Genomic DNA, 115,343 nt, shown 5'->3' with positions numbered 1-115,343 from the left:
GACGCGCTGCCGTTCACCGTGCACGGCACCGGATCGCTGCGCGGTGGCGCCGTCACCATCGACGCGTCGGGTTCCTCGCAGTTCGTCTCCGGCCTGCTGCTGTCGGCAGCGCGCTTCGACGAGGGCATCACCGTCCATCACGACGGCAAGGCGCTGCCGTCGATGCCGCATATCGAGATGACGGTGGAGATGCTGCGCCGTGCCGACGTCGAGGTGCAGGCGCCCGCCGACAGCCGCAAGGCCCAGACCTGGACTGTGACGCCTGGCGCTATCGCCGCCGTGGACTGGGATGTCGAACCGGACCTGTCGAACGCGACGCCGTTCCTGGCCGCGGCCGCGGTCACCGGCGGCAGCGTCAGCATTCCGCACTGGCCGCGGCTGACCACCCAGCCCGGTGACGTCATCCGCGAGATCCTGGTACGGATGGGCGCCGAGGCGCGCATCTTCGACGGCGTGCTGACCGTCAGCGGGCCGGACCGGCTCGCGGGCATCGATATCGACCTGCACGATGTCGGTGAGCTCACCCCCACGGTCGCCGCGCTGGCCGCCCTCGCCGATTCGCCGTCCTACCTGCGCGGCATCGCGCATCTGCGTGGGCACGAAACCGATCGGCTGGCCGCGCTGTCGACCGAGATCAACCGGCTCGGCGGCAACGTCACCGAGACCGAGGACGGCCTCGAGATCGTCCCGGCGCCGCTCACCGGCGGGCAATGGCATTCCTACGCCGACCACCGGATGGCCACCGCGGGCGCCATTCTCGGACTCACCGTCCCCGGGATCGAGATCGAGGACATCGGAACCACCGCGAAAACGCTGCCGAATTTCGTGGCGCTGTGGGAGCGGATGCTCGATCCCGCCGATCAGGGAGCGGTGCGCTGAGCCGGCGCGGCCGCTCCCTCGCCGGCTACGACGAATCCGATGTGCGGGTACGTCCCGGCAAGAGCTCGCGTCCGCGAACCAAGACCCGCCCGCAGCACAACGACGCCGAAGCCGCCATGGTGGTGTCGGTGGACCGCGGGCGCTGGGGGTGTGTGCTCGACGGCGATCCCGATCGCCTGATCGTCGCCATGCGGGCGCGCGAGCTCGGTCGCACCCCGATCGTCGTCGGCGATCAGGTCGACGTCGTCGGGGATCTGTCCGGTAAACCCGACACGCTGGCCCGGATCGTGCGGGTCGCCGAACGGCGAACGGTGTTGCGCCGCACCGCCGATGACACCGATCCGTTCGAACGGGTGGTCGTCGGCAATGCCGAGCGGCTGTTCATCGTCGTCGCGCTGGCCGATCCGCCGCCGCGCACCGGTTTCGTCGAACGCGCCATGGTCGCCGCGTATGCCGGTGGGCTGCAACCGATCCTGTGCCTGACCAAGCACGATCTGGCCGCCGACTCCGAATTCGCCGCCCTCTTCGACGATCTCGATCTCACCATCGTCTACGGCGGGGTCGACGACCCCATCGAGCCGGTGCTGGAGCTGCTCACCGGCCACCTCACCGCCTTCATCGGCCACTCCGGTGTCGGCAAATCCACCCTCGTCAACCGGCTGGTTCCCGACGCCGACCGCGCCGTCGGCGAGGTCTCCGGCGTCGGCAAGGGCAAACACACCTCCACCCAATCGGTGGCGCTGCCGCTGCCGGGCGGTGGCTGGGTGATCGATACCCCGGGCGTGCGCTCCTTCGGCCTGGCCCACATCACCCCCGACGACGTCATCGCCGCCTTCACCGACCTTGCCGACGCCATCGAAGACTGCCCGCGCGGCTGCACCCATCTGGGGCCGCCCGCGGACCCGGAGTGCGCCTTGGACCGGCTGCCCGGCAAGGAGCGGCGCGTGGCGGCGATCCGTCAGCTGTTGACGGCGTTGAATTCCAACGATCCCTGGTAGGCGTTCACGGCAGGTGTGCGGCCAATTCCTCACTGACGACGGCCGCCTGCCCACACGACTCGCCCACCGCGGGTTTGCCGCCGTGCAGGCGCAGCGAGAACATGACGCTCCCATCCGGCACCACCACGCTGACCGCGCAGGTCGACATGTTCACATCCTGGATCGCGCGGTATTTGACCGCGGTGCGTCCATCGACATACACCGAGGTGTACTCCTTGAACTCGGGGTCTTGCCGCACCTCATCCAGTGATCGGTCGGTGGACACCACCGTCATATCGAAGGCGCCGTTCGCGGATTGCCACTGGCAGGTGAGCCACTCCGGACGCCAGGAGCCGGTGATCTTCTGCTCGGTGGCGGCATCGAGCCCAGCTGCCGAGAGTGCCGATTCGGGCAATGCGCAGGGGTCCCACAGTCCGGCGCCGCCGGGGGCCGGAGTCGGTTCGGCGGCCGGTTCCGGAGCCGGTTCTGCCGCCGGTCCGGTCGCTGGCGCGCGGTCACCCGGTGCGGATTCCGGTGGAGCCACGGGAACCGGTGCCGCGCTGCCACTTTCCGCGCCGGGCGCACCGGGCGCCGCGCTGCCGGCCGTCGTGGTCGCGGCACCGGCGGTCGCGCGGGCCGCGGTCGAGGTGCCTGTTTTTCCGTCGCCCGGACCTGCTTCCCCCGATTCGCCGCCACAACCGGCGAGCACGAGCCCCACACCGCACACGACCGCGATGCCCAGCGTCTTCGTACGTCTCATCATTGTCGAGATTCCCTTACTGCCAAGCATTCTCGAGGACCTTCGGCCAGCGCGTCAGGAACTTCCGGGGCTTACGAGCGTGAACCCGACAGCTTGATCGACAACGAAAAACGAGCCGTTACATAGCGGCACGCTGTGAATGTGGGGAGCTCGACGTCATGTGCTCGCGACGGCTGGAGCGCCGCCGTTACGGCACCGCGCGTGCTACCGCGCCTATTGCGGGCGCGCCGCATGGCCACGCCCCCAATGCAAGGAAGGCGCCCATGGGAACCCATGGGCGCCTTCATCGTTCAGCACTCAGTGCTTGCGGCGCGTCTTCGGCGCTCGCTTGCCCTTGGCCTGGGCGCGGGCGGCTTCGCGGCGTTCGCGGCGGGTGGCGTGCGAATCGTCGCCGTCGCCGTACTCCTCCGAGGCGCTGTGCACGGCGGCGTGGCCGCCCTCGTCGGGACCGGAGTAGCTCAGACCGCGCGGACCGGAGGTGTCGATGCCCTTGGCGCGCAGTGCCGCGGGCGCGCCGTTGGCGGCGGGCTGTGCCGGAGCCGGAGCGGGGGCCGCCATGGCACCGACCGGGGAACGCAGGCCGGGATCGACCGCGACGCCCTCCGGCTGCGGCTGCTGCACCTCGACCTGGAGGTTGAACAGGTAGCCGACCGACTCCTCCTTCAACCCGTCGAGCATCGCGGTGAACATGTCGAAGCCCTCACGCTGGTATTCGACCAGCGGGTCGCGCTGGGCCATCGCGCGCAGGCCGATGCCCTCCTTGAGGTAATCCATCTCGTAGAGGTGTTCGCGCCACTTGTGGTCGAGCACCTGCAACAGCACCTGACGTTCCAGGGTGCGCATGCTGCCCTCGCCCGCGAGGCCGTCGATCTCGGCCTCCCGCTTGGCGTAGGCGTCGTGCGCGTCCTGCAGCAGCGCCTCGAGCAGCTCCTCGCGGGTGAGTTCGCCGGCTTCGCCGATCCCGGTCTCGCCGACCAGCTCCTTGTAGTCGATGCCCACCGGATACAGCATCTTCAGTGCGGACCAGAGCTTTTCCAGGTCCCAGTCCTCGACGTAGCCCTCGGCGGTGGCGCCGTCGACGTAGGCGGTGATCACATCGGTGATCATCTCCTGGACCTGGCCCTCCATGTCCTCACCGCGCAGGATCCGGTTGCGCTCGCCGTAGATGACGGTGCGCTGCTGGTTCATCACCTCGTCGTATTTGAGGACGTTCTTGCGGATCTCGAAGTTCTGCTGCTCGACCTGGGTCTGCGCGCTCTTGATGGCCTTCGAGACCATCTTCGCCTCGATCGGCACATCATCGGGCAGATTGAGCCTGGTCATGATGGCCTCGAGCGCGGCGCCGTTGAAGCGGCGCATGAGCTCGTCACCGAGCGAGAGGTAGAACCGCGACTCACCGGGATCGCCCTGACGGCCGGCGCGACCACGCAGCTGGTTGTCGATACGACGCGACTCGTGCCGCTCGGTGCCGAGCACGTACAGCCCGCCCGCCTCGCGCACCCTGTCGGCGTCTTCGGCGGTTTGCGCCTTGACCTGCTCGAGGGTGGGCAGCCAGGCCGCCTCGTACTCCTCGGGGGTGTTCACCGGGTCCAGGCCCTGCTTGCGCAGCATGATGTCGGTGATGATGTCGGGGTTGCCACCGAGCACGACGTCGGTACCACGACCGGCCATATTGGTCGCCACCGTGACCGCGCCCGGCCGACCGGCCTCGGCGATGATCTCGGCTTCCTTCTCGTGGAACTTCGCGTTCAGCACGTTGTGCGCGATACCGCGCTTGGTGAACTGCTTGGACAGGTACTCCGAGCGCTCGACGCTGGTGGTACCGATCAGCACCGGCTGGCCCTTTTCGTGCCGCTCGACGACATCGTCGACCACGGCGGCGAACTTGGATTCCTCGGTCTTGTAGATGAGGTCGGCCTGGTCGGCGCGGATCATCGGCTTGTTGGTGGGGATCGGGATGACGCCGAGGTTGTAGATCTGGTGCAGCTCGGCCGCCTCGGTTTCGGCGGTACCGGTCATGCCCGAGAGCTTGTCGTAGAGCCGAAAGTAGTTCTGCAGCGTGATGGTGGCCAGCGTCTGGTTCTCCGGCTGGATCTCGACGCCTTCCTTGGCCTCGATCGCCTGGTGCATGCCCTCGTTGTAGCGGCGGCCGACCAGGATGCGGCCGGTGAACTCGTCGACGATGATCACTTCGCCGTCGCGGACGATGTAGTCCTTGTCGCGGGTGTAGAGCTCCTTGGCCTTGATGGCGTTGTTCAGGTAGCTCACCAGCGGCGAGTTCGCGGCCTCGTAGAGGTTGTCGATGCCGAGCTGATCTTCGACGAATTCGACGCCGGCCTCGTGCACACCGATGGTGCGCTTCTTGATGTCGACCTCGTAGTGCAGGTCCTTCTTCAGCAGCGGCGCGATGCGCGCGAATTCGGCGTACCACTTCGAGGAGGCGTCGGCCGGCCCGGAGATGATCAGCGGGGTGCGGGCCTCGTCGATGAGGATGGAGTCGACCTCGTCGACCACGGCGAAGTTGTGCCCGCGCTGGACCAGATCCTCCAGCGAGTGGGTCATGTTGTCGCGCAGGTAGTCGAAGCCGAACTCGTTGTTGGTGCCGTAGGTGATGTCGGCGTTGTAGGCCAGGCGACGCTGCGCGGGCGTCATGCCGGACAGGATCGAGCCGACCTCGAGCCCGAGGAAGCGGTGCACGCGGCCCATCCACTCGGAGTCGCGCTTGGCGAGGTAGTCGTTGGTGGTGACGATGTGCACGCCGTCGCCGCTGATGGCGTTGAGGTAGGCGGGCAGCACCGAGGTCAGGGTCTTGCCCTCACCGGTCTTCATCTCGGCGATATTGCCCAGGTGCAGCGCGGCGCCACCCATGATCTGAACCTTGTAGTGCTTCTGGTTCAGCACCCGCCACGATGCTTCGCGGGCCACCGCGAACGCCTCTAGCAGCAGGTCGTCGAGGGTTTCACCATCGGCGTAGCGCTGCTTGAACTCCTCGGTTTTGGCGCGCAGCTCGTCGTCGGTGAAGTCCTCGTAGTCGGACTCGAGTGCGAGAACCTCCTCGGCGAGGTGGGACAGCCGCTTGACCATGCGACCCTCACCAATCCGTAGCAACCTCGTCAGTGTCAGCGCAGGCACGGGTCTCGTCAGTCCTCTGGTCGGTGTGTCGTCGTGTCCCCGGCCCCCCCGGGCCGGTACGCACGGCCCGCGTGGTGCGGAAGCCGCAGCTCGCTTCATGGTAATGCGGCACCCATGGTAGGCGCCGTGGTCAGCCGCTCGCAGGGCCGGGCCGAGGACCGGCGGGGCAGCCATCGTCACGCGCGGTGTCGATGTGGATGAACCCAACGGTACCCGTGCACGACGCATTCGCGGGAGATGCCACAGAATGGGACAAGAATCGATGTGGCGGGACCACAATGGTCGGGACGGGCTGCTCGCGGAGGCGGCACGGGAAGGAGCATCGGGCAGCGTGATCACGAGGCTGACGCCGCAGGACGCGTCCTTCTATCGACTCGAGTCGAGCAGCAACCCGATCCACATCGGCTCTCTCGCGATCCTCCAGAACACCACCGCCGATTCCGGCGACGGTCACAGCAAGCCCGTGCTCGACTACGACCGCCTGGTCGATCTGGTCGAGTCCCGGCTCTCGCTGGTGCCGCGCTACCGCAGGAAGGTGCGCGAGATCCCGCTGTCGCTTGGCAGGCCGGTCTGGGTGGAAGACAGCCGATTCGACATCAACTACCACATCCGCCGCTCCGCGCTGCCGGCTCCCGGCTCCGACGAACAGCTGCACGAACTGGTGGCCCGGCTCTCCTCGCGTCCACTCGATCAGGGCAGGCCGCTGTGGGAGATGTATCTGATCGAGGGCCTCTCGGGCGGGCGCTGCGCGGTGTTCACCAAATCCCATTCTGCCCTGGTCGACGGCGAGAGCGCGCTGGAGATCGGGCACGTCATCCTGGATTCGGGCACCTCACCGCGTGGCTTCGCCGACGACGCCTGGTGCGCCCCGCGCGAGCCGAGCGATACCGAACTGCTGGTGGGCGCGCTGACCCAGCTGGCAGGCCAGCCCAGCGAGGCGATCGAGGTGCTGCGGGAGGCGGGTTCGAGCGGCTTCGGATTGCTCGGCGCCGCCGGGCGCGCGGTCGATTCGGTGGTGTCGACGGTGCGATCGGTCACCACCGGCGCACCGGACAGTCCGCTCAATGCCCGCACCTCCCGGCAGCGCCGGTTCGACGTCGTCACCACCGGGCTGGAGGATTACCGCAAGATCAAGCGCCGCTTCGACTGCTCGATCAACGACGCGATCCTGGCGGTGGTCACCGGCGCGCTGCGCAACTGGCTGCTCTCACGCGGCGAGGCGCTGGTCGACTCGAGCGTGCTGCGGGCGGTGGTGCCGATGTCGGTCTACGTCGACGGCTCCGACGACACCGTCAAACCCGCCGGTGAGGTGTCCTCGTTCCTCATCGACCTGCCCGTCGGCGAACCCAATCCGGTGATGCGGCTCTCGCACATCTCGCACGCCACCGAGGCCACCGCCAAGAGCAGGCGCGGTGTGCGGGCGCGCACCCTGGTGCATCTGGCCGGATTCGCACCGGCCAGCCTGCACGCGATGAGTGTGCGGGCGGCGAGTACCTTCGCAGAACACACGTTCAATCTGGTGATCACCAACGCGCCGGGTCCGCAGACGCCGATGTACATCGGTGGCGCGCGGATGCTGGAGATGTATCCGGTGTCGCCGTTGCTGCGTAATCAGGTGACGAGCATCGGGATCACGTCCTATGACGGGCGGGTCTTCTACGGGCTCAATGCCGACCGCGATGCGATGGCCGATATCGGGGTGCTGTCGGCGTCGGTGCACGAATCCATGGAGGAGATGCTCGGTGCCTGCCTCTGAGAGCAAGCTGCGCGTCTATGTGCCCGCGACCGTGCCGATGCTGCGCGACCTGGTCGAACAGCGTGAGTTGCGCGCGGTCGGCGCGACGGCGTTCGCGGTCACCCCGGCGCTGCGGGAGGCCTACGCCTCCGGCGACGACGAGGAGCTGGCCGAGGTCGCCATGGGCGAGGCCGCCCGCGCCGCGCTGCGGTTGATCGCCGCCGAACGCGACGCCATCACCGAGGCCATGGCTTCCGGCGACGAACCCGACGAGGCGGCGCCTGCGGCCCTGCCGGATGCCCCGGTCTACCGCAGGGCGGTGATCGCCGCCGACGTCACCGGCGCGAAGCTGCGCCCCGACCTCGACGACGCCGTGGTGCGGCTGTCCGGTCCGATCACCTACGACCGGATCGCCTCGGTGCACGTCGACCTGGCCGACGCCGAACCGGCGGTCGCCAAGGCGGTCGACGTCATCGACGCCGCCGACCTCGGCGATCCGGACGCCGAATTCGTCCTCGGCGACGCCGAGGACCATCAGCTGGCCTGGTACGCCGCCCAGGAATTGCCGTTCCTGCTCGAATTACTCTGAGCCGTCGTCCTGACACCACCGCACCGAGCGGATAACCTACGATGCCGTAACCTTGCGGGCAGGCGGTGGACCGGTCCGCCAACGATCAGGGAGACGAACGGCAGCGATGGTTTTCAAGAGTGTCCGCGATTGGCTCGAGGCACCGGCCGCGAGCGTCGCCGAGCGCGGCGGACGGTTGAACGTGCTGCGCGGCGCGGTGGCCAGGGTGACCACCCCGCTGCTGCCCGACGACTACTTGCACCTGGCCAACCCGCTGTGGTCGGCCAGGGAGCTGCGCGGACGCATCGTCGACGTGCGCTCGGAGACCGCTGATTCGGCGACCCTGGTGATCAAGCCGGGCTGGGGCTTCGACTTCCAGTACCAGCCCGGCCAGTACATCGGCATCGGCCTGCTGGTCGACGGCCGCTGGCATTGGCGCTCCTACTCGCTCACCTGCCCCCCGGACTGGACCGATGCCGAGGCCGGCGGACGCAGGGGCAAGCAGAAGGTCATCTCCATCGCGGTCAAGGCGATGCCGGAGGGCTTCCTATCCAGCCATCTGGTCAACGGCGTCCCGGTGGGCACCATCGTGCGCCTGGCCGCACCGCAGGGCTCGTTCGTGCTGCCGTCTCCGCCGCCGGAGAAGGTGTTGTTCCTCACCGCCGGCAGCGGCATCACTCCGGTGATGTCGATGCTGCGGGCGATGGACCGCCGCGAGGTGGTCACCGATGTGGTGCACATTCATTCCGCGCGCACCGCCGAGGACGTCATGTTCGGCGATGAACTGCGCGAGCTCGACGCCAAGCATCCCGGCTTCACCGCGCAGCTGCAGCTCACCGGACAGCAGGGCAAGTTCAGCGTGGCCGCGCTCGACGAGCGCATCCCCGATTGGCGCGAACGCCAGACCTGGGCCTGCGGACCGCTGCCGATGCTCGATGACATCGAAAAGCACTGGGCCGAGGCCGGTATCAGCGAGCGGCTGCACGTCGAGCGATTCGAGATCGAGCGTTCCGCGGTCGGTGAGGGCGGCACCGTCACCTTCGGGCGCAGCGGCCGCACCACCGAGGTGGACGGTGCGACCAGCCTGCTCGAGGCAGGCGAGGCGGCCGGTGTGCAGATGCCGTTCGGCTGCCGGATGGGTATCTGCCAGACCTGTGTGGTCACCATCGCCTCCGGGCATGCCCGCGATCTGCGCAACGGTAACGAGAAGCGCGAAGGCGAGAAGGTTCAGACCTGTGTGTCGGCCGCGGCCGGTGACTGCACGCTCGACGTATGAGCGAGTCCGGTCGATCGGACGCGACTGAATCGGGTGTTCGGCGGGTACCCTCTGGGTAAGTCGACTACGGCCCCTCGCGGCCGATCGGATACGGCCCGCCGGGCTGATCGAAGACAGAAGGGACGCCGGTGGCCATCACCGACATCAAAGCCTTTGCCCATCTGACGGCCACCGACATCGAGACCCTCGGACATGAGCTCGATTCCGTGCGCCGGTCGGTGGAGCAGTCGCTGGGCGAACGGGACGCCAAATACATCCGTCGCACCATTGCCGCTCAGCGCGCGCTGGAAGTGGCCGGGCGCGCCGTGCTGTTCGGCAGCCGCAACCGCTGGGCCTGGGTCACCGGCACCGCGCTGCTGTCGGTGGCCAAGATCATCGAGAACATGGAGCTCGGCCACAACATCAGCCACGGCCAGTGGGACTGGATGAACGATCCGGAGATCCACTCCACCACCTGGGAATGGGATATGACAGGCCCGTCGGCGCAGTGGCGCCGCGCGCACAACTACTCCCATCACACCTACACCAACGTGCTGGGCAAGGACGAGGATCTCGGCTTCGGCATCCTGCGGATGACCAGGGACGAGCCCTGGCGCCCGGTGCACCTGGTGCAGCCGGTGGCGAACCTGATCCTGGCGGCGACCTTCGAGTGGGGCATCGCGCTGCACGACTGGAGCATCGAGAAGGAACTGGCGGGCATTCCCAGCCGTCAGCTGAAGTCCGAACCCAATATCGTGTTCGGCCGCAAGATCGCCAGGCAGGTGGCCAAGGACTTCCTGTTCTATCCCGCGCTCACCGGGCCGGCCTTCATGTCGACGCTGAAGGCCAACGCGACCGCGAACCTGATCCGCAACCTGTGGGCCTACGCGGTGATCTTCTGCGGCCACTTCCCCGACGGCGCCGAGAAATTCACCATCGAGCAGCTCGAAGACGAGACCAGCGGCGAGTGGTACCTGCGCCAGATGCTCGGTAGCGCCAATTTCAAGGCCGGGCCCGCGATGGCGTTCATGAGCGGCAATCTCTGCTACCAGATCGAGCATCACCTGTTCCCGGATCTGCCGAGCAACCGCTATGCGGAGGTCTCCCAGCGGGTGCGCGAGCTGTGCGACAAGTACGACCTGCCCTACACCACGGGTTCGCTGGGCAAGCAGTATCTGCTGGCGTTCCGCACCATCCACAAGCTGGCGTTGCCGGACCGGTTCCTGCGCCGCACCTCCGACGATGCGCCCGAAACCTCCTCCGAACGCAAGTTCGCCGGCATCACCCTGCCCTCCCCGGTGACGAACTGGTCCGGCACCGAGCATCTGCACTGGTCCATCGATCCGGCCACGGGTCGCCGCCGGGGCCTGCGCTCGGCCATGCACGAGGCCAGGACAGTGCTCCAGGAGAAGGCCAGGCACGAGAAAGAGGTGCTGCGCGAGGCCAAGCGCGCCCTCAAGGAGAAGGCAAGACACGAGAAGGAAGTGCTGCGCGAGGCCAAGCGCTCGCTGAAGGAGCGGGCGAAGTCGGAACGGGAGTCGCTGCGCCGCGAGTACCGGTCGCGGCGGGCGGGAAAATAACAGGTTTCACCGGCTGAAGGCAATGCGGGATTTGCCACAATTTCGGCAAGATCTCGGCAACCTACGGTCTCGTAACTTACGGTACTGTAACCGCCATGGCGATCTCGGATGTCAAGGAGTACGCGCACCTCACCGAAGCCGATGTGGAGGCACTCGGCGCGGAGTTCGACGCGATTCGGCGGGAAATCGAATCCTCGCGTGGTGAACGGGACGCACGCTACATCCGCAATGTCATCAGGTTGCAGCGTGCGCTCGAGATCAGCGGCCGCACCGTGCTGTTCGCCAGCTTCCTGCCGCCGGCCTGGCTGGCCGGCGTGGCCCTGCTCGGCACCGCCAAGATCATCGAGAACATGGAGATCGGGCACAACGTCATGCACGGCCAGTGGGACTGGATGAACGATCCGGAAATCCACTCCAGCTCCTGGGAATGGGACAACACCGGCCCGGCCAAGCACTGGAAGCACACCCACAACTACCTGCACCACAAGTACACCAATGTGCTCGGCATGGACGACGACATCGGCTACGGCCTGCTGCGCGTGACGCGCGATCAGCGCTGGAAGCCGTTCTACCTCGGCAACCCGGTGTACAACCTGGTGTTGCAGCTGTTCTTCGAGTACGGCGTCGCCATCCAGCATCTGGAGTTGGGCAAGCTGGCCGCGGGCAAGTACAAGCCCGGCTCCCCCGAGCGGGCCGAGTTCGAACGCAAGCGTGCTGAGGTGCTCACCAAGATCGGTAAGCAGACGCTCAAGGACTACGTGGTGTTCCCGCTGCTGACCGGCCCGGCGTTCTTCAGCACGCTCACCGCCAATCTGGCCGCGAACATGGTCCGCAATGTCTGGACCAATGCCGTCATCTTCTGCGGCCACTTCCCGGACGGGGCGGAGAAGTTCACCAAGGCCGATATCGACAACGAGACCCAGGGCGAGTGGTACCTGCGGCAGATGCTCGGCAGCGCCAACATCTCCGGCGGCCCGATCATGCACTTCATGACCGGCAACCTGAGCCACCAGATCGAGCACCACATCTTCCCGGACCTGCCGAGCAACCGGTACGCCGAGATCGCGGTCCGGGTGCGTGCACTGGCCGAGAAGTACGACCTGCCCTACACCACCGGCTCGCTTCCGGTGCAGTACTTCAAGGCCTGGCGCACCATCCTGAAGCTGTCGCTGCCGAACAAGTACCTGCGCCACACCGCCGACGACGCCCCGGAGACCGCGTCCGAGCGCAAGTTCAACGGCAACACCACGCCGAGCTTCGACCCGGTCACCGGTCGCCGTCGCGGACTGCGCACGGCGCTGGCGGAGGGCCGCCGCCGCTTCGCCCGTAAGGCCCTGCCGATCGGCTGATATCGGCTCGTCGACGTGCACCCGGCCCGCCTTCACCTCGGTGATGTGCGGGCCGGGCTCGTGGCACGCAGGCCCGGTGGATCCCCCGTGATTGACTCTCCGGGTGAGTGCTCCACCGATATCCGTGTACGACGCCATCCGGATGCGCCGCGATGTCCGCGCCGAGTTCACCGGCGAGATCGTCGACGACGACACCCTGTGGCGCATCCTCGACGCCGCCCATCGCGCGCCCAGCGTCGGCAATTCGCAACCGTGGGATTTCGTCGTGGTGCGTGATCGGGACCGGTTGCGCACCTTCGCGGAGCACGTCGCCGGAAAGCGCCGTGAGTTCCACGACAGCCTGCCACCGGACCGCGCGGCCACCTTCGACCCGATCAAGATCGAAGGCATCGAGCAGAGCGGCACCGGGATCGTGGTCACCTACGACCACGACCGTGGCGGGCCGCAGGTACTCGGGCGCGCCACCGTCCCCGAGACAGGCGTGTACTCAGCGGTTCTCGCGATCCAGAACCTCTGGCTGGCCGCCACCGCCGAGGGCATCGGCGTGGGATGGGTGTCGTTCTACGAGCCGGGATTCCTGAGCGAACTGATCGGGGCGCCGGAGGGAATCCGCCCGATCGCCTGGCTGTGCGTCGGGCCGGTGCGGGAATTCCAGCAGGTCCCCGATCTGGAACGGTTCGGGTGGCGCGCCGGACGGCCGATCCACCAGGCGGTGCACCGCGAGACCTTCGGTTGCGCCGACCCCGATCCCCGCTGACCGGTCACCCGAGCGGACGATCGGCCCGGCCGCCGCACCCCGGCCGGGCTCCCGTCGCCTCGACAACCCGCTCAGACCCGCTCGAGCACCGCCGAGGCACCGATACCGCCGGCGGCACAGATCCCGAGTAGCGCGGTCTCCTTCCCGGACAGGGCCAATTCGTTCGCCATGGTCGTCACCATCCGGGCCCCGGTCGCGCCGAACGGATGCCCGATCGACACCGAGCCGCCGTGCACGTTCAGCGTGTCGATATCGACCTCGCCGACCGCGGTATCGCGGTCCAGCCGGGTCTTGGCCCATTCGTCGCTGGCCAGTGCCGACAGCACCGACAGGGTCTGGGCGGCGAACGCCTCGTGGATGTCGACCAGGTCCACGTCGGCCAAGGACATGCCAGCCTTGTCCAGCGCCCGCGGCATGGAGATGGCCGGGCCGATGAGCACCTGGTCGGTGGGATCGACGCTGACATAGCTCCAGGAGCGGAACGCGGCGAGCGGCTGGTAGCCCAGCGCCCGCGCGGTCTCCTCGCTCATCAGCAGCACCGCCGACGCGCCGTCGGTGAGCGGGCTGGCATTGCCGGCGGTGACGCTGCCGTCCTCGGCGAACACCGGCTTCAGCTTCGCCAGCTTCTCGACACCGGTGTCGGCGCGGACCAACCCGTCGCGGGTGATCCTCGCGCCGTCGGGAGTGTCGACCGCGAGCACCTCCCGGTCGAAACGGCCAGAGGCGATGGCGGCGGCGGCCCGGTGGTGGGAGCGGGCGGCGAACTCGTCCTGGGCGGCCCGGCTGATGCCGTGGATACGCGCCATCTTCTCCGCCGACTCCCCCATCACCTCACCGGTGGTGCGTTCGGCGATCTTCGGCCGCGAAGGCAGCAGATCGGTGAACGGCGCCAGCTGAGCGATCGCCGACAGATAGTCCTTGGGTTTCGGTTTACCCAGCGCCAGCGGCGCCATCGCGTGCACGATCTTCTGTGGCAGCTTGACCTCGGCGCCGCTGGTGGAATCGCTGCCGCCGGCGATCATGATGTCGTATTCACCGCGCTCGATGGCCGCTGCCGCCGAGGTCACCGCCTGCAAACCCGAGGCGCAGGCCCGGGTGACGGTATAGCCCTCGCAGCCCGGGTCCAGCTTCAGATCCAGGGCGATCTCACGCGCGATATTGGGTGCCGCGCTGGGCAGCACCACCCCACCCCACACGATCGCCTGCACCTGGTCCCCCGCCAGGCCGGTGCGTTCCAGCAGACCGCGTACCGCGATATCGGCGAGGTCGATCGAATCCAGCCGGGTGTAATCGGTGAACGCGCGCACGAACGGAGTCCGTGCGCCGGAGACGATCACGGCACGGCGAGCAGCCCTGGTTGCCATGCGAATTCCTTTCAGCCATCGGACCCTCCAACTTACTCAGAAGTAAGTTGTGCGTCGAGGAAACGCCGGAAACGACGAGACCCGGCCGGTGCGCCAAGCACCGGCCGGGTCGCCGGGAATCATCGAATGCCGTGGCGGCGGTGCTCGAACCGCGGCCTCGGCGTGGCCGTCAGGCCAGTCGGATCAAGCCGTAATCGAAGGCATGTCGGCGATAGACCACCGAGGGTCGGTCGGTTTCCTTGTCGTGGAACAGGAAGAAATCGTGCCCGACGAGTTCCATCTGGTACAGGGCGTCGTCGACCGTCATCGGCGTGTCCGGGTGCACCTTCGTGCGCACGATATGGCCGGGGCCCGCCGCGTAGTCGGCGTGCTCATCACTTTCCCGGCCGCGGGACTCGTCGGGGTGCTCATGCGCCCCTCCGCCCGGCTCGAACAGCGACTCGTCGATCAGGTCCGCGGTGGCCTGGGCGACCGAGACCGGCGTCTTCTCGCCGTAGTGCACCCGGCGGCGGTCCTTGGTGCGGCGCAGCCGGCTCTCCAGCTTCGCCGTCACCGATTCGAAGGCGGCGTAGAAGCTGTCCGCGCAGGCTTCCGCGCGCACGACCGGACCTTTGCCACGGGCGGTGATCTCCACACGCTGGCAGGCCTTGCGTTGACGACGATTGCGCTCGTGGAACAGCTCGACATCGAACAGGAATATCGACGGGTCGAAGCGTTCCAGTCGAGATAGCTTCTCCGACACATAAATTCGGTAATGGTCGGGGACCTCGACATTGCGGCCCTTCACCACGATGTCGGCGCGAGTGGCTCGTGGGCGGTCCGCCTCGGGTTGCTCGGGCCGCTGAGCGTCCAGCGTCGAAGGATCTACATCTTGCACTGAAGGTCGTGAAGAAGTCGTCACGCGTACCTCCCGGATCTGGCCGCACGACCCGATTGGCGTGCGGCGGGATTGAGACGTGCCGGTCGGTCTGCCGGATGACAGCCGCTCGGCACCATGTGTCCGAGACCCACCTCCAAACTGCCGGTTCGGGTGTGTGACCGCGACGCTAGTACGACAACCGCTGGTCCGCCACTGTTCACGCAAATTTCCTGAAGTCAAGCCGCGCACGTCACCAACACCGCGTCCACGGCCACCCCGGCCCCGGTCAGCGCACGGATCGACTCGGCGGCCGTCGCCCCGGTCGTCAGCACATCGTCGACCAGCACCACCTGCGCGTTTTCCGGCAGCGCCGGAATGGGGGCGGTCATGATACGGCCTTGCAAGTTGTGTCTGCGTTCACCGGCGGAAAGGCCGACGGAGTCGTGTACACCCCGCCACACGGTCAGCACCGGCAGCACCTGGCAACCGGGCAGCCAACCCGCTGCCGCGGCGGCCGAACGCACCACCGGATCGCCGCCGCGGCGCCGGGCGGCGACCCGGCGGCTGGGTGCCGGGATCAGCACCACCGGCCGGGTGTCGGCCCGCAACCGGCCGATGCCGCGGGCCAGCGCACGGCCGAGCGGATGGGCCAGATCCCGCCTGCGGCGTTCCTTGGCGGCCAGCACCGCCCGGCGCGGCGGGCCGGTGTAGCGGCTCAACGCCCAGCACGGGACGCCGGGATCGGTGCGCGGGCGCACCCGCTGCGGCGCACCGGCCAGATGGGCGTCGCACCGCGCGCACCAGCCAGCGCCCGCGCTCGCACAGCCGGCGCATTCCAGGGGCAACACCAGATCCAGCAGTGTTCGCATCGCCCGAGTGTGCCCGCACCCACCGACACGAACGGATCCGCGACGGGAAAGCGGGGGTCAGCCGGGCAGGATCGGTACCGCGCTGGCGCCCAGGCCGGGCACCTCACGCCAATATTGTTCGCCACCTTCGGGATTGGTGGTGAACTCCAGCACCGCCCGGGAATCGGCCACGTACTGGTGGTCCGGGGCCGCCGTCACCGAGCGGACCGGCGGGGTGAGGTTACGGGTGGTCTGCGAGATCAGCTGGGAACCGTCGATGGAGACGGTACTGACCGGGTCGACGTCACCGTCGCGGGCCAAGATGATGGTGTCGGCGGTCAGCCAGTTCAACGAGACCGCCGGCGTGCTGAGCCCGACCGCGATGGGCAGCGGTGAGGTCAGCGCGAACTTGCCGTCCGGGCGCCGTTCGACCACCGCCACGTACACCTTGCCGTCGGCGATCAGCGCGGCCCGCACGCCGGATCGCGCGATCCTGACCTCCGTGATGGGCAGCCGCAGCCCGCTGGAGCCGCTGGTCAGCGCGGAGATGTCGACATCCTGGACCGAGACGTTGCCGGTGGATCGATCGTTGACCACCCGGATCACCCGCTCGCCGTCGATCACTGCCCAGGCGGCCGTACCGTCCACCGTCCAGGACGGGCGACTGATGGTGGTGCCCTCGGCGACCGGGAACTGGTTGCCGCCGTAGCTGCCGATCATCAGCGTTCGCGGCGGTTCCGGAGCGGGCCTGCCCGCATCCGCCACGGCGGCGACCAGCTGGCCGTCGGGAGTGATCGCCACCGATTGCAGATTGCGCACCGCGCCGAAATAGCCGGGAGCCGGAGCGATTCCGTCGCTGTTCACCTCGACCAGGGCACCATCGCGCAGCGCGTGCAACCCCGTCTGGTTCTGCGCGAAGGCCTCGGGACTGTACTGGTGGATATCGGCCACCGACCAGCCGTTGGCGGCGAAGCGCTCATCGAGCGGTTTGCCGTCGGCCAGCAGCAGGTACGGGCCGAGGACGTCGGCCTTGGCCAGCGTGAGCACAATCTGGGCGGCCAGCAGTTCCCGTTCCCGTGGCGCAAGCGCGGAGGCGCCCGCGAGGTCGATGCGTACCCCGCCGAGACCGACGCCGACCTCCTCCGGGTCACCGTTGGCCTTGGTGATCGGGCCGCGCAACGTCACCCGCCGGGCGTCGAGTTCATTGCGCACCACGGGGGCGATGGCCGGCTGCGGGCCCTCACCGAGCAGGGTGAGCAGCCGCTGGGTCAGCTGATCCTTCGGCGAGGCGATCCACCGCGGATCCGGCACCAGCGCGCTGCCGGTCGGATCGACGAAGTACAGCACGTAACGCCGGTAGAACTTGGCGAACGCGGGCTTATCGATGACGACGCCGTCGGGCAGCTCATCGATGCGCCATTCGCCGTCGACCTTGCTCATCTCGACCTTGTACTCGAGCGGCGGTCCGTCGATGGCGCGGTAGGCGCCGTCGGGGGCGAGCTCGGCCACGCGCTGAGCGCGGATGCGGTAGGTCGCGGTGGTTTCGGTGCGCGATTCGAGCAGGGTGTCGGGCCGCTCGACGATCACCGTGCCCGCGGCGTCGTTCCATTTGGTGGCCGCCGACGGGTTCATGTACTGCCTGGCGGCCAGATGCCGGTTGGTCGGATCGGCGCTGGCTTGCAGGAAATCCAGCAGCAGCAGGCCGGGATCGCGGCCCTCCAGTGGCGCGGGCGGGCCGGCGGAGGTCGGTTCCCGGTTGATGGTGCCAAGCGCCTGCGGTTGCGAGGATTCCGGCAGGCTCGCGCAACCACCCAGCAGCAGGACCCCGGCCAGCGCGGCCGCCAGCGCGGCGAGTAATCGCCCGCGCGGCGTTCTGCTGGGGTCGGTGGGCCGCATGGTCATGGCTGTTTGTCTCCGGTGTCGGTGAGCACGGCGTCGGTGGGTGAGCCGGTGCCGGATGCGCCGTCGTGAGGCGTGCCGGTCCGGGTGGCTCGCGCATCCTCGGCCGGTCCGGTCGTCGCGGTATCGGAGTCCTGGCCCGGGCCGGAGGTCTGCGCCTCGGCCGCGCCGGGGCCGCCGGCCTCCGAGATCGCCGGGCCGGCCGCGGCCGGAGCGGATTCGGCCTCCGCCGCGGGCAGTTCGGCAACCGCCCGGACCTTGCGCACGCCCGGCTCCAACGGCAGCGGGCTCTTGCCCATCTTGCGGCCGCGCACCAGTGGCAACGTCAGCCGGAAGCTGGCGCCGACGCCGAGCTCACCCCAGGCCTCCAGTTTGCCATCGTGCAGATTCGCGTCCTCGACGCTGATCGACAGGCCCAGCCCGGTACCTCCGGAACGCCGCATCCGGGACGGATCCGAACGCCAGAACCGGCTGAAGACCAGCTTCTCCTCCCCCGGACGCAGCCCGACGCCCTGATCGCGCACGACCATGGCGACGGCATTGGCCTCGCTGTCGCCGCGCATCCGGATCAGCACCGGCTTGCCCTCGCTGTGGTCGATGGCGTTGGCCAGCAGGTTGCGCAGCACCCGCTCCACTCGGCGCGGATCGACCTCGGCGACCACCGGCTCCTCCGGCAGGTCGACGACCACCTCCACGCCGGATTCCTTGGCCAGATGCCGCACCGTCGAGACCGCGGCGCGCACGCACATCCGCACATCCAGCGATTCGACCTGCAACTCGGCCACACCCGCGTCGTGGCGACTGATCTCGAGCAGGTCGTTGAGCAGTCCCTCGAACCGGTCCAGCTCGGTGACCAGCAACTCGGCGCTGCGCGCGAGGGCCGGGTCGAGGTCTTCGCTGCTGCTGTGGATCAGGTCGGCGGCCATGCGCACCGTGGTCAACGGTGTGCGCAGCTCATGGCTGACGTCGGAGGTGAACCGGCGTTGCAGATTGCCGAACTCCTCGAGCTGGGTGATCTGGTTGGACAGGCTCTCGGCCATCTCGTTGAACGCCTCGGCCAGCCGCGCCATATCGTCCTCGCCGCGCACCAGCATGCGCTCGCGCAGCCGGCCGTCGGCGAATCGGCTGGCGATCCGCGCCGCCGACCGGATCGGCAATACCACCTGCCGGGTGACCAGCGCGGTGATCGCGGCCAGCAGCACCAGCAACACCAGACCGCCGACCATCATGGTGCCGCGCATCAGCGCCAGCGACCGCTCCTCATTTCCCAGCGGGAAGATCAGGTAGGTCTCGAGGGTCGGGTTGTCGGCGCTCGGACTGCCGATGATGAGGGCACGGCCCTGGTAGCCGTCCGGATCGTTCACCGTGGCGAACTGGTAGCTCACCTGGTTGCCCTGCACAAAGCGGCGCAGCTCGTCCGGGATCTGCTCGATCGGGCCCGCGGTGATCTGCTGCGGCGGGGTGCCGCCGACGATGCTCAACGCCGAGTCGAAGCTGCCCGCCGCGCTGCCGGACCGGCTCTCGCCACCGCGATCGGAGACCGCGGTGCGGGCATCGGCCAAGCGCTGGCGCAGCAGCGCAGGATCGTGGGCGCCCTGCAATTGGCTCTGCACCGTGGCGCGGGCGCGGTCCATCTCCTCGATCGCCGCGTTGATCTTGGCGTCCAGCAGCCGATCGGTGATCTGGCTGGTGAGCACCACACCGAGGATCGTGATGACGATCAGCGACAACGTCAGCGTCGAGACGATGACGCGCAGCTGCAACGACCGCCGCCACAGATGGCCGAGCGAACTCCCGACACCCTTGAACCACGCACCCACCGGCGCGAGCCCTCGCTGCAGCGAGGCGAGGCGGCCGCCTTCGTGCTCAGGCAAGCCGCCGCCTCCGAGTCATCGACCCGGACCGACGACCGATCACGGCGGTCCGGCCTTGTACCCAACCCCACGCACGGTCAGCACGATCTCCGGGTTCTCGGGATCCTTCTCGACCTTGGCGCGCAGGCGCTGGACGTGCACGTTCACCAGACGGGTATCGGCGGCGTGCCGGTAGCCCCAGACCTGCTCGAGCAGGACCTCACGGGTGAACACCTGCCGCGGTTTGCGCGCGAGCGCCACCAGCAGGTCGAACTCGAGCGGCGTCAGCGAGATCTGCTGACCTTCGCGGCTCACCTTGTGCGCGGGCACGTCGATGACAATGTCGGCGATGGTGAGCAGTTCGGCGGGCTCTTCCTCGGTGCGGCGCAGCCGCGCGCGCACGCGGGCCACGAGCTCCTTCGGCTTGAAGGGCTTGACGATGTAATCGTCGGCGCCGGACTCCAGGCCGAGCACCACGTCGACCGTGTCGGTCTTGGCGGTGAGCATCACGATCGGGACCCCCGAGTCGGCCCGCAGCACGCGGCAGACGTCGATGCCGTTCATGCCCGGCAGCATCAGGTCCAGCAGCACCAGATCGGGGCGGATTTCCCGGACCGCCGACAGCGCCTGCGTGCCGTCGCCGACCACATGCGGGTCGAACCCTTCCCCGCGCAGGACGATCGTGAGCATCTCTGCGAGTGCCATATCGTCGTCGACGACCAGAATCTTCGGCTTCATATCTCTATGTTGTCATCTCCCACGCCAGTATCGGGCCACCACGCGCATTACTGGTGCATGCGCGCCGCATATCCAACCTTATTCGCCCAGGATTTCCACACAACGGGCGAGTAGGGCGGCGCGATCGTCATCGGATCGGTATGTCCACCACGGGCCGTACCAGTCCCGCTCGGCCAGCTCCCGGTACACCGCACCGGTGCGAGCCTGTAATCCAGCGTCGCGCTCGTAGGCGTCGAGTGCCCGCGTCGAGTCGAGTTCGCCGCGCCTGCGGGCACGTTCGGCGGCCACCTCGGTGGGCACATCGAGCAGGACGGTGAGCGCGGGCACCGGCAGCTTCAGCCGGCCGAATTCCAAATCGCCCACCCAGCCGACGATTTCGCCGTCGGCGGACTGTTCGGCCCGGGCGGCCGAATACGCTGCGTTGGAAGCGACATAGCGATCCAGGATCACGATGTCGTTGCTGTCCAACAGGTTCGACAGCTCCATCGCCGCATCGGCACGGTCGAGCGCGAACAGGACCGCCATGGCATTGATCGAGGCGGCGAGATCGCCGTGCGATCCGCGCAATGCCTCGGCGGCGAGGTCGGCGTGAATCGAGCGGCCGTAGCCGGGGAAGGCGAGCGTGCCCGCGCGCAGCCCCCGCTCGCGCAGGGCCGCCAGCAGACCCTCGATCAGCGTCCGCTTACCGGCGCCGTCGAGCCCCTCGACCGCGATCAGTTCACCCATGGCCAGCAGGGTACTCGGGGCCGCCTCGGGCCGGAAATTCCTTCGGCGGGAGGCGCACATGGGTGAAGTGCCCGCGATTCTGATCCCAACAGGATTCGGGTCTCGCGATGGACGAGCGTAGCGGGAATGGTCGACATGCCCGGACCGATTCCGCCCCGGAGCATTCGAACGCCCATCGTCACTAGGGAGAACGCACACATGTCGTTGAAGCACGTCCTGTGCACCGCAGCCGTTGCCGTCGCGCTCGGGGTCACCGTCACCGGCGGTGCCACCGCCACGGCGGCGCCCCTCGCCCTCGAGCCCGCGGCGCCCGCCGCGGTCGTCCCGATCGATGACAGCGGCACCGGCAGCGCGTCGGGAAGCGCGGACATGGTGGTGGACGTACTGGAGCTGCTGGGCCAGATCGGGCGCGGCTGCACCCCCGGCACGGTGTGTTGATCCGGTCATCGCCACAACGAGAGTGGCCCGTCGACGTCTCCGTCGACGGCCCACTTCCCGTATCGCTGGATCAGTAGCGGTAGTGGTCGGGCTTGTACGGGCCCTCGACATCGACGCCGATGTATTCGGCCTGATCCTTGGTGAGCTTGGTCAGCGTGCCGCCGAGCGCCTCGACGTGGATCCGCGCGACCTTCTCATCGAGGTGCTTGGGCAGCCGGTAGACCTCGTTGTCGTACTCGTCGGGCTTGGTCCACAACTCGATCTGAGCGATCACCTGGTTGGAGAAGCTGTTGCTCATCACGAACGAGGGGTGGCCGGTGGCGTTGCCCAGGTTCAGCAGACGCCCCTCCGACAGCACGATGATCGACTTGCCGCTCTCCCCGAAGGTCCACAGATCGACCTGCGGCTTGATGTTCAAACGCGTTGCGCCCGAACGCTCCAGCGCCGCCATATCGATCTCGTTGTCGAAGTGACCGATATTGCCGAGGATGGCCTGATCCTTCATCGCCTTCATGTGATCGAGGGTGATGATGTCCTTGTTGCCGGTGGAGGTGATGACGATGTCGGCATCGGCGATGGCCTGCTCCACGGTGACGACGTCGTAGCCGTCCATCAGCGCCTGCAGCGCGTTGATCGGATCGATTTCGGTGACCTGCACCCGGGCGCCCTGTCCGGCAAGCGATTCCGCGCACCCCTTACCCACATCGCCGTAACCGCAGATCAGCACCTTCTTGCCGCCGATGAGCACATCGGTGCCGCGGTTGATGCCGTCGATGAGGGAGTGGCGGGTGCCGTACTTGTTGTCGAACTTCGACTTGGTGACCGAGTCGTTGACGTTGATCGCCGGGAACACCAACTCCCCCGCCGCCGCGAACTGGTACAGCCGGAGCACACCGGTGGTGGTCTCCTCGGTGACGCCGCGCACGCTCTCGGCGATCGCGCTCCACTTACCCTTGTCGGTCTCGAAACGCTCCCGCAGCAGGTTCAAGAACACCGTGTACTCGGCGGAGTGCTCCTCGTCGGCCGGTGGGACCACGCCCGCCTTCTCGAACTGCGCGCCACGCAGCACCAGCATGGTGGCGTCGCCGCCGTCGTCGAGGATCATGTTGGCCGGCTCATCCGGCCAGGTGAGCATCTGCTCGGCCGCCCACCAGTACTCCTCCAGCGTCTCACCCTTCCAGGCGAACACCGGGGTGCCCTTGGGCTCGTCGACGGTGCCGTTCGGGCCGACGACGACCGCGGCCGCGGCGTGGTCCTGGGTGGAGAAGATGTTGCACGAGGCCCAGCGCACCTGCGCGCCCAGTGCGGTCAGGGTCTCGATCAGCACCGCGGTCTGCACCGTCATGTGCAGCGAACCCGAGATACGCGCGCCCTTCAGCGGCGCCACGTCGGCGTATTCGCGACGCAAAGCCATCAGGCCGGGCATCTCGTGCTCGGCAAGCCGGATCTCCTTACGACCGAACTCGGCCAAGGACAGATCCGCCACCTTGTAATCGATGCCGTTACGGACATCAGCGGTCAGCGACGTACGTGCGGGAAGTTCTGAGGTCGTCATGCGCCTGGATCAGCCTCTCTCCGGATATCGGTTCCGAAGCAAGGCTAGTCGCTCCCACCGCACCGGTGCTCGGCAACCGAGTCACCGGACTCAGGCCGTGGCCGCCCCGTGCCTGGCCAGCATCCGAACCCGCCTGCGCGGAGCGATATTGGCGCGGGTGATGTCCCCGTCGTAGTGCGCGAGCACGCGCGGATCCATCACCCGCCGCCACAGCGGCGGGATGGCCGCGAGCAGGATCATGGTGGCGTAGCCGGCGGGCAGTTGCGGCGCCTGTTGCGAACTGCGCAGGGTCTGATAGCGGCGGCCGGGGTTGGCGTGGTGGTCGCTGTGCCGCTGGAGGTGGAACAGGAAGATATTGGTGACGAGCCGGTCGCTGTTCCAGCTGTCGCGCGGCGAGCAGCGCCGGTAGCGGCCGCTGGGCCTGCGCTCACGCAGCAGCCCGTAGTGCTCGACGTAGTTGACCGTCTCCAGCAGCATCACGCCGATGACGGCCTGCAGCAGCAGGTAGGGCAGGATTCGCACGCCGAAGGCCACCATCAGGCCGCCGAACAGGACCACCGTCATCGACCAGGCCTGCAGGATGTGGTTGTGCACGCTCCACCAGCCGAGATCGCGGCGGGCCAGCCGGGCGCGCTCGAGCCGGATCGCCGAGCGGAATCCGCCGGACACGCTGCGCGGCAGGAATTCCCACAGCGATTCACCGAGCCTGGCGCTGGCCGGATCCTCCGGCGTGGCCACCCGCATGTGGTGGCCACGGTTGTGCTCGACGAAGAAATGCCCGTAGCCGGACTGGGCCAGCGCGATCTTGGCCAGCCAGCGTTCCAGGCGTTCGACGCGGTGGCCGAGTTCATGGGCGGCATTGATCCCGATGCCGGAGACCAGGCCGAGGGTGGAGGCCAACCCGAGTTTGTCGACGATGCTCAGTTCGTCGCCGGACCACAGATAGCCGGCCACGACCAGGCCGATCAGCTGGATGGGCAGGAACAGGTAGGTGCACCACCGGTAGTAGCGGTCGTTGGACAGCAGCTCGTAGTCCTCGTCGCGCGGGTTGCTGCCGTCCTCGCCGACGAGTTGATCCAGCACCGGAATCACGATCAGCACGATGATCGGGCCGATCCACCAGAAGATGGTCAACCCGGTATGCAACACCAGTTGAGAAGGCAGCAACGCGCACGCAGGCGCGATGAGACCGAGAGACCACAAGTGGCGTTTGGGATCGGCCGATCCCCTCGGTTTGCCAACCGTTTGCACGCTTGCCCCGCTAAAAATGAACCCTGACACCGACGGAGATCCATAGTCGCAGACGTGTGGTCTGTTACACCTTCCGTTGGCTGGGAAACGTGGTGACCGTTACAGCGCTGATAAGAGCGCGTTGTCTCGTCAAGCATGTGAGCGACATCACGGCATACCTGTGGCACGGGCGTGCTGCTTGCACGCAGCGGGTCGTCGCCGCATTAAAAGGCCACCATGGCGTAACTGGTCGGTTTACGACAGCCGCGCCCACCGCGGTGTCGAGCCCCCTCGGCCGCGGCTCGGCAGCACCGCAGCTACTGCACCCCGCGCGCGGCCAGAATCGCCTCGACATACGGACCGAGCAGCGCGCTCAACTCCTCGGGCGCGTCGCGCCCAGGAGCGGGCGGGGTGGGGATGTAGCTCAGGGCGATCCGCACGAGCGCCTGGGCCAGCACATCGGCCTCCGCGGCGGTGGCTTCGACCCAGCTGTGCCGGAACGCGACCGACAGCCGCTCGGTGGCGTGCTCGACCAGCGGCTCGGCATCGAGGGTGATCAGCCGCAGCAGATCGAGCTTGACCTCGCCCGCGACCAGCGAACGCACCAGCGGGTCGGCGGCGGCCTCGACGAAGAAGCCGGACAATCCCTGCCGGAACGCCGCGCGCGCGTCGCCGACGTTGTCGTCGATGGCGGCCCCGACGTGGTCGACCAGATCGTCGGCCAATCGCAGCGCATAGGCCTGGGCGAGGCCCGCGCGCGAGCCGAATTCGTTGTACAGCGTCTGCCTGCTGACACCGGCGCGAGTGGCCACATCCCCGAGGGTGATCTTGGACCAGTCGCGCTCGGTGAGCAGTTCGCGCATGGCGTCCAGGACCGAGCTGCGCAGCAGCTCCCGTGCGGCCTCCTGGTAGGGAAGTCTGGACCCGTTGCGCGGCATGCCTGCGACATTGGCACGGGCATCTGTCGCAGTCAAAAATCTCACGAGCGCTCGATCTCGACCATGAAGAAGTCGGCCTTGGCGGCGCCGCAGTCCGGGCAGGTCCAGTCGTCGGGGATGTCGTCCCAGCGGGTGCCGGGCGCGATGCCGTCCTCCGGCCAGCCCTTGGCCTCGTCGTATTCGAACCCGCACTGGATGCACTGGTACAGCTTGTACTCGGTCATGTCGTCCTCTCCTCCCGCGCCGGTCTACCGGCTCGCCTGATCGCTGCCGACCGGCTCGAAATCGATCTTTTCCCGCACCCCGCAGTCCGGACAGCACCAGTCGTCGGGCACCGCAGACCAGGGCGTGCCCGCAGGGAAGCCCTCATGCGGCTCGCCGGTGGCCTCGTCGTAGACGTAGTCGCACACCGGGCACCGATACGCGCTCACGGCGTGGCCTCCTGCCCGGCCGCGCCGTAGCGGGCCAGCACCTTGTCCCGCTTGGCCGGGTGGATATTGGCCCTGGTGATATCGCCGCCGTAGTGCGCGAGGACCCGCTTGTCCATCACCCGGCGCCAGATCGGCGGGAAGTACGCGAGCAGGATCATGCTCGCGTACCCGCTGGGCAGATTCGGCGCACCATCCCAGCTGCGCAGCGTCTGATAGCGGCGGGTGGGGTAGGCGTGGTGGTCGCTGTGGCGCTGCAGGTGATACAGGAAAATGTTGGTCACCAGGTGGTCGCTGTTCCAGCTGTGCACCGGCGCCGGCCGCTCGTAGCGTCCACTGGCCGTGCGCTGGCGCACCAGCCCGTAGTGCTCCAGGTAGTTGACCGCCTCCAGCAGGCTGAATCCGATCAACGCCTGCAACAGCAGATACGGCAGCACCTCGATACCGAACACCGCGATCAGCACCGCGAACAGCAGCACCGACATCAGCCAGGCACTGAGCACCTCGTTCTGCAAGGTCCACGGCTTCTTGCCGAGCCGCTCCAAGCGGGTCTTCTCCAGCCGCCACGACGAGCGCAGACCGCCGGCGACGGTGCGCGGCCAGAAGGCCCAGAACGTCTCGCCGACCCGGGAACTCGCCGGATCCTCCGGGGTCGCGACGCGCACGTGATGGCCGCGGTTGTGCTCGATATAGAAGTGGCCGTAGCAGGACTGGGCCAACGCGATGCGCGAGAGCCAGCGCTCCAGATCGACCTTCTTGTGGCCGAGTTCGTGGGCGGTGTTGATACCGATACCGCCGATGATGCCGACCGTGATGGCCAGGCCGATCTTGTCCACCACCAGCAGGCCGCCGTCGATGCCGAGCCAGCTCAGGTCGTCGGCGGTGATCAGGTAGCAGGCCATGATCAGCGAGGCGTACTGGAACGGCAGGTACAGGTAGGTCAGGTAGCGGTAGTACTTGTCGTTTTCCAGCCACTCCATCACCTCGTCGGGCGGGTTGGAGCCGTCCGGGCCGAAGAAGATGTCGGCCAGCGGGATGACCAGATACACCAGGATCGGGCCCAGCCAGAACGGCACATGCGCCAGGCGGGTCCAGCCCAGTTCGTTCAGCGCCCAGACGAGCGGAAGCCCGATGGTGAACAGTCCGGTGGGCGCGAACAGACCCCACAGCCACATATACCGCTTCCGGTCCCGCCAGGCCGGCGTCTCGGCCGCCAGACCTGCGGTTTCGGCATCAGTAGACATCGTCGTCTCCTCCATGCGACACACATCACATGTGATGTGCACTACCACGTGAAGTTGACGATAGCCCTTGCTTTGTCCTCGGTCTATACAAACCGATCAATTTGTAAAGCGTCTGTGACCTGGTGACCGGGCCGTGATCTCCTGGACATGACCAGGGCGCCCGCACAGGCTGTGCGGGCGCCCTGTGACGGCCGATGGTGGTCAGCGAATCAGCACATCGGCATCGTCCGGCAACGCGCCGACCGGCCACCACCGCAGATCCGTCGACTCGGCGCTGCGCACCGGCACCGCCCCCGCCGGCGCGGTGATCCGGAACAGCAGATCGAGATGCCGGGTCGGCACCCCGAGTGAGCAGGTGATCGGATGCGCCTGGGCGCCGTAGAGGCCGGGCTCCAAGCGCAGCCCGGCGATGCCCGATTCCTCGGTGGCCTCACGCAGCGCGGCATCGGCCACCGTGCGGTCGTTCTCCTCGCAATGCCCGCCGAGCTGAATCCACCGGCCGACCCGCGGATGCAGCGTCAGCAAGACCTCGTCGCCGTCGGCGGAGAACACCACCGCCGAAGCGGTGATGTGCCCGGCGGCGTGCTCACGCAGACATCCGCGCGGTGCGGAGCCGAGAAACGCGAGCATCGCCTCGCGCAGCGAAGCGTCCGGCCCCACGGCGGGCGACCACGCCTCGAGCAGCTCGGTCGCCGAGGCGTGCAGCGACTCCGCGCTCACAGCTCGACCAGCGCGTCACCGGGCGCGCGCGGCGGGCGCGGGGCGAGCTCGTCGAGCGGGTGGCCGATCGCGATGGCGCCCAGCGGGTTCCAGTCGCCGGCCAGGCCGAGCACCTCGCGCGTGGTCTCCGGCGCGAAGATGGTCGAACCGATCCAGCAGCTGCCGAGCCCCTCGGTCGCCAGCGCCACCAGCAGCCCCTGCACGGCCGCGCCCACCGCGACGGTGAACATCGTCTGCTCGGCGGCCCGGCGCCGGTCGTCCGGATAGTCGTGCGCGCCGTCGGGCACGCAGCACGGGATGATCACCTCGGGCGCGTCGAAAAGGATGCGGCCGCGCGCGATCCGGCGTTCCACCCGATCGGCGGGCAGGCCGTCGGCGGTGAGATCGGCGCGCCACTTGTCGGCCATCGCCGTCAGCAGACGCTCCCGTAGCGCGCGATCGCGCAGCCAGACGAAGCGCACCGGGCGGGTGTGATGCGGGGCGGGAGCGGTCAACGCCACCGACACCGCCGCGCGCACCCGTTCCGGATCGACCGGATCGGCCGCGAACTCGCGCACCGACTGCCGCAGCAACACCGCCTGCGAGCGGCCGAGCTCGATCGCCTCGGCGGTGCCGAGCCAGAACAGGTCGTCGGTGCCGCGGCGCACGAGATCGGCTGCGCTGGACGCATCGTCGGTGAGGGTCAGACCGCGCACCACCGCCACCGGGACACCGCCGAGCTTGCCCTTCACCAGATCGGCGGCCGCGGCCAGCTCATCGGCGATGGCCACCTGGGTGACGTGCAGTTCGTTGCCCTGCCCGTCGACGGCGCCCGCGTAATCGTGCAGCACGCGCAGCCCGGAGGCCCCGATCGCCGCATCGATCTGGCCGTTGCGCCAGGCCCGGCCCATGGTGTCGGTGACCACGACCGCGACCTCCACCCCGAGCCGCTCGGCCAGCGCCGAGCGCAACGCCTTCGCGCTGGCATCGGGATCGACTGGCAGCAGCACCAATTCGCCCTGCTCCACATTCGATCCGTCGACGCCGGAGGCGGCCTGCACGATGCCGAGCCGGTTCTCGGTGATGAGGGTGCGCCCCTTGCGGGCCAGCACCCGCACGGCCTCCTGATCGACCAGCGCCCGCCGCGCGGTGTCGCGTTCCTCCGGGTCCAACGGTGCGGCGACGATGCGGCCCTCGACCTTGGCGACGATCTTGCTGGTGACCACGAGCACGTCGCCGTCGGCCAGCCAGGGTGCGCGCGCGGCGATGTGTTCGGCGAGATCGTCGCCCGGGCGGAATTCCGGCAGCCCGGTGATCGGCAGCAGCCGCAGCTCGCCCGCGGCGTGGTCGGCGGGCCCGGTCACGGCTTGACCCCGGCGAGATCCAGTGCGGCACGGACCATTTCGGCGGTCGTCGGCGGGTCGGTCATCAGCAGGGGCACGCTGCGGACCTCGACGCCCGGCACCTCGGCGGTGTCGGTGGTGTGCACCAGCCAGCCGTCCAGGATGCCGGTCGCCGAGCGCGCGCCGTAATGCCGGCCGACCGCCTCGGCCGAGGTTTCCACCCCGATCACCGACAGGCACTCATCGGCCATGCCGCGCAACGGTTTTCCGTCGATCACCGGCGAGATGCCGATGACCTTCGCGTCGGTGGTGCGCAGTGCGCCGCGGATGCCGGGCACCGCGAGAATGGCTCCGATACTCACCACCGGGTTCGAGGGTGCGAGCAAGACCACATCGGCAGATCCTATGACATCGATCACATTTGGCGCCGGTTTGGCTTGATCCGCGCCGATTGTGGCGAATCCATGAGTTTCGATACCCGCGCGGTATCGAACCCACCACTCTTGAAAATGGATCGCGCGGCGTTCGCCAGGGTTGTCCGGGTCACTGACAACGACGTGGGTTTCACATCGATCATCGGTTGCCGGGATCAGTTTCACACCGGGTTGCCATCGATTGCACAGCGCTTCGGTCACCGCAGATAGCGGGTAACCGGCGTTCAGCATTTCCGTGCGAACCAAGTGGGTGGCGATATCGCGGTCACCCAGACCGAACCAGTCCGGCTGCGCGTGGTATTTCGCCAGCTCTTCCTTGGCGTGCCAGGTTTCGCCCACCCGGCCCCAGCCGCGTTCGGTATCGATGCCGCCACCGAGGGTATACATGCAGGTATCGAGGTCGGGACAAATTCGGAGCCCGTGCATCCACACGTCGTCGCCGACATTGACGATCGCCGAAACGTCGGCTTCGGGGAGAAGTTCCCGAACACCCTGAAGGAACCGCGCACCACCCACTCCGCCGACCAGGACGGCGATGCGGGGCCCATTGACGGGTGCGATGTCCGCTTGTTCTGAAGTCACATCCACATAGCCTAAGCGCCCCTCGATCGGCCGCGCTCGGACCTATATTTGCTGGTCATTTGCTATGTGATGGTTCAAGATCGTCTTCGAAAGCGCTGCCGGATAGTAACGGAATAGCGACAGCGGCTTGACCATCGCTGCGTCCGGCGTGTCTAATCACAGTCATGTCATTCCGGGATCGCGCGAGAGTTCAAGGCGCGAACGGTTTTTCGAACGAATGTTCGAACGGGACGGCATGCTCGGGGATGTCCGCGAGACAACGTCGCGGAGTAGTGCCGTCGGTAGGCGTGTTGGTCCGGCGGAAAGAAGCATTCTGCGCTAACACACAGTGAGGAGGCGGAGCGATGGCCAATGAGCTGGCCCCTTCGGGCATGCCGGGCGGCGTATCGCAAACCGATTCCACGGCAGGCGCAGCACGTAGCGTCTGCGCAGAGGCCGGGTGGAAGGACCACGAGGGGGGTGAGCGAGACTCGGCGCCCCGACTCAGCTTGGTCGTGCCGGGTTTCGACGAGATGTTCGAGTCGATCGAAGAACAGTGGCAGGAACGTGCCCTGTGCGCGCAGACCGATCCGGAGGCGTTCTTCCCCGAGAAGGGCGGCTCGACCCGTGAGGCGAAACGGATCTGCATGGGCTGCGAGGTACGGGACGAGTGCCTGGAATACGCACTCGCACACGATGAACGGTTCGGCATCTGGGGCGGGTTGTCCGAACGCGAGCGCCGCAGGCTCAAGCGCGGCATCGGCTGAGCAAGGACCGGACAGGTCCCGGCCGGCCCGCCTCGGCGCCTGCGGCCGGGGCGGGCCGAGGTGGGCAACCGCACCTGACTAACGTTTGCGGTATGGCACGTTCGCGCAATCGTCGTCCCCCGACAGCCCGGTCGGTGACCCGCCGCGGCCGCGGGGTACGCGGGCCGATGCTGCCGCCGACGGTCCCCGCCTGGCGCACCCGCGGGCAGAAGTTCGACCGCCTGGTGCTCGAGGCGTTCGCTCCGCTGGATTCGCGGTGGCACGACCGGCTCACGAAACTCGATATCGCCGTCGATGACGTGCCGAAAATCCGTCCGCTGCACCCTGATTCGGTCACCTGGCCGGACGAGGTCGTGGCCGACGGTCCGGTACCGCTGTCGCGGCTCATCCCGGCCGGCGTCGACCGGCACGGCACTCCGATCCGCGCTCGCGTGGTGCTGTTCCGCAAACCGCTCGAACTGCGGGCAGGCGATCCGGACGATCTCGTGGATCTGCTGCGCGAGGTTCTGGTCCAGCAGATCGCCACCTATCTCGGCGTCGATCCGGACGTCATCGACCCCGAACCGAACTGATCCCGGCCGGGGGCATCGGCCCGGAAATCCCCCGCTGACCCCGGCCGAGTGATGCACGACGCGCCGATAGGACGGGATTCACTGAGCGTGTCTGCCCACTCCCGGCCGTCAAGGGGGTTACTCTCACTGGCGTGATTCCCATGCGTCGTTGCTGCCGACCAGGTTGCAAGAATCCGGCCGTCGCGACGCTCACCTATGTCTACTCGGACTCCACCGCGGTGGTCGGTCCGCTCGCGACGGTAGCCGAACCCCACTCCTGGGACCTCTGCGAGACCCACGCCTCGCGCATCACCGCACCCAAGGGCTGGGACATGGTCCGGCACGAAGGCGGATTCTCCTCCAGCACACCCGACGACGACGATCTGACGGCACTGGCCGAGGCGGTCCGCGAAGCCGGACTACGCCGTCGCCCGCCCGAACCCGACCAGCGCGGCTACCGCGATTACACGCCTCCACCGCCGCGCACCACCCGCACGGGGCGCCGTGGACATCTGCGTGTGCTGCCCGATCCGCCCAGCTGAGGCCGTGCCCGCGGGCAATCGCCGGGACCATGTGAGCGCCACACCGACCGGGCACTAGGGTGTTCGCTATGACAGTCGCCCGCTCTGCCGATTTCGTGAACGCGGTGATCAAGGCCTACGACGTACGCGGTGTGGTCGGTGACCAGATCGACGCCGAATTCGTCTCCGACGTAGGCGCTTCGTTCGCGCGGCTGATGCGCGCCGAGAACGCGCGGCGCATCGTCATCGGACACGATATGCGCGACTCCTCCCCCAAACTGGCGGCCGCCTTCGCCGAGGGCGTGCTCGGGCAGGGCCTCGATGTGGTGCACATCGGCCTGGCCTCCACCGATCAGCTCTACTTCGCCTCCGGCAAGCTGGATTGCCCCGGCGCGATGTTCACCGCCAGCCACAACCCCGCCCAGTACAACGGCATCAAGCTGTGCCGCGCGAAGGCGCTGCCGGTCGGTCAGGACACCGGCCTGGCCACCATCGCCGCCGAGGTGACCGCGGGCGTGCCCGGCTACGACGGCCCGCGCGGCACCGCCACCGAGACCGACCTGCTCGACGACTACGCGGGCTTCCTGCGTGAACTGGTCGACCTGTCCGGCATCCGCTCGTTGACGATCGCCGTGGACGCGGGCAACGGGATGGGTGGTCACACCGTCCCCGCGGTACTCGGCGCCCTGCCGCAGGTGAAGATCGTGCCGCTGTACTTCGAACTCGACGGCAGCTTCCCCAACCACGAGGCCAACCCGCTCGACCCGAAGAACCTGATCGACCTCCAGCAGCTGGTCCGCACCAGCGGCGCCGATATCGGCCTGGCCTTCGACGGCGACGCCGACCGCTGTTTCGTCGTCGACGAGAACGGTGATCCGGTCTCGCCGTCGGCGATCACCGCGCTGGTCGCCGAACGCGAACTCGGCAAGGAGCCGGGCGCGGTGATCATCCACAACCTGATCACCTCGCGCGCGGTGCCCGAACTCGTCACCGAACTGGGCGGCACCCCGGTGCGTACCCGGGTGGGCCATTCCTTCATCAAGCAGCAGATGGCGGCCACCGGCGCGGTGTTCGGCGGCGAGCACTCCGCGCACTACTACTTCCGGGATTTCTGGGGCGCCGACTCCGGCATGCTGGCCGCGCTGCACGTGCTGGCCGCGCTCGGCGAGAAGGACCGCCCGGTTTCGGAGCTGATGGCCTCCTACAACAGCTACGCGGCCTCCGGCGAGATCAACTCCACCGTCGACGACGCCGCCGAACGCACCGGCGCGGTGCTGGACGCCTTCGCCGACCGGGTGGTGTCGGTGGACCGCCTCGACGGCGTCACCGTGTACCTACCCGACCACGCGTGGTTCAACCTGCGCGCCTCCAATACCGAACCGCTGCTACGTCTGAACGTCGAAGCCAGATCGCCGGAGGAAGTAGACGCACTCGTGACCGAGATCCTGAGCACCGTCAGGTCCTGACTGGGATAGTGGAACTACTCAGAAAAGGAATGACATGCACGAGATTCGCCCGAGGAAGCAGACGGCTCCGCCCAACGCGAGATCCTGAGCACCGTCAGGTCCTGACTGGGATAGTGGAATTACTGAGGAAAGGAATCACACGCTCGGGATTCGAGCACCGGGACAGAGCGATCTTCCCAACCCTGGATCCCGGGCATAGTCGGTTCCCGACTGGAATAGTGGAAGCACAGACCTTGGATTCGCCCGGCCCCATCCGGAGTGGCACGGTCCCGGTGGACAGCACATCGAAGGGTGCGGGCCGACGGCGAACACAGCGCGATGAGGGGAGGTGGGACGCCCGATGATCGCTGGAACACCGGTGCTCGACCTCGACGACGCGGAGTCGCTCGAGGCTGCCGACAGCGGCGGCGCCCTACGCTCGGCCGCATCCGGTGGCGCCCAGATCCGCGCTACCGCGGCCGCCGTCGACGAGGGCATCCTGGAGCGGCTGGACGGTCTGCGCCCACGCAGCCTTGTCTTCGTCTGTGGACCCGGCCGGGCCACCCGCGCGGCGCGGCTGCTGATCACCGCGCTCGGGGATCGAGCAGGCCTGCCGATCGTGCCCGTGGTCGCGGTGCCGCCGTGGGTCGGTCCGCTCGACGTCGTGGTGGTCGCCGGCGACGACGCGGGCGATCCGCGGCTCGTCGACGCCGTCGACCGGGCCCAGCGGCGCGGCGCGGAAGTCATCGTCGCCGCACCGCACGAGGGCCCGCTGCGGGCGGTCGCGGCGGGCCGCTCGGCCCTGCTCTCGCCGCGGCTGCCGGTCCTGGATCACAACCGGCTGCTGCGTTATCTGGCGATCGGTATCGCCGTCCTGCGGGCGATCGACCCCGCCCGCAGTGCGCCGTCGCTGCCCGCGCTGGGCGATCTGGCCGATCTGGTGGACGCCGAAGCGCTGCGCGACGGTCCCCAGCACGAGGCCTTCCGCAATCCGGCCAAGACCCTGGCCACCCGGATGCAGCAGCGTGCGCTGGTGCTCGCGGGCGATTCTCCCGCCGCCACCGAACTCGCGGGCCACGCCGCCGAGGTGCTGTTGCAGTCGGCGGGGCGCATCGCCACCGCGGTCGACCTCGCGGGCGCCGTCGCCGCGCATCCGCGCATGATCGCAGCGACGGGCGAAACCGCCCCCGACTACGACCCGCTGTTCCACGACGAGCAGCTCGACGGTCCGGCTCCGGTCGAGCGGATGCGGGTGCTGGTGCTCAGCACCGACCCCGACGAGGTGGCCGCGCGCCGCAAACTCGCCATCTTCTCCGGCGCCGGATCCGGCCTGGTGGACGCCGACCTGGTCGCCGCCGACCTCGAGCTGCTGCGCAGCGACCTCACCGATCCCTCGGCCCCGAAGCCGGAGGAAACCGAGGGCGAGACACGCGCGCGCGGCGGCGATCTGGAACGCCTCGCCGTCCTCGCTCTTCGACTCGAGATGACCGCCGCCTACCTGCGCCTGATCGGTGCCCGCGAGGTCACCACCGGTGCGGCCCCCGAACAGTTCGGCTCGGACCAGTTCGACGGGGGACGCTACTAGTGCACGAACTCGTCGGTGCGCTGCGCTCTTACGCATGGGGCTCGCGCACCTCGCTCGCCAAGCTGTGCGGCCGTCCGGTCCCCTCGGCCCATCCGGAAGCCGAATTGTGGTTCGGCGCCCATCCCGCCGATCCGGCTCAGGTGCGGATCGGCAACGGCTCGACGACGTCGCTGCTGGAACTGGTCTCGGCCGATCCGGATCGGGAACTCGGCCCGGCGGCACCGGAATTCGGTGGTCGGCTGCCGTTCCTGCTCAAGATCCTCGCCGCCGAGGAGCCGTTGTCGCTGCAGGCCCATCCCAGTTCCGCGCAGGCCGCCGCCGGATTCCACCGGGAGAACCAGGCCGGGGTGCCGCTGGATTCGCCGATGCGCAATTACCGCGACGAGAACCACAAGCCGGAACTGGTGGTGGCGCTGGACCGATTCGAGGCGCTGGCCGGATTCCGGGAACCGAAGCGTACGGTGGAATTGCTGCGTGCCCTCGATGTCGCGGCCCTGGAGTCGTACGCGGATCTGCTCGCCGCCCAACCGGATTCGGCCGGACTGCGCACCCTGTTCACCACCTGGATCACGCTGCCGCAGAACGTCCTCGCCACGCTGCTGCCGCAGGTACTCGACGGCTGCGTGCGCTATCTGTCCAGCCGCAAACGCAAATTCGCCGCCGAGGCCAGGACCGCACTGGAACTGGCCGAAAACTACCCGGGCGATGCCGGGGTGCTGGCCGCGCTGCTGCTCAACCGGTTGACCCTGGAGCCCGGTCAGGCCCTGTTCCTCGACGCCGGCAACCTGCACGCCTACCTGCGCGGGCTCGGCGTCGAGATCATGGCCAACTCCGACAACGTGCTGCGCGGCGGCCTCACCCCCAAGCATGTCGATGTCCCGGAGTTGCTGGCGGTCTTGGACTTCGAGCCGATCGACCTGCCGATCGTGCTGCCCGAACCGGCGGGCGACGGATCGGTGCGCTACCGCACGCCCGCGCCGGAATTCGCGCTGCGGCGTTTCGATCTGACCGCAGGTGCAGCGCTGGTGCCGCTCACCGAGGCCGGCCCCGGCATCGTGCTGTGCACCGAGGGTTCGGTGCGCCTGTTGCAGGGCGGATCCGAACTGGTGCTCGAACGCGGTGCCGCGGCCTGGATCTCGGCCGCCGACAGCGACGTCCGCGCGCAAGCCGTGGACGGCCCGGCCCAGGTGTTCTGCGCCTGCGTCGGCGGGGCGTCCTGACCGGCTGCGTATCGAAACGCCGGCGCCGGGGGCCGCTATCCGGATCCGGGACAGCGCGCAGCGCGCGACTCGCATAGTCTGTTTCGCGGCCCGGTCCGGTCCGGCAAGGACCGATCGGACTCCGACTGCGCACCACGGCGACGGTGCGGCACATCGAACAGGAGGGCGGCCGGATGTCGGCTAGTGGTGGGAAGAAGGCGATTGTCGCCGCGTTGCTGGCGAACGCGGGTATCGCTGTGGCCAAGTTCGTCGGTGCGGCGATCACCGGATCGGCGTCCATGCTCGCCGAGGGCGTGCACTCGGTTGCCGATACTTCCAACCAGGGTCTGCTGCTGCTCGGTCAGCGTCGGGCCGAGAAAGAGGCCGACGAGCTGCATCAGTTCGGCTACGGCCGCAACCGCTACTTCTATTCGTTCGTCGTCGCGCTGGTGCTGTTCACCCTTGGCTCGGTGTATGCGATCTACGAGGGGATCCACAAGATCCAGCATCCGGAGGAGCTGAGTTCGCCGCTGGTCGCGGTCGTCATCCTGGTGATCGCGATCGGCCTGGAGACCTACAGTTTCACCACCGCCGTGCGCGAATCGCGCCCGCTCAAGGGCCGGGCGAGCTGGTGGCGGTTCATCCGCAATTCGCGCAGCCCGGAGCTGCCGGTGGTGCTGCTGGAGGACACCGGCGCGCTGATCGGCCTGATCTTCGCCCTCGCCGGTGTCGGCCTGACCATGATCACCGACAACGCGATCTTCGACGGCATCGGCACCCTGGCCATCGGTGGCCTGCTCGGGGTGATCGCGATCGTGCTGATCATCGAGATGCAGAGCCTGCTCATCGGTGAGGGCGCCACGCCCGAGGAAGACCGGGCCATCCGCGCCAACCTCGTCGACGGGGAGCGCATCGACCGCATCATCCACTGCAAGACCCAGTACATGGGCCCGGAGGAGCTGCTGGTGGCCGCGAAGGTCGCCATCACGCCCGGTCTGGACATCGCCGCCATCGCGTCCGCGATCGACGACGCGGAGGCGCGTGTGCGGGCCGCCGTGCCTGCCGCGCGGGTGATCTATCTGGAGCCCGACCTGTACCGGACGCAGCCGGCCTGACCATCCCCGGACCCGAGCGCCCCCGCCCCGCACCCGCGGTGCGGGGGCGCTGTCGGTCGCGCTCAGCCGATGTGGAAGCTGACCGGCGCGGCCTGGGTGTTCGCATACGGCAGTAGCGAGGCGGGCCGCAGCGTCGGCTCGAAACGAGCGGGCACCGCGGTCCACTGCGTGGCGCCCGGTGCCGGGCCGGTCTCCAGGCGGGCCAGCCGGGTGCGGGCCAGTGAATCCGCGCCGACGGTGTCGGAGGTCGAGGTCTCGGCGGTGAGCCAGGTGCCCTCGGGGGTGAATTCGATCCACGGGTTCGCGATGGCGATCTCGCCGAGGTGGAAGCGGGTCGCGGCGACGACGGTGCCGCGGTAGCGCAGCGTGCCGTAACCGGCCGCGTCGAGCTCGGCGGAGTCGAAGGTGAATCCGAGGCTGCCGTCGTCGTGGACGCCGGCGCCGCCGGACCCGGCCAGGGTGCCCTGGAGGGTGTCGGTGACGGTGGATTCGAAATTCGGGGCGAGCGCCCAGCGCAGGTCCTGCGGGGGCGGTGCGGGCGCGTTCGGGCCGGGCGCCGGATCGAACACCACCGGTGCGGCCAGCTCCTGGGCCGGGTTGATCGCCTCGGCCGCGCCGTAGGTGTAGACGCCGAAGCGCGCGCCGGCCGGGATCTGTTCGGGCAGCCGCACCTGCAGGGCGGCGGTGAACTCGCCGTCCGGTTCGAGTTCGACCCACTGGTGGCGGATGGTGCGCTGGAAATCGAACGGTGCGCTCGGCACCCGATCCAGCGCGGATCTCGACAGCACCCACTGCACGGCCGACCGTTGCGCGGCGCGGGCGCTGGTCGGGGCGCCTTCGGACGGCCGCCACTGCGGGGCGAACGCGCCGAAGGTGACGAAGGTGCCATGCGGTACACCGGGCGGGACCGGTACCGGCAGACCGGAGGTGTTGGCCTCGGGGTCGAAGCCGCGGCCCTTGACCACGATGGTGTCGCCGACGTGGACGGGGGTATCGGCCAGCGGGGTCCGGCCGTCGGCGGTGAACAATTCGATCGCGGGCGCGGGCTGGGCAGTGGCGGTGGGCGCGACGCCGACGACAGCCCCGGTGCCCGTGACCGCGGCGACGGCGACGACTGCCAGCAGTGTTGTTCTCACACCTGCGAATCTATGTCGTGCGGGATCGCTCGTCGTAGGGGCGTTCGGCCCTACACGACGTGACCTCCGCCATGACCACGGCCGTTCTCGTCGGATACCGATGTCAGGCCCTGCCTGCCCGCAGCAGGTCCAGCGGATCACTGCGCACACCGAAGCGCGAACGCAACACGTGCTGGGCGGCGTGCAGGCCGGACATGCCGTGCACACCCGGCCCGGGCGGGGTCGATGACGAGCACAGGTACACACCGGGCAGCGGGGTGGCGTACGGGTTCCAGCGCGCCAGTGGGCGGAAGGCCGTCTGGCGCAGGTTCATCGCGCCGGCGGAGATGTCGCCGCCGACGTAGTTGGCGTTGTGGGCGGGCATCTGTGCGGCGGTGCGCACATTGGTTGCGAGGATCAGATCGCGGAAGCCGGGAGCGAACCGTTCGATCTGCGCGATCACGGCGTCGCTGATGTCGCGGTCGGAGCCGTTCGGAACATGCGCGTAGGTGTAGAAGGTGTGTTTGCCCTCCGGCGCCCGGCCGGGATCGACCACACCGGGCTGGATGGACAGCACGTAGGGCCGCTCGGCGTGCCGTCCGGCGGCGACGGCCCGTTCGGCCGCCATGGCCTCGTCTCGGGTGCCGATCAGATGCAGCGTTCCCGCCGACGCGCAGCCCTCGGCCTGCCAGGGCACCGGCCCCGACAGCGCGAAATCGATCTTGCATGCCGCGCCGCCGTAGCGGAATCGGCCGAGTTTGCGACGGTAGCGGTCCGGCAGCCGCTCGCCGCCCAAGCGCAGCAGTTCGGTGGGCGCGGTATCGAGGACGATCGCGCGGGCGCTGTCGAACTCCGCCAGTGAATCGACGCGATGTCCGGTGATCACCCGTCCCCCCAGCCGCTCGAGCTCGCTGATCAGCGCGTCGACGATGGCCTGACTGCCGCCGCGCGGGATCACCCAGCCGCCGGCGTGGGCCAGCGTGCCGAGCAGCAGCCCCGCCCCGACGGCGGGCAGCGCGCGCGGTTCGGTAATGGCATGGGTGGCCACTCCCGACAGCAACGCCGGGGCCTCCTGCTCGCGGAACCGGACATTCCACAGCGGCGAGCCCTGTTCGAGCATGCGCAGCCCGAACCGCACGGCGGTCGGCGACAGCGCGGGCACATGCCGCATATCCGACATGGCCAGATCCACCACCCGCGGCCAGTCCCGCACCAGCGGCTCGAACAGCGAACGCCAGGCCCGGCCGTCCGCGCCCAGCCCGTCGGCGGTGCGCTCGAGATCGCGCCAGGCGACGCCTGCCCGGCCGCCGTCGAGGGGATGGGCATAGGACGCCTCCGGCGTCAGCAGCTCCACACCGTGCTCGGCGAGATCGAAAGCCCGGAAGAACGGTGAGGCCAGAGCCATCGGATGCGCGCCGGCGCAGGTGTCGTGGTGGAAGCCGGGCAGCGTCACCTCGGCGGTCCGGCAACCCCCGCCCGCGGTGTCCTGCGCCTCGTACACCTCGACCGACAGCCCGGCCCGCGCCAGCACCACCGCCGCCGCCAGCCCGTTCGGTCCCGACCCCACCACCACGACATCAGCCATGCCCCGATTGTGCCGTGGATCGCCGGACGCGCGCCGGTTCCCATCCCGATACGAGCACGGACCACAGACAGCGGGCCGGCGTTTTTCGATCCGGGCGCGGTGTGACCGGCAACAGGCCACCTACGGCCGCGGCATCGACGAGTGGAAGACCGCGATGGCCGAATCGGGCCGTGCCTCGCACAAGGAACTGGTCGACTGGCTGAAGACCGAGCACGGCTTCGGGCACGGCCATGCCAACGCCATCACCCAGCATTTCCTGCACCCGGAGAAGTGGGCGTCCTGAGTCAGACGTCGGTGGAGAAGCGGATACCGCCGTCGGGGATCTCGACCCCGGGCCAGACCCGCGCGCCGCGCAACAGCTCACAGCGGGCGCCGACACTGGCGCCGTCACCGATGACGGCGTCACGGACCAGCGCCCGCGGGCCGATCCGGGCGCCGAAGCCGATGATCGAACGCTCCACCGTCGCCCCGGCCTCCACCCGGGCACCGTCGAACAGCACCGCACCGTCGAGGCGGGCGCCGGCACCGACCTCGGCGCCGCGGCCCACCACGGTGCCACCGATCAGCAGCGCACCCGGCGCCACCCCGGCACCCTGGTGCACCAGCGACTCACCACGCTGACCGGGCAGCGCGGGCGAGGGCGCGATTCCGCGCACCAGATCCGCCGAGCCGCGCACGAAATCTTCCGGGGTGCCCATGTCCCGCCAGTACGAGGTGTCGACGTGGCCCTGCACCCTGGCACCCTCGGTGAGCAGCGCAGGGAACACCTCGCGCTCCACCGACACCGGACGCCCGGACGGGATCTTCTCGATGTACTCGCGCCGGAACACGTAGCAACCGGCATTGATCTGATCGGTCGGCGGGTCCTGGGTCTTCTCCAGGAACGCGGTGACCCGGCCGTTCTCGTCGGTCGGCACGCAGCCGAAGGCCCGCGGATCGCTCACCCGCACCAGATGCAGCGTGACGTCGGCCTTGGTGGACTCATGGGTGTCGAGGATGGCGCCGAGATCGGTGCCGCCGAGCACGTCACCGTTGAACACCATGACGTTGTCCGCGCGCAGTTTGGGCAGCACGTTGCGGATGCCGCCGCCGGTGCCCAGCGGTTCGGTCTCGGTGACGTACTCGATCTCGAGGCCGAGGTCGGCGCCGTCACCGAAGTGTTCCTCGAACACCTCGGCCTTGAACGAGGTGCCCAGCACGACGTGGGTGATGCCCGCTTCGGCGATCCGGGCCAGCAGGTGGGTCAGGAACGGCAGACCGGCGGTGGGCAGCATCGGCTTGGGCGCCGACAGGGTCAGCGGACGCAGCCGCGTCCCCTGACCGCCGACCAGAATCACGGCGTCGGTGCCTGAATGTCCTGACATCGAGGGTCCTCTGTTCACAGTGGATCGTCCGCGAGCGGTGCACTCACGAAGCTTCGTCACGCGCCTTCGCGCGCAGCGCAGATCGAACCGCAATCCGGGAGCGAACCGCAAGTCCGACCCGCAGCGCCAGCCGCAACGGGGCCTGCCACCAGTGCGGATGCCGGTCGGCCTGGAAGCGGTAGGCACTGGCGTGGTGGGCGGGCAGCATCAGCTCGGGATGCCTGCCCGCGGCGTGGCCCTTGGCATGGGTGACCTCGGCGCTCGGCACGAAGACGTTGTGCCAGCCGGCGCGGCCCATCCGGTCGCCGAAGTCGACGTCCTCCATGTACATGAAGTAGCGCGAATCGAAGCCGTCGATGGCGTCGAACGCCGCCCGGCGCACCAGCAGGCACGACCCCGACAGCCACCCCACCGTGCGTTCGGAGATCTGCTCGTTCTCCTGGCGGTAGCGCACGGTCCAGGGGTTCGACTTCCAGATGGAGCCGAGGATGGCGTGACCGGCACCGTCGAGCAGGCCGGGCACCGAACGCGCCGACGGGTAGATGCTGCCGTCCGGTTCGCGCACCATCGGACCGAGCGCACCGGCGCGGGGCCAGCGCTGCGCCGCGGCCAGCAGCTCGTCGATGGCGTCGTTGCCCCAGCGGATGTCCGGGTTGGAGATGACGATGAATTCGATCGACGGGTCCAGTTCGGCCACGGCCCGGTTGATGGCGCCGCCGTAGCCGATATTGCCTCCGGTGCGTAGCAGCCGCACATGCGAGTTGGCCTCGGCCACCATTTCCGGCACACCGTCGACCGACCCGTTGTCGGCCAGGATCACCTGCGGCTTCTCCGCGGTGGCGGTGGCCAGCGTGCTGATGAAGTGCTCGAGGTGCTCGCCGGGCGAGTAGGTGACCGTGACGACGGCCAGGCTCGGCTGACCCGTGGAATCGGAGGGGCTCACAGCGGTCCAGCCTAACCGGAGCGGCGCTGCAGCGCGTCCTCGAGCGCCGAGCGCCAATCCCGCAGCGGCGTCAGCCCGGCGTCGGCCCACGAAGTACCGGACAGCACCGAATACGCCGGGCGCCGAGCGGGTCTGGGGAACTTCGAGGAATCACACGGCCGTACTCGCTGCGGATCCGCGCCGACTCCGGCGAATACCGCCTGCGCCAGATCGAATCGGCTCGCGGTGCCGGAGTTGGTGGCGTGCAACAGCCGGGGGGCCTGTGGAGTGCGGGCCAGTTCCAGCAGGCCGAGCGCCAGATCGCCGCCGTAGGTGGGGCAGCTGAGTTGGTCGTCCACCACGTCGATGCTGTCGCGTTCGCGTTCGAGCTTCAGCATCGTCGCGACGAAGTCGCCGCCCGCCGCGCGGAAGACCCAAGAGGTGCGGACCACGTGGGCCTGCGCGGCCGAGTTCAGTACCGCATGTTCGCCGGCCAGTTTCGACTGTCCGTAGACCGACAGGGGCGCGGTGGGGTCGGACGTCTCGTAGGGCCGGGTCGCGGTGCCGTCGAAGACGTAGTCGGTGGAGATATGGATCAGCCGCGCCCCTGCCTCGGCACAGACCGCCGCCAGTACCGCAGGGCCCGTCTCGTTGGCCGCGAACGCGGCGGCCCGCTCGGATTCGGCGGCGTCGACGTTGGTGAAGGCGGCGCAGTTGATGATCACCGCGCCTGGACCGACGATCGCGCGCACCGCGTCGGCGTCGGTGATATCGAGTTCGCGGTGACCGAAGGCGCGCGCGGCGGGCGCGAACCGGCGCAACTCGTGCCCGAGCAGTCCGCCCGCACCGGTGACGACCACCCGCTCGGCCAGGTCGGGGTCGGCGGGCGTTTCCGGAGGTGTAGCGGCGCTCATGCGGTCAGTCTGGCACGCCGTCGCACCAGCGGTTCGGCTCCACCGCCGTTGCCGTTGGTTAGCCTCGTGATGGGGCTGGGTGTCATGAGCGACGCTGAGTCGAAAGGACTGGAATCGATCGCCGGGTCCGACGAGCGGACCCGACGGGGTGGAGAGGACTGCAGGTGGCGCAGCGCAGGGCGGCAAGTGGGGGTGGCGCACCGATGTCCCGCACAGAATGGGAACCGGGTTCGTTCGGCCCCATGCGTGCGCTGGTGGCCGTGATCGCTGTGCTGGTGCTGGTGGTCACCGGCCTGGCCTGGCGCAGCGTGGACAGCCTCATCTCCAATATCGAACGCATCTCCGATCTGGGCCTCGGCGGCGGGCGCGACGGCGCGGTCGACATCCTGCTGGTCGGCGTCGATTCGCGTACCGACGCGCACGGCAACCCGCTGACCGACGCCGAACGCGCGATGCTGCACGCCGGCGATGAGATCGGCACCAATACCGACACCATCGTGCTGGTCCGGGTCCCCAACGACGGCAGCTCCGCGACCGCCATCTCCATCCCCCGCGACTCCTACGTCGACATCCCCGGCCTCGGCAAGGGCAAGATCAACTCCGCCTACGGCATCACCAAGCAGGAGCAACAGCAGGAGCTGCTGGACGAGGGCGTCGCCGAGGACGAGGCCGAACGCAAGTCCACCCAGGCGGGCCGCCAGGCCCTTGTCAAGACCGTCGCCGGGCTGACCGGCATCACCGTCGACCACTACGCCGAGGTCAGCCTGCTCGGGTTCGTGCTGCTCACCGACGCCGTGGGCGGGGTGGACGTCTGCCTGAACAATCCGGTCGACGAATGGATGTCCGGCGCCTCGTTCCCGGCGGGCAGACAGCGGCTCGACGGCCCGCGCGCGCTGAGTTTCGTGCGCCAGCGCCACGATCTGCCGCGCGGCGACCTGGACCGCATCGTGCGTCAGCAGGTGTTCATGGCCCAGCTGGTGCAGCAGGTGCTCAGCAAGGACACCCTGAGCAATCCGAGCAGGCTCAGCGAGTTGAGCGAGGCGGTCGGGCGCACCATCGTGCTCGACGAGGACTGGGATGTGCTGGCATTCCTGCAACAACTCCAGGACCTGACCGGCGGCAAGGTCACCTTCGAGACCATCCCGGTGGCCGATCTCAACGGCACCACCCCCGAGGGCGAATCGGTGGTGCGGGTGGAGCCGAAGGCGGTGAAATCGTATGTGGCCTCGCTGGTCGGCGAGGACAGCGACGAACCCGCCGAGCCCGCGGTCGCGCCGTCATCGGTCACGGTCAACGTGTTCAACGCGAGCCTGGTCGGCGGACTGGCCGGTGCCGTCGCACAGGCCTTGAGCGCCAAGGGCTTCCAGCAGGGCGAGGTGGACAATTACTCCGGCGATCCGGTCACGAGCAGCCGGGTGCTCGCGGCCTCGACCTCGGACCCGAAGGCCAAGGCGGTGGCCGAGGCGCTGGGCGGGCTGACGGTGCTCGCCGACGAGACGGTTGCGCCGGATACGGTGAGCGTGGTGCTGGCGAGCGACTATTCTGGACCCGGGTCGCAGGCGGGCGGCATGTTCGACTTCGACACTCCGTCGACCTCCGCCACCCCCGTACCGCCCGCTCCGCCGATCGATGCAGGCAAGAACGGACCGACATGCGTGAATTAGCCACCGCGCAGCCAACAGCCAGTGAGCGTGAACCAGCCGATGCGTGATCTCGAGCAAGCACTGACCCTCACCGAGGCGGTGCTCGACCCGATCCTCGCGCGCGAACCCGCGGGTCCGCGCGTCACCTACTACGACGATGCCACCGGGGCCAGAATCGAACTGTCCGGGCTCACGCTGGCGAACTGGGCGGCCAAAACCGCCAATCTCGTGCGCGATGAATTCGGGCTCACCCCCGGCGCGCGGGTGGCGGTGCTGCTGCCCGCGCACTGGCAGACCGCGGCGGTGCTGCTCGGCTGCTGGTGGGCGGGCACCGAGGTGGTACTGCACGCCGATCCCGACGCCGACCTCGCCCTGTCCACCGTCGAGCGGCTCGACGACACCGACGGTGCCGGCGAGGTCGCGGTGCTGTCGCTGGATCCGATGGGTGCGCCGGTGCGTGATCTGCCGATCGGCGTCACCGATTTCGCCACCTCGGTCCGGGTACACGGCGACCAGTTCCTGCCCGGCGGCATCGGTGTGGCGCTGGACGGGATGTCGGTGTCGGAGGTTCTCGCCGAGGCGCGCACTTCGGCGCTGCGGCAAGGCTTCTCCGAGGGCGACCGGGTGCTGTCGAGCACCCCGTGGGAGACCCCTGCCGAGCTCATCGACGGTTTCGTCGCGGTGCTCGCCGCGGGGGCCTCGCTGGTCCAGGTCGTCAACCCGGATCCAGCGCTGCGGGAGCGGCGTGTGGAGACCGAACGGGTCACCGCGCTGCGCGGATGAGGCCGGTCCGGGCTCCTACCGTGGTATAGGTCGATACTCCGACTCTGGGACGTTCCCGCCGCTGCGCCGGTTCCGTACCGTGGTGATATCGCACACATCAGACGATGGGGTCGGGTGAGAGATGAAGCCGCAGTATTTGTTCCGGTGGTTGTCGGTGCACGGTGCGCCCCGTGCTGTCCTGCGGACGCAAGCGCGGCGCGGCGATGCGTTCGCCCAGTTGATGGGCGGGCCCGTCGGGGTAGACGATCCCTATCCGCTGATCGAACAGCTACGCGGTGCGGGCGGGTTGCAGCGCGCGGCGCTGTCCTGGGTCACCTTCGATCACGGGCTGAGCCGAGCGATCCTGCGCGACAACCGGTTCGGTGTACGCGCACCCGAGAGCTTCGTGCCCGGCCCCCTACAGCGGTTGGCCAAGCATTTCCCGGTACCGCCCAATCCGGTGGAGCCGCCGTCGATGCTGGTGATCGACCCGCCCGAGCACACCAGGATGCGCAAACCGGTGTCGTCGGCCTTCACCCCGCGGGCCATCGGCAAGCTACGCGACCGGGTCGAGAGCGTCACCACCGAATTGCTCGACGCGCTGCCCGCGCACGGATCGGCCGATCTGGTGCAGGCTTATGCCGCGCAGGTGCCGATCGCGATCATCTCCGAAATGCTCGGCTTCCCGGACGCCGATCGCGAGATGTTCCTGAAGTGGGGCGATCGAATGACGCCGCTGCTGGACCTGGGGATCTCCTGGCGGGCACACCAGCGCGCCATGGACGCGACCCACTTCATGAACCACTACCTGATCGAGCACATCGAGCGCCTGCGCCGACACCCCGGTGACGACATCCTCAGCTCCCTGGTCACCGCCGGTGAACTGAACACCGAGGAACTGATCGCGACCGCGAGCCTGCTGATGGGCGCGGGTTTCGAGACCACGGTCAACCTGATCGGCAACGGCGTCATTCAGCTGCTCGCCCACCCGGGCCAACTCGCCCGGCTCCGCGAGGAACCCGAGCTGTGGCCGAACGCGGTGGAGGAAGTGTTGCGCTTCGATCCTCCCGTGCAGACCACCGCGCGCACCGCCCTCGCGGATCTCGAGTTCGAGGGCGTGCCGCTGCGAGCCGGCGCCACGATCGTGCTGTCACTGGCGGGTGCGAACCGCGACCCGGCCGTCTTCGATGATCCGGCACGCTTCGACATCACCCGGGCCAACGCGAAGGACCATCTCACCTTCAGCAGCGGCATCCACGTCTGCCTGGGCGCGAGCCTGGCCCGCATGGAAGCCGGCTATGCGCTGCGCGCGCTGTTCGAGCGTTTCCCCGAGCTCCGGCTGGAAGGCCCGCCGCGCCGCAGGCAGCTGTTCACGCTGCACGGATACGAGCAGATGCCGGTGAATCTCGGTCCACGGGCGCGCAGCCCGCAACACTCCGGCGTCTGAGCAGTGGTGTCCCGGGCGGGGGGGGGGGGGGGGGGGCGGGGATGGCCCGCCCCGGCGCCGCTCAGGCGAAGCCGACCGCTTGCTCGCCCCAGGCGGTGTGCAGGTCGTGGTCGGGGTCGTCGACCACCCGGTCGACGGCGTCGATGAGCAGGGTGGTGCGGGTCTGCTCGTGATAGGGCGGCCAATGTTTGGACCCGTCGAGCGCGGCAGGCACACCGTGGTGGGCGAAGGCCAACCAGCGCCGCATCATCCGTCCGGAGACCTCGGTGGCCACCTTGCGGCCGCCGAGCCAGAAGGTCGGATCGTGGTTGAAGGTGCCGAAATTGCCGAAGACATAGGGCAATTCGGTGGCGTGCCCGGCCCCGACCCGCGCCGCCCGCAACATAGGGGTTGCGTGGTCGAACCGGTACATCCAGGTGCGCGAATGCCGGGAATGGGTATCGGCCACCCAGTGCGCGGGCATCCGGAACGCGGCATCGGTGGACATGGCCAGCGCACCGCGCGGCTTGGCCAGATCGGGGTAGGCGGAGGTGATCTCGGCGATGCGTTCGTGCGACATTCCCGGATGGCTTTCCTGCACACCATTGAGCATGGCGTTCACCGCTTCCGGGGTGACCGGCATGATCGGTGAGCGGAACAGCCGGAACAGCGAAGCCTCGTCTTTGTTGGTGCCGATGATCAGCGGCACCCGATGCGAGAGCCCGTCACGGAAACGGTCGGTGGGATAGCCGGGCAGCAGGTCGCCGTCGACCACCGGGGCCGCGGCCAAGGTGCCGGGGGCCTGGATCGGCACTTCATCGATCAGGATCGCGGCCGCATCGATGATCCGGTCGATCGGGCACTCGAGCAGTTCGCCCGCGCGCTCGCGGGGCAGATCGATCAGCTCCAGGAACCTGTCGGCAACTCCGGCGGCGCGTTCGCGCCCGAAAACCGTTGTCGCGGGCGGACTCTGCGCGATCGCGCGATGGAACAGGCCGGCCGCGCGCGGCGCGGTGAGCAGCGCGGTCACGCAGCCGCCGCCCGAGGATTCACCGAACAGGGTGACATTGTCCGGGTCGCCGCCGAACGCGGCGATATTGCGCTGCACCCACTCCAGCGCGAACAGCTGATCGTGCAGGCCGAGATTGGGCACGAAATCCGGCGACAGCGAGGACAGATCGAGGAAGCCGAGCGCCCCGATGCGGTAGTTCACCGTCACCACCACGACATCGCCGGTCTCGACCAGCCTGCGGCCGTCGTAGATGCCCTGCGCCGCGGTACCAAGGCAGTACGCGCCACCGTGCAACCACACCATGACCGGGTGCGGGCCGCCATCAGTGCCCGCCGGAGCGAAGACATTGAGCCACAGACAGTCCTCCCCCATCCGCAGGCCCTTGTCGATGGGAACGGTGTTGTCCATGTTCTGCGGCGCGATCTGACCGGACTCGATGGTGTCGCGGATGCCGTCCCAGGTCTGCGGTGGACGGGGCAGGGAGAACCGGTGCGGGCCTGCCGGTGCGGCGGCGTAGGGGACACCGCGCCAGACGAGCACCCCGCCGTCGCGCACACCGCGCACCCGGCCGTAGTCGGTCTCGGCCACCGGTCCGGACTCGTCCTGCGTGGCCGTCGCTCGAATCAACTCAGTGCTCATCGCGGACCCTCCTCATACCTCTGTCTATCGAGGGTACGACGGTGTTCATGACACCCGTGGTGACCGAAGCGAACCATCTGACGGCGCGTCGCGCCCGGCGTGGCGGCGGCCCAGCTCAGCGGGCAATTCCGCGGCGAATGTCTGCTGGGTCACCTGCTCGCTACACTTGGCCGATGCCGAGTTACAACTTTCGGTGTCGCAGCTGCGGTGACACGTTCGAGGTGAACCGTCCGATGGCCGAGGCGTCCGCGCCGGCTCCCTGCCCGAACGGGCACGACGACACCGTCAAACTACTCACCACCTTCGCAACCGTCGGCCGAGCCGCCGCACCGGCGCCCGCCGCCGCGCCGCGCCCCTCCGGTGGGTGCTGTGGAGGCGGCTGCTGCGGCTGAGGCCGCGCACGTTCAGTCCCTGCGGTCGACGTGGCCGAGGTCGCGGTCAGGGGCCACCCGGTCGCGCACCCGCTGCTTGAGCACCGCGATCTCGGGGAAACCGCCGTCGGCCTTGCGTTCCCAGATCTGCTCGCCGTCGACGGTGATCCGGAAGACGCCGCCCGTGCCCGGCACCAGGGCGACCTCGCCGAGGTCGGTGGCGAAGGTACTCAGCAGTTCCTGCGCCATCCAGCTCGCGCGTAGCAGCCAGCGGCACTGGGTGCAGTACTCGATCGCGACACGGGGCATGCGGCGAACCCTACCGGGAGCGGCGCGCACGCGGATCAGGCGCTGACGTCGCCGTCGAGGTAGACCCAGCGTCCGTCCTCCCGCACGAAGCGGCTGACCTCGTGCAGGGCGCCGCGGCCTGCGCCGTCGCGGTAGTGCGCGGTGAACTCGACCGTGCCGGTGTCGTCGAAGGGCCCGCCGCGTTCGGTCCGCTGGATCTCGAGGAACAGCCAGCGCTGGTCCGGATCGAGTTCGAGGGTCGCCGGGCGGCTGCGCCGATGCCAGGACCGGCGCAGATAGCCGACGTCGCCGACAGCGAACGCGGTGTAGCGCGAGCGCATCAGTGCCTCGGCGGTCGGCGCATCGCGCTCGCCCGCCAAGAGCGGCCCGCAGCAGCTGCCGAACGGTTCGCCGCGCCGGCACGGACATGGCTGCGTCTGATCCATGACACCGATCATGCTCACCCGCCGCCGTCCGGACCAACCGGGAGCCGGGCAGGCCCAGCGGGCAGGCCCGGTGCTCATCCGATCGTGGCGAGCTCGTCGGCGATGCGCGCGGTTTCCTCCCGCCAGCGCCGCAGCTCGATGACGGCAGGCGCCAGCTCGTAGTCGTGATGGTGCGCCGCATGCGACAGCGCCGACCACAAAGTCGCGATCCGCGCGGCGGTGAACGGTCCGGCGAAGGTGCGCAGGGCCAGCAATTGGGCGCGCATGGGGCAGCGCATCAACTCCGGCGCCACCCGGATCCACAGCTCGTCGACGACCTGCTCCAGCGCGATCCGCAGAATCCACGCCGTCGCCCGCGACCACAGACCGCCCGCGTCGGTGACGCTGCCGTCGAGCAGCCCGTCGACGGCGGCCAGCCGCTCGGCGACGCTCGGACGGTCCACGCCGATGTGCGTTTCGTCGCGAGGCGGGCCGTGCGGGCGCGGCCGCTGCCGCGGCCCGCGAGATCGTCCGCCGCTGCCACGCGCGCCCCGACGTCGTCGGCGCCGGGCAGGGCCGGCTTCCTCACTCATCGCGCCAGCCATTCGACGAGCTTTTCGGTATCGGCGATCAACTCCTGCATGCTGCGCCCGATCGGCACATGCGCGCCCGCGGTGGCGTCACGGAGCGCACCGACAGCCCATTTGCCTTCGCGGGCAAGGTGTTTGCCCAGATCTTCGATCCGGCCGGACGGCCCGAGGACCGCGAGCGCCACCATGGCTCTGGTGGATTGTGCGGTATCGATCAGGCGCTGCACCTCACGATGGTCGACGCCGTCGGCGAGCAGCGTGCGCCGCGCCCTGGCCAGGCTCGCCGCTTCCAGCGCCGAACGGCAGCAGGTGGCGACGAGTTCGTCGGCGATCGCGGGTGGCAGCTGCGGGGTGCGGGTGAGCGCGCGGGCGTCGTCGAGGTAGCGCAGCACCGGATCGCCGGACACCCGCACCTCCACCCGGGAACGCTCGCGCCGCTGCACCTCGAGCACCCTGGCGTCGATCTGCATCCGGCGCACCGCCTCGGCCAGCCGCTCGTCATGGGTGAACACCACCACCTGCCGGGTCCAGGCCACCGTCGCCAGTACCCTGGCCAGCCCGTCGACCTTGGCCGGGTCCATCGCCTGCACCGGATCGTCGATCATGACGAATCGGAACGGGCTGTCCTCCACGGTCGCGCGGGGCAGGAACAGCGAGAGCCCGAGGGCGTGCAGCTCGCCCTGGCTCATCACCCCGAGTGCGGCGCCGTCCACCTCGTCGACGGTGACGTCGAGCAGAACCCGCCGCGCGGTGTTCACATTGCCTTGCAGCCGGATGCCGCCCAGTTCGACGTTGCTCTGCTGACGCAGGCTGTGCCATACCCAGCGCGCTGTCGTCTCGAGTGGCGCCATCCGTTCCCCACGCAGGCCGGCGGTGGCCGCCTTGAGCCACTCCTCGGCCTTGCGCACCGTGCGCAGCTCGTCGGCATGCGCGGCCACCGCGCGGGCCCCGTCGAGCCACGCGGCGATACGCGGCGTCAGCGGCGCCCAGACCTCGTCGAGCCGGTCGAGTTCCTTGCGGGTGCCCTGCTGCAAGAAGTCGAGCTCGTCGACCAGCCGCGCGTGCGCGGCCAGCAGCCGCCCGGGCAGCTCCGGGGTGTACTCGGCGTTGGTGAGCGCCGCCCATTCCGACCAGGCCCGCCGGGCCGCCGCGGTGTCGACCGTTGGTGGGTTGCGCGGATCGAAGGCCAGCTCCGCCGGAATCTGTTCCGGTAGCGAGCGCGCCGCCCGCAACGCATCGCTCAGCTCGCTACGAGCGCCGGCCAGCGCGGCCACCCGCTCGCTCAATTGGGCGATGGAGGCCTCGGCGGCCCGGGACCACTGCTGGTCGAGACTGCCCTGTCCGCACACCGGACACGGGCACGGCCCGGTGCGGGCGGCGTGCTCACGGGCGCGGGTGAGCAGGTCGAGGATGCGCAGATCGGCCTCGGCGTCGGCGGTGGAGTCGCGGTCGAGCGCGGTGCCGCAGGCGGCCAGCCGGGCGGCGACCTCGGCGACCTCGGCCTCCGACGGCAACCGCAGGCGCACGATGGCGCGCAGGCCCTCGGGTTCGCCGCCCGAGCCGGTGCCGAACAGCTCGGCTTCCACCGCGGCCAGGTCCGGCGCGGGCGGGCGCAGCAGTTCGGTCATCCGGATGGCGCGGTCGTCGGCCACGGCGGCCAGATCGGCGAGCAGTTCGAGCCGTTCCTGGCGGGAGTCGCGGGCCGCGCGTTCGAGCTCGAGCCGCCGCATCCGGATGGTCTCCTGCGCGAAGGTGAGTTCATCGAGTCCGAGCAGTTGATGCAACGCGTCGAACAGCTCGCTCGGTTTGCCGTCGACCAAGGCACCGAGTTCGCTGTAGGACAGGAACGGGCGGTACAGCTCGAGCGGCACCGACCAGCGGCGCGCGGGGAACGGCGCCGGGCCCGCGGCCGTGCGCTGGGTCCACCGCGCTTCCGTCAGCGCGGCACCTGGTGCCCATTCCTTGACGACGGTGAGCGCGGGCTGCTCGCCGCCGGCGAGTAATTCCAGTTCGATACGCGCGGTTTCGGGTTCGTGCAGATTGCGCCAGCCCTCGCGCCAGGCCGCCGACCGGCCGTCCCAGCGCCGGTTGCCGCCGGTCAGCGCCAGTTCCGCGGCCTCGGCGAAACTGGATTTACCGCTGCCGTTGCGGCCGACCACCAAGGTCAGACCGGGACCGGGCGCCAGCTCGAGAGTGGTCTCGGCACCGATTCCACGGAACCCGCGCACTCGGATCGCCCGCAGGAAAATACCCGCGGCCCCGAATTCTGCTGCCGGTTCGCTCGATTCGAGATCGCCGAGAGCCGCCAGCACGGTGTGCGCGATATCCGCGGTGACCGCGGGATCGGATTCGAGCCGCCGGGTGACCAGCTCGGCCAAGCGGGGCGCGTGCCGACTCCCCGGGCCGGTCTCGGAATTCGTGCGCATACACCACCCCCTGCACCACCGAACCGCGGCGCACCCTCCACCCCGCGCGCGGTCGCACTGTACGAAAGCTGTCCGAAACGCTACCCGATAGCCGGGCGCAGGCACAGACGAGAAACTGCCCGCGGGGATGGAATTGGCCATCGAAACGCGGGGCTGCGCTCCGATGTCCACCCCTCGCCAGCCCCGACGGGCAGCTCGTTGGTGTGTCACCCTGTGCAGGGTGGCTCGGGCGAGCCGAACAGGTCAGAATGCCAGAGCTCACCCGTGTGCGCAAGCGCACGCTCGGCCGACCGTCGCCGAAAAATTCGACGGCACAGCGGATTTCCCAGGTAGATCCGGGTGGCGAGGGAACTTGTCGGTGCGATGCGGTAGAAATCCGGGGACCGAATGCAGGGGGCTCGAGGAGCGGGGGAAGTATGGAGCACGTGAGGCAGAGCCGGTGACTGCGCGCCAGAACCCGGCCACGGCGCAACGCCGGGTGCGGGTGAGCGCGGGATTGGCCGAACTCGATATCTGGCTGGCCGACCAGGTGCGCACCGGGCTGGCGCAGTCGGATCGGTCGTTCGGCGCGTTCGAAGCGATGGCGGCGCGCATGGTGGACGCGCAGGCGCCCGGAGTGGCGGCGATCCTGCGGCAGGTGCCCGCGGCCGTGATCACCCGCTCCGACTGGCCGCAGGTGGTGCTCGACCGGTATGCCCGGCTGCATCTGCTCGTCACCGCGCACCGCAGGCTCGACGAGCTCGCGCCGCCGCTGGCCGCCAGCGTCCGCACCCATATCGGCTACCCCACCAGGACGGATTCGGTACGGGCCGAACCCGCCGTCCGCGACCAATGGATGACGCTCGGCGTCCGCGTCACCGAGGACGACCGGCTCTACACCCGGCGCACCTGGCTGTTCGGGCGGCGCAGCGGCCGCTGGGCGCTGCTGATCGACCACAATTTCGGTTCGCCCGGCTTCGCGGTCGAAGCACCGGCGCTCGGCATGATGGCCGAGGCCGATCTGCACTTCTATCCGGCGGCGGCGCCGTTGCGGGCGCTTTGGGGCGCCGCGCACGGTGGCGCCGAACCGTTCACCACGGTGCCGCGAGAACCGACGTCCGGTCTCGAGGCGGCCGTGAACCGCTATACCGAGGCACTCGCTGCCGATCCATGGCTCGGCTCCTGGCCGATGCTGCTCGCCGACGTCGTGCCGGTGCCGGGCGAGGAGGGCTGGCAGCTGGCCGAAACCAGCGGCGCCGCACTGCCGCTGGCGACCCTCGACCCGCCGTGGGACCTGCTCGGCGTCTCCGGCGGCCATCCGGTGACCGTGACGGCCGAATGGACCGACAGCGGCCTGCTGCCCCTGTCGGTGCTGGCCTCGGGTGCGGTGATCGACATCGGCACCGTGGTGAGCGGGCCCGGCGGGCGCGGGGCGGTCGCCTCGGCCGAATTGGCCTCGGCGGCACTGCTCGGCACCGCGCGCCGACCGCCACCGACCGCAGCGCTGCCTCCCCCCGTCGCCGCCGAGGTGCGGCAGTTGGACACCGATCCCGCTCTGCTTCTGCTCGAATCCGCCGCCCTGGATGCCGCCTTCGCTCGCGGTGGCATCCTCCCGGGCCGCGCCGACCTACCGGAACCGGCCGAGGACGATCCGCGCGGGCAGGTGCCCCGCGCCGCCGCCGAGCGGTTGACGCAGCTGTTGCGCGACCGCTCGCGCTTCCTGCCCGAATGGCTGAGTGCCGCCGCGCCATTGGACTACCGCGCTCCCGACGTGCTGTGCGCGCAACTGCTCGAATACGCCGCTGGGCACGCCGATGTGCGAGAACCGTTGCTACGGCTGGCGGGAACGCGGGGCCGGTGGCTGGCCGAGCGCAATCCGGCCTGGCACACCTTGATCCGCCACGGTGCGGCGGTGGTCGAGCCCACCGGATCCGATGCGGCCTGGCGTCTCGGGCAACCGGCCGAGCGGGCCGAGTGGCTGGCCGCGCTGCGGCAACGCGACCCGGCCGCCGCGCGGACGGTGCTGCACACGGCATGGGAGTCGGAGTCGGGGCCGCTGAAGGCCGAGCTGCTCGCCGTCCTGGAGCACCGGATCAGCGCGGCCGACGAGCCGCTGCTCGAGTCCGCGCTCGACGATCGGCGCGGCGATGTGCGCCGGACCGCGGCCGGGCTGCTGCGGCTGCTGCCGGATTCGGCTTTCTCCCAGCGCATGACCGAACGCGCCGCGGCCTGGGTGCGTATCGGCCGGAAGGCACTGCACGCCCAGGTGAACATCGACATACCGGACGAGCTCGATACCGCTGCCGTGCGTGACGGCATCACCGACCGCACCGGGGAATACGGGTATCGCTGGGCCGGCACACCCGATGTCACCGCCGGGCGGTTGCGTCATCTGGTGGCCGCGACACCGCTGGCGCATTGGGAGGCGGTGCTGCATTCCCCGCAGCGCGCCACCGGCGCCGCCATCGACGACCGGTTCCGGCAACCGATGTTCGATGGCTGGGTCGACGCCACCCTCGCCGAACGCGATCCGCGATGGGCGCGAGCGCTGTTCGACGCCGGAGTCCCCTCGGACCTGGCCATGTTGCGTCGCCGGGAACTGTTCGGCCTGCTCCCACCGGCCGATCGGATCCAGCATGTGCTGCGGCTCGACGGTGCCTGGCTGTCGGAGATCGAGGCGCTGCTGCCCGCCGTCGGCCATCCGTGGCCGGAGCCGGTGGCCCGGCATGTGCTGCTGTTGCTCCAGGAACGCGCGCGAGCGGCAGAACGTCGTCCAGGAGCGCACGGCACCACCCCGACCGCGCACCGGTCATTGCTGACCGCCGCGTCGGTGCACCTGCCGCCGACGTCGGCAGCTCTGGCGACGAACCTGGCCCGCCGCTGCGGAGATCCGGCCTGGGCGCGGGCCTTCGACCGGCTCGCCGACGACATCACCACCCGATCGACGATGCTCGAGGAGTTGCAGTGACCGCCACCGAATCCCATCTGCTGCGTCCGCACGCCGAACAGGCCTTCGCCGACGAACTGCGGGCCCTCGCCGCCGTGGACGACCGACCGCGGCCACCGTCGTGGCGGTTGTCGCCATGGGCCGTTGTCACCTACTTGCTCGGCGGCACCCTCGGCGACGGCACGGTGATCAGCCCGAAGTATGTGGGGCCACGCCGGCTGATGGAAGTCGCCGTGGCCACCCTGGCCACCGATCGGGCGCTGCTTCTGCTCGGTGTGCCCGGCACCGCCAAAACCTGGGTGTCGGAACACCTTTCCGCGGCCATCAGCGGCGCCTCCACGCTGCTGGTGCAGGGCACCTCCGGCACCGGTGAGGAATCGATTCGCTACGGCTGGAACTACGCACGGCTGCTCGCGGAAGGGCCGAGCGACGGTGCGCTGGTGCCGTCACCGGTGCTCACCGCCATGCGCACCGGAGCCATCGCCCGGATCGAGGAACTCACCCGCATCCCCTCGGATGTGCAGGACGCGCTGATCACGGTGCTGTCGGAGAAGACGCTGCCGATTCCGGAACTGGGCGCGGAGGTGCAGGCCGCCAAAGGATTCAATGTCATCGCCACCGCCAACGACCGCGACCGCGGCGTCAACGAGCTGTCCTCGGCCTTGCGGCGTCGCTTCAACACGGTGGTGCTGCCGCTGCCCGCGAGCGAGGAAGACGAGGTCGCCATCGTCACCCGCCGGGTCGCGCAGCTGGGTTCGACGCTCGAGTTGCCCGAGGTGCCCGCGGCCGCCGAGGAGGTGCGCCGGGTGGTGCGGATCTTCCGTGAGCTGCGCGACGGCGTCACCGCCGACGGACGGACGAAGCTGAAATCGCCCTCGGGCACCCTGTCGACCGCCGAGGCCATCTCGGTGATCACCAATGGTCTCGCGCTGTCGGCGCATTTCGGTGACGGTGTGCTGCGCGCGAGCGATGTGGCGGGCGCGGTGCTCGGTTCGGTGATCAAGGATCCGGTGGCCGATGCGGTGGTGTGGACCGAATACCTGGAGGCCGTGGTCCGCGAGCGCCCGGAGTGGTCCGATTTCTATCGCGCCTGCCGCGAGGCCGGCGGATGAGCGAACCCGCCGGCGGTCCTGGCGCCGCCGAGCCTCGGACCCGGGTGTTCGGGATCCGTCATCACGGGCCGGGTTCGGCCAGGTCGCTGCGGCTCGCCCTTGATCACTATCGTCCTGACACGATCTTGATCGAAGGACCGGCCGACGCCGATCCGCTCACCGCATTCGTCGCCGACCCGGGCCTGGTGCCGCCGGTCGCCATGCTCGCCTACGTCCCCGACGCGCCGACCCGCGCCGTGTTCTGGCCGTTCGCGCAATTCTCGCCGGAGTGGCAGGCAATGCGTTACGCGGCAGAACACGATGTGCCCGTGCGCTTCTGCGACCTGCCGGCCACCACTGTGCTCGCGCTGGACGCCGAACCCGGCGACAGCGTCGACCCGCTCGCCGAACTCGCCTCCGCCGCCGGCTACGACGACGCCGAACGCTGGTGGGACGCGATCGTCGAATCGACCACCGACATCGACACCTTCGACGCCCTGACCGAGGCGATGCGCGCCCTGCGCGACAGCATCGCCGGCGTCGAGCCGACCGGCGACTCCACGACGCATTCACCGTCGGCACGGCCGGAACCAGCGAGCGCCGACAGCCGCCCACGGCGCGGCCGGAGCCGCCCCACCGGATCGAACGACAGCGGCGCCCAGGCCGACGGCGAGCGGCTCCATCCGCCGATATCACCGGCTGATCGGATCGACCGACACACACTGCGGCGTGAGGCCTACATGCGGCAGACGATCCGGAAGGCGCTGAAGGACGGAGCGCAGCGCGTCGCGATCGTCTGCGGGGCCTGGCATGCGCCGGCGCTCGTCGAACCGCTCGGCCCCGCGGCCGCCGACGCACGGCTGGTGAAGGGGCTGCCGAAGGTGAAGGCCCGGCTGACCTGGGTGCCGTGGACGCATTCGCGGCTCTCGTCGGCCTCCGGATACGGTGCCGGTGTCACCTCCCCCGGCTGGTACCACCACCTGTTCACCCACACCGAGCAGCCCATCGTCCGCTGGCTGACCAAGGTCGCTGGCGCGCTCCGCAGGCATGATCTTCCGGTGTCGAGCGCGCACATCATCGAGGCCGTGCGGCTGGCGGAAACGCTGGCGGCGCTGCGTGATCGGCCGCTGGCCGGGTTGTCGGAGGTCACCGAGGCCACCAGAGCGGTACTGTGCGACGGCGATGAGAGCATGCTCCGGTTGGTCGGCGCCGAATTGGTGGTCGGCGAGGCCATCGGGGCGGTCCCGGCGACGACGCCGACGGTGCCCCTGGACGCCGACCTGCGGGCCAGGGCCCGCACCCTGCGGCTGAAACAGCAGCCCGAGCCCACCCTGATGGAATTGGATCTGCGCAAGGAACGCGACCGCCGCAAATCCCGGCTACTGCACCAGCTGCGGATCCTGGACGTCGAATGGGGCACACCCACCGACAGCGAGGTACGCGCCACCGGCACCTTCCGCGAAACCTGGACCCTGCAGTGGGAACCGGAACTCGCGGTGGCGGTGATCGAGGCGTCACGCTGGGGCACCACCGTCGCCTCCGCCGCCGAAACCAAGCTGCTCGACACCGCGGCCCGCGCAGACCGTACCGTCGGCGACCTCACCGACGCGCTCGGCCTTGCCCTGCTCGCCGATCTGGGCGGCGCCGTCGGCGAACTCATCGGCAGGCTCGAATCGGTGGCCGCGCTCGACCACGACGTCACCCATCTGCTGGCAGCACTACCCGGGCTGGTGCGCACCCTGCGCTACGGCGACGTGCGCGGCACCGATACCGCCGCGCTCACCCACGTCGCCGACGGCATGCTCATCCGCATCTGTGCCGGCCTTCCCGGTGCGGTCACCGGCCTGGACACCGATGCGGCGCTGGAGCTGCGCGGCCTGATCGACGCCGGGCACACCGCGATCCACATCCGGGACGACACCGAAGCCCGCGAGGCATGGCTGGCGACCCTGCACCGCATCGCCGACCGCGATGATGTGCACGGCGCGATCGTGGGCCGTACGGTGCGGCTGCTGTGCGACGCCGACCGGATCGACCGGGCCGAATCCGCGCGCAGACTCGCCGCGGCGTTGTCCATCGGCAGCTCCGCCGCCGCCAAGGCGGAGTGGATCGACGGGTTCCTCGGCGGACGCGGACTGCTGCTGGTGCACGACCGCGCATTGCTGCGGCTGGTCGACGATTGGCTGCGCACGCTCGACGATGACCAGTTCGTTCAGACCCTGCCGCTGCTGCGCCGGACCTTCGGCGCCTTCGAAACGGGCGAACGCCGTGCCATCGGCGCCGCGGTCCGCGACGGAGTCCCCGCCACCGCCGGTGCTGCGAGCGTGCGGCCACTGGACCTCGACCGGGGCGCACGCGCGATGCGCGTGGTCGCCGAGATCCTGGGAGCCCGACCATGAACGACACGCCCGATCGCGCCGCTACCGAGGCCGTCGACAGCGAATCCTCGGCGCGCCGTTGGCGTCTGGTGCTCGGCGCCGCGGCCGAACCCGAACTCGGTGGCCTCGGCTCGGCCGACGATGCCGCCATGGACGGCGCGCTCTCCACGCTCTACGACAGCGATCCGCCCGCCGGTTCGGGGCCGCGCTCGGCCGGCCTGCAGGGGTCGGCGCCGCGGGTAGCGCGCTGGCTCGGCGATATCCGCACCTATTTCCCGTCGTCGGTGGTGGAGGTGATGCAGCGCGATGCCATCGAACGGCTGGATCTCACGCAGTTGCTACTGGAACCGGAGTTGCTCGAGGCGGTGGAGCCGGATGTGCACCTGGTCGGCACCCTACTCAGCCTGAACCGGGTGATGCCGGAAACCACCAGGTCCACCGCGCGGACGGTGGTGGAGCAGGTGGTGCGCGATATCGAGCGGAGGATGGCCGCGCGCACTGTGGCCGCGGTGAGTGGCGCGCTCGACCGCGCGGCGCGGGTGAGCAGGCCGCGTCCTCGCGATATCGACTGGGATCGCACCATTCGCAAGAATCTGGCGCACTATCTGCCCGAGCAGCGCACCGTCGTCCCCGAACGGCTGGTCGGCTACGGTCGCCGCGCCAAGGCGGTGCGCCGCGATGTGGTGCTGGCCATCGACCAATCCGGCTCCATGGCCTCGAGCGTGGTGTACGCGTCCGTATTCGGCGCCGTACTGGCCTCCATGCGCTCGCTGCGCACCTCGCTGGTGGTGTTCGACACCGAAGTGGTGGATCTGACCGAGCACCTGACCGACCCGGTCGACGTGCTGTTCGGCACCCAACTCGGCGGCGGCACCGATATCAACCGTGCCCTCGCCTACTGCCAGACCCTGGTGACCCGCCCCGAGGAAACGCTGTTCGTGCTGATCTCCGATCTCTACGAGGGCGGCATCCGCGAGGACATGCTGCGCCGTGTCAACGCACTGAAGGAATCCGGCGTCCAGATCGTCGTCCTGCTCGCTCTCTCCGACGACGGCGCCCCCGCCTACGACCACGACAACGCCGCCGCCCTCGACGCCCTCGGCATCCCCGCCTTCGCCTGCACCCCCGACCGATTCCCCGACCTCCTCGCCCTGGCCCTCAACCGCGGCGACATCCGCACCTGGGCCAACACCACCACAGGACGACCGTGACCGATAACGACTTGCCACTGCCGCCGAACCCTTGGGACAACGTCCTCCCGGAACCTTTCGTCTTCTCCGGCGAGCCACCGCTGCCGGGTATGCCCTCACCTGACATGTTCGCTGTCGCAGAGCCGAGCTTCCCGGTGTCGTATCCGCGGCTGTCGGAGATCCCGCCCACCACGTTTCCGATCGCGCACGGGTGTCTGCTCGGAGGGGCCGTGGGGGACGCGCTCGGCGCGGCCGTGGAAGAGCTGACGCTCGCCGAGATCCGGGACCGGTACGGGCGCGACGGGTACCGCGGAAAGGTGGCCGAGTACAGCAATCAACCCACCGAATTCACCGGCCGAACGTCCGAGGAGAGCCAGCTCGCCTTGTTGATGGTCGAGGCAATGATCCGCAGCAGCGTCCGCGCGCGCGACCGCGGAACCGGCGCGCCGACGGTTGGCATGTTGCAGGCGATGGGTGCGGGGTGGACCGCGCCGGAGGCTCTCGCCATGGCCGTCTATGCCGCCCTCACCGCGGAATCGGTGGGCGGCACACCGCAGCAGATCGTCGAACGGGGACTGCGCGCCGCGGTCAACCACTCCGGCGACAGCGATGCCACGGGCGCCATGTGCGGCAATCTTCTCGGTGCCCGCTACGGCTACCAAGCAATTCCCGAGGACTGGGCCGGCGCGTGCGAAATCGCCGGTCCGGTCTGGGCACTCGCGCAGGATTTCACCATGGAGTTCGGGCCGCGCCCACCTGTCGGTCCGGACTATTACATCGACCCGCACTGGGCCGCCCGCTTCCACGGCTGAGGCCCACCGCGGCCGTGCACCGAATGAGGTTGCGGGGCAGACGAATACGATCGGCCCGCAACCTCCCTACAGATCCGCGATAGCCGCCAACGGTGGCGTCCGCGCCGCGCGCACCGCTGGCCACAGCGCGGCGAGTACACCGACCACCGCTGAACCGATCAGCATCAGTACCAGCTGCCCCCACGGGACCGCGATCTGGTCCAACCCGAGATCGCGGAGGGTGCGCAGGAATCCGACGCCGAGGCCGAGCCCGAGGATCGCGCCGACGATGGCTCCGAAGACCGCGATGAGCATCGATTCCAGATAGATGGTTCGGCGTACCTGGGCGCGCTGGGTGCCGACGGCGCGCAACATGCCGATCTCGCGGCGGCGTTCCACCACCGACAACGCCAGGGTGTTGACGATGCCGAGGATCGCGATCACCACCGCCAGCGCCAGCAGGCCGTACAGGATGGCGAGCATGGTGTTGATCTGCCTGCCCTGTGCGCCCTTGAACTCCTCCCGGTCCTGCACCTGGACCAGCGAGGCCTCCGTCGGCTGATCCGCACCGGCGCCCGGCGTGCCGTCGCCTGCCACCGATCGCACGGTGGCCTGCTCCAATGCGGTGCGCATGGCGGCGAGGTCGGCGCCGGGCTCGGCGGCGACAAGGGCCAGCACGTTGATCCGCAGGTTCGGCGGCATCACCTGGTCGAACACCGTGGACGGCACGACCAGCGGACCCATCAGCGGCGACTTCCGGTAGATGCCCGCGACGGTGACGGGTATCTGCTTCTTGTCCATGCTGGTGAGCGTGATCTGCTGGCCCGCGCGCAGATCGTGTTCGGCCGCTTCGTCTTCGGCGATCAGGATGTCGCGCTCACCGAGAGTGCCGGTACCGCTGAGGATGTCGTAGTTCAGCACCCGATCCAGTGGCCCATCGGGCGAGGTGCCGAATTCCTCGTCATCGTCGATCTTCACGCTGACACCGCGGATCGCCACCACTTCGGCCACCCCGGCGACCTCGCGGGCGGCCGCCACCGCCGGTGCGGGAACACCGACCGACTGCGGCCCGCCCATCTGCGGCCCGGCCAGCACGTAGTCGGCGGCCACGCCCTTGTCCACCAGCACGCCGACGCTGGCCTTCGCGGAGGCGCCGAGCATGCCGATGGCCGAGACCAACATCAACCCGAGGGTGAGCGCGAAGGCCGTCGCGGCGGTCCGGCGGGGGTTGCGCACTGCGTTGTTGCGCGCCATCGCACCGATCGGCCCGAACGGACGCAGCAGCAGCCCGAGTCCGCCCACCACCGGCCGGGACAGGGCGGGCGACGCCAGCAGTACCGCGAAGATCAGCGCCAGCGCACCGACACCGACGGTCGCCGCTGCCGTTCCGCCGGTCGACTGCGCGCCGACCACCACGAGCACCACGCCGACGACCGCGAGCGCCAGCCCGATCCAGGTGCGCACCCGCAGCGACTCACCGGCCGAGGCGAATTCCTCCCGCATGGCCTGCACCGGCGGAATCTTCGCGGCCCGCCGGGCCGGCGCGTAGGCGCTCGTCACCGTGACCAGCAACCCGACCAGCAGCCCGACCAGGATCGTGCGCGGCAGCACCGTCATCGAACCGGTCGGCAGGCCGAGATCGAACGCGTTGAGCACCGCCGACAGCCCGAACGCCAGCCCGACGCCCGCGAGCAGACCGATCGCACTGCCGATGACGCCGATCACCACGGCCTCCACCACCACCGAGCTGCCGACCTGGCGGCTGCTGGCGCCGACGGCTCGCAGCAGCGCGAGCTCCCGCAGCCGTTGCGCGACGATCATGGAGAAGGTGTTGTAGATGATGAACGTGCCGACGATCAGGGCGATCGCGCCGAACGCGAGCAGAAAATAGTTGATGAAGTTGAGGGCGTCGGAGATCTCGGCCTTCAGCTCGGCGCGGACCTGATCACCGGTCTGCACCTTGTAGTCGGGCAGCGCCTCATCGATGCGGTCACGCAGATCCTCGCCGGAGATGCCGCGAGCGGCGACGTCCACGTAGGCGACGTGCTTGCCGTCGGTGAACAACTGCCTGGCCTGCTGCTCGTCGAACAACACACCGATGAAGCCGCCGGTTTCGGTGGCGAGATCGTAGATGCCGGTGAGCGTGACCTCGATGGTGCCCTGCGAAGGGATCAGCACCTTGGTCCGATCGCCCACCGAGAGGCCGGCGCGTTCGGCGCCGCCGCTGTTGAGCGCGATCTCCCCCGCCCGGGCAGGCGGTGCCCCCGCAGTGAACTCCTCGGGTTCGGCGACGGCGCGTTCCGGCGGAAGATAGGCCTGGCCGACGGTCGGTGCGCCGCCGGTCTGCACGGCCTTGGTGCCGTCCGGGGTGAGCAACACCAGCGTGCCGTTCACACCGGGTGCGACCGCACCCACACCGTCCATACCGGCGATCTCGTCGACCACGCTGTCGGGCACGCCGAGCGACTGCCGTTCCTCGGGACTGACCCGTACCGCCACACCCTTGGCCTCATCGGCGAAGATGCCGTCGAAGGTGCGCTGCAAGGTGTCGGTGAAGACGAATGAGCCCGCGATGAAGGCGGTTCCCAGCACCACCGACAACAGCGTGAGCGCGAGCCGCACCTTGTGCGCGGCGAGATTGCGCAAGGCGACCTTGCGCATCGGGTTGCCCGCCATCACTTGGTCTCCAGTGCCTTCATCCGGTCCAGCACCGATTCCGCGGTGGGGCCGCGCAATTCGTCGACGATGCGGCCGTCGGCGAGGAAGACGACCCGGTCGGCGAAGGAGGCGGCGTGCGGATCGTGGGTGACGACGACGACCGTCTGCCCGAATTCGTCGACGGCGGTGCGCAGAATCGAGAGCACCTCACCGGAGGAGCGCGAATCCAGATTGCCCGTCGGTTCGTCGCCGAAGATGATCTCCGGTTTGCCCGCCAGCGCCCGCGCGCAGGCCACCCGCTGCTGCTGCCCGCCGGACAGTTCGCTCGGCCGGTGGGTCAGCCGGTCGGTAAGTCCGAGCCGGTCCAGCACTGTGTCGAGCCACTGCTGGTCGGGGGCGCGCCCGGCGATGTCCAGCGGCAGGGTGATGTTCTCCAGCGCCGTCAGCGTGGGGACCAGGTTGAACGCCTGGAAGACGAAGCCGATGCGGTCGCGCCGCAGCCGCGTCATCTGTTTGTCCGATAACTCGTTCAGGGCGGTGTCACCGATGCGCACCGTGCCCGAGCTGGCGCTGTCCAGCCCGGCCAGGCAATGCATCAGGGTGGATTTTCCGGAGCCGGAAGGTCCCATGATCGCGGTGAATTCGCCCTTGACGAATTCGGCCGACACCGAATCCAGCGCGGTGACCTGGGTGTCTCCGGTCCCGTACACCTTGGTCAGGTTTTCGGCGGTGGCCGCGACGACGGCCGGAGCCTGCGTCTGGGCCTGATCGATGCCAACGGCGTGCGAGGTCATGGTGACCAGTCTGTCGGCGTTCGCGCCGTCGCGCCATCGGGGAATCCACCCAGACCGCAGGGATGACCGGGGAATCGTTCAGTTCGGGGAGCTCAACGGCGCCGACTTCCACCACGTCAGCACCTGGTCGATGGTGCCGACGATGCCGTCGGTGTACATCAGGTACTGGGCGCGCTCGGGCTCGCCGGTGAAGACGGTGATCATCTTCGGCCCGTCGGAGTCGATCTTGTAGTTGGTGTAGGTCTGGCCGCCGTTGGCATCGGAGGACTTGGTCGCGCTCGCGGGCAGTCCGTCGATCACCGCCTGCACATCGGCGGCGCTGTCGTAGACGTAGAAGCGGTAGAACGGATCGTCGTTGTCGGCGCCGCCGTAGCAGCGCCACTGCCAGCCGTAGTTGCCGAAATCGGGTTCGCCGATCTCGGGTTCGGGCGCGTACTGCGGTTCGGTCTCCCAGCATTTGGCGTTGTGGTAGCCGACGTCACCGGTACTCGAGGCAGGCACCATGGCCGGGAATTCCTTGCTGATCGAATCCGCCGTCGCCGGCACCGGGGCGACGCTGGTCGCGGTCGTGGTGGACGAGGTCGATCCGCTCGCCGAACTCGAATCGTTGCTCGCGACGGCGGCGATGATGCCGATGACCACCACCAGCAGCAACACCAACCCGACGCAGATACCGATGATCAGGCCGGTGTTCTTCTTCGGCGACTGCGGCGAATACACCGGTGACATCGGCGGGGGCGACTGGTTGAATCCGGAGCGCTGCGCGTACGGATTCTGGTTCGCCATCGGCGGCGGCGCGGGTACCGCGGGGCTGCTCGCGAACGGCTGCGGCTGCTGATGGGTGCCGCTGCCGAAGGGCTGCTGGTGCGTGCCACTGCCGTGCGGCTGCTGGTGCGTGCCGCTGCCGAAGGGCTGCTGATGGGTGCCGCTGCCATGCGGCTGGGCCGTCGCACCGCTGGTGAACTGCGCGTTGGCCGTCGGATAGGGCGCCTGGGTCTGCCCCATCGCGGTGCGTGGTCCGCCCTGCAGCGGCATCCCCTGCGCGGTCGGGCCCGCGATCGGCATGGCGGGCGCGCTCGGCATGCTCAACGCGTGCTGTGCGGCGGCGGCGAACTCCGAGCAGGAGGCGAAACGATCGTCGGGCCGCTTGGCCATCGCCTTGGCCAGCACACCGTCCAAGGCCTGCGGCAGGCCGGGCCGCACCGAACTCAGGGCGGGGGGCGGTGACTGGAGATGGCCCTGGATGACCGCGGCGGGGTTGGTGGCCTGGAACGGGCCGTGCCCGGTGAACAGCCAGAACAGGGTGCAGGCCAGCGAATACTGGTCGGAGCGGTGGTCCAGGGTCGCGCCGGTGAGCTGTTCGGGCGAGGCGTAGGCCAGGGTGGCGGTGAAGGTGCCGGTCTGGGTGAGGTGGCCGGTGTCGTCGCGCAGGCGGGCGATGCCGAAGTCGGTGAGGTAGACCCGTTCGCCGCGGCCCCCGGTGGAGCGAGCGAGCAGGATGTTGGCCGGTTTGACGTCGCGGTGCAGCACGCCCATGCCGTGCGCGTAATCGAGCGCGTCGGCGGTCTCTTTGATGATCTGCACCGCGCGTTCGGGCGGCAGCCTGCGCGGATCCACCGATGCGGCGTCGATGCCGTCGATGTAGTGCATCGAGATCCACAGCTGCTCGTCTTCGAGCCCGCGGTCGTAGACGGTGACGATGCTCGGGTGATCGAGCCGGGCGACCAGGTCCGCCTCCCGTTCGAACCGCGCCCGCACCTCCTTGTCGAAGAACATCTCGCGGTTCAGCAGCTTCAACGCCGTCATCCGCGGCAGCCGCGGATGTTTCGCGAGGTACACCGAGCCCATGCCACCGCGCCCCAGTTCGCGGTCGATGACATAGCCGGCGAAAACGTCGCCGTTGGCCAGCATTTCTGCTCCACTTCCCGCCGCCCACCGGGACCCACCGATGAACAGGCGTACAGGCAAAAAGAACACATGGTCGAACCTGTCTGGGCCCGACCACGGAAAGCACCGAAACCATAGCAGCAGTCCGGCACTCGGCCGCCGGGTCGCGGGAACCGGGCTCGGCTCGTCGACAGCCCCCACCAGCGCCATCTATCCGAGCGCGGCGCAGGCCCCGTCAGGACGTCGGCGAAGACGCCATCGGCGGCCCACGGTCGCTCGCACCGGGCCCCGCGGACCAAGCCGTCGGTGGCGTCGGTCCCGGCCCGGTCTGCGGTCGAGCAGTCCCATGTCACGGAACGAGCCGTCAGCGGCACACGCCTCGAACAGCCGGCGTTCGGTCACCAGCCCCTGCGAGCTCGATCAGGCCTGCGACTCCGGCTCCGGCGGGGGCTGCCGCGGCTGGGCCGGTGAACCGCCGAACGGGGCCCTGCCGATCCGGCGCGGGGCGCCCGGCAGGTCGATCACCGCCGGGGTGGGTGGCCGGCGCGGCGCCTGCGGCGGCGGCCCGCTCTGCTGCGCCGAGTGCGGGATCGGCCGGGTTCCCGGCGGTGGCGCATCGCCCGGTCGGTGCTGCCCGCGGCGCGGTGGTTGACCGCCACCGGGGCCGCCGTACGGGCCGTGCGACGGCATCGGAGCGGGTTGGTGCGGCGGGCCGGGCGGGAACCGGTTGTCCGGCCGTGACTCGGGGCCACGCGCGTGCGGTGCCACGGGTCGGCCGGGGGGCGAACTCAGCGGCGGCACGGGCGGTGCCACCGGGTGGCCGGTCGGTGAGCTCGGTGGCGGGCCAGGCGGTGGCGGTGCCGAGTGGCGGGGCGGCGCGGAATGCGGCGGCATCCCAGAATGGTGCGGACCGGGCACCCGGCCTTGCGGGTGGCGGTGCAGGGCGACACCACGCGAGGGCGGAGCCGCATGCGGCGGCGGCTGGTAACCGGCCGGCGGGCCGGGATGGCCGTGGCGCGGGCCCGGTCCGTGCGGTGCGGCCAGGTGCGCGCCGTGCGCGGGCAGCCATCCGGTGTACGGCTGCGGCGCCCCGGCATTGCCCAGCGCCCGGCGTGCGGCGGCGGCGAACTCGGTGCAACTGGCGAACCGGTCGACCGGGTCCTTGGCCAGCGCGCGGGCGAGCACATCGTCGAGGGCGGGCGGCAGCCCTGGCCGGACCCGGCTCAGCCGCGGCACCGGAGCGGTCAAGTGGCCGTTGATCACGGCCGCCGGCGTGGGCGCCGCATAGGGCGAATCGCCGGTCAGCAGCCAGTACAGCGTGCAGGCCAGCGAGTATTGGTCGCCGCGATGATCGAGTTTGGCGCCGGTGAGTTGTTCGGGCGCGGCGAAGGCGAGCGTCGCGGTGATCGTGTCGGCCGAGCTGAGCGTGGTGTCGCTGTCGCGCATGCCCGCGATACCGAAATCGGTGAGCAGCACCCGCTCGGGCTGCCCGATCGGCGCTTTGGCGAGCAGGATGTTCGCCGGTTTCACATCGCGGTGCAGCACCCGGTTGGCGTGCGCGAAATCCAGTGCGGCCGCGGTTTCGGCGACGATCTGCACCGCGCGCCCTGGCGCCAGCACATTCACATCGGCGATGGAGGCATCGGCGCCGGGCACGAACTGCATGGAGATCCACAGCTGCCGGTCCTCGGCGCCACGGTCGTAGACGGTGACGATGTTCGGGTGATCGAGCTGGGCGGCCAGATCGGCTTCGCGTTCGAAACGGCGCCGGATCTCGTTGTCGGTGTAGAGCTCCCGGTTGAGCAGCTTCAGCGCGGTCAGCCGGGGTAGCCGGGGATGCTTGGCCAGATAGACGGTGCCCATACCGCCGCGGCCGAGCACCTTGCGGATGGTGTAACCCACGAACTCGTCGCCAGGCGCCAGCACCGTACACACCCCCCTCTCCGGGTCGGATCCAATCCTACGGATGTATCTCGCCGACCCGCCAGGGCGCAACACCGGCGACGCTGTCGGTGGCGGTCGATATGGTGACTGCATGCGCATTGGAGCACATGTCCGGCTCGACAGCGATCCGATCGGCTGGGGTGAGAAACTCGGCGCCGATCTCATCCAGTTGTTCGTCGTCGATCCGCAGAGCTGGGATAAACCACAGCCGCATCCACGGGCCGAGCAGATCCTGGCCAGCCCGATCGATGTGGTGGTGCATTCGTCGTATCAGATCAATGTGGCCAGCCTGAACAATCGGCTGCGTATGCCGTCGCGCAATGCCGTCGCCCAGCAGGCGAAGGCCGCGGCCGATATCGGCGCGTTCGGCCTGGTGGTGCACGGCGGGCACGTCCGCTCCGATGAGGAGATCGAGGCGGGGATCGTCAACTGGCGCAAGTTGTTCGAACGTCAGCAGGACAAGGGCGGCTTCGCGGTACCGATCCTGATCGAGAACACCGCGGGCGGAAACCATGCCATGGCGCGGCATTTCGATTCCATCGCCCGGCTGTGGGACGCGGTCGGCGAGTTCGGTGCGGGCTTCTGCCTCGACACCTGCCACGCCTGGGCCGGTGGTGAAGACCTGGTCGGCGTGGTCGAGCGGATCCGGGCGATCACCGGGCGCATCGATCTGGTGCACCTGAATTCCTCCCGCGACGAGTTCAATTCCGGCGCCGACCGGCACGCCAATTTCGCCGACGGCACCATCGACCCGCAGCTGCTGGCCGAGGTCTGCCGCACCGCCGACGCACCGGTGATCCTGGAGACTCCGGCCGAGGGCGTCGCCGACGATATGGCGTATCTGCGCGAACACGTCGGCTGAGCGCCTGCGTTGGGATCAGGCCGACCGTAAACCTGTCGATGCGGGCGGGGCGGTGGTGTGCTCGCGGTATCAACATCCGCTCTCCCGCGAAGGTGCCTCATGACCGTCGACAACGCCACGTCCGCCGCCACCGTCTCGGTGGTCAAGCTCGGTTCCCGCATCGGTGCCCGGATCGACGGTGTCCGGCTCGGCGCAGATCTGGATGCCACGACCGTCGCCACGATCCACCGCGCGCTGCTGGAACACAAGGTGATCTTCTTCCGCGGCCAGCAGCACCTCGACGAGGACGGCCAGTACGCGTTCGCGCAACTGCTCGGCAGCCCGACCACTCCGCATCCGACCGTCACCTCGGCGGGAGTGAAATCGCTTGCCATCGATTCCGAACGCGGCCGCGCCAACAGCTGGCATACCGACGTCACCTTCGTCGACCGCGTTCCGAAGGCGTCGATCCTGCGCGCGGTGCGGCTGCCCTCCTACGGCGGCTCCACCACCTGGGCCTCTACCGTCGCCGCCTACGATTCGCTGCCCGACCCGCTCAAACTGCTGGCGGAGAATCTGCGCGCGGTGCACACCAACGCCTACGACTACGCCACCCGCACCGGCACCGAACCCACCGATCATCAGCGCGAGTACCGGGCCGAGTTCGAGTCGACGCTGTACGAGACCGAGCATCCGGTGGTGCGGGTGCATCCGGAGACCGGCGAGCGGGCGCTGCTGCTCGGACATTTCGTCAAGAATTTCGTCGGCCTCTCGGCGACCGAATCGCAGGCGTTGTTCCGGTTGTTCCAGGATCGGGTCACCAAGCTCGAGCACACCGTGCGCTGGAACTGGTCCGACGGTGACGTCGCGATCTGGGACAACCGCGCCACCCAGCACTATGCCGTCGACGATTACGACGATCAGCCGCGCAAGCTCACCCGGATCACCCTGGCCGGCGATATCCCGGTCGGCGTGGACGGCGCCCTCAGCACCGTCCGCACCGGTAATGCCGAGCACTACTCGATCATCGACGTGCCACGGGCCCACGCCGCCTGACCGGTCAGGGCCCGGCGGCGACAGCGCAAGGTCACCACGCACAACCCCGGGCGGGTGGGACCGGATACCGCCCGACACGACCCGCCCGGCGGAGGCGACCGCCGGGCGAGCACGCCCATGGTTCACACTGTTGGCCATGAGCATCAGGCCCCTGGACGGTGTGCGCGTCCTGGAACTCGGCAATTATGTGGCCGCACCGACCGCCGGACGTATCCTCGGCGATTTCGGCGCCGAGGTGATCAAGGTCGAACGTCCCGGCACCGGCGACGAGCTGCGCAATTGGCGCCTATACGGCGGCGACACCTCGATGCTCTATCGCACCATCAACCGCAACAAGAAGTCGATCACGCTGGATCTGCGCACCGAGGCCGGGCGCGCGGTGGTGCTCGACCTGGTGCGCCACTGCGATGTGCTGCTGGAGAACTTCCGGCCCGGCATGCTGGAGAAATGGGGTCTCGGACCCGAGGTGCTCGAGGCCGCCAACCCGAATCTGGTGATCACACGCATCTCTGCCTACGGCCAGACCGGGCCGCTGGCCGCCCGCCCAGGGTTCGCCGCGGTGGCCGAGGCGGTGGGCGGACTGCGTGAGCTGGTCGGCGACCCGGACCGCCCGCCGGTGCGGGTGGGTGTGTCCATCGGCGATTCCATCGCCGGGATCTACGCCGCGTTCGGCACGGTGATGGCATTGTTCCAGCGCGAGCGCAGCAGCACGGCGGTGCCGCTGGCGCAGCGGGTGATCGATGTGGCGCTCAACGAGGCCATCTTGTCGGTGATGGAATCGCTGGTCCCGGACTATCTGGCCTACGGCATCAACCGCGAGCGGGTGGGCGGCCGGATGGAAGGCATCGCGCCGAGCAACGCCTACCCGTGCTCCGACGGCACCAGCATCATCATCGGCGGTAACGGCGACGCCATCTTCCAGCGCTACATGAAGGTGATCGAACGCCCCGACCTCGCCGCCGACCCGGAATTACAGGACAACGCCGGCCGTTGGCGGCACCGCGACCGCCTCGACGCCGCCATCGGCGAATGGACGATCCGGCATACCCGCGCGGAGGCGCTGCGCATCCTGGAAGAGGCCGCGATCCCGTGTGGGCCGATCTACACCGCCGCCGATATCGTCGCCGACGAGCAGTACGCCGCGCGCAATATGATCCAGCACTTCCCGGTCGACGTCGGCGAACCCGAACCCAAACAGGTGGGCTTCACCGGCATCGTCCCGGTGATCGGTGACCGGTCGCTGCCGATCCGTTCGGTGGGCCCGGATCTCGGCGAGCACACCGGGCAGGTGCTGACCGAACTGCTCGGCATGACCGAGGCCGAGGTCGACGCCCTCACCGGCGCGCGGGAGCAGGAGGCGGCCTCGTGAGGCGCCGCCGTACCCCGCGCCGTCCACCGGCCCGCGGCCGCTGGGAGCTGAAGGCCCCCGAACATCGCCGCCCGACCGTGCACCCCAATCCGGCGGGCATGAACGAGAAACCGTGCGGCGGTGTGATGTGCGTTCCGCCGCAAGCCCAGGACAAGCGGGCCCCGCGATGGCTGTGACCGCCGCTCCGCTGCTGCGCGATGTCACCCTGCGCGATGGTCTGCAATTGACCGGTAAGCCGTTGCCGGTGGAGCACAAGGTCGAGATCGTGCGCAGGCTGCTCGCGCTCGGCGTGCCCGCGCTGGAGATCGGTTCGCTGGCGCGCCCGGATCTGGTGCCGCCGATGGCCAACAGCATGGAACTGGTCGCGGCTCTGACGCCCGAGGAACTCGAGCACTGCTGGCTGTGGGTAGCGACGCCGCGCCACGTGGAGAAGGCCGCCGCGGCGGGCGTGCGCAATTTCCAGTACTGCTTCTCGGTGTCGGACGCGCACAACCGCGCCAATATCGGTCGCGATACCGAGGCCAGCGTCGCCGCCATGCCCGACGCCGTGCGCATCGCCCGGGAAGCGGGCGGCTCGATTCAGTTGTGCCTGGCCACCGCGTTCACCTGTCCGTTCGACGGCCGGGTCGATCCGGCGCGGGTGCTGGCCATCGCATCCGATCCGCGCACCGAGGGTGCCGATGACATCGTGCTCGCCGACACGCTCGGACAGGCCTATCCCGCCGAGGTCTCGGCCCTGGTGAGCGCGGTGCGCGAGCGGACACCGCAGCGGCGCATCGTCTTCCACGGCCACGACACCTGGGGCATGGGCGTGGCGAACTCTCTGGCCGCGATCGGTGCGGGCGCCGCCATGGTGGACGGCTCGCTCGGCGGGCTCGGCGGCTGCCCGTTCGCCCCTGGTGCCAGCGGCAATACCGCCACCGAGGACCTGCTCTTCGCCACCCGCCCGGACTGGTTCACGCCCGCCGTGCTGGCCGAGCTGGTCGGGCTCACCGACGGCATCCTCGGCGAACTCGGCGAGCCGAATCGTTCGCGCACCACACAGGGCGCACGTTCGGAGGCGCGAGCGTTCGACTGGGTGATCCGCACATCCTGACCGCGCGGCGGCGGCTCGCGGCGACCGCGCCGGGGCGGTCCTCACCGAGATGCCATGCCCGGCAGCCCGGCGAACAGCACCTGGAACACCGACGGACCGTTCGAGTGCAAGGTCGTCGACGGTGCGTACGGATCGGATTCGGCGGTATCGGTGACCACATAGGGCGCATGCGAGCCGGGCACTCGATCGAGAATGCCGTCGCAGCGTGGCCCGCCGGTCGCATTGACCTTCGGTGCGTCCTCCGGATATTTGTACGCCTCCGCGCCGTACATGAAACTCGCGTTGAAGATCGCGCCCGGCTTGATGCCGCCGATCATGGCCTCGGCCAGTGGCATGGCCTTGGCCAAGCCGCGCACCACACAATTGAGCACCGGCTTGTATTCGTGCAGCAACTGCGCGGTCGGCAGCAGCAGTTCCAGCCCGGACACCAGCGGCTGTTCGCTCTCCCCGAGCACCGCGCCGGTGGTGTCGGCGAGGCCGATGAGATCGAGTAGCAGAGTGTCCAGCTCGGCGGTGTGCGCGCCGACGGTGGCGCTGGTGACGGTGGCATTGCCAAGGGTGCGCAGCAGGTCGGGCGTCGTATCGGCGTAGGTCTCGGTGACCCGGGCCCCGCCCGCCACATCGCGGCGCAGCGCGGGCAGGTGCGGGTTGATCTCGCGCAGATAGCGGTCGGCGTCGGCGAGCAGATCGCCCATGGTCGCGCCGCGTCCGTGCAGCGCGGTGCCGATGGCGGTGAGGGTGGCGTTGAGCTGGGCGGGATCGATCTGGTCGAGCACGTCGGTGAGTCGCTGGAAGACAGTATTGAATTCCACGGTCACGTCCTCGGCCCGCACCACCGCCCCCGGGCGCAGCGACGCCGTCGACGCGCGCGCGGGCGCCACGAAGTTGACGTACTTCGCGCCGAACACCGTGGTGGAGCGGATATCGACGCTCGCATCGGCAGGTACCAGCCCCAGCAGATCCGGCTCCAGTTCGAGCCGCAACCGCACTCGGTCCCCCGCGTGCTCGATGCCGGCGACCCGGCCGATCTGCGCGCCGCGAAACCGCACCTTGGCGTCCGGGTCGAGCACCAGCCCGCTGCGCGGTGCCTCGACGGTGACGGTCGCCGTCGTCGCGAAGCCGCCCGCGTACATCGACCAGGTGAGAACCAGCACTCCGGCGAGCCCGAAAACCATTGCGGTCGCGGCGATTTTCCAGCGCAGTAGCTGCCACGTCACCCGGAGCAGCACGAAACGTTCGGTCCCGGTGTGTTGTCTCGAATCCACCGCTCACCTGCTTACCGACGAACCGGTACGGCACTGCCGCCTTGCGGACCGGGCGCGATCGAGGATCGCTTGCCGGGCCCAGTCGTGTCGTAGTACTGTCCAGACACGTGTCCATCATATGTCTGGACAGTGATCACCGGGAGGTTTTCGATGACTCTGGTGCAGCCGCAACGAGTTTCCGGCGGCGACTCCGAATACGGCCATCTCGACGAGTTCCGGGTCGACCCGATCGCGCTGATGCGCCGTGTCCGGGAGGAATGCGGCGACGTCGGCGCGTTCGAACTCGCCGGAAAACGGGTCATCCTGCTGACCGGGGCCGAGGCCAACGAGTTCTTCTTCCGCGCGGGCGATGAGGATCTGGATCAGGGTGCGGCGTATCCGTTCATGAAACCGATCTTCGGTGCGGGTGTGGTGTTCGACGCCAGCCCCGAGCGTCGCAAGGAAATGCTGCACAACCAGGCCCTGCGCGGCGATCAGATGCGCGGGCACGCCGCGACGATCGCCGCCGAGGTGGATCGGATGGTGGCGAACTGGGGTGATTCGGGAGAAATCGACCTGCTCGATTTCTTCGCCGAACTGACCATCTACACCTCCTCGGCCTGCCTGATCGGGGTGAAATTCCGCAATCAGCTCGACGGCCGGTTCGCGCAGCTGTATCACGATCTCGAACGCGGTACCGACGCACTGGCCTATGTGGATCCGTACGCACCGATCGAGAGTTTCCGCCGCCGCGATGCCGCGCGCCGGGAACTGGTGGCGCTGGTGCAGGAGATCATGGACACCCGCGCGGCGAATCCGCCCGCCGATGCCGGCGATCGCGACATGCTCGACGTGCTGGTCTCGGTGCCCGGCGAGGACGGCAAGCCACGATTCAGCGCCAGCGAGATCACCGGCATCTTCATCTCGATGATGTTCGCCGGGCACCACACCACCTCGGGTACCGCGGCGTGGAGCGTCATCGAATTGCTACGGCACCCGGAGCAATTGCGGAAAGTGGTCACCGAACTCGATGAGCTCTACAGCGACGGCTCCGATATCAGTTTCGGTGCGCTACGGCAGATCCCGCAGCTCGAGGCGGTCCTGAAAGAGACGCTGCGGCTGCATCCGCCGCTGATCATCCTGATGCGGGTGGCGCGCGATGAATTCGAGGTGTGCGGTAGCCGGATCGAGCCCGGCGATATGGTCGCGGCGAGCCCGGCGATCTCGAACCGGATCGCCGAGGATTTCCCGCACCCGGATACCTTCGATCCCGGCCGCTATATCGATCCGAACCAGGAAGACATCCTCAACCGGTGGACCTGGATTCCGTTCGGCGCGGGCAGGCACCGCTGCGTCGGCGCGCCCTTCGCCTTGATGCAGTTGAAGGCGATCTTCTCGATCCTGCTGCGGGATTGGGAATTCGAGATGACCTTGCCCTCGGAGCAATACCGCAACGACCACAGCAAGATGGTGGTGCAGCTGGCGAAGCCCTGCACGGTGCGCTATCGCAGACGACAGAAATGAACAAATGAACAATGGGGCCCGCTCAGCCGAGCGGGCCCCATTGTTCATTGCCGCTTCAGAGCAGCGTGGTGCGTCCGTGCGGGTGCTAGGTCAGAGCAGCGCTTCGACCGCGGCGACCAGCGCGGCGTCGTCGGGAGTGGTGCGCGGACGGAACCGGCCGGCCACCGTGCCGTCGCGGGCGATCAGGAACTTCTCGAAGTTCCACTGGATATCGCCTGCCGCGCCCTCGGCGTCGGCCGTCTCCACCAGCCCCTGGTACAGCGGGTGCCTGCCCTCACCGTTGACGTCGGTCTTCTCCAGCAGCGGGAAATCCACGCCGTAGGTCATCGAGCAGAACTGCTGGATTTCCTCCGCGGTGCCCGGCTCCTGGCCCATGAACTGATTGCACGGCACGCCGACCACGCTGAATCCGCGGTCGCCGTAGCTCTTCTGGAGTTCGACCAGGCCCGAATACTGCGGGGTCAGCCCGCATTTGGAGGCCACGTTCACCAGCAGCACGACCCGGTCACCGACGAGTCCGGCGAGCGTGGACTGCTCACCGGACAGCGTGCGCACCGGAATGTCTCGAACGTTCACTCGTATCGCACCTGCCAATTCTTGATTCCGTTGATCCACCCCGAGCGCAACCGTACCGGATCGGCCACCGGGGTGATCTCGGGCATCGCGTCGGCAATGGCGTTGAACATGAGGTCGATTTCCAGCTTGGCCAGGTTGGCCCCGACGCAGTAGTGCGCGCCGGTGCCGCCGAAACCGACGTGCGGATTCGGGTCGCGCAGGATATCGAAGGTGAACGGGTCGGTGAAGCCGTCTTCATCGAAATTGGCCGAGCTGTAGAACAGGCCGAGGCGCTGACCTTTGGCGATGTGCTGTCCGCCCAGGGTGAGGTCCTCGGTGGCGGTGCGCTGGAAGGCGGTCACCGGGGTGGCCCAGCGCACGATTTCATCCGGTGCGGTGCGCGGGCGTTGCTCGCGGTAGAGCTCCCACTGTTCGGGATGGTCCACGAATGCCTTCATGCCGTGGGTGATCGCGTTGCGGGTGGTCTCATTGCCGGCGACGGCGAGCAGGATGACGAAGAACCCGAATTCGTCGGAGCCGAGCCCTTCGCCGTCGAGATCGGCGTTGATCAGTTGGGTGACGATATCGTCGACCGGGGTGGCCCGGCGCTGCTCGGCCATATTCCAGGCGTAGCCGAGGATTTCGGCCGAGGCCATGGTGGAATCGCCGTATTCGGGGTCGTCGTAGTTGAGCATCTGATTCGACCAGTCGAACAGCTTGCGCCGATCCTCTTGCGGAACGCCCAGCAGTTCGGCGATGGCCTGCAACGGCAACTCGCACGCGACCTGGGTGACGAAATCCCCGCCGCCGGTCTTCTTGGCCTCGTGCACGATCTTCGCGGCCCGTTCGGTGAGCGCCGCGCGTAGACCCTCCACCGCCCGCGGGGTGAAACCCTTGGAGATGATCCGGCGGATCTTGGAGTGCTTCGGCGGGTCCATATTGACCAGCAGTGCGCCGGTCACCTCCATCTGCTCGGGCGTGATGTCACCCGGCAACCGGATGATCGCGCCCTTTTCCTGCGAGGAGTACAGCTCCGGATGACGCGAGATCTCCTTGATATCGGCCAGCTTGCTGACCACCCAGAAGCCGCCGTCGCGGAAACCGCCGGAGCTCTCATCGGTTTGGGCGTTCCACCAGACCGGCGCGGTCCGGCGCAACTGCGCGAATTCCTCGACGGGGCTGCGTTCGGCCCACAGGGCCGGGTCGGTGAAATCGAATCCCGTGGGCAAGGTCGATGTCATGGGGTGTCCTTTCGGAATCGGTCACACGACCGTGAGGGGCAGCGGGATGCCGCGGTCGGCGAAGGTGAAACCGGCACCGGTGCTGACCTTGGCGATCGCGACTTCGATGGCCTCCCTGGCGGGCTCGTCGCCCAGCGCGATCCTGGCCGTCCATTCGTCCTCGGCCATGGCGGTCGCACTGACGTGGAAGCACGAATTGACCCCGCGCACCATGGCATCGAGCGCCTTGGTGTGCTCTGGAGCGATCAGCGCCGGCCACGCGCCGTCGGCGACGGCATCGCTGTGCCGGGGGAAACGCAGCAGCACCGTGTCACCCTCCGCTTCCACCCGGATGCCGGTGTAGGGCAACGGGTTGACGGCGGGATGGTGGCGCAACACCTCGATCAGCGCGGGCACATCGGTGCCGAGCCCGAGCGCCGTGCGCAACCGTTCCGAGGTCAAACCGGCAATACCCGCGAATTGTTTGCGCAGGATATCGAGCGCGGATTCCGGATCCGTGCGCCTGCGCACCGCGATCGCGAAGGCGAGGGTGAGCAGATGATGTTGCAGGCACACCTCATCGGCCAGCCGGATCAGCGCCGAACGGGAGAAATCGGCGAAGCGGATATCGCTGAGCAGCGGCCCCGCATAGTCGCCGCGTCCTTCCTCGCCGGGATCGATGGCCGTCAGCCTGGTGTGCGCCGCCGCTGATCCCGCGACCAGCTCCGCGCCCTCCGGAACCGGCGGCGGGATATGGGCCGGATCGATGGTAACCGTCCACGCGCACACCGGCTTCCGGTCGGCCGGCTCGCGCGGCGGGCGATGCACCGGCCGCACCTGAGCGTGCGGATTGGTCGCCAGGGCCGTGGCGTCGAAGGTGGGATCTTCGATGTCATGGCACATGGCGATGACGAAATCGGTACCGAGCGGCTCGACATCGGCCAGCGCTCCGCAATGGTCGAGCCAGAATTCGCCGTGCCGCTCGTCGTGTAACCGGTACCGGAAATCCATGAATTGTGGTGGGGCGCCGATATCGAATTGGAGCCCCTTGAAGATGGTCTCCACCGTGTCCCCGGTGAAACCGAGGGCTCGCTGCATGCGGCGGGTGTAGACCGGGCTGGCCAGCTGCCATTCGGTGATGGCCACCTCGGTCATGCCCTCGCGCCCGAAAGCGCCGATGGTGTGCGCCATTCCGGAGCGATCGATCAGATGCCCGCTCAACAGCAGTTCCGGCAGCAGCGTCGCGAGCGTGGCCCGCGAGAGATCCGCGTAATTGCTCATCGGTTCGGACATGCCATCACCACAGCGGAACCGGGGATTCACCGATGCGGTACCAGCCGGGCAGCGGCTCACCCGATACCGAACGCTGGATCCGCTTCTGCATGCCTTCGGTCAGCGCGTTCTGCTGGATCATCTCCATGAACAGCGCCGACACATTGCCGAAGTCGAAGAAATCGCGCTGCCACGACCACTGGAAATTGCCACCGTAGCGGAACCAGCTGCCGCCGATACCGTGCGGACTGTAGTGGCTGCCGTCGGCCCTGGTGACATCGGCGAGCTGCTTCCACAGCCCGATGACATTGCCCGACCGCTCATCGATGACGAATTCCTGATACGGGTAGGTCCACCCCTCCAGACCCTGCATTTCCTGCACCAGCGCCAGATCCCGGATCTCGTCGCGACCGACCGCCATGAATTCCTGGGTCGGGCCGTAGTTCCAGCCGTAGGTGGCGTCCTCGGTGTACATCTCGGCCAGCGGCGCCCAGTCACGCTTGTCCTCACAGCTGCGGTTCGCCTCCACCCAGCGCCGCACCATCTCGTCGAGTTCCGCGCGATCGAAACCTGCCATCACCGTCTACCTTCCTGAGATTCGCCGGTCCCGCTCGACGCGGAATCGGTGGCGGCGTCGTCGACGATCGACAACGCCTGGGTCGGGCAGTACCGCACTGCCCGTTCGATGTCCGGGCGGGCGGCGTCATCGGGGTTCTCGTTCTCGACGACGACCTGCCCGCGTTTGGGCACCGTGAAGATGTCGGGGGCCTCGTCCTGGCAGACCGCATGCCCCTGGCACAGATCCAGATCGACCCGTATCCGCACCGCTACTCCCCTTCCGGCGCGCGCCGGGAGGTGCGGCGCTGCCGCAGCGGCGCCTCCGGCTGTACCTCCACCGACACCAGATGCGATCCGCGCGGCGTACTCACCACCGCCACCACCGCGGCCGCGAGATCGGAGGCCCGCAGCATGTACGGATGCCGGGCGAAACCCCAGTCCTTCCAGTCCTCGAGCAACGGACCCACCACCTCGGGGGTGGAATTCATGCCCATGCCGGTGAGCGTCGGGCCGGGTCGCACCATGGAGGCGCGGATCCCGCTGCCCTCCAATTCCATCCGCAACTGGGTGACCATGGCTTCCAGCCCGGCCTTGGCGGCGCTGTAGGCGCCGGTACGCGGACGCGGCGCGGGCGCACAGTCGGAGCTGATCAGCACCAGATCGCCGCGCTGCCGCTCGACCATGCCCGGCAGTACCGCGTGCACCAGCCGGTGCGCGCCGATCAGATGCACCTGCACCTGCTGGGCGAAACGTTCCGGGTCCATCTCCTCGACCAGCGAGAATTCGATATCACCCGCGCCGGAGACGAGGATCTCGGCCGGGCCGTGCGCCCGCTCGGCGGCCGTAACGAATTCCTCGACCGAGGCCGCGTCGGTGACGTCGAGCCGCTGGGCGATGGCCTCGCCGCCGTCGGCGCGGATCTTGCCCGCGAGTTCTTCGCACAGCTCCACGCGCCGGGCGCCGAGCGTCACCGGGTGGCCGAGTTCGGCGAGGGCGACAGCGGTGGCGGCGCCGATGCCGGAGGACGCGCCGGCGATCAGGGCGGGTCGCCGGGCGGGGTGGGGTTCGAAGCGCGGCATCAGCGCACCTCCTGTCTCGGGGTGTGATCGGTTCGGGTGGGCGGCGTCATCGGGGCCGCACCGAGATCGGAAGCCGGGCGAACCCGCGCACATTGGTCGAATGCACCCGCTCGACCTCCGCCTCGTGCACCTCGTAGGCGCGCGTGCGGGCGGCGAACTCCTCGAGCGCGACGGTGGCCTCCAGGCGGGCCAGGTGCGCGCCGAGGCAGAAGTGCACGCCCGCACCGAAACTCACCAGCGCACCCTTGTCGTTGCGTTCGATGCGGTAGCTGTCGGCGTCGTCGAACACCTCGGCATCGCGATTGGCCGAACCGATCAGCAGCAGTACCTTCGACCCCGCCGGGATGACGCCACCGTGCTGCGGGATATCCACCGTCGCGGTGCGCGCGACGATCTGGCTCGAGGTGTCATAGCGCAGGGTCTCCTCGACCCAATCGGCGACCATGCCCGGGTCGGCGGCGACCTTGGCGTACTCGCCGGGATTGTGCGCTCCCCAGTACAGCGCATTGCCGAGCAGTTTGGTGGTGGTCTCGTTCCCGGCGATCACCATCAGGAACATGAACCCGATGATTTCCTGATCGGTGAGGCGGTCGCCGTCGATCTCGGCGTCGAGCAGCGCGGAAGTGAGATCGTCGAGTGGCTGCTTGCGGCGCTGGGCCACCATCTCGGTGTAGTAGCCGATCAGCGCGACCGAGGCCTCGATGGCGGCCATCGGCACGTCGAGCACACCGTCCTCGCGGTGGACCACCAGGTCGGCGAGCCTGCGGATCTCGGCGCGATCGGCGGCGGGCACCCCGAGCATCTCGGAGATGACGTCCATCGGCAGTTTGCCCGCGAAGTCCTCGATCCAGTCGAGCTTCTCGCCCGCGAAGCCGGGTTCGAGATGTTCGAGGGTGAGCTCGCGGATGCGGTCGGTCATCTCGGCGACCCGTTTGGGCGTGAATCCTTTGAACACCAGCCGGCGCATCCGCATATGCCGCGGATCGTCCATGGCAAGGAACGACATCACGTGATGGGCGTGCGGCCCCCACGCGGCGGGATCCAGCGATACCCCGTTGGCACTGGAGAGCCGGGTGGCGTCGCGGAAGCCGGCGAAGACGTCGGCGTGCCGGGACAACGCCCAGAAATCCAGGTCGGGGTTGTAGTACAGCGGCGCCTCGGCGCGCAGCCGCCGATAGACGGGGTAGGGATCCTCGTGGAAGGCGTAGTCATAGGGATCGAAGATCAGTGGTTCCACCGACGCGGCCGTCATCGCGCCCACCTCGCATTCGATAACCAGTTCTCCGCTGAGATCCGGCCGTCACCGTCCGGTAGAGACACATAGCTGGACATGTGTCTGGACGGTACCAGCGTCCCCGCCCGCCGACAACGATTCCGGCGGTTTAGCCAGCATTATTGCCCTTCGCGTACCGATTTCCCCGCACGAAGCAGTCGGGTTGCGCCCACCGTGGATCCCCGTGGCGGTTGACTGATTTTCTAGAACAAGTTCTTGCCTAACCGAAAGAGCCCGGACTATATTCCGTACACCTGTCCAGACACTTACGGAGTCGACTATGAACAGTCTGCTGTCCGCAGACGGTGCTCCCCTGCTGATCGGCGCGACGCTGATCGACAAGGGCGGTGCCGGCGTCTTCAGCACCGTGAACCCGGCGACCGAGGAGGAACTCGGGCACGCCGCCAATGCCGACGCCGCCGATATGGACGCTGCCATCGCCGCCGCCCGCACGGCTTTCGACACCACGGACTGGTCCCGCGACCACGCCTTCCGCGCGCACTGCCTCACTCAGCTGCGCACCGCGCTCCAGGACAATGTCGAGCAGCTGCGCGAGATCACCGTCGCCGAGGCGGGCGCGCCCATCATGTTCACCCGCGGACCGCAGCTGGAAGGCCCGATCGCCGACCTGGACTTCGCCGCGAAGCTGGCCGAGAACTACAACTGGGAAACCGATCTCGGCGTCGCCGCGCCGATGGGCATCAGCAGCCGCCGGGTGCTGCGGCGCGAGGCGACCGGCGTGGTCGGCGCCATCACCCCGTGGAATTTCCCGCACCAGATCAATTTCGCCAAGCTCGGCCCGGCGCTCGCGGCGGGCAATACCGTCGTGCTCAAACCCGCGCCGGACACCCCGTGGTGCGCGGCGGCGGTCGGACGGATCATCGCCGAGCACACCGATATCCCGGCGGGCGTGGTGAACATCGTGACCTCCGATGATCACAGTCTCGGCGCGCAGCTGAGTTCCGACCCGCGCGTGGACATGGTGAGCTTCACCGGGTCCACCGCCACCGGTCGCGCGGTGATGACGGCGGCCGCGGCCACCATCAAGAAGAGCTTCCTCGAACTCGGCGGTAAATCGGCGGCCATCGTGCTCGACGATGCCGACATCGGCGCGGCCGTCGGCGTCACCGCCTTCTCGGTGTGTGTGCATGCCGGGCAGGGCTGTGCGCTGACCACCCGGCTGCTGGTCCCCCGCGCCGCCTACGAGCAGGCCGTGCAGATCGCGGCGACCACCATGGGCGGCATCGTCCCCGGCGATCCGTCCGCCCCCGGCACCGTCTGCGGCCCGCTCATCTCGGCCCGGCAGCGCGACCGGGTGGAACGTTATCTGGCGATCGCCCGGGACGAGGGCGGGCGCATCGTGGCCGGCGGCGGACGTCCGGCCGGGCGCGACCGCGGCTACTTCATCGAACCGACGCTGATCGCCGACGTCGCACCCGACTCCACCATCGCCACCGAGGAGATCTTCGGCCCGGTGCTCGTGGTGATCCCGCACGACGGCGACGACGACGCCATCCGCCTGGCCAACGACTCCCCCTACGGCCTGTCCGGCGCGGTATGGGGCACCGATCCGGAACGCATCCGCCGCGTCACCGACGGCGTGCGCACCGGGACGCTCGGCGTCAACGGCGGCATCTGGTACTCCGCCGACGCACCGTTCGGCGGATACAAGCAGTCCGGAATCGGGCGCGAGATGGGCGTGGCCGGGTTCGAGGAATACCTGGAAACCAAGCTCATCGCCACCGCCGAACCCAGCTGACCGCCACCCCTACCTCATCAGGAGCACCCATCATGGTCCGTTTCACCGGAAAGTCGGCCATCGTCACCGGAGCCGCGCGCGGCATCGGCGCCGCCTACGCCCAAGCCTTGGCTGCCGAGGGCGCCAATGTCGTGGTCGCCGACCGCAATACCGAACTCGGCACGGCGGTCGCGGAGAAGATCGTGGCCGACGGCGGCTCGGCCGTCTTCGCCGAGGTCGACGTCTCCGATCCGGAATCCGCCACGGCGCTGGCCGATTTCACGGTCGAGAAATTCGGCGGCATCGACCACCTGGTCAACAATGCCGCCATCTACGGCGATATGAAGCTGGACCTGCTGCTCACCGTGCCGTGGGACTACTACCAGCGGTTCATGAACGTCAACCTCAACGGCGCGCTGATCATGACCCGCGCGGTCTGGCAGCACATGGCCGCGCGGGGCGGCGGGTCGATCGTCAACCAGTCCTCCACCGCGGCGTGGGTGTATTCGGGGTTCTACGGGCTGGCGAAGGTCGGCATCAACGGCCTGACCCAGCAGCTGGCCTTCGAGCTCGGTGGTTCGAAGATCCGCATCAACGCGATCGCACCCGGACCTATTGATACCGAAGCCACCAAAACCGTGACGCCGGGTGTCATCGTCGAGGACATGATCAAGCGGCTGCCGCTCAAGCGGATGGGCACCCCGGAGGATCTGGTCGGCGCCTGCCTGTACCTGTTGTCGGACGAGGCGAGCTGGGTCACCGGACAGATCTTCAATGTCGATGGCGGGCAGGTGTTCCGGTCGTGAGTACCCCGGAGGCCGGTGCCAGGATCGGCTTCATCGGTCTGGGGAGCATGGGCGCCCCGATGGCGAAGCGGCTGCTCGACTGGCCGGGCGGACTCACCGTCTGCGATACCCGCGCCGAGGCGGTGGCGCCGTTCACCGACGCCGGCGCCGAGTCCGCGTCCACGGCGGCCGAACTCGCCGCCAAGTGCACGGTGATCTCGGTGGTCGTGGTCGACGACGCGCAGGTCCGCCAGGTGGTGGCCGGTCCCGGCGGGCTGCTGGAGACCGCCGCCCCCGGCACCGTCGTCGCGGTGCACTCCACCATCAGCGATTCGACGGCGGTCGACCTGGCCGCTCGATGCGCCGAGCACGGAGTGGAACTGGTCGACGCACCGGTCAGCGGTGGCGCGCCCGGCGCGAACCGTGGTGCGCTGGCGGTGATGGTAGGCGGCAGCGAGACGGCCTTCGCCCGAGTGCGCGAACCGTTCGGGTGTTTCGGCGACCTCATCGTGCACGCCGGGCCGGTGGGTGCCGGAACTCGAATGAAGCTGGCCCGCAACCTGGTTCATTTCGTCGCCTTCACCGCGGCCACCGAGGCCCAGCGGCTGGCCGAGGCGGCCGGACTCGATATCACCACGCTCGGCAAGGTGGTCCGCCACTCCGACGCCGTGACCGGTGGGCCCGGCGCCATCATGCTGCGCGAGCGCACCGGCCCGATCGCCGAGGGCGATTTCTGGCTGCCGATCATGGGCCACGTGCGCGATCTCGGCGACAAGGATCTGGCCCTGGCGCTGGATCTGGGCCGCAGGCTCGGCATCGACCTGCCGCTGGCCGCGCTGGCGCGCGAGCATCTCGGGCCGGGTCTCGGTGTTCCGCCGCCCGCGCCGGAGGGCTCATGAGCCGACGATCAAGCCACGCGCCGACCCCATCGGGCGCCCCGACCACCGCCGACCAGGAGATGCCCGCATGAGCGAACCGACCGAACCCAACGGCACCGAACCCACCCTGCGTGAACGCGGCCTGGCGAAGATGGAGGAGGTGTACGGCACGCCCTTCCAGGACTATCCCAGCGACCATTTCGCGATGACCGCCGACCACCTGTTCGCCAACGTCTGGTCCCGTCCGGGCTTGAGCATCCGCGATCGCAGGCTGGTGCTGCTCGGCGCGCTCACCGCCCAGGGCCTGATGGACACCGCGGCCATCCAGATCGGGGCTGCCCTGCGCAACGGTGAACTCACCGAGGAAGAACTGCACGAGATCGCACTGTTCCTGTGCCACTACATCGGCTGGCCGAACGGCAGCAAGCTCGACATCTCGATCACCACGATCGTCGGGCAGCAGAAGAAGGCGGAGCGGGACAAGCAGAAGCAGCAGGAATCCGCAGCCGAGCCACCGAAGCCATGACGTCGCGCGGACCCGGATTTGTGAGGAGTACACAGCATGGCTGAATCGACACCGACCACCGTTCGCCCGCTGCCCGTGACGGAGGTGGCGAGCTGGGATCACACCGCCGACGTCGTCGTCGCCGGTTACGGCATCGCCGGGGTGTGCGCCGCGATCGAGGCCGCGCGCGCCGGCGCGAGCGTGCTGATCCTGGAACGCACCGGCGGCTGGGGTGGTGCGGCCGCGCTGGCCGGCGGATTCATCTACCTCGGCGGCGGCACCCCATTGCAGCGGGCGCTCGGCTTCGACGACACCCCGCAGAACATGGCCGAGTTCCTGCTGGCGGCGCTTGGACCGGGGGCGGACCGGGAGAAGATCATCGACTACTGCGAGGGCAGCGTCGAACACTACGAATGGCTGGTGGCCAACGGGGTGCCGTTCAAGGAGGAGTTCTGGCCCGAACCCGGCTGGGAGCCGCCACACGACGAGGGCCTGATGTACACCGGCGGCGAGAACGCGGCGCCGTTCAACACCATCGCCGACCCGGCCCCGCGCGGCCACGTGCCGCAGATGGCCGATAAGCGCACCGGGGAGAAGGGCGGCGGCTACATGCTCATGAAGCCACTGGCCGAGACCGCCGAAAAGCTCGGCGTCGGTGTCGAATACGACATGCGGATCCAGCGCCTGGTGGTCGACGGCGAGCGGGTGGTCGGCGTGATCGCCAAACGCTACGGACAGCAGGTCGCGATCCGAGCCGAGCGCGGTGTGGTGCTCGCCACCGGCAGCTTCGCCTACCAGCAGCAGATGATCGAGGGGTACGCACCGCGGCTGATCGGACGGCCCGCGGCCGCCATCGAGGAACACGACGGCATCGGCATCCGGGTGGCCCAGGCCCTCGGCGCCGAGCTGGCCCATATGGACGCCACCGAGGTCGCCTTCTTCGGCGATCCGCAGATGCTCGCGCGCGGCATCCTCGTCAACGGGCGCGGCCAGCGCTACATCGCCGAGGACACCTATCCCGGCCGGATCGGCCAGGCCACCCTGATCCAGCAGGACAACCAGGCCTATCTGATCATCGGCGAGGCCGCCTACGAACAAGCGCTCACCACCGAGACCTCGACTCCCTTCTTCCGTCAGCCGCCCACCTGGGCCGCGGAATCGGTCGCCGAACTCGAGTCCGAGATGGGGCTGCCCGCGGGCGCGCTCACCTCGACGGTCGAGGTGTACAACCGGCACGCCGCTGAGGGCGCCGATCCGCTGCTCGGCAAGAAGCCGGAATGGGTGACGCCGATCGAGGGCGCGGTCGCCGGCTTCGACATGCGCGGATTCACCGCGGGATTCACCCTCGGCGGGCTGCGCACCGATCTGGACAGCCGGGTGCTGCACGTCGACGGGCAACCCATCGCCGGGCTGTACGCCGCCGGGCGCTGCACCTCCGGGATCTGCGCCGGCGGCTACGTCAGCGGGGCCTCGCTCGGCGACGGCAGCTTCTACGGACGCCGCGCGGGCATCGCCGCGGCCAAGAACTGAGAATGTAGTATCCAGACACATGTCCGAAGGCGATTCCATCATCCTCGAGGCGACCCGGCGTCGCCTCACCGAGAAGCAGGCCGACACCGTCGACAAGCTGACCAAGGCGGCGGTGGAGGTCCTCGCGCGCGAAGGATTCGCGGGGATGACCATCCGGATGGTCGCCGCGGCGGCCGGGGTCGGCACGGCCACCGCCTACACCTACTTCTCCTCCAAGGAACATCTGGTCGCCGAGATCTTCTGGCGGCGGCTGGCGGCCTCACCGTCGCCGGTCAGCGACGACCCCGACCCCAAGGTCCGGGTGGTTGCCGAACTGCGCAATATCGCCATGCTCGTCGCCGATGAGCAGCAGGTGTCCGGCGCGGTGACCAGCGCACTGCTCGGCCGCGATCCCGATGTGGCGCATCTGCGCGGCCGGATCGGCGGCGAGATCCGCAAACGGATCGTGCGTGCGCTCGGTGCCGATGCCGACGACGACGTCGTCGAATCGCTGGAACTGCTCTACGCGGGCGCCCTGGTGCGCGCGGGCATGGGATACGGCTCGTACTCCGAAATCGCCGACCGCATCGAGAAATCCGCGCTGCTCATCCTGGGCTGACCTCACCTGAACGGAAACCGCTGTGCCGACCAAACGCCCACCCAAGCTCGATTCGCCGTTGGTACCGAAGATCATCAAGCTCATGTCGCGCGCGCATGTGTGGCTGTACCAGCGCAGCGGCGGCCGGATCGGCAAGAACTGGCGCGTCGGGGCAGCCTTCCGCAAACCCGCGCCCAACCTGCTGCTCGAACATCGAGGACGCAAGTCCGGCAAGGTGTTCACCACACCCCTGGTGTACCTGGTCGACGGCGCGAATCTGGTGGTCGTCGCCTCACAGGGCGGGCTGCCGAACAATCCGCAGTGGTACCACAATCTGGTCGCCGATCCCGAGGCCGCGGTGCAGATCGGCACCGAACGCCGGCTGGTGCGGGCCCACGTCGCCGACGATGCGGAGCGCGCGCGGTTGTGGCCGATGCTGGTGGATCTGTACGCCGATTTCGACAGCTACCAGTCGTGGACCGACCGAAAGATTCCGGTGGTCGTCCTCGAACCCCGGTAATTCGGCTGAGCTGCCGAGAAATCCGACCGTAGTCGGATCTATCCGGCCCGTTCACCCGATAGCGTGGACTCCGACGTCGACAGAAGGGGCGGGTTCATCGATGAGCACGAGAACGGTCGCGCGGCAGTGCACGCTGTGCGAGGCGCATTGCGGAATCCTGGTCACGGTCGAAGACGAGCGGGTCACCCGCATCGAGGGCAATCGCGAGGACGTGCTGTCCAAGGGCTACATCTGCCCGAAGGCCACGGCCATGGGCGGCCTGCACCACGATCCGGACCGGCTGCGCACGCCGATGCGGCGCGTCGGCGACGGCTTCGAGCCGATCGGATGGGACGAGGCGTTCGGCGAGATCGGCCGGCGTCTCCGCGCGATCCGCTCCGCGCACGGCCCCAGCGCCATCGGCATGTACATGGGCAACCCGGCCGCGCACAGCACCTCGGTGCTCTACGGCGGACTGCTGCGCGCCGCCCTGATGACCAGGAACTTCTTCTCCGCCTCCTCGATCGACCAATTCCCGCAGGAATTCACGGCCTGGCGGATGTTCGGTTCCAACGTGCTGATGCCGGTGGCCGATATCGACCGCACCGACCGGCTGGTGATCCTCGGCGCCAACCCGGCGGTCTCGAACGGATCCATCACCACCATGCCCGGCGCCAAGCAGCGCATCCGCGATGTGCGCGGGCGCGGCGGCAGCGTCGTCGTCATCGACCCGCGGCGCACCGAGACGGCGCGGCTGGCCGACGAGCACGTCGCGGTCGCACCGGGCGGAGATGTGTATCTGCTGCTCGGCATGCTGCACGTGCTGGTCGCCGAAAAGTTGTACGACGAGCGCGCCGTGCGCGAACAATGCGCCGGCTGGGAACGGTTGCGCCGCTTGGTCGCCGACACCACGCCGGAAACCATGGCACCGCACGCGGGCGTCGACGCCGACACCATCCGGCGCCTGGCCCGCGATCACGCGGCGGCGCCCTCGGCGGTGCTCTACGCCAGGATCGGGGTGTGCCAGCAGGTCACGGGCACGCTGACGCACTGGCTGGTCAACACGATCAACGCCGTCACCGGAAATCTCGACCGGGCCGGCGGCCAGATGTTCGGCACTCCACCCGTCGACGCCGCTCGCTACGCGAAATACCTGCCGATGGGCCACGGCGCGTGGACCGACCGCTCGGGAGCGCATAAATCCTTCCGCAGCGAGCTACCCGTCGGTGTGCTGGCCGAGGAGATCCTGACCGAGGGGCCCGGCCAGATCAAGGCGATGATCACCTACGCTGGGAATCCGGTGCTGTCCACCCCGCAAGGCGGGCGGCTGGAAGCGGCGCTGTCCTCGCTCGATTTCTATGTGGCCGTGGACATGTACATCACCGAGACCACGCGCCACGCCGACATCATCCTGCCGCCGGTGTCCCCGCTGGAACGCGAGGAACTCAACATCCTGTTCCCGGTGTTCAGTGTGCGCAACAACGCCCGCTACGACGCCAAGGTGTTCGACCCGCCCGCCGATGCCATGGAGGACTGGCAGATCCTGGCCCGGCTGATCACCGAGGTGGTGCCGCTGCCCGTCCGCCGGCTCACCGGGCGCGCCGCCGATGCGGTGTTCGCGCAACTGAGTCCGCAACGGATGATCGCCGCCGCCGTCGCGACGGGCCCGTACGGTGTGCTGCGCAAGGGTCGTAAGGGGTTGACCATCAAGCGGATCCGCGAGGCCGCGGGCGGCGTCGACCTGGGCCCCTTGCGGCCGCGGCTGCCCGAACTCATCGGTACCCGCGACCGTAAGGTGCAGCTCGCGCCGCCCGACTTCCTGCGCGCCATCACCGCCGTGCTCGACGATGCCGCGGCCGGTCGGGCACTGACCGCCCCCGGCGAAGGCTTCGACCTCAAACTCATCGGCCGGCGCCACCTGCGCAGCAACAATTCCTGGCTGCACAACATCCCGACGATGATGAAGGGCCGCGACCGCTGCACCGTGCTCATGCACCCCGACGACGCCACCGAACGCGGTCTCGCCGACGGTGATTCGGCCACCGTCGCCTCCCCCGTCGGCGCGATCACGCTGCCGGTCGAGATCAGCGACGACATCCGCCGCGGCGTCGTCGCCATCCCGCACGGCTGGGGCCATGGCGCACCCGGCGTCGGCTGGAGTGTGGCCGCCGCCCAGCCGGGCGTCAACGTGAACCTGCTGCACGACCCGTCGCTCACCGACCCGCTCTCGGGCGCGGCCGCGGTGAACAACACGTGGGTGCGGGTGAGCGCGGTGACGCCCGGCGCCGCCGCGACGGCCGCGGTGTCGACCACCGCGGCGCCCTGACCGATATCCGGCACGGCCACTGTCACCCGGCGACGCCGGGGCAACGGGCACCCACGTGCGCCGAAAGGCCGGGTGGGCGTTTCACCGGCCCGCGTGACGCTCCGGGGCAAGCCCGATGCGTCACGCGGAATCCGCCCGAGGCTCGTATCAGCCCCGGGCAGTACCGAGGTTCACCGGAATGGACAGTGGGCCGATCGTGAAGAACGACGGGGCGTGCGGGATGTCATCCGCATCGATCGCCAGGCTCAGATCGGGGAACCGTCGATACAGGGCGGCCAGCGCGAGGCGGCCCTCCAATCGCGCGAGCGGCGCCCCCACGCAGTAGCGCGGTCCATGCCCGAACCCGAGGTGCGCGGCCTTCTCGCGGTTGATGTCGAACTGGTTCGCGGTATCACCGTGCTGCTCGGGATCGACACCCGCAGCCTGATAGACCACCCCCACCGCATTGCCCTTGGGAATGGGCACGCCGGCGATGGTCACGTCCTGGAGGGTGAACCGGAAGCTCGTCATCATCACCGAGTGCCGATAGCGCAGGGTCTCCTCGACGACCTCGGCCCACCGGTCCTGCGCCTTGGTCGTCGCGAGCTGATCGGGATGCTGCGACAGCGCGACCACGGCATTGCCGAGCAGATACACGGTCGTCTCGTGCCCGGCAATGAGCATCAGCCACAACACCGCGACCAGTTCGTCGGTGGTGAGCCGCTCCCCGTCGTCGCGAGCGCGAACGAGATCGGTGGTGAGGTCGTCACCGGGCTCGTTCTCCTTGCGCCGCACCAGTTCGTACAGGTACCCACGCAACGCGACCTGGGTGTCGAAGGCTTCCTCGGCCGTGGCGTTCTGCGACAGCGAGGCCAGCGTCCACCGGCGCAGCTGGGCCCGCTCGGACTCGGGCACCCCGAACAGTTCACTGATCACGGCCATCGGCAGCGCGTCGCAGAAGGCGGGTACCAGATCGACCCCGTCTCCGGCCCGCTCGACCTCGTCCAGCAGTCCGTCGATGAGCTGCTGGATGCGCGGTTCCAGCGCACGTACCCGGGCGGGTGTGAAGCCCTTGCCGACCAGCCCGCGCAACCGGCGGTGGTCCGCGCCGTCCTTGGTGGACAGGTGATCGCCCTGGACGATGGCCCGGAACGGCCAGTCCTCGGGGATCGATCCGTCATAGAGCCCGGGCCAGTGCTTCGGGTCGCGGGCGAAGGTCTTGTTGTCGCCGGCGAGGATCTCCTCGACCGCCTTGTGCGTCAGCGCCAGATAGGCGGGCACTCCACCGGGAAATTCGACTTCGACGACGGGAGCGATCTTCTGTAGTCGGCGACAGGTATCGAGTGGCCGTTCGTCGGCGGCGGGAAAAGCAGGCAGGCTCGTCATGGCTGTGGCCCTTCGAGACAGCGCAATCTATGCGGCGCGTGGTCGATGAAATACCTTGCGCCGGATATCCTCTCAGAATTCCCGCCCGCGTCGACCCGGCGATTGCCACGGCTGGTGAGCGCTTATCCGCCATCGGCAGAACAGGTTTCGCTGCCCGTCCGCCGATCAGGACTCGGTGTCCGCCGAGGCCGGGACATTCGCGCGCTCGGCGCCCAGCGTGGTGTCGGGCCCGTGCCCGGTGTGCACCACCGTCTCCTCCGGCAGCGCGAACAACCGGTTGTTGATCGAGGCCAGGATGGTCGGGTAGTCCGAGTACGAGCGGCCGGTGGCCCCCGGCCCGCCCTCGAAAAGGGTGTCGCCGCTGAACACTTCGCCGAGCTCGGGCAGGTAGAGGCAGCAGGAGCCGGGGGAATGGCCCGGCGTGTGGAGCACCTCGAGATGCGTGGAGCCGACCTCGAGCCGCTGCCGATCAGCGAGCGCGGTGTATTCGATGCCCGGATGGGTCTGCTGCCACAGCACGTCGTCGTCGGGATGCAGGTGGATCGGCGCGCCGGTGGCGGCCGACAGCTGCGGAGCGACGGTGACGTGGTCGTTGTGGGCGTGCGTGCACACGATGGCGGTGACGTGCCTGCCCGCGACCGCGTCCAGGATCGGGCGGGCGTCGTGGGCGGCGTCGATGATCAGCACCTCGTTGCCGTCGCCGACCAGCCAGATGTTGTTGTCCACATCCCAGCAGCCGCCGTCCAGGCAGAACTGGCCGGAGGTGACGATGCGCTCCACCCGCGTCACAGCACGACCACCGAACGCAGCACCTTGCCGCCGTGCATGGTGTGGAACGCCTCTTCCACGGCGTCGAGCCCGATTCGTTCGGTGACGAACTTCTCCAGCGGTAGCCTGCCCTGCCGATACAGCTCGATCAGCGTGGGGAAATCACGTTCGGGCAGGCAGTCGCCGTACCAGGAGGATTTGAGCGCGCCGCCGCGGCTGAAGAAATCGATCAGCGGCATCTCGAGGGTCATGTCCGGAGTCGGCACGCCCACCAGGACGACGGTGCCCGCAAGATCGCGGGCGTAGAACGCCTGCTTCCAGGTTTCCGGGCGGCCGACCGCGTCGATCACCACGTCGGCGCCGAAACCGCCGGTGAGTTCCTGGATTTCGGCCACCGCGTCGGCAGTGGATGCGTCGATGACGTGGGTGGCACCCAGTTCGCGGGCCGCGTCGAGCTTGCTCGGGTCGCGGTCGACGGCGATGATCGTCGTCGCACCCGCCAGCCGCGCGCCCGCGATCGCCGCATCGCCGACACCGCCGCAGCCGATCACGGCCACCGAATCACCGCGGCCCACAGTGCCGGTGTTCATCGCCGCGCCGAGCCCGGCCATCACACCGCAGCCGAGCAGTCCGGCGACGGCCGGATCGGTCTCCGGATCGACCTTGGTGCACTGACCCTCGTGCACCAGCGTCTTGTCGGCGAACGCCCCGATGCCGAGGGCGGGGGTGAGCTCGGTGCCGTCCTCGAGCGTCATCGGCTTGCTGGCGTTGAAGGTGTCGAAGCAGTACCAGGGCCGCCCCCGCTTACAGGCGCGGCACTGCCCGCAGACCGCCCGCCAGTTCAGCACCACGAAATCGCCCACCTCGACATGGGTGACCGATTCCCCGACCGTCTCCACGATGGCCGCCGCCTCGTGCCCGAGCAGGAACGGGAATTCGTCGTTGATGCCGCCCTCACGGTAGGTCAGATCGGTGTGGCACACCCCGCACGCCTGCACCCGCACCACCACATCGTTGGGGCCGGGATCCGGGATCACGACCGTGACGAGTTCCACCGGAGCACCCGATCGACGGGCGATGACACCTCGGACGTTCTGCGGCACGATCTCTCCTCTCTGCGCGGCGCGGCCCGAGCGGGCCACTGCTCTCACCGTAGCCGGACGTATGGCCGGAAGTCGGCCATCCCCGCCTCGAGTACCGGTGACCGGAACCGAAGTGACACAGGCGTCGCCGGAGCCGCCCCTGCCGCCGGTCAGCGCTGCCGGATCCACAACGGCAGCCGAGCGTGCCGACGGACCATCAGGCTGGGAACCCACTGCGGCGGGGCATCGTCCACCAGGCCGAATCCGCTGCTGCGCGTGAGCAGCGCGGTGATCGCGGCCAGTGCTTCCATCCTGGCCAGGGCAGCGCCGATGCAGAAATGCGCGCCCTTGCCGAACGCCAGGGTGGTGCGGCCGGAGCGGTCGACATCGACGATGTCGGGCTCGGCGAAGGTGCCGGGGTCGCGGTTGGCCGCGCCCCACATCAGCAACAGATGACCGCCCGCGGGCAGCACCACTCCGCCGAGCGTGGTCTCCCGGGTGATATGGCGATGGTGTCCGCGAAACGGCGATTCCACCCGCGCCACTTCCTCGAGGAAGGCCGGGATCGCGGCGGTGTCGGTGCGCAGCCGATCCTGTAAGACCGGGTGCTCGGCCAGGATCCGCGCCGCGTTCGCGATCAGGCCCGCCGTCGACTCGCCGCCCGCGCCCACCAGCTGCACCAGTATCAGCACGGCGACCTCGGGTTCGAGATCACCGCGCCGGCACGCCGAAGCGAGCACGTCCAGCAGGCCCGGCACGGTGCCTTCCGGGCGCGCGAGGGCGCGGGCGAGCTGATCATGCAGATAGCCGGCCAGTTCGGCGGCGGAGGTGACCAGCCGCGGGAGCCGCCCCTCGGCGACGATGCCACCGAGCATCTCGGTGCTGTCATAGGCCCAGGCGAGCAATCGCGGCACGTCCGGCGATGGCAATCCGATGATGTCGGCGACCACCCCGAGCGGTAGCCGGTCGGCGATCCCGGTGGCGATATCGATGCGATCGCCGCGCAGTTGCTCCTGCCAGAGCCGGTCGACCAGGTCGTGCACCAGCTGCCCGAGGCCGCGTACGCGCGCGCCGAGATACGGGAAGACCAGCTTGCGGTGTGCGGCGTGCACCGGATCGTCTGCTGTGGCCAGCACATGAACGGCCCGACCACCACCGTCGATATCGAAGACCAGCGGCGGGCCTTCCGGCTGGTGGATCATCACCCCGGTCAGGTTCGAGGAGAAGTCCTCCACCCGGGTGGCCGCCTCGGTCACCAGGTCCCAGGACGTCACCAGGAAGAAGTCGGTTCCAGGAACCCGCCACACCGGCGACTGCTCGCGCAGCATCCGGTACATCGGATACGGGTCGTCCAGATACGCCGGGTCGAAGATGTCGATATCGCTCGGTGCCACCACTGCGCGCTCCCGCTCTCGTCTGCCGTTACCGGGTTCGACGCTGCGCTGTTGCCGATACCCGGGTCAACAGTGGTCTCGCCTCGAGACATCCGGCAGAGAGCCCCGAGGTGACGTCATCGACCCTCCGGGGGATTTCGCCGGGTTGCGGGGTACACAAATTATGGAGGTTGTCTCATCCTGAGACGACAACCGATCTCAGGAGGCGCCGGCATGGCTCAGCACCACGGAGACTGGCTCACCGGCGGCGATCGCCGCGCGGCCGCTGTCGCACGCATCGAAGCCGCCGCCACCGAATTGTTCCTCGAACGCGGCATCGATGACGTCGGCGTGGACGAGGTGGCCGCACGGGCCGGTTGCTCGCGGGCCACCCTCTACCGCCATGTCGGCGGGAAGGCCGCCCTCGTCGACGCCGTCCTCGCGCACTCGGCGGCCACCGTCACCGAGCGCGTCGCCGCCGCGATCGGCAGCCACACCGGTCCACGCCGCGTTGTCGAAGCCATTCTGGCCTCGGTGGCGGCGATCCGCGCCGATCCCGTGCTGTACCGCTGGCTTGCCTCCCGCGCCACCGGCGAGGAAGCGCTCACCGGCTCCCCGGTGCTGTCCCGAATCGCCGCCACCCTCACCGGCGCCCCCGACGACGAAGCGGCGCAATGGATCGTGCGAGTGGTGCTGGCCCTGCTCACCTGGCCCCTCCCCGACGCCGCCACCGAACGCGAGGTGGTGCGGCGCTTCGTGGCACCGGGTTTCGCCACCCGGCGCTGACCCGAGGTGCCTGCTGCTGTTCGGATTACAGCAGGCCCCAGGCCTGCAACAGGTAGGTCACGTTGGCGGCCAGCGATGTGACGGTGTTCGCCAGGTTCAGTGCCGACGAACCGAGATCGATGATGTTCACGTCTTCCTCCTCATGCGGCCCGACCCTTTACCCACCGTAGTGACGGCGCAAACCGGTGGCATCCGCCTATCGGATGAATCACGACACGACCTGAGACCGATCCCCGCTCGCGCCGGCGGCCCCGCTGCCGACGGACATGCCCCAGAACTCGGCGAAGCGACCACCCTTGCGCAGCAGATCCGCAGGGGACCCCGCCTCCACGATCCGGCCGTCGTCGAGGAAGACGACGTGGTCGGCGGTGCGCACGGTGTGCAGCCGATGAGCCACCAGCACCACCGTGCGCCCGGCCATCAGGCGTTCGATGCCACGGTGCACGGCCGCTTCGTTGGCCGGATCCAGGGCCGAGGTCACCTCGTCGAGCAGCACGATGGGCGCGTCCTTCAGCAGGGCGCGGGCGATGCACACGCGCTGACGTTCACCACCGGACAACCGGGCACCGGCTTCACCGACCTCGGCGCGCCACCCGCCGGGCAGTCGTCCGATCACCTCGTCCAGCTGGGCAGCGCTCGCGGCGGCGCGGACTTCGGCGTCGGTGGCGTCGGGCCTGCCGAGCCGGATGTTGTCTTCGATGGTGCCGTCGAAGAGGTAGACGTCCTGGAAGACGACGGCGATCTGCGCCATCAGGGCGGCGGTGCCGAGGTCGCGGACATCGACACCGCCCACTCGCACGGCGCCGGCGTCCACATCGTGAAAGCGCGCGATGAGGTGCAGCAGGGTGCTCTTGCCCGCCCCGGAGGGCCCGACGATCGCCACCCGACGGCCCTGCGGCACGGTCAGATTCAGCTCGTCGATCACCGTGCGGCCGCCACGACGGAAGGTGACCGCGTCGAACTCCAGCTCGTGGCCGCTCGGCCGGGCCGGGTGCGCGGGCTCCGGCAGCGGCTCGGTGCGCAGCAGCGCGTCGATCCGGACGAGTTGTGCGCGTGCGCTGCGGAGTTTGCCGCCGATGTCGGCCAGCGCGAGCACGGGGTCGGCGCAGCGGGCCGCGAGCACCAGGATCGCCAGGACCTCGACGGCGCCGAGGGTTCCGCCCACAGCGAGGTAGGCCCCGAGGGCCAGCAGCGCGGTGAACATCGCCTGGACGGTGACGGTGAGACCGACGACCCCGGGCAGGGCCGACAGCGCGGAGCGGCGGGCGGCACGCTCGATGCCGCGCAGCGCGTCGTCGAGCAGGCCGAATCGCTCGGTGGTGCGCCCGCCCGCCCGCAGCACCGGCTGTGCCTGGAGGTATTCGATGACGCGACCGGCGGCCTGCTGGTCGCGGTCGTGGCGTTCGGCGTCGGCGGCCGCCATCGCCGGTGCGGTCCGAGACTGGATCGCCGCCACGAGCGGCACCGCGATCAGGGCGGCAAGACCGAGCCGCCAGTCGACGACGGCGATCACGACGACGATCGTCAGCGGCGTCACGACCGCGGCGATGAACGGCGCGAGCAGATGCGCGATCACACTCATCGCTTCCAGCACGCCCCGGCTGGCCAGCACCGACACCTCACCCACCCGGTCACGCCCGTACCAGCCGATCGGCAGCCGGGCCAGATGATCGCCGAGCCGGTGATAGGTACCGCGCAGCAGCGTGGTTCCGGCCCGGAATCCGGCCAGATCGCTCACATAGCGCAGCACCGCGTAACCGGCGACGGCGGCGGCGAATACCGCGAGCCACGGCCGGGCGTTGCCGGGGCTGCTTCCGAACAACTCCCGCAGCACCGGGACCAGGAGGGCGTAGGCCGATCCTTCGGCGATGGCGGTGACGGTCATCAGGACCACGGCGCGGCGCACCGGACCGGCGTATGTATGCCCGAGCACGCGCAGCAGCAGGGCGATCATGGCAGTTCAGCTCCTCGATGTGTGCGCCAGAATTCGGCGAATGCGCCGTCGGCTGCCAGAACTCGGGCGGGCGCGCCGCGCTCGACGATCTCGCCGTCGCGCAGCAGGACGACGGTGTCGGCGTCGGCGATGGTCTCCAGCCGGTGGGCGATGATCAGCAGGGTCCGCTCACCGCGCAGTGTCGACAGGGTCCGGCGTACCGCGTGTTCGGTCAGCGGGTCGGCGAATGCGGTGGCCTCGTCCAGGACGAGGATCGGCGTGTCCGCCAGCAGCGCACGGGCGAGCGAGAGCCGCTGTGCCTCACCGCCGGACAGTCCGGCGTCGACGCCGAGCACCGTGTCGTAGCCGTGTGGCAGTTCGAGAATCCGCTGGTGGATTCCCGCGAGCCGGGCGGCCCGCACCACCTGCTCGCGCTCGGCATGCGGCACGGCGAGGGCGATATTGTCGGCTACCGAGGCGCGCAGCAGCCGCACGTCCTGGAAGACGAACGAGACGGTCCGGTAGAGCGCGGAGCTGCCGATCTCGCGCAGGTCGACCTCGCCGATGCTGATGCTGCCGTGCGTCGGATCGAAGAACCGCGGAAGCAGTTGCACCAGGGTGGATTTGCCGCTGCCCGACGGTCCCGCGAGCGCGGTGACCGTGCCCGGTTCGAGCACCAGGTCGATGCCGCGCAGCACCTCGTGTCCGGTGTCGTAGGCGAATCGGACATCGCGCAGCTGCACCCGATGGCCTCGTGGCGCGACCGGGCGCGCTGGTTCGGGTAACGGCTCGACGTCGAGCACCGCACGGACCCGGCCGAGCGCACGGCCGGCCGCTTGCAGATCGTCGAATCCGTGGCCGAGCGCCGCGACCGGTGCGGTCAAGCCCAGCCCGAGCAGCAGGAACGGCAGCAGGTCCGCGGCCGCCAGGCTGCCGCCGGTGATCAATGCCGCGCCGCCCGTCAACACCACAAGCAGCACGAACGGCGGCGACAACGCCAACTGCATCCCGGCGGCGATCGGGGAGATGCCGCGCACCCAGCGCACGAAGGTGCCGGCGAAATCGTCCACCGCCGTGCGGAATCGGCGGTGCGCGCGGTCACCACCGCCGAAGGCTTTCACCACCGCGATGCCTTGAACGAACTCGACCGCGGTGTCGGCGATACGCCCCATCGCCGCATCGAATTCCTGCTGTTCGCGCTGCCGGGCCGGAGTCATCATCAACGGAACCAGGGCCACCGCCAGCAGCACCGGGATCAGCGTGATCAGGGTGAGCCGCCAATCGACGGTGAGCAGATAGATCAGCGACACCAGCGGCACCACGAACGCCGACACCAGCTCACCGGGAGCATGCGCGATGAACGGATGCACCGCGCTCACATCCTCGCCGACCACCTTGGCCAGCTCGCCGGTGCGGCGCCGGGCGAGCAGACCCATCGGCACGCGGCCCAGATGTGCGGCGAGCCGCCGGCGCAGCGACAACTGCACCCGGCCGTCGAGAACGTGCCCGAGCCCGGACGCGGCGGCCGTGAACAGCAGCCGGACGGACAGGCCGCCCGCCCCGAGCAGCACCGCCGCCCAGACCCGGCCGTCATCGATCGGGCCGGGTGACAGCAGCACCCGGCCCAGCTCCACCACGGCGATCAGCGGCGCCAGCCCGGCAACAGCACCGATGACTTGCAGGCCGATGACGGCGGCGAATCCCCGAACGTGCGGGCGCAGCAGCGCCGCTGCCGAGGTGTCGTTCGTACGGGCGGATCGCGGTTCGGACGATGCGGCCGGCGCATCGGCGAGGTCGGTGGCGGTCATGTCAGTCCCCTCGCGTGGCGCCTCCGGACAACTGCCGGGACGGGTTCGTGGTGGCCGGGTCGATGCATGGCACCGGTCCTTCGGGGTGGGGCGGTCTGCGCGATCGGTGCGCGCGGGTCGCAGGTTTCAGAAAGTCACTGTCTCTAGAGAGTGACTGTACGATCCTGATTACAGACAGTCAATGTCTGAAAGACAGCCTCATGCTCCAGACAGTTACTTGCTGATACCGTGATCACATGAGCGGACTTCGCGAACGCTGGCGCGTCAAGGCGATGCACACCATCCAGGAACGAGCCCTCGACCTCTTCGACGAGAAGGGCTTCAGCGCCGTCACCATCGACGAGATCGCCGCGGCCGCCGAGGTGTCACCGTCGACGGTCTATCGCCTCTTCGGCACAAAGGAGGGGATCATCGTCGCCGACGAATTCGACACGCTCAGCGCGGAGGAGATCGAAGCGATGGTCGACCCGCGCGATCCCATCGCCAGCCTGCTGCGTTCGGTACGCAGCGACGAAGCCGCCGACGAACCCGACACGAAAGACACCAGCGACGCCGCGGGGCCGTGGCGCCGCATCCGATACCACTTCACCGAGCCGTCGGTGCGGATGGCCGCCTGCGCCTCGGCCGACCGCACCGCGCAACGGCTCACCCCACTGATCGCGTCGACCGGCCGGCTCACCGACACCCAGGCCCGGGTAGCCGCCAACGCGTTGGCGTTCGGATATTTCGCCGCCCTCGAACAGTGGTACCTCGATGGCGGCACCCGCCCCGTCACCGATTACGTCGAGGACGGACTGCGACCGCTGCGCGGCATCTGGCCGTCCGGCGAGACTTCGGCCTGACGAAGCACCAGCGGCCCGAGCCGGTCCGGCCGCCGCCGCGACGCCGAACGCATCGTCACCGGAAACGACGCCGAGCGGACGCCTCCGAACCGCTCACCGCTCAGCGGATCCGGCGCTGGCGAACCGGAACGCGGTGTAGTCGCCGACCGGCCGGAAACCCAGCCTGCGGTAGAGCCGATTGGTGAGGTCGTTGGCGGTGTCGGCGAACAGGCACACATCGACGGATTCGGCCAGCACCACCCGCGAGACGTGCGCGGTGAGCGCACTCGCGTATCCCTTGCCACGGGCGATCGGCGGAGTGAACACGGGCCCGATGCGCGACCAGCCGAACGACGGCAGCTGGCGGGCGACGAGACTCACGGGTGCGCCGCCGTCTTCCCACAACCACCACGAGCCCGCGCGGATCCGTGCGCGCAGCGCATCGGCCGACGGGGCGCCCGCCGGGATGCCGGTCTCGACGCGCATGGCCGTCATCCACGACATGCACAGGTCCAGATCCGCTTCGGTGGCTTGCCTGGCGGTGCCGGGCACGGAGGGTGCGATGAGATCACCCAGCCGGTACAGCGTGGTGGCGAAGGCGGGAACCGGGTCGCCACCCTGCGCCGCGCACCAGTGCTCGGCGAAGGCTTCGGCGACGGCGGTCGGGCCTTCTACTCCACCGGCATCCGGTGCGGTGGCGGCGAAGGTGTCCGCGACGGCGGCGATGACGTCCGGCGAGAGCGCGCCGAGGTAGATATCACGACGGCCGGCCCGCATGGCGATGCCGGTGGCGCCGCCGTTGCGTGCGGTGACGAACACCGGCGGCACCGGCGGGCTGTCCAGCCCGGAGGCGATGTTGTTGACGGTCGTGGCGATCACCGTGTGCCGCAAGGGATCCTCGCGCAGCACCGCGGCGGCCCGATCGCGGAATCGGACGGCATCGCCAGTGGTCTCGATCTCCATGGATCCAGGCTAGAGAACGAAGCCTGGTGCGTGCCCGCGCTTTTCGGCGGGCTCGCCGGTCAGCTCGCGGCCGCGGAGCCGGCCGCGTCGGCCCGCAGTTTGAGCAAGATCAGGCCGGTGGTGCAGGCCAGAATGAGCCCGGCGACGGTGATTTCGACGTGCAGACCCGCGATGCCGAGAATCGCACCGACGAGCCCACCGATGAAGAACACCCAGGCCAGCACCCGCGATACGACGGCGGGTACGGCACGTGCGGGTGCGTCGCCGAGATCCGGCGACGGCGCCGTGGCCGGTGCGGCCGCGGCGGACAGGGGGGTGGTCGAAGAAGCTCCCATCATCTACTCCTCGATGACGCCGTTCTGAGTAATTCCGTGCGCGCCAACCGCTCGATGCGCTCTCATCCAGGTTTCAGGCGTCTCACGCGTAACTTGCATCACATACGCTACGACCACAACGAATGAATCCTGCCGCACCCGGCTGCGCGACACGCCGAGGTGACCACTTCGTTATCTGACCTAACAATGTTTCAGAGACGGTTCGTGGTAGCCGATCGGCCACCGGCACATGCGGATAACGCCGACCACCATCTGGCCGGGACAGCGGAGCTCGTCTAGGGTGAGCGCGACTCGTACTTACCCAGGAGCGTCACCGATGGAGAGCAACAGGGCGAAAATCGTCGGTCCCGTGGCGGCCGCCGGTGCCGTGTCCCTCGGTCTGGTCCTCATCGGCGCCTGCGGCGTCGGCAGCGAGGACACCTACGTCGCGCCACCACCGATCCGTTCCGGGTCGCATGCCCCGGCGCCGGTCGTCGAGGGCACCACCATCACCGCGTCGAAGGTGATCATTCCGCCCTCGCCCACCTGGAAGATCGCCCCCGATCCCGGCCCGCGCCGCACCCTGCCCGCGCACTGGACCACCGAGATTCCCGACGAGGATTCCACCGACAGCGTCGACGAGGACTCGGAGACCACTACCCGCCGGCCGCGCGCCCAGCGCACCACGACGACGGAGCCGCCGGCCACCACCGAGGACTGGGAACCCACCAGCACCCCCACCACGCGCCCGGCCCGGACCACCCGCCCGCTGCCGACCTACGAGCCGGACGGCGCGGATCGGGAAACCCCCGACCCGGAGACGACGACGTTCATCCGGCCGACGACCCGGCCCGCCTTCACCGAACTGCCGGACCTACCCGAATCGGGATACCCGCAGCCGACTCCGCGTGCGCCGCACGTCGTGCCGACGCCGCCCGGCGAGAACTGAGTCGACCCGGTAGCCGTCCTCCGGTCACCGGGCATCACGACCGCTCAGGCCGCATCCGGCACGCGGCCCGCCATCCGGCGCCCGGCCCGGCACCCGGCATCCCGAGCTGCATCCGGCGCCGGCCGGGCACCCGACGTCCGGCATCCGGCCCGGCACCCGACGTCCGGCATCCGGCCCGGCACCCGACGTCCGGCATCCGGCCCGGCACCCGACGTCCGGCATCCGGCCCGGCACCCGGCACCCGGCACCCGGCACCCGGCACCCGGCACCCGGCACCCGGCACGGGAGTATCAGCGTCCACCTTCACCGTGAAACAGCGAACGGCCCCGGCGAGCGCACCGGGGCCGTTCTACCGTGCGACTACTTACAGTTCCGGCAACTCGTAGTTACCCACCTGCGACGCGAGCACATTGAGGTGCTCGAGCCCACCGCCGAGCGTGCGCTCGATGGCGGTGAGGCGGGCAACGTAGTGACCCACCGGGTATTCGGCCGTGACACCGATACCACCGTGCATCTGGATGGCCTCCTGACCGACGTGGCGCGCGGATCGGCCCACCTGCAACCGGGCCCGCGAGACCGTGACGGCGTCGTCCTTGCCGTCGGCCAGCGACGCGGTGAGGTAGAGGCTCATGCTGCGCGCCAACTCCAGCGACACATACATATTGGCCGCGCGCTGGGTCAGCGTCTGGAACTTCGACAGGGTGACCCCGAACTGCTTGCGCGTCTTCAGGTATTCGGTGGTCAGCCGCAGCGCCTCCTCCATGGCGCCGATGGATTCGGCGCACAGACCGGCCTGAGCCTGCGCGAGCACCGACCGCACCGCGGCGGAGGAATCGGCGTTGTCGCCGAGCAGTTCCGCCGGGCTGGAATCGAATTCGAGCTGGGCGCCGCGCTGCCCGTCGACGGTGGCGTACGGGGTGCGGTTGACACCCTTGGCGTCGGCGGCGACCAGGAACAGGCCGACACCACCGTCCGGCAGGGCCGCGCTGACCACGAACTCGTCCGCGCAATCAGCGTGTGCGACCGGGTTCTTCACACCCGCGAGCACATAGGCGTCGCCCTGCGGCACCGCGCGCGTGGTGATCTCCGCCGAGGGCCAGCGGATACCCGGTTCGGCATGCGCGAAGGCGAGCAGCTTGTCACCGGCGGCCAGCCCCGGCAGGATCCGCTGCCGCTGGTCGGCCGTACCCGCCGCGGCCACCAGCCCACCCGGTACGAGCACCGCGTCCAGGATCGGTTCGGGCGCGAGCCTGCGCCCGACTTCCTCGAGGACCAGCATGGTCTCCACCGGACCGGCGCCCATGCCGCCGTCCTCCTCGGTGAAGCTCAACCCGAGCACCCCGAGTTCGGCCAGCTGGCGCCACACATCGCGGCTCCAGCCGAGTTCGGTCTCGGTGACCTTCAGCCGGGTTTCGGCATCGTAGGTGCGGGCCAGCAGTTCGCGGACGGTGTCGCGCAGCATGACCTGTTCATCGGTGAGATCGAAATCCATGGTGTCGCCTCACAATCCGAGGATCGTGGAGGCGATGATGGTGCGCTGCACCTCGCTCGAACCTCCGTAGATGGTTGTCTTGCGATAGTTCAGGTAGCCGGGGCCGCTGCGCTGGGCCCAGCCGGGCGAGGCGATGTCGTCCGCGCCGACCGGAAGGGCGTCCGGGCCGGCGATGTCGAGCAGCAGCTCGGTGGCCGCCTGCTGCAATTCCGAACCACGCAGCTTCAACACCGACGACGCCGGATTCGGCTTGCCGTCCGAGGAGTTGGAGACCACCCGCAGCTGCGTCAGCTCCAGTGCCAGCAGTTCGTTCTCCAGTTCGGCCACCCGCGCGGCGAACAGCGGATCGTCGAGCAGAGTGCCCGACCCCGACCGGGTGGCGGCGGCGTATTCCTTGGCCACCCCGATCTTGACCTTGGTCCGGCCGACGCCGGTGATGCCGGTGCGCTCGTTGCCGAGCAGGAACTTCGCGTAGGTCCAGCCCATGTTCTCCTCACCGACCAGCTGATCGGCGGGCACCCGGACGTTTTCGAAGAAGACCTCGTTCACCTCGTAGCCGCCGTCGATCAGCTTGATCGGGCGGATGGTGACGCCGGGCGATTTCACATCGAAGAGCAGGAACGAGATACCGGCCTGCTTCTTCGGCGCGTTCGGGTCGGTGCGGACCAGGCAGAAGATCCAGTCCGCGTACTGGGCCAGCGTGGTCCAGATCTTCTGGCCGTTGACGATGTAGGAATCGCCGTCGCGCACCGCGGTGGTGCGCAGCGAGGCCAGGTCCGAGCCGGCATCGGGTTCGGAGAAGCCCTGGCACCACCAGATGTCGAGCGCGGCGGTGGGCGGCAGGAAGCGCTGCTTGAGCTCTTCGGAACCGAAGTGGGCGATGACCGGGCCCACCATCTGGGCGTTGAACGTCAGCGGCTCCGGCACGCAGGCGAGTTGCATCTCGTCCTGCCAGATGTGGCGCTGCATCGGCGTCCAGTCCTTGCCGCCCCAGGCCACCGGCCAGTTGGGCACGGCCAGGCCGTTGTCGTTGAGGATCTTGTGCGCGGTGACGATGTCCTCGCGTGACAGCTCGTGGCCGTATTTGACCCGGTCACGGATGTCGGCGGGGATCTCGTTGCGATAGAACGTGCGCAGCTCGTCGCGGAAGGCGACGTCGTCGGGGGAAAGGGCTAGTTTCATACGCATCTCCCTGCGTGTCTCGTATCTCCCGGACCAACCTACCCCTTGGAGATCGTGCATTGTCGAGTGGATCACAACCGGGCGACACGCGTACCGATGCTCTGATGGGCTGATCTGCGCCGTCGCCGCGAGCAACCCCGGCGGACAGCTGCCACCCCTGGTACGTTGCTGCACGGGACGCGGGCCGTCCCATGGTTCGGATCGAGGGAGTTGAGTCAGTGAACGGCAGAACCATCGCACGTGTGACCGCGGCCACGGCTTGCCTGGGAGTAGGCGCCGCCCTGACGTTCACCGCGACGGCCACCGCCGATCCGGCGCCGACCCCGGTCGAGAAGGGACTGACCGCGCTCGCCGACCGCGCCGAAGGCGACAAGGCCGCGACCGCGGGTGTCGGGGCGCTGCGCGACTACACCGAGCTGGTCGATGTGGCGAAGCTGCGCGAGATCAACGGCGCCTTCGCCCCCTTCGCCTATCCGGCGCCCACCTTCGGTTGCGGCGTCAACGGCCTGGTCACCACGATCATCGGCGCGGGAACGGCGAACGGCCCCAGCGCCAACGTCGGCCTCAACAGCGCGCCGGGCACCCTCATGTTCCACGCCACGCCCGCGCATTCCGGCGTCCCGCTGTCCTCGGGCCTGGTGGTGGCGTGGGTGAACATCAACAACGGGGCCAGCGGCATCGACATGCTCGACGAGCGCACCGAACTCGGCACCCCGGCGCTGGCCAAGACCGTCAACAGCGGGCCGGGCACGGTGCTGGCCTCGATGTGGGGCACCATCGATTACCCCGGCGCGCGCTGCGTGATGATGCCGACCGTCGGCACGTTCTCCGTGGCCGAGCAGCCGGTGCAGCTGCCGCCGCCCGCCGAGAGCCCGGCACCGGCTCCCGCCCCGGCCCCGGCGCCCGCACCCGGCGATTCCGGCAATGCCGGTTCCGGCGAAGCCGTGGCGCCGCCCGCACCCGAGCCCGCTCCGGCGCCCGCTCCTGCCGCGACCACCGCGCCGCCCAAGCCGCAGGTTCCTGCCGGCACTCAGGTGCAGGGCGGGCGCTGAGCGTAACGGGCCGTCCGAGCCGGGCGGCCCGTATTACTCTCGGCCGCCACACCCCGCCTGCGCGGGGACCACTGCTGATCCGGCAGATCCATCGCGACCAAATGTGGATCATCCCCACGTGGACGGGGACTGCCGGCCGCTCGTCAGACCCTCTGCGCGGCCAGCGGTTTCGATCGTACGCTCAACCGTTCCGCTCACCTGCTGACCGGACACTGCCGAAGAACTTGCCGATGTCTGCGGCGTGCGCAGTCGGAACTTCCATCGCGACGAAGTGATTGCCCCGATTCCCCTCCGGCCAGTGCACGATGTCGTTGTCCCGCTCCGCCAACCGCCGCATCAACGCCGACCCGCCGCCGTAGGTCCCCGTCGGCACCAGCCGCTGACCTTTCGGCCACGCGAACCCGCCGTCACCGAGACCGTTGTACATCGGCCACGACGACGTACCCGCGGTGTCGGTGAACCAGTACAGCGCGATATTGGTGAGCAGGTGGTCGCGGTCGATGGTGTACTCGGGCAGCGGCGAGAACTCGTGGAACTTCTGCACCATCCAGGCCAGCAGGCCGACCGGCGAATCGGTCCAGGCGTGCGCGAAGGTCTGCGGGGCCGCATGCAATAGCGCGTGGTGATCGACGCCGGTCATCCACTGCTGCATCAGATCCCATTCGGCGCGTTCGTCGTCGGTCATGGCCGGGACGTCCGCGGCGGTCGGCATGCCGATACCGCCGTCGAGGTGCACGCCGATCACCCGATCCGGGGCCGCGATGGCCATCTCTGGTGCGATATAGGCGCCGAGGTCGCCGCCCTGGACGCCGTATCGGTCGTAACCGAGCCGCTCCATCAGCGTCACCCACATCGCGGCCACCCGCGCGGTACTCATGCCGGGCTCGGCGGGCGGGGCCGAGAAGGCGAAGCCGGGCACCGACGGGACCACCACATGGAAGGCCACGGCGTCGTCGAGACCGTGCGCCCGTGGGTCGGCGAGCAGGCCGATGGTCTTGCTGAACTCGACGAACGAATTCGGCCAGCCGTGGGTGAGCAGCAGCGGAATCGCCTCCGGGTCCGCCGAGCGCACATGAACGAAATGCACATCGAGACCGTCGATCTCGGTGATGAACTGCGGAAACTCGTTCAACGCTGCTTCATGGGCCCGCCAATCGAATCCGGTGCGCCAGTATTCGGCCAGCTCCTTCAGGTAGTCCAGCGGAACCCCGCGCTCCCAGCCCTCCCCCGGCAACCGGTGGGCGCTCCAGCGGGTACGGGCCAGCCGCTCGTGCAGGTCGTCGAGGTCGGCCTGCGGGATGTCGATCCGGAAGGGGCGAATCGGGAACATCGGTTTCTCCTGTGAGCTAGGGGGTGATCCGCGGACTACGCTAGGAGCCATATAGGACTGATCAGGTCCTAGTTATCGGGAACCCTCGGGAAATATGAACGACACTCCGGAACGCCTGCTGCGGCTGCTGTCGCTGCTCCAGACACCACGGGAATGGCCGGGTAGCGAACTGGCCGCACGGCTCGGCGTCACCGGACGTACCGTGCGCCGCGATATCGAGCGGCTGCGGGATCTGGGGTATCCGGTCGAGGCGACGATGGGCGCGGCCGGTGGTTATCGGTTGGTCGCCGGTGCCGCCATGCCGCCGCTGCTGGTCGACAATGACGAGGCCGTGGCGCTGGCGGTCGGGCTGCGCGCAGCCGCCGGGTCGGCCGTCATCGGCATCGAGGAGGCCTCGGTGCGCGCACTGGCCAAACTCGAGCAGGTCCTGCCCGCGAAATTGCGGCGCCGGGTACGGGTGCTGGGGACCGCGCTGATGGTGCCGTCGGGTGCGGGAGTGGGAGTGGACGCCGACGTCCTCACCGCCCTGGCCGTCGCGGTGACCAATACCGAGCGGGTGCGCTTCGACTATCGCGACGGCGCGGGCGCACGCACCGCCCGGCACGCCGAACCGGCGGGCCTGGTGCCGTCCCGGCGGCGCTGGTATCTGGTCGGCTATGACCTCGACCGCGAGGGCTGGCGGATCTTCCGGGTGGATCGGATCGACCGTGTCCGCCCGACCGGCGCCCGGTTCACCCCGCGCGCCCTGCCCGCCGAGGATCCGGCGGCCTATGTCGCGGGCCGCCGCACCGATTGGGGCACGCCGATGCTGCGGGTCCGCGTCACCATCGAGGCGCCACTGGCCCGGGTCGCCGGCCGGCTCGGTGACGATCCTGGCGACCTGATCGAGGTCGGCTCCACCTCCTGCCGGATGGACTGCGAGCGCGACGACTCCCCCGAATGGCTGGCCCAACGCCTGCTCGCCCTCGGCGCGGAGTTCCAGGTACACGAGCCGCCCGAACTCCGGGACCGCGTCCGGGACCTCGCCGAGCGGGCGCTGCGAGCTGTTCGGTAACCGGACTGCTCGATGATTCCGACGGCGAATCCACCGCCGACGACGTCGACGTCCCGCGCCCGCCCAGCTGTGACGGATCCCATATTCGAGCCCGCAAAACTACGCACCAGTACCAGAACGTGAGTCCCCAACTGCCCCAAGAATTCTGCGACGATGCGGTGATGGGTTACTTCGACGGCGCGCGCGGCCGGATGCATTATCGGCGGTGGCCGGACGAGGGCCGGGTAGCGGTGCTGGTACTGCTGCCGGGCATCGGTCAGCACAGTGGGCATTACCACCGGTTCGCGCGGGTGCTGCGCGGCGCGAACATCGAGATGTGGGCGTTGGACACGGCCGGACACGGACTCAGCGAAGGCGATCCAGAACAGCCGGGCACGCTGCGGGAACTGGTGGCAGACGCGGTACCGATGATCGAACTGGTCCGGGCGCAAGTCCCCGAGACACCGCTGATCCTGATGGGCCATTCGCTCGGCGCGGTCACCGCGCTCGGCGCACTCGGCGCGGCCATCCCACCGGCGGAGTCCGCCGATCCGGACGCGATCCGCGGCACCGACACCGTCGCCGCCGACTATCCGCTGGTCCCGGCATTGCCCGCGGACACGCTGACCGCACTGGTGCTGTCCGGGGTGCCGCGCCGCGCGCTCGGCGGCGGGGCGCCGGAGGCCGCGGGAACGCCGCTGCCGCCGCGGCTTCCGGTGCTGGCCGTGCACGGCGCCGACGATCGCCGCGCCCCGGTCGAGGCGATGCGGGTATGGACTGAGCGCCACGAATCGGTAGATTTGCGGGAGTACGCCGACGCCGGGCACGATCTGCTGCACGAGCCGGTGCACGCGCGGGTCGCTGCCGACATCGCGGAGTGGACGCTGGGAGTCGTCAAGGGGTTGGCACGGCGCTCGTGACCGACAGCTGCGCAGGCAGCTCGATGGGAAGAAGGGGGACGAGGTGCAGCGCAACGATATCGCCGCACTCGGTACCGCGATCGACAACGGAGATCTGTGGATCGACGGTGTCCTGGTGGCCGAGGGGGCGCACGAACAATGCGCCCTGCGCTACGAACAGCTGGCCGATCAGGTCGACATCCAGATCCAGCAACTCGCCGCTGCCACCACACTGCCGGGTTTCGGTGGCTTCGCCTCCGGTGACGCACTGCGCCGCGGATTCGAGGGCAAGGCCGGCGACGCCATCGCGCAGCTGCGCGACTACGCGGCCGCCGCGCGCGGCCTCGCGCACACCTTCCGCGCCGCCGCCGCGGCCTACCGCGATACCGACGACGCCGTCGCCGCCGCCACCAGGAAGGTGGCCGCCGATGCGTAATATGCCGCGCGCCGCCGAACGCGGCGCTCACCAGCGCGTCGACCCCGACTACGCGTCGACGGTCGAGATCTTCGACAACCTCACCCACCAGCAGATCCATGCCGCCGTGCAGCAGCTGGCCCCCGCCACCCTGCTGGCAGGCCAGCAGACCTGGCAGAACACCGCCACCGGCCTGACCGATGCGATCGACCAGGCGCACACCGAGATTCGTTCGGCCATTGCCGACGGCTGGCGCGGCGCCGCCGCCCAGCAGGCCGCCGCGGCGGTGCGCGATTTCGAACAGTTGGGCAGGCAGCTCGCCGATGTGATGACGGTGGTCGGGCAGCGGCTCGGGCAGGCAGGTGATGCGGCCGAGGCGCTGCGTGGCGCGGTGCCCGGCCCCTCGGAGACCGAGCCGGATCTGGCGGCGGCGCTGCTGGATCCTTCACGCGCGAGCGAGAACGTCACCGCGGCCAAGTCCGTCGAGAACTCCCGCCAGGATGTGGTCCGGGTGATGGAGAGCATCTACACCAGCGCGTTCATCCCCACCGGTGCCGGAATCCCCGCGTTCCCGGACGCGGTGGCCGGGGCAGCGGCCGATCCTGCTCCGGAAGCCGCGCGGCCGGGCCCGGTGTCGATCGTGGTCCCGGATACCGCCGCGGGCAGGCCGGTCACGCAACCGGCCGCGGTCGGTGCCGTCATCGGTGTCCCCGAGCCCGAGGCGGGGCAGCAGCCGGCGGCGCCGGCGGCCGAGGCCACGGAGCCGGGCGCCGCCGCCCCGCCGACGATTCCCGCGGCCGCCGCCGCACCGCTCGTCGCGGCACCGGAGGCAGCACCGCAGGCGCCGCCCGCCACCACCCCGGCCGCCGCGACCACCGCACCCACCGCTGTCGCCTCGGCGGCACCGGTCGACCGCCCGCCGGCAATGCCGGCCACGGCACCGGCATCTGCTGTCACCTCTCCAGCATCCGTCACGGCCCCCGCCTCGGTTCCCGCGAACACCAGCGGCGACGACCAGCGCAAACGGGAAGAGAAGCGGCAGGATTCGCACGGCTCGAGCAGCGAAGCCATCACCGGCATGAGCGCCGGCGCCATGGGCGGGCTGATGGGCGGCGCGCTGGCCGCCGCCGACACCACCCGCTCGGGCCAAGGCCCGGTCCCGCCGAAGCAGGCGCCGGCCAAGACCGACGAATTCGACGACGAGGACGACGACCTGCACTACGTCGACGACGAACTGACCTTCCTCGAACCGGGTGGTGCGGGCGGTGAGCTGATCGGCTCGCTCGACCCCACCACGCCGCCGGTCCTCGGTGAGTGGACCGAGCACGAGTGAACTGGAGCATGACCCCGGACCAGTTCGCCATGGCCTGGTCCCGGACCGACGGCGACCGCATCCCCTACCCGCTGGCCGTGCGACTGTCGGCGCGTGACACCGCCGAACGCGCCGCGCAACTGCCCGCGCTGACCGAATGGTGTGAACGCACCCTCGACGCCGACCTGGAGGCCGCGCTGCGCGTGCTGGCCCGGCCGGACGTGTGCGTCGAGGTGTTCGGTGAACGCAGCGGTGAGGACGGCGCGCCCACGCCGGTCCGGGTGCTCGGCGCCGCCAGCGGCAATGTCGCGGTGGTCGCCGCCCAGCGCCCGGGCAGTGCACCGGACCGCGGTGCCGAGCTGACGGTGATCGCCGGCGGCGCCACATCACTGCCCGGCCGGGTGGTGTCGATGCTTCCCGGCTTCCCGGCGGGCACCGGACCCCGGCTCAACGCACCGCTGTCGCGGGTGATCGAGGACAGCCGCAATCTCGTGACGATGCCCGTCGCCGGGCCCACCGAACCGGCAAGGATCCGGACCCTGCTGCGGCAGCGCCGCGACGGCATCGGCCAGATCGTGGTGTCGGTGCGGCGTAACGAGGAACTGGATCCTTTCGGGGTGCTGTGCTGGGTGGATCTCACCGACGACGGCCGCTACCTGGTGCGCACCGGCAACAGCGTCGACATCGTCGCGGTGGACGCCGAACAGTTCACCGGGCATCTGCGGCCGATGGTCACCGCCGCACAGCGGCGCACCTTCGCCGACCACTGGTGAGATCCCCCGGTCCGGTGACGCTCTCGGGCTAGACGTCGGCGCGCAGTAGCTCGGTCACTTCGTGGTCGGCGAGTTGATGGAAATCGCGGTAGGCATTGCCGACACCGCCGAGGCTGGGCGGGACCAGCGGGCAGACCACGTCGTCGGCTTCGAGTGCGACCCGGTCCATGGCTTCGGCCGAGGCCACCGGCACCCCGACCACGATCTGGTCCGGCATCCGCAGCCGCGCGACCCGGCAGGCGACCAGCATGCTGGCACCGGTGGCCATGCCGTCGTCGACGAGGACGACGGTGCGTCCGCCCACCTCGAGCGCCTCGCGGTCGCCGCGCCAGACGGCCCGGCGACGTTCGAGCTCGGCCCGCTCGACGGCTTCGATCTCGTCGACCCGGTCATGGGTGAGCCCGGTGTGGGCCAGCACGTCGGTATTGATCACCTTGGCGCCGTCCTCGCCGATGGCGCCGACCGCGAGCTCGGGCTGCCAGGGCACGCCCAGCTTGCGCACCAGCAGGATGTCCAGATCGCCGCCGATCACCTCGCGCACCGCGGCGGCCACCGGCACCCCGCCCCGCGGCAGACCGAGCACCAGCGGATTCGACGCGTGCAGGTAGGACAATCTCTTACCCAGCGCGCGACCGGCGGCGGCACGATCGCTGTACACCATTACTTCGAACGCTACTCCGACACGCGCTCGACGACCTCGAATCGCCGCAGGTCCAGGCTGGGGTTGGCCAGCCGCACCTCGTGCACCCGTGCGATGTCGGCGGTCGCGACGAGCACGCCCGGTTCCTCGCCGAGTGCGGCCAGGACGACGCCGGCCGGGTCGACGATCATCGATGATCCCGCGCCACGGTGCGCACTCTGATCGGCGGCCGCGACATAGACGGTGTTCTCGATGGCGCGGGCGCGCAACAACGTCGTCCACTGCTCGACCTTGCCCGGTCCGGGAATCCATTGGGCGGGCAGCAGCAGGGCCTGCGCGCCGGCCGCGGCCACCCGGCGGCAGCCCTCGGGGAAGCGCAGATCGAAGCAGGTCTGCAAACCGAAGGTGAGCTCGCCCACGGTGAACGTCGCGGGATCGGTCACGGCTCCCGGCCGCACGACCTCGGATTCACGGTGGCCGAACGCGTCGTAGAGGTGCACCTTGCGGTACTGCGTCAGTAGCGTCCCGTCCGGTCCGAGTGCGACCAGTGTGTTGTGGATGCGGCCCTCTCCCGGCGTGGTCGTCTCGACCACACCGGCCACCAGATGCACGTGGTAATCGGCGGCGATCGCGGCGAGTCCGGTGACGAACGGCCCGGTCAGCGGCTCGGCGACGGCTACGACCCGATGGTCGAGCCTGCTGACGGCGAACATCGAATACTCCGGCGCGACCACCACCTGCGCCCCGGCCTCGGCGGCCGCGCGCACGTGCTCGCGCAGCTGATGCAGATTCTGTGAAGGCTCGGTCGAGGGCGCGAACTGGACCACCGCGACCTCGACGCGCCCGGACCCGGTCGCCGCGGTCGCGGCCGTGTTCTGCGGTTGCATAGGTCTCACCGTATTGGCCCGGTGGCCGGGACAGCCACCGCAAGGCAGTAAACTGCTGCTCAATGAGCACAAATCAGGTCGACAGCGTTTCCAGCGACGACGAATCCGCCGCCGCGGGCGGCGATACCAGCCCTGTCGACCCCACGTTCGCCGATCTCGGCATCGATGACCGCATTCTGCGGGCCATCGCCGATGTCGGCTACGAATCGCCGTCGCCGATCCAGGCCGCGACGATCCCGCCACTGCTCTCCGGCGCCGACGTCGTCGGTCTGGCGCAGACCGGCACCGGCAAGACCGCCGCCTTCGCCATCCCGATCCTGATGGGGCTGGAGGCCGGCGGTAAGGCTCCACGCGCGCTGGTGCTCGCCCCCACCCGTGAACTGGCCATCCAGGTGGCCGAGGCCTTCGGCCGGTACGCCACGCACATCCCCGGCCTGCATGTGCTGCCGATCTACGGCGGTCAGAGCTATGGCGTGCAGCTGTCGGGGCTGCGGCGCGGCGCGCACGTCGTGGTCGGCACGCCCGGGCGCGTGATCGATCACCTGGAAAAGGGCACGCTCGACCTGTCGCAGCTGCAATATCTGGTGCTCGACGAGGCCGACGAGATGCTGAAGATGGGCTTCCAGGAGGACGTCGAGCGCATCCTCGCCGACACTCCGGCCGACAAGCAGGTCGCGCTGTTCTCGGCCACCATGCCCGCGGCGATCCGCAAGATCTCCAAGCAGTACCTCAACGATCCGGTCGAGATCACCGTCAAGGCCAAGACCTCCACCAACGTCAACATCACCCAGCGCTGGGTGCAGGTGTCGCATCAGCGCAAACTCGACGCACTGACCCGCATCCTCGAGGTCGAGTCGTTCGAGGCGATGATCATCTTCGTGCGCACCAAGCAGGCCACCGAGGAGCTGGCCGAGAAGCTGCGGGCCCGTGGTTTCTCCGCCGCCGCCATCAACGGCGATATCGCGCAGGCCCAGCGTGAGCGCACCATCGGCCAGCTCAAGGCGGGCACGCTCGACATCCTCGTCGCCACCGACGTCGCCGCCCGCGGCCTCGACGTGGAACGCATCTCGCATGTGGTCAACTACGACATCCCGCACGACACCGAGTCCTATGTGCACCGCATCGGCCGCACCGGCCGCGCGGGCCGCTCCGGTGAGGCGCTGCTGTTCGTCGCCCCGCGCGAGCGGCATCTACTCAAGGCCATCGAGCGCGCCACCAGGCATCCGCTCACCGAGATGCAGCTGCCCAGCGTCGACGACGTCAATGCCCAGCGAGTGTCGAAGTTCGGTGACGCCATCACCGAAAACCTCAACTCCGCCAACCTCGCGCTGTTCCGCAAGTTGATCGAGGAGTACGAGCGCGAGCACAACATCCCGCTGGTCGATATCGCGGCCGCGCTGGCCGTCGGTTCCTACGACGGCGACAACTTCTTCATGGAACCGGAACCGGAGCCGGTGGAGCGGCCGCAGCGCGAACGGTCGCCGCGCCGCTTCGACGACGAACGTCCCGGCGGTTCCGGCGGACGGCATCGGGCCACCGGCGCGGAGCTGGCCACCTACCGGATCAGCGTCGGCAAGCGGCATCGGGTGGTGCCGGGCGCGATCGTGGGCGCGATCGCCAACGAGGGCGGCCTGCGGCGCAGCGATTTCGGTCATATCAGCATCCGGCCCGACCACAGCCTGGTCGAGCTGCCCGCGAATCTGCCGCAGGAGACGCTGGAAGCGTTGCGGCGCACCAGGATCAGCGGTCAGCTCATCCAGTTGCAGCT

The 115,343-nt window shown here is 69.1% G+C and carries 103 protein-coding genes (2 of these 103 only partly in view); 50 read left to right on the top strand and 53 right to left on the bottom strand.

Features of this window, described 5'->3' with window-relative positions:
* Together aroA and rsgA are read left to right on the top strand one after the other, a co-directional pair.
* Positions 1-879 carry the 3' portion of a 3-phosphoshikimate 1-carboxyvinyltransferase gene (aroA, locus tag GV790_RS30900; protein ID WP_163809481.1) on the top strand. Its footprint begins 408 nt before the window's first position, so 879 of the gene's 1,287 nt are visible here — the last part of the coding sequence; its start codon lies beyond the left edge, outside the window; it ends in the stop codon at positions 877-879.
* Positions 876-1,877 (top strand): ribosome small subunit-dependent GTPase A, encoded by a 1,002-nt coding sequence (rsgA, locus tag GV790_RS01065; protein ID WP_178127454.1) that lies wholly within the window; start codon positions 876-878, stop codon positions 1,875-1,877. The genes aroA and rsgA overlap by 4 nt, the downstream gene beginning before the upstream one ends.
* A gap of 4 nt (positions 1,878-1,881) precedes the next feature.
* Here the strand turns inward: rsgA and GV790_RS01060 are convergent, their stop codons facing one another.
* Both GV790_RS01060 and secA read right to left on the bottom strand, forming a co-directional pair.
* Positions 1,882-2,619 carry a DUF3558 domain-containing protein gene (locus tag GV790_RS01060; RefSeq protein ID WP_163809473.1) on the bottom strand — a complete coding sequence of 246 codons (738 nt, stop codon included), beginning with the start codon at positions 2,617-2,619 and terminating at the stop codon, positions 1,882-1,884.
* A 294-nt stretch (positions 2,620-2,913) separates the two neighbouring features.
* Positions 2,914-5,748: a preprotein translocase subunit SecA gene (gene secA / locus GV790_RS01055; protein WP_163809471.1), complete on the bottom strand. Its 2,835-nt coding sequence runs from the start codon at positions 5,746-5,748 to the stop codon at positions 2,914-2,916.
* Between the two features lie 331 nt (positions 5,749-6,079).
* Between secA and GV790_RS01050 the strand changes: the two genes are divergently transcribed.
* The 6 genes from GV790_RS01050 to bluB all read left to right on the top strand — a co-directional run bounded on the left by GV790_RS01050 (position 6,080) and on the right by bluB (position 12,992).
* Positions 6,080-7,504 (top strand): WS/DGAT/MGAT family O-acyltransferase, encoded by a 1,425-nt coding sequence (locus GV790_RS01050; protein WP_163809468.1) that lies wholly within the window; start codon positions 6,080-6,082, stop codon positions 7,502-7,504.
* Between the two features lie 37 nt (positions 7,505-7,541).
* On the top strand, positions 7,542-8,072 hold the full coding sequence (locus tag GV790_RS01045; RefSeq protein WP_175585773.1) for a DUF6912 family protein: 531 nt from the start codon (positions 7,542-7,544) through the stop codon (positions 8,070-8,072).
* A 106-nt stretch (positions 8,073-8,178) separates the two neighbouring features.
* Positions 8,179-9,327: a ferredoxin reductase gene (locus GV790_RS01040; protein ID WP_163809465.1), complete on the top strand. Its 1,149-nt coding sequence runs from the start codon at positions 8,179-8,181 to the stop codon at positions 9,325-9,327.
* A gap of 128 nt (positions 9,328-9,455) precedes the next feature.
* Positions 9,456-10,886 (top strand): fatty acid desaturase, encoded by a 1,431-nt coding sequence (locus GV790_RS01035; protein ID WP_163809462.1) that lies wholly within the window; start codon positions 9,456-9,458, stop codon positions 10,884-10,886.
* A gap of 95 nt (positions 10,887-10,981) precedes the next feature.
* The gene (locus GV790_RS01030; RefSeq protein ID WP_163809461.1) at positions 10,982-12,235 is read left to right on the top strand and encodes a fatty acid desaturase family protein; all 1,254 of its coding nucleotides are present in this window, start codon (positions 10,982-10,984) and stop codon (positions 12,233-12,235) included.
* A gap of 103 nt (positions 12,236-12,338) precedes the next feature.
* Positions 12,339-12,992 carry a 5,6-dimethylbenzimidazole synthase gene (gene bluB / locus GV790_RS01025; RefSeq protein ID WP_163809459.1) on the top strand — a complete coding sequence of 218 codons (654 nt, stop codon included), beginning with the start codon at positions 12,339-12,341 and terminating at the stop codon, positions 12,990-12,992.
* A gap of 71 nt (positions 12,993-13,063) precedes the next feature.
* On the opposite strand, the gene GV790_RS01020 is transcribed toward bluB, so the two are convergent.
* The 7 genes from GV790_RS01020 to GV790_RS00990 all read right to left on the bottom strand — a co-directional run bounded on the left by GV790_RS01020 (position 13,064) and on the right by GV790_RS00990 (position 21,279).
* Entirely contained in the window at positions 13,064-14,356 is a 1,293-nt protein-coding gene (locus GV790_RS01020; RefSeq protein ID WP_163809456.1) for an acetyl-CoA C-acyltransferase, read from the bottom strand.
* Positions 14,357-14,525: 169 nt separating this feature from the next.
* The gene (gene hpf, locus GV790_RS01015) at positions 14,526-15,209 is read right to left on the bottom strand and encodes a ribosome hibernation-promoting factor, HPF/YfiA family (RefSeq protein ID WP_178127449.1); all 684 of its coding nucleotides are present in this window, start codon (positions 15,207-15,209) and stop codon (positions 14,526-14,528) included.
* A 242-nt stretch (positions 15,210-15,451) separates the two neighbouring features.
* A complete protein-coding gene (locus tag GV790_RS01010) occupies positions 15,452-16,084 on the bottom strand; it encodes a ComF family protein (RefSeq protein ID WP_163809452.1) in 633 nt (210 codons plus the stop codon).
* Positions 16,085-16,141: 57 nt separating this feature from the next.
* Positions 16,142-17,965 (bottom strand): MtrAB system accessory lipoprotein LpqB, encoded by a 1,824-nt coding sequence (lpqB, locus tag GV790_RS01005; RefSeq protein WP_163809450.1) that lies wholly within the window; start codon positions 17,963-17,965, stop codon positions 16,142-16,144.
* Positions 17,962-19,803, bottom strand: a complete 1,842-nt coding sequence (gene mtrB, locus GV790_RS01000) for an MtrAB system histidine kinase MtrB (RefSeq protein ID WP_306042365.1) — start codon at positions 19,801-19,803, stop codon at positions 17,962-17,964. The genes lpqB and mtrB overlap by 4 nt, the downstream gene beginning before the upstream one ends.
* A 72-nt stretch (positions 19,804-19,875) precedes the next feature.
* Complete coding sequence (gene mtrA / locus GV790_RS00995) at positions 19,876-20,553, bottom strand: MtrAB system response regulator MtrA (protein WP_014352544.1); 678 nt, start codon at positions 20,551-20,553, stop codon at positions 19,876-19,878.
* 78 nt (positions 20,554-20,631) lie between these two features.
* The gene (locus GV790_RS00990; RefSeq protein ID WP_163809445.1) at positions 20,632-21,279 is read right to left on the bottom strand and encodes a dTMP kinase; all 648 of its coding nucleotides are present in this window, start codon (positions 21,277-21,279) and stop codon (positions 20,632-20,634) included.
* Positions 21,280-21,477: 198 nt separating this feature from the next.
* On the opposite strand from GV790_RS00990, the gene GV790_RS00985 reads away from it, so the two are divergent.
* Positions 21,478-21,717, top strand: coding sequence for a hypothetical protein (locus GV790_RS00985; protein ID WP_163809443.1), 240 nt, complete (start codon positions 21,478-21,480; stop codon positions 21,715-21,717).
* Between the two features lie 70 nt (positions 21,718-21,787).
* Here the strand turns inward: GV790_RS00985 and ahcY are convergent, their stop codons facing one another.
* The 9 genes from ahcY to cofD form a co-directional block, all read right to left on the bottom strand.
* On the bottom strand, positions 21,788-23,272 hold the full coding sequence (gene ahcY, locus GV790_RS00980) for an adenosylhomocysteinase (protein ID WP_163809441.1): 1,485 nt from the start codon (positions 23,270-23,272) through the stop codon (positions 21,788-21,790).
* 90 nt (positions 23,273-23,362) lie between these two features.
* The gene (locus tag GV790_RS00975; protein WP_175585761.1) at positions 23,363-24,523 is read right to left on the bottom strand and encodes an alkane 1-monooxygenase; all 1,161 of its coding nucleotides are present in this window, start codon (positions 24,521-24,523) and stop codon (positions 23,363-23,365) included.
* A gap of 296 nt (positions 24,524-24,819) precedes the next feature.
* The gene (locus tag GV790_RS00970) at positions 24,820-25,440 is read right to left on the bottom strand and encodes a TetR/AcrR family transcriptional regulator (RefSeq protein ID WP_163809438.1); all 621 of its coding nucleotides are present in this window, start codon (positions 25,438-25,440) and stop codon (positions 24,820-24,822) included.
* A 41-nt stretch (positions 25,441-25,481) separates the two neighbouring features.
* Positions 25,482-25,664 (bottom strand): rubredoxin, encoded by a 183-nt coding sequence (locus tag GV790_RS00965; protein ID WP_104359917.1) that lies wholly within the window; start codon positions 25,662-25,664, stop codon positions 25,482-25,484.
* A 24-nt stretch (positions 25,665-25,688) separates the two neighbouring features.
* A complete protein-coding gene (locus GV790_RS00960; RefSeq protein ID WP_138449403.1) occupies positions 25,689-25,871 on the bottom strand; it encodes a rubredoxin in 183 nt (60 codons plus the stop codon).
* Positions 25,868-27,112 (bottom strand): alkane 1-monooxygenase, encoded by a 1,245-nt coding sequence (locus GV790_RS00955; protein ID WP_163809435.1) that lies wholly within the window; start codon positions 27,110-27,112, stop codon positions 25,868-25,870. The genes GV790_RS00960 and GV790_RS00955 overlap by 4 nt, the downstream gene beginning before the upstream one ends.
* Before the next feature lie 201 nt (positions 27,113-27,313).
* Positions 27,314-27,832: an NUDIX hydrolase gene (locus tag GV790_RS00950; protein WP_163809433.1), complete on the bottom strand. Its 519-nt coding sequence runs from the start codon at positions 27,830-27,832 to the stop codon at positions 27,314-27,316.
* Positions 27,829-29,175 (bottom strand): coenzyme F420-0:L-glutamate ligase, encoded by a 1,347-nt coding sequence (locus tag GV790_RS00945; RefSeq protein WP_163809431.1) that lies wholly within the window; start codon positions 29,173-29,175, stop codon positions 27,829-27,831. Before GV790_RS00945 ends, GV790_RS00950 begins: the two co-directional genes overlap by 4 nt.
* On the bottom strand, positions 29,172-30,170 hold the full coding sequence (cofD, locus tag GV790_RS00940) for a 2-phospho-L-lactate transferase (protein WP_175585760.1): 999 nt from the start codon (positions 30,168-30,170) through the stop codon (positions 29,172-29,174). The genes GV790_RS00945 and cofD overlap by 4 nt, the downstream gene beginning before the upstream one ends.
* A gap of 512 nt (positions 30,171-30,682) precedes the next feature.
* On the opposite strand from cofD, the gene GV790_RS30480 reads away from it, so the two are divergent.
* The 7 genes from GV790_RS30480 (at position 30,683) to GV790_RS00905 (ending at position 37,332) form a co-directional block, all read left to right on the top strand.
* Complete coding sequence (locus GV790_RS30480) at positions 30,683-30,916, top strand: WhiB family transcriptional regulator (protein ID WP_029901515.1); 234 nt, start codon at positions 30,683-30,685, stop codon at positions 30,914-30,916.
* Between the two features lie 92 nt (positions 30,917-31,008).
* Positions 31,009-31,488: a metallopeptidase family protein gene (locus GV790_RS00930; RefSeq protein WP_165448897.1), complete on the top strand. Its 480-nt coding sequence runs from the start codon at positions 31,009-31,011 to the stop codon at positions 31,486-31,488.
* 140 nt (positions 31,489-31,628) lie between these two features.
* On the top strand, positions 31,629-32,009 hold the full coding sequence (locus tag GV790_RS00925) for a DUF3499 domain-containing protein (protein ID WP_036539183.1): 381 nt from the start codon (positions 31,629-31,631) through the stop codon (positions 32,007-32,009).
* Positions 32,010-32,077: 68 nt separating this feature from the next.
* Positions 32,078-33,454 carry a phosphomannomutase/phosphoglucomutase gene (locus tag GV790_RS00920; protein WP_163809429.1) on the top strand — a complete coding sequence of 459 codons (1,377 nt, stop codon included), beginning with the start codon at positions 32,078-32,080 and terminating at the stop codon, positions 33,452-33,454.
* A 340-nt stretch (positions 33,455-33,794) separates the two neighbouring features.
* Positions 33,795-35,018 carry a tobH protein gene (locus GV790_RS00915; protein WP_163809427.1) on the top strand — a complete coding sequence of 408 codons (1,224 nt, stop codon included), beginning with the start codon at positions 33,795-33,797 and terminating at the stop codon, positions 35,016-35,018.
* Positions 35,018-36,238, top strand: coding sequence for a mannose-6-phosphate isomerase, class I (gene manA / locus GV790_RS00910; RefSeq protein WP_163809425.1), 1,221 nt, complete (start codon positions 35,018-35,020; stop codon positions 36,236-36,238). The genes GV790_RS00915 and manA overlap by 1 nt, the downstream gene beginning before the upstream one ends.
* Before the next feature lie 173 nt (positions 36,239-36,411).
* Entirely contained in the window at positions 36,412-37,332 is a 921-nt protein-coding gene (locus tag GV790_RS00905) for a cation diffusion facilitator family transporter (protein WP_163809423.1), read from the top strand.
* Positions 37,333-37,394: 62 nt separating this feature from the next.
* Here the strand turns inward: GV790_RS00905 and GV790_RS00900 are convergent, their stop codons facing one another.
* Positions 37,395-38,468, bottom strand: coding sequence for an HtaA domain-containing protein (locus tag GV790_RS00900; protein WP_163809422.1), 1,074 nt, complete (start codon positions 38,466-38,468; stop codon positions 37,395-37,397).
* Between the two features lie 103 nt (positions 38,469-38,571).
* The gene (locus GV790_RS00895; RefSeq protein ID WP_163809420.1) at positions 38,572-40,032 is read right to left on the bottom strand and encodes a phytoene desaturase family protein; all 1,461 of its coding nucleotides are present in this window, start codon (positions 40,030-40,032) and stop codon (positions 38,572-38,574) included.
* Between GV790_RS00895 and GV790_RS00890 the strand changes: the two genes are divergently transcribed.
* The gene (locus GV790_RS00890) at positions 40,031-40,315 is read left to right on the top strand and encodes a DUF4287 domain-containing protein (RefSeq protein WP_163809419.1); all 285 of its coding nucleotides are present in this window, start codon (positions 40,031-40,033) and stop codon (positions 40,313-40,315) included. The genes GV790_RS00895 and GV790_RS00890 overlap by 2 nt on opposite strands.
* A gap of 1 nt (position 40,316) precedes the next feature.
* On the opposite strand, the gene GV790_RS00885 is transcribed toward GV790_RS00890, so the two are convergent.
* Genes GV790_RS00885 through rfbD form a run of 3 tightly spaced genes read right to left on the bottom strand, consistent with a single transcriptional unit; the run spans position 40,317 to position 43,232 of the window.
* Positions 40,317-41,396, bottom strand: coding sequence for a sugar phosphate nucleotidyltransferase (locus GV790_RS00885; protein ID WP_138449425.1), 1,080 nt, complete (start codon positions 41,394-41,396; stop codon positions 40,317-40,319).
* Positions 41,397-41,439: 43 nt separating this feature from the next.
* The gene (locus tag GV790_RS00880; protein ID WP_138455653.1) at positions 41,440-42,339 is read right to left on the bottom strand and encodes a glycosyltransferase family 2 protein; all 900 of its coding nucleotides are present in this window, start codon (positions 42,337-42,339) and stop codon (positions 41,440-41,442) included.
* Between the two features lie 11 nt (positions 42,340-42,350).
* Positions 42,351-43,232 carry a dTDP-4-dehydrorhamnose reductase gene (gene rfbD, locus GV790_RS00875; protein ID WP_163809416.1) on the bottom strand — a complete coding sequence of 294 codons (882 nt, stop codon included), beginning with the start codon at positions 43,230-43,232 and terminating at the stop codon, positions 42,351-42,353.
* Positions 43,233-43,435: 203 nt separating this feature from the next.
* On the opposite strand from rfbD, the gene GV790_RS00870 reads away from it, so the two are divergent.
* The 3 genes from GV790_RS00870 (at position 43,436) to GV790_RS00860 (ending at position 47,084) form a co-directional block, all read left to right on the top strand.
* The gene (locus GV790_RS00870) at positions 43,436-44,896 is read left to right on the top strand and encodes an LCP family protein (RefSeq protein WP_175585759.1); all 1,461 of its coding nucleotides are present in this window, start codon (positions 43,436-43,438) and stop codon (positions 44,894-44,896) included.
* Positions 44,897-44,935: 39 nt separating this feature from the next.
* Positions 44,936-45,658 carry a TIGR03089 family protein gene (locus GV790_RS00865; protein WP_163809924.1) on the top strand — a complete coding sequence of 241 codons (723 nt, stop codon included), beginning with the start codon at positions 44,936-44,938 and terminating at the stop codon, positions 45,656-45,658.
* A 121-nt stretch (positions 45,659-45,779) separates the two neighbouring features.
* Positions 45,780-47,084 (top strand): cytochrome P450, encoded by a 1,305-nt coding sequence (locus GV790_RS00860; RefSeq protein ID WP_163809415.1) that lies wholly within the window; start codon positions 45,780-45,782, stop codon positions 47,082-47,084.
* Positions 47,085-47,145: 61 nt separating this feature from the next.
* Here GV790_RS00860 and GV790_RS00855 read toward each other — a convergent pair whose 3' ends face one another.
* Positions 47,146-48,714 carry a carboxylesterase/lipase family protein gene (locus tag GV790_RS00855; protein WP_256672930.1) on the bottom strand — a complete coding sequence of 523 codons (1,569 nt, stop codon included), beginning with the start codon at positions 48,712-48,714 and terminating at the stop codon, positions 47,146-47,148.
* Positions 48,715-48,761: 47 nt separating this feature from the next.
* Between GV790_RS00855 and GV790_RS31600 the strand changes: the two genes are divergently transcribed.
* Positions 48,762-49,106, top strand: coding sequence for an FmdB family zinc ribbon protein (locus GV790_RS31600; protein ID WP_306042193.1), 345 nt, complete (start codon positions 48,762-48,764; stop codon positions 49,104-49,106).
* Positions 49,107-49,118: 12 nt separating this feature from the next.
* Here GV790_RS31600 and GV790_RS00845 read toward each other — a convergent pair whose 3' ends face one another.
* The 4 genes from GV790_RS00845 to GV790_RS00830 all read right to left on the bottom strand — a co-directional run bounded on the left by GV790_RS00845 (position 49,119) and on the right by GV790_RS00830 (position 52,814).
* A complete protein-coding gene (locus GV790_RS00845) occupies positions 49,119-49,394 on the bottom strand; it encodes a SelT/SelW/SelH family protein (RefSeq protein ID WP_163809411.1) in 276 nt (91 codons plus the stop codon).
* Positions 49,395-49,429: 35 nt separating this feature from the next.
* Positions 49,430-49,819 (bottom strand): YchJ family protein, encoded by a 390-nt coding sequence (locus tag GV790_RS00840; RefSeq protein WP_228815141.1) that lies wholly within the window; start codon positions 49,817-49,819, stop codon positions 49,430-49,432.
* Between the two features lie 74 nt (positions 49,820-49,893).
* The gene (locus GV790_RS00835; protein ID WP_163809409.1) at positions 49,894-50,262 is read right to left on the bottom strand and encodes a hypothetical protein; all 369 of its coding nucleotides are present in this window, start codon (positions 50,260-50,262) and stop codon (positions 49,894-49,896) included.
* A gap of 125 nt (positions 50,263-50,387) precedes the next feature.
* Complete coding sequence (locus tag GV790_RS00830) at positions 50,388-52,814, bottom strand: AAA family ATPase (protein WP_163809407.1); 2,427 nt, start codon at positions 52,812-52,814, stop codon at positions 50,388-50,390.
* A gap of 439 nt (positions 52,815-53,253) precedes the next feature.
* On the opposite strand from GV790_RS00830, the gene GV790_RS00825 reads away from it, so the two are divergent.
* The 5 genes from GV790_RS00825 (at position 53,254) to GV790_RS00805 (ending at position 61,211) form a co-directional block, all read left to right on the top strand.
* Positions 53,254-55,761, top strand: coding sequence for a DUF5691 domain-containing protein (locus GV790_RS00825; RefSeq protein WP_163809405.1), 2,508 nt, complete (start codon positions 53,254-53,256; stop codon positions 55,759-55,761).
* Positions 55,758-56,852 carry an ATP-binding protein gene (locus GV790_RS00820; protein ID WP_163809403.1) on the top strand — a complete coding sequence of 365 codons (1,095 nt, stop codon included), beginning with the start codon at positions 55,758-55,760 and terminating at the stop codon, positions 56,850-56,852. The genes GV790_RS00825 and GV790_RS00820 overlap by 4 nt, the downstream gene beginning before the upstream one ends.
* Positions 56,849-59,230: a DUF5682 family protein gene (locus tag GV790_RS00815; protein WP_163809401.1), complete on the top strand. Its 2,382-nt coding sequence runs from the start codon at positions 56,849-56,851 to the stop codon at positions 59,228-59,230. Before GV790_RS00820 ends, GV790_RS00815 begins: the two co-directional genes overlap by 4 nt.
* Positions 59,227-60,420, top strand: coding sequence for a VWA domain-containing protein (locus tag GV790_RS00810; protein WP_163809399.1), 1,194 nt, complete (start codon positions 59,227-59,229; stop codon positions 60,418-60,420). Before GV790_RS00815 ends, GV790_RS00810 begins: the two co-directional genes overlap by 4 nt.
* A 104-nt stretch (positions 60,421-60,524) precedes the next feature.
* Entirely contained in the window at positions 60,525-61,211 is a 687-nt protein-coding gene (locus GV790_RS00805) for an ADP-ribosylglycohydrolase family protein (protein WP_218586355.1), read from the top strand.
* Positions 61,212-61,277: 66 nt separating this feature from the next.
* On the opposite strand, the gene GV790_RS00800 is transcribed toward GV790_RS00805, so the two are convergent.
* From GV790_RS00800 to GV790_RS00785, 4 genes are all read right to left on the bottom strand, one after another.
* On the bottom strand, positions 61,278-63,866 hold the full coding sequence (locus GV790_RS00800; RefSeq protein WP_163809397.1) for an ABC transporter permease: 2,589 nt from the start codon (positions 63,864-63,866) through the stop codon (positions 61,278-61,280).
* The gene (locus GV790_RS00795) at positions 63,866-64,642 is read right to left on the bottom strand and encodes an ABC transporter ATP-binding protein (RefSeq protein ID WP_163809395.1); all 777 of its coding nucleotides are present in this window, start codon (positions 64,640-64,642) and stop codon (positions 63,866-63,868) included. Before GV790_RS00795 ends, GV790_RS00800 begins: the two co-directional genes overlap by 1 nt.
* A gap of 78 nt (positions 64,643-64,720) precedes the next feature.
* Complete coding sequence (locus GV790_RS00790; RefSeq protein WP_163809394.1) at positions 64,721-66,553, bottom strand: serine/threonine-protein kinase; 1,833 nt, start codon at positions 66,551-66,553, stop codon at positions 64,721-64,723.
* A gap of 396 nt (positions 66,554-66,949) precedes the next feature.
* Complete coding sequence (locus GV790_RS00785; protein WP_163809391.1) at positions 66,950-68,455, bottom strand: serine/threonine-protein kinase; 1,506 nt, start codon at positions 68,453-68,455, stop codon at positions 66,950-66,952.
* Positions 68,456-68,564: 109 nt separating this feature from the next.
* Between GV790_RS00785 and GV790_RS00780 the strand changes: the two genes are divergently transcribed.
* The 5 genes from GV790_RS00780 to GV790_RS00760 all read left to right on the top strand — a co-directional run bounded on the left by GV790_RS00780 (position 68,565) and on the right by GV790_RS00760 (position 72,835).
* The gene (locus GV790_RS00780) at positions 68,565-69,335 is read left to right on the top strand and encodes a deoxyribonuclease IV (protein ID WP_036539336.1); all 771 of its coding nucleotides are present in this window, start codon (positions 68,565-68,567) and stop codon (positions 69,333-69,335) included.
* A 99-nt stretch (positions 69,336-69,434) separates the two neighbouring features.
* Complete coding sequence (locus tag GV790_RS00775; RefSeq protein ID WP_163809390.1) at positions 69,435-70,370, top strand: TauD/TfdA dioxygenase family protein; 936 nt, start codon at positions 69,435-69,437, stop codon at positions 70,368-70,370.
* A 136-nt stretch (positions 70,371-70,506) separates the two neighbouring features.
* Positions 70,507-71,739: a CaiB/BaiF CoA transferase family protein gene (locus tag GV790_RS00770; RefSeq protein ID WP_163809388.1), complete on the top strand. Its 1,233-nt coding sequence runs from the start codon at positions 70,507-70,509 to the stop codon at positions 71,737-71,739.
* Positions 71,736-71,915, top strand: a complete 180-nt coding sequence (locus GV790_RS00765; RefSeq protein ID WP_163809386.1) for a hypothetical protein — start codon at positions 71,736-71,738, stop codon at positions 71,913-71,915. Before GV790_RS00770 ends, GV790_RS00765 begins: the two co-directional genes overlap by 4 nt.
* Positions 71,906-72,835, top strand: coding sequence for a hydroxymethylglutaryl-CoA lyase (locus tag GV790_RS00760; protein WP_163809384.1), 930 nt, complete (start codon positions 71,906-71,908; stop codon positions 72,833-72,835). Before GV790_RS00765 ends, GV790_RS00760 begins: the two co-directional genes overlap by 10 nt.
* 41 nt (positions 72,836-72,876) lie before the next feature.
* On the opposite strand, the gene GV790_RS00755 is transcribed toward GV790_RS00760, so the two are convergent.
* A complete protein-coding gene (locus GV790_RS00755; protein WP_163809917.1) occupies positions 72,877-74,010 on the bottom strand; it encodes an MCE family protein in 1,134 nt (377 codons plus the stop codon).
* A 240-nt stretch (positions 74,011-74,250) separates the two neighbouring features.
* Here GV790_RS00755 and GV790_RS00750 point away from each other — a divergent pair, with 240 nt between their 5' ends.
* On the top strand, positions 74,251-75,603 hold the full coding sequence (locus GV790_RS00750) for a cytochrome P450 (RefSeq protein WP_163809382.1): 1,353 nt from the start codon (positions 74,251-74,253) through the stop codon (positions 75,601-75,603).
* A 90-nt stretch (positions 75,604-75,693) separates the two neighbouring features.
* On the opposite strand, the gene GV790_RS00745 is transcribed toward GV790_RS00750, so the two are convergent.
* From GV790_RS00745 to GV790_RS00715, 7 genes are read right to left on the bottom strand one after another with little or no spacing between them, the layout of a single operon-like run.
* Positions 75,694-76,179 (bottom strand): glutathione peroxidase, encoded by a 486-nt coding sequence (locus tag GV790_RS00745; RefSeq protein WP_163809380.1) that lies wholly within the window; start codon positions 76,177-76,179, stop codon positions 75,694-75,696.
* Entirely contained in the window at positions 76,176-77,399 is a 1,224-nt protein-coding gene (locus tag GV790_RS00740) for a cytochrome P450 (RefSeq protein WP_163809379.1), read from the bottom strand. The genes GV790_RS00745 and GV790_RS00740 overlap by 4 nt, the downstream gene beginning before the upstream one ends.
* A gap of 21 nt (positions 77,400-77,420) precedes the next feature.
* Positions 77,421-78,671: a hypothetical protein gene (locus GV790_RS00735; RefSeq protein ID WP_163809376.1), complete on the bottom strand. Its 1,251-nt coding sequence runs from the start codon at positions 78,669-78,671 to the stop codon at positions 77,421-77,423.
* Between the two features lie 4 nt (positions 78,672-78,675).
* Positions 78,676-79,227, bottom strand: a complete 552-nt coding sequence (locus GV790_RS00730) for a nuclear transport factor 2 family protein (RefSeq protein ID WP_163809374.1) — start codon at positions 79,225-79,227, stop codon at positions 78,676-78,678.
* Positions 79,227-79,475, bottom strand: coding sequence for a ferredoxin (locus GV790_RS00725; RefSeq protein ID WP_163809372.1), 249 nt, complete (start codon positions 79,473-79,475; stop codon positions 79,227-79,229). Before GV790_RS00725 ends, GV790_RS00730 begins: the two co-directional genes overlap by 1 nt.
* 2 nt (positions 79,476-79,477) lie before the next feature.
* Positions 79,478-80,287, bottom strand: a complete 810-nt coding sequence (locus GV790_RS00720; RefSeq protein WP_163809370.1) for an SDR family oxidoreductase — start codon at positions 80,285-80,287, stop codon at positions 79,478-79,480.
* Positions 80,288-80,333: 46 nt separating this feature from the next.
* Complete coding sequence (locus tag GV790_RS00715) at positions 80,334-81,539, bottom strand: cytochrome P450 (protein WP_163809367.1); 1,206 nt, start codon at positions 81,537-81,539, stop codon at positions 80,334-80,336.
* A gap of 301 nt (positions 81,540-81,840) precedes the next feature.
* Here GV790_RS00715 and GV790_RS00710 point away from each other — a divergent pair, with 301 nt between their 5' ends.
* The 8 genes from GV790_RS00710 to GV790_RS00675 all read left to right on the top strand — a co-directional run bounded on the left by GV790_RS00710 (position 81,841) and on the right by GV790_RS00675 (position 90,398).
* Complete coding sequence (locus GV790_RS00710) at positions 81,841-83,319, top strand: aldehyde dehydrogenase (protein ID WP_163809365.1); 1,479 nt, start codon at positions 81,841-81,843, stop codon at positions 83,317-83,319.
* 32 nt (positions 83,320-83,351) lie between these two features.
* On the top strand, positions 83,352-84,104 hold the full coding sequence (locus GV790_RS00705) for an SDR family oxidoreductase (protein WP_163809363.1): 753 nt from the start codon (positions 83,352-83,354) through the stop codon (positions 84,102-84,104).
* Positions 84,101-84,982, top strand: a complete 882-nt coding sequence (locus tag GV790_RS00700) for an NAD(P)-dependent oxidoreductase (RefSeq protein ID WP_163809361.1) — start codon at positions 84,101-84,103, stop codon at positions 84,980-84,982. Before GV790_RS00705 ends, GV790_RS00700 begins: the two co-directional genes overlap by 4 nt.
* 67 nt (positions 84,983-85,049) lie before the next feature.
* Positions 85,050-85,487 (top strand): carboxymuconolactone decarboxylase family protein, encoded by a 438-nt coding sequence (locus tag GV790_RS00695; RefSeq protein ID WP_163809359.1) that lies wholly within the window; start codon positions 85,050-85,052, stop codon positions 85,485-85,487.
* 36 nt (positions 85,488-85,523) lie between these two features.
* The gene (locus GV790_RS00690) at positions 85,524-86,996 is read left to right on the top strand and encodes an FAD-dependent oxidoreductase (protein WP_163809357.1); all 1,473 of its coding nucleotides are present in this window, start codon (positions 85,524-85,526) and stop codon (positions 86,994-86,996) included.
* 19 nt (positions 86,997-87,015) lie between these two features.
* Positions 87,016-87,594: a TetR/AcrR family transcriptional regulator gene (locus GV790_RS00685; RefSeq protein ID WP_163809355.1), complete on the top strand. Its 579-nt coding sequence runs from the start codon at positions 87,016-87,018 to the stop codon at positions 87,592-87,594.
* A 22-nt stretch (positions 87,595-87,616) separates the two neighbouring features.
* Positions 87,617-88,093 carry a nitroreductase family deazaflavin-dependent oxidoreductase gene (locus tag GV790_RS00680; RefSeq protein ID WP_163809353.1) on the top strand — a complete coding sequence of 159 codons (477 nt, stop codon included), beginning with the start codon at positions 87,617-87,619 and terminating at the stop codon, positions 88,091-88,093.
* Positions 88,094-88,193: 100 nt separating this feature from the next.
* Positions 88,194-90,398: a molybdopterin oxidoreductase family protein gene (locus GV790_RS00675; RefSeq protein ID WP_163809351.1), complete on the top strand. Its 2,205-nt coding sequence runs from the start codon at positions 88,194-88,196 to the stop codon at positions 90,396-90,398.
* A gap of 147 nt (positions 90,399-90,545) precedes the next feature.
* On the opposite strand, the gene GV790_RS00670 is transcribed toward GV790_RS00675, so the two are convergent.
* The 4 genes from GV790_RS00670 to GV790_RS00655 form a co-directional block, all read right to left on the bottom strand.
* Positions 90,546-91,763, bottom strand: a complete 1,218-nt coding sequence (locus GV790_RS00670) for a cytochrome P450 family protein (RefSeq protein WP_163809349.1) — start codon at positions 91,761-91,763, stop codon at positions 90,546-90,548.
* Between the two features lie 165 nt (positions 91,764-91,928).
* Positions 91,929-92,552 (bottom strand): MBL fold metallo-hydrolase, encoded by a 624-nt coding sequence (locus GV790_RS00665; protein ID WP_163809347.1) that lies wholly within the window; start codon positions 92,550-92,552, stop codon positions 91,929-91,931.
* Entirely contained in the window at positions 92,549-93,634 is a 1,086-nt protein-coding gene (locus GV790_RS00660) for an S-(hydroxymethyl)mycothiol dehydrogenase (RefSeq protein ID WP_163809345.1), read from the bottom strand. The genes GV790_RS00665 and GV790_RS00660 overlap by 4 nt, the downstream gene beginning before the upstream one ends.
* A 149-nt stretch (positions 93,635-93,783) precedes the next feature.
* Positions 93,784-94,950 carry a cytochrome P450 gene (locus GV790_RS00655; protein ID WP_163809914.1) on the bottom strand — a complete coding sequence of 389 codons (1,167 nt, stop codon included), beginning with the start codon at positions 94,948-94,950 and terminating at the stop codon, positions 93,784-93,786.
* Between the two features lie 270 nt (positions 94,951-95,220).
* Between GV790_RS00655 and GV790_RS00650 the strand changes: the two genes are divergently transcribed.
* The gene (locus GV790_RS00650) at positions 95,221-95,772 is read left to right on the top strand and encodes a TetR/AcrR family transcriptional regulator (RefSeq protein WP_163809343.1); all 552 of its coding nucleotides are present in this window, start codon (positions 95,221-95,223) and stop codon (positions 95,770-95,772) included.
* 208 nt (positions 95,773-95,980) lie between these two features.
* On the opposite strand, the gene GV790_RS00645 is transcribed toward GV790_RS00650, so the two are convergent.
* Positions 95,981-97,726 carry an ABC transporter ATP-binding protein gene (locus GV790_RS00645; RefSeq protein ID WP_163809341.1) on the bottom strand — a complete coding sequence of 582 codons (1,746 nt, stop codon included), beginning with the start codon at positions 97,724-97,726 and terminating at the stop codon, positions 95,981-95,983.
* Positions 97,723-99,513: an ABC transporter ATP-binding protein gene (locus GV790_RS00640; protein ID WP_163809339.1), complete on the bottom strand. Its 1,791-nt coding sequence runs from the start codon at positions 99,511-99,513 to the stop codon at positions 97,723-97,725. The genes GV790_RS00645 and GV790_RS00640 overlap by 4 nt, the downstream gene beginning before the upstream one ends.
* A gap of 236 nt (positions 99,514-99,749) precedes the next feature.
* Here GV790_RS00640 and GV790_RS00635 point away from each other — a divergent pair, with 236 nt between their 5' ends.
* Entirely contained in the window at positions 99,750-100,355 is a 606-nt protein-coding gene (locus GV790_RS00635) for a TetR/AcrR family transcriptional regulator (RefSeq protein ID WP_163809337.1), read from the top strand.
* Between the two features lie 93 nt (positions 100,356-100,448).
* Here GV790_RS00635 and GV790_RS00630 read toward each other — a convergent pair whose 3' ends face one another.
* Complete coding sequence (locus GV790_RS00630; protein ID WP_163809335.1) at positions 100,449-101,297, bottom strand: GNAT family N-acetyltransferase; 849 nt, start codon at positions 101,295-101,297, stop codon at positions 100,449-100,451.
* A 59-nt stretch (positions 101,298-101,356) separates the two neighbouring features.
* Positions 101,357-101,632 carry a hypothetical protein gene (locus GV790_RS00625; RefSeq protein WP_163809114.1) on the bottom strand — a complete coding sequence of 92 codons (276 nt, stop codon included), beginning with the start codon at positions 101,630-101,632 and terminating at the stop codon, positions 101,357-101,359.
* A gap of 316 nt (positions 101,633-101,948) precedes the next feature.
* Between GV790_RS00625 and GV790_RS00620 the strand changes: the two genes are divergently transcribed.
* Positions 101,949-102,560 (top strand): hypothetical protein, encoded by a 612-nt coding sequence (locus GV790_RS00620; RefSeq protein WP_163809333.1) that lies wholly within the window; start codon positions 101,949-101,951, stop codon positions 102,558-102,560.
* A gap of 364 nt (positions 102,561-102,924) precedes the next feature.
* On the opposite strand, the gene GV790_RS00615 is transcribed toward GV790_RS00620, so the two are convergent.
* Positions 102,925-104,052, bottom strand: coding sequence for an acyl-CoA dehydrogenase family protein (locus GV790_RS00615; protein ID WP_163809331.1), 1,128 nt, complete (start codon positions 104,050-104,052; stop codon positions 102,925-102,927).
* A 9-nt stretch (positions 104,053-104,061) separates the two neighbouring features.
* Positions 104,062-105,234, bottom strand: a complete 1,173-nt coding sequence (locus tag GV790_RS00610) for an acyl-CoA dehydrogenase family protein (protein WP_014352622.1) — start codon at positions 105,232-105,234, stop codon at positions 104,062-104,064.
* Between the two features lie 242 nt (positions 105,235-105,476).
* Here GV790_RS00610 and GV790_RS00605 point away from each other — a divergent pair, with 242 nt between their 5' ends.
* Complete coding sequence (locus tag GV790_RS00605; protein WP_256672971.1) at positions 105,477-106,286, top strand: hypothetical protein; 810 nt, start codon at positions 105,477-105,479, stop codon at positions 106,284-106,286.
* Positions 106,287-106,467: 181 nt separating this feature from the next.
* On the opposite strand, the gene GV790_RS00600 is transcribed toward GV790_RS00605, so the two are convergent.
* Entirely contained in the window at positions 106,468-107,616 is a 1,149-nt protein-coding gene (locus GV790_RS00600; protein WP_163809327.1) for an epoxide hydrolase family protein, read from the bottom strand.
* Between the two features lie 94 nt (positions 107,617-107,710).
* Between GV790_RS00600 and GV790_RS00595 the strand changes: the two genes are divergently transcribed.
* The 5 genes from GV790_RS00595 (at position 107,711) to GV790_RS00575 (ending at position 112,048) form a co-directional block, all read left to right on the top strand.
* Complete coding sequence (locus GV790_RS00595) at positions 107,711-108,670, top strand: helix-turn-helix transcriptional regulator (protein WP_163809325.1); 960 nt, start codon at positions 107,711-107,713, stop codon at positions 108,668-108,670.
* A 161-nt stretch (positions 108,671-108,831) separates the two neighbouring features.
* Complete coding sequence (locus GV790_RS00590) at positions 108,832-109,569, top strand: alpha/beta hydrolase (RefSeq protein WP_163809323.1); 738 nt, start codon at positions 108,832-108,834, stop codon at positions 109,567-109,569.
* A gap of 43 nt (positions 109,570-109,612) precedes the next feature.
* The gene (locus tag GV790_RS00585) at positions 109,613-109,984 is read left to right on the top strand and encodes a hypothetical protein (RefSeq protein WP_163809321.1); all 372 of its coding nucleotides are present in this window, start codon (positions 109,613-109,615) and stop codon (positions 109,982-109,984) included.
* On the top strand, positions 109,977-111,296 hold the full coding sequence (locus GV790_RS00580; RefSeq protein WP_163809319.1) for a PPE domain-containing protein: 1,320 nt from the start codon (positions 109,977-109,979) through the stop codon (positions 111,294-111,296). The genes GV790_RS00585 and GV790_RS00580 overlap by 8 nt, the downstream gene beginning before the upstream one ends.
* An 8-nt stretch (positions 111,297-111,304) precedes the next feature.
* Complete coding sequence (locus tag GV790_RS00575) at positions 111,305-112,048, top strand: ESX secretion-associated protein EspG (RefSeq protein WP_163809317.1); 744 nt, start codon at positions 111,305-111,307, stop codon at positions 112,046-112,048.
* Between the two features lie 28 nt (positions 112,049-112,076).
* Here GV790_RS00575 and GV790_RS00570 read toward each other — a convergent pair whose 3' ends face one another.
* Together GV790_RS00570 and GV790_RS00565 are read right to left on the bottom strand one after the other, a co-directional pair.
* Positions 112,077-112,709 (bottom strand): phosphoribosyltransferase, encoded by a 633-nt coding sequence (locus GV790_RS00570; RefSeq protein ID WP_163809315.1) that lies wholly within the window; start codon positions 112,707-112,709, stop codon positions 112,077-112,079.
* A gap of 11 nt (positions 112,710-112,720) precedes the next feature.
* Complete coding sequence (locus GV790_RS00565; RefSeq protein WP_163809313.1) at positions 112,721-113,575, bottom strand: carbon-nitrogen hydrolase family protein; 855 nt, start codon at positions 113,573-113,575, stop codon at positions 112,721-112,723.
* A 62-nt stretch (positions 113,576-113,637) separates the two neighbouring features.
* Here GV790_RS00565 and GV790_RS00560 point away from each other — a divergent pair, with 62 nt between their 5' ends.
* On the top strand, positions 113,638-115,343 hold the 5' portion of the coding sequence (locus GV790_RS00560; protein WP_163809311.1) for a DEAD/DEAH box helicase. It continues 97 nt past the right edge of the window; the window shows 1,706 of its 1,803 coding nt (coding positions 1-1,706); its start codon is at positions 113,638-113,640; the stop codon falls past the right edge of the window.

It is taken from the genome of Nocardia cyriacigeorgica, assembly GCF_010858045.1.
GTDB classification, from domain to species: Bacteria; Actinomycetota; Actinomycetes; order Mycobacteriales; family Mycobacteriaceae; genus Nocardia; species Nocardia cyriacigeorgica_E.
Note: the sequence above shows the minus strand (reverse complement) of the source record. Positions and strands in the feature narration are given on the sequence as shown.

Coding starts and splice junctions, on each gene's coding strand:
- GV790_RS01060 (WP_163809473.1), bottom strand. CDS start 2,619: ATGATGAGACGTACGAAGACGCTGGGCATCGCGGTCGTGTGCGGTGTG.
- GV790_RS01045 (WP_175585773.1), top strand. CDS start 7,542: ATGCTGCGCGACCTGGTCGAACAGCGTGAGTTGCGCGCGGTCGGCGCG.
- GV790_RS01040 (WP_163809465.1), top strand. CDS start 8,179: ATGGTTTTCAAGAGTGTCCGCGATTGGCTCGAGGCACCGGCCGCGAGC.
- GV790_RS01030 (WP_163809461.1), top strand. CDS start 10,982: ATGGCGATCTCGGATGTCAAGGAGTACGCGCACCTCACCGAAGCCGAT.
- GV790_RS01020 (WP_163809456.1), bottom strand. CDS start 14,356: ATGGCAACCAGGGCTGCTCGCCGTGCCGTGATCGTCTCCGGCGCACGG.
- GV790_RS01010 (WP_163809452.1), bottom strand. CDS start 16,084: ATGCGAACACTGCTGGATCTGGTGTTGCCCCTGGAATGCGCCGGCTGT.
- lpqB (WP_163809450.1), bottom strand. CDS start 17,965: ATGACCATGCGGCCCACCGACCCCAGCAGAACGCCGCGCGGGCGATTA.
- mtrA (WP_014352544.1), bottom strand. CDS start 20,553: ATGAAGCCGAAGATTCTGGTCGTCGACGACGATATGGCACTCGCAGAG.
- GV790_RS00990 (WP_163809445.1), bottom strand. CDS start 21,279: ATGGGTGAACTGATCGCGGTCGAGGGGCTCGACGGCGCCGGTAAGCGG.
- GV790_RS00985 (WP_163809443.1), top strand. CDS start 21,478: ATGTCGTTGAAGCACGTCCTGTGCACCGCAGCCGTTGCCGTCGCGCTC.
- ahcY (WP_163809441.1), bottom strand. CDS start 23,272: ATGACGACCTCAGAACTTCCCGCACGTACGTCGCTGACCGCTGATGTC.
- GV790_RS00970 (WP_163809438.1), bottom strand. CDS start 25,440: ATGCCGCGCAACGGGTCCAGACTTCCCTACCAGGAGGCCGCACGGGAG.
- GV790_RS00965 (WP_104359917.1), bottom strand. CDS start 25,664: ATGACCGAGTACAAGCTGTACCAGTGCATCCAGTGCGGGTTCGAATAC.
- GV790_RS00955 (WP_163809435.1), bottom strand. CDS start 27,112: ATGTCTACTGATGCCGAAACCGCAGGTCTGGCGGCCGAGACGCCGGCC.
- GV790_RS30480 (WP_029901515.1), top strand. CDS start 30,683: ATGTTCGAGTCGATCGAAGAACAGTGGCAGGAACGTGCCCTGTGCGCG.
- GV790_RS00930 (WP_165448897.1), top strand. CDS start 31,009: ATGGCACGTTCGCGCAATCGTCGTCCCCCGACAGCCCGGTCGGTGACC.
- GV790_RS00925 (WP_036539183.1), top strand. CDS start 31,629: ATGCGTCGTTGCTGCCGACCAGGTTGCAAGAATCCGGCCGTCGCGACG.
- GV790_RS00920 (WP_163809429.1), top strand. CDS start 32,078: ATGACAGTCGCCCGCTCTGCCGATTTCGTGAACGCGGTGATCAAGGCC.
- GV790_RS00915 (WP_163809427.1), top strand. CDS start 33,795: ATGATCGCTGGAACACCGGTGCTCGACCTCGACGACGCGGAGTCGCTC.
- GV790_RS00905 (WP_163809423.1), top strand. CDS start 36,412: ATGTCGGCTAGTGGTGGGAAGAAGGCGATTGTCGCCGCGTTGCTGGCG.
- GV790_RS00890 (WP_163809419.1), top strand. CDS start 40,031: ATGCCCCGATTGTGCCGTGGATCGCCGGACGCGCGCCGGTTCCCATCC.
- GV790_RS00895 (WP_163809420.1), bottom strand. CDS start 40,032: ATGGCTGATGTCGTGGTGGTGGGGTCGGGACCGAACGGGCTGGCGGCG.
- GV790_RS00885 (WP_138449425.1), bottom strand. CDS start 41,396: ATGTCAGGACATTCAGGCACCGACGCCGTGATTCTGGTCGGCGGTCAG.
- rfbD (WP_163809416.1), bottom strand. CDS start 43,232: ATGAGCGCCGCTACACCTCCGGAAACGCCCGCCGACCCCGACCTGGCC.
- GV790_RS00870 (WP_175585759.1), top strand. CDS start 43,436: ATGTCCCGCACAGAATGGGAACCGGGTTCGTTCGGCCCCATGCGTGCG.
- GV790_RS00865 (WP_163809924.1), top strand. CDS start 44,936: ATGCGTGATCTCGAGCAAGCACTGACCCTCACCGAGGCGGTGCTCGAC.
- GV790_RS00860 (WP_163809415.1), top strand. CDS start 45,780: ATGAAGCCGCAGTATTTGTTCCGGTGGTTGTCGGTGCACGGTGCGCCC.
- GV790_RS00855 (WP_256672930.1), bottom strand. CDS start 48,714: ATGAGCACTGAGTTGATTCGAGCGACGGCCACGCAGGACGAGTCCGGA.
- GV790_RS31600 (WP_306042193.1), top strand. CDS start 48,762: ATGACACCCGTGGTGACCGAAGCGAACCATCTGACGGCGCGTCGCGCC.
- GV790_RS00845 (WP_163809411.1), bottom strand. CDS start 49,394: ATGCCCCGTGTCGCGATCGAGTACTGCACCCAGTGCCGCTGGCTGCTA.
- GV790_RS00840 (WP_228815141.1), bottom strand. CDS start 49,819: ATGGATCAGACGCAGCCATGTCCGTGCCGGCGCGGCGAACCGTTCGGC.
- GV790_RS00830 (WP_163809407.1), bottom strand. CDS start 52,814: ATGCGCACGAATTCCGAGACCGGCCCGGGGAGTCGGCACGCGCCCCGC.
- GV790_RS00815 (WP_163809401.1), top strand. CDS start 56,849: ATGAGCGAACCCGCCGGCGGTCCTGGCGCCGCCGAGCCTCGGACCCGG.
- GV790_RS00810 (WP_163809399.1), top strand. CDS start 59,227: ATGAACGACACGCCCGATCGCGCCGCTACCGAGGCCGTCGACAGCGAA.
- GV790_RS00805 (WP_218586355.1), top strand. CDS start 60,525: ATGTTCGCTGTCGCAGAGCCGAGCTTCCCGGTGTCGTATCCGCGGCTG.
- GV790_RS00800 (WP_163809397.1), bottom strand. CDS start 63,866: ATGGCGGGCAACCCGATGCGCAAGGTCGCCTTGCGCAATCTCGCCGCG.
- GV790_RS00795 (WP_163809395.1), bottom strand. CDS start 64,642: ATGACCTCGCACGCCGTTGGCATCGATCAGGCCCAGACGCAGGCTCCG.
- GV790_RS00790 (WP_163809394.1), bottom strand. CDS start 66,553: ATGCTGGCCAACGGCGACGTTTTCGCCGGCTATGTCATCGACCGCGAA.
- GV790_RS00780 (WP_036539336.1), top strand. CDS start 68,565: ATGCGCATTGGAGCACATGTCCGGCTCGACAGCGATCCGATCGGCTGG.
- GV790_RS00775 (WP_163809390.1), top strand. CDS start 69,435: ATGACCGTCGACAACGCCACGTCCGCCGCCACCGTCTCGGTGGTCAAG.
- GV790_RS00770 (WP_163809388.1), top strand. CDS start 70,507: ATGAGCATCAGGCCCCTGGACGGTGTGCGCGTCCTGGAACTCGGCAAT.
- GV790_RS00760 (WP_163809384.1), top strand. CDS start 71,906: ATGGCTGTGACCGCCGCTCCGCTGCTGCGCGATGTCACCCTGCGCGAT.
- GV790_RS00755 (WP_163809917.1), bottom strand. CDS start 74,010: ATGGTTTTCGGGCTCGCCGGAGTGCTGGTTCTCACCTGGTCGATGTAC.
- GV790_RS00750 (WP_163809382.1), top strand. CDS start 74,251: ATGACTCTGGTGCAGCCGCAACGAGTTTCCGGCGGCGACTCCGAATAC.
- GV790_RS00740 (WP_163809379.1), bottom strand. CDS start 77,399: ATGACATCGACCTTGCCCACGGGATTCGATTTCACCGACCCGGCCCTG.
- GV790_RS00735 (WP_163809376.1), bottom strand. CDS start 78,671: ATGTCCGAACCGATGAGCAATTACGCGGATCTCTCGCGGGCCACGCTC.
- GV790_RS00730 (WP_163809374.1), bottom strand. CDS start 79,227: ATGGCAGGTTTCGATCGCGCGGAACTCGACGAGATGGTGCGGCGCTGG.
- GV790_RS00720 (WP_163809370.1), bottom strand. CDS start 80,287: ATGCCGCGCTTCGAACCCCACCCCGCCCGGCGACCCGCCCTGATCGCC.
- GV790_RS00715 (WP_163809367.1), bottom strand. CDS start 81,539: ATGACGGCCGCGTCGGTGGAACCACTGATCTTCGATCCCTATGACTAC.
- GV790_RS00710 (WP_163809365.1), top strand. CDS start 81,841: ATGAACAGTCTGCTGTCCGCAGACGGTGCTCCCCTGCTGATCGGCGCG.
- GV790_RS00705 (WP_163809363.1), top strand. CDS start 83,352: ATGGTCCGTTTCACCGGAAAGTCGGCCATCGTCACCGGAGCCGCGCGC.
- GV790_RS00695 (WP_163809359.1), top strand. CDS start 85,050: ATGAGCGAACCGACCGAACCCAACGGCACCGAACCCACCCTGCGTGAA.
- GV790_RS00690 (WP_163809357.1), top strand. CDS start 85,524: ATGGCTGAATCGACACCGACCACCGTTCGCCCGCTGCCCGTGACGGAG.
- GV790_RS00685 (WP_163809355.1), top strand. CDS start 87,016: ATGTCCGAAGGCGATTCCATCATCCTCGAGGCGACCCGGCGTCGCCTC.
- GV790_RS00675 (WP_163809351.1), top strand. CDS start 88,194: ATGAGCACGAGAACGGTCGCGCGGCAGTGCACGCTGTGCGAGGCGCAT.
- GV790_RS00670 (WP_163809349.1), bottom strand. CDS start 91,763: ATGACGAGCCTGCCTGCTTTTCCCGCCGCCGACGAACGGCCACTCGAT.
- GV790_RS00655 (WP_163809914.1), bottom strand. CDS start 94,950: ATGTACCGGATGCTGCGCGAGCAGTCGCCGGTGTGGCGGGTTCCTGGA.
- GV790_RS00650 (WP_163809343.1), top strand. CDS start 95,221: ATGGCTCAGCACCACGGAGACTGGCTCACCGGCGGCGATCGCCGCGCG.
- GV790_RS00645 (WP_163809341.1), bottom strand. CDS start 97,726: ATGATCGCCCTGCTGCTGCGCGTGCTCGGGCATACATACGCCGGTCCG.
- GV790_RS00640 (WP_163809339.1), bottom strand. CDS start 99,513: ATGACCGCCACCGACCTCGCCGATGCGCCGGCCGCATCGTCCGAACCG.
- GV790_RS00635 (WP_163809337.1), top strand. CDS start 99,750: ATGAGCGGACTTCGCGAACGCTGGCGCGTCAAGGCGATGCACACCATC.
- GV790_RS00630 (WP_163809335.1), bottom strand. CDS start 101,297: ATGGAGATCGAGACCACTGGCGATGCCGTCCGATTCCGCGATCGGGCC.
- GV790_RS00625 (WP_163809114.1), bottom strand. CDS start 101,632: ATGGGAGCTTCTTCGACCACCCCCCTGTCCGCCGCGGCCGCACCGGCC.
- GV790_RS00620 (WP_163809333.1), top strand. CDS start 101,949: ATGGAGAGCAACAGGGCGAAAATCGTCGGTCCCGTGGCGGCCGCCGGT.
- GV790_RS00615 (WP_163809331.1), bottom strand. CDS start 104,052: ATGGATTTCGATCTCACCGATGAACAGGTCATGCTGCGCGACACCGTC.
- GV790_RS00610 (WP_014352622.1), bottom strand. CDS start 105,234: ATGAAACTAGCCCTTTCCCCCGACGACGTCGCCTTCCGCGACGAGCTG.
- GV790_RS00600 (WP_163809327.1), bottom strand. CDS start 107,616: ATGTTCCCGATTCGCCCCTTCCGGATCGACATCCCGCAGGCCGACCTC.
- GV790_RS00595 (WP_163809325.1), top strand. CDS start 107,711: ATGAACGACACTCCGGAACGCCTGCTGCGGCTGCTGTCGCTGCTCCAG.
- GV790_RS00590 (WP_163809323.1), top strand. CDS start 108,832: ATGGGTTACTTCGACGGCGCGCGCGGCCGGATGCATTATCGGCGGTGG.
- GV790_RS00580 (WP_163809319.1), top strand. CDS start 109,977: ATGCGTAATATGCCGCGCGCCGCCGAACGCGGCGCTCACCAGCGCGTC.
- GV790_RS00575 (WP_163809317.1), top strand. CDS start 111,305: ATGACCCCGGACCAGTTCGCCATGGCCTGGTCCCGGACCGACGGCGAC.
- GV790_RS00570 (WP_163809315.1), bottom strand. CDS start 112,709: ATGGTGTACAGCGATCGTGCCGCCGCCGGTCGCGCGCTGGGTAAGAGA.
- GV790_RS00565 (WP_163809313.1), bottom strand. CDS start 113,575: ATGCAACCGCAGAACACGGCCGCGACCGCGGCGACCGGGTCCGGGCGC.